General features: G+C 60.2%; 102 protein-coding genes, 4 tRNA genes and 1 pseudogene (1 of these 107 running past the window's edge). 35 read left to right on the plus strand and 72 right to left on the minus strand.

Translation table 11 applies throughout. The features are described from left to right. Positions 1-178 precede the first annotated feature (178 nt). Genes AB5Y64_RS08450 through AB5Y64_RS08475 form a run of 6 tightly spaced genes read right to left on the minus strand, consistent with a single transcriptional unit; the run spans position 179 to position 5,009 of the window. Entirely contained in the window at positions 179-1,357 is a 1,179-nt protein-coding gene (locus AB5Y64_RS08450; protein ID WP_039040618.1) for a hypothetical protein, read from the minus strand. Positions 1,358-1,359: 2 nt separating this feature from the next. Further along, positions 1,360-2,022, minus strand: a complete 663-nt coding sequence (locus AB5Y64_RS08455) for a TonB family protein (protein WP_368203630.1) — start codon at positions 2,020-2,022, stop codon at positions 1,360-1,362. After that, the gene (locus tag AB5Y64_RS08460; RefSeq protein ID WP_010672232.1) at positions 2,019-2,420 is read right to left on the minus strand and encodes a biopolymer transporter ExbD; all 402 of its coding nucleotides are present in this window, start codon (positions 2,418-2,420) and stop codon (positions 2,019-2,021) included. Before AB5Y64_RS08460 ends, AB5Y64_RS08455 begins: the two co-directional genes overlap by 4 nt. Next, complete coding sequence (locus tag AB5Y64_RS08465) at positions 2,417-2,947, minus strand: MotA/TolQ/ExbB proton channel family protein (RefSeq protein WP_041214167.1); 531 nt, start codon at positions 2,945-2,947, stop codon at positions 2,417-2,419. The genes AB5Y64_RS08460 and AB5Y64_RS08465 overlap by 4 nt, the downstream gene beginning before the upstream one ends. Further along, the gene (locus tag AB5Y64_RS08470) at positions 2,944-4,251 is read right to left on the minus strand and encodes a MotA/TolQ/ExbB proton channel family protein (RefSeq protein WP_368172381.1); all 1,308 of its coding nucleotides are present in this window, start codon (positions 4,249-4,251) and stop codon (positions 2,944-2,946) included. Before AB5Y64_RS08470 ends, AB5Y64_RS08465 begins: the two co-directional genes overlap by 4 nt. Then, a complete protein-coding gene (locus AB5Y64_RS08475) occupies positions 4,248-5,009 on the minus strand; it encodes a DUF3450 domain-containing protein (protein ID WP_039040620.1) in 762 nt (253 codons plus the stop codon). Before AB5Y64_RS08475 ends, AB5Y64_RS08470 begins: the two co-directional genes overlap by 4 nt. Positions 5,010-5,220: 211 nt before the next feature. Here AB5Y64_RS08475 and AB5Y64_RS08480 point away from each other — a divergent pair, with 211 nt between their 5' ends. After that, positions 5,221-5,997 carry a LuxR family transcriptional regulator gene (locus AB5Y64_RS08480; protein ID WP_010672236.1) on the plus strand — a complete coding sequence of 259 codons (777 nt, stop codon included), beginning with the start codon at positions 5,221-5,223 and terminating at the stop codon, positions 5,995-5,997. Between the two features lie 60 nt (positions 5,998-6,057). Here AB5Y64_RS08480 and glmS read toward each other — a convergent pair whose 3' ends face one another. After that, a complete protein-coding gene (gene glmS / locus AB5Y64_RS08485; protein WP_039040621.1) occupies positions 6,058-7,890 on the minus strand; it encodes a glutamine--fructose-6-phosphate transaminase (isomerizing) in 1,833 nt (610 codons plus the stop codon). 55 nt (positions 7,891-7,945) lie between these two features. Then, on the minus strand, positions 7,946-8,719 hold the full coding sequence (locus AB5Y64_RS08490) for a DeoR/GlpR family DNA-binding transcription regulator (RefSeq protein ID WP_039040622.1): 774 nt from the start codon (positions 8,717-8,719) through the stop codon (positions 7,946-7,948). A gap of 122 nt (positions 8,720-8,841) precedes the next feature. On the opposite strand from AB5Y64_RS08490, the gene blrA reads away from it, so the two are divergent. The 4 genes from blrA (at position 8,842) to creD (ending at position 13,379) form a co-directional block, all read left to right on the plus strand. Next, on the plus strand, positions 8,842-9,516 hold the full coding sequence (gene blrA / locus AB5Y64_RS08495) for a beta-lactam response regulator transcription factor BlrA (protein ID WP_039040623.1): 675 nt from the start codon (positions 8,842-8,844) through the stop codon (positions 9,514-9,516). 34 nt (positions 9,517-9,550) lie between these two features. Continuing rightward, complete coding sequence (gene blrB / locus AB5Y64_RS08500; RefSeq protein WP_039040624.1) at positions 9,551-10,972, plus strand: beta-lactam sensor histidine kinase BlrB; 1,422 nt, start codon at positions 9,551-9,553, stop codon at positions 10,970-10,972. A 99-nt stretch (positions 10,973-11,071) separates the two neighbouring features. Then, complete coding sequence (locus AB5Y64_RS08505; RefSeq protein ID WP_010672256.1) at positions 11,072-11,866, plus strand: class D beta-lactamase OXA-1160; 795 nt, start codon at positions 11,072-11,074, stop codon at positions 11,864-11,866. 121 nt (positions 11,867-11,987) lie between these two features. Continuing rightward, a complete protein-coding gene (gene creD, locus AB5Y64_RS08510; RefSeq protein WP_039040625.1) occupies positions 11,988-13,379 on the plus strand; it encodes a cell envelope integrity protein CreD in 1,392 nt (463 codons plus the stop codon). A gap of 51 nt (positions 13,380-13,430) precedes the next feature. Here creD and glmU read toward each other — a convergent pair whose 3' ends face one another. The 15 genes from glmU to mioC all read right to left on the minus strand — a co-directional run bounded on the left by glmU (position 13,431) and on the right by mioC (position 27,210). Beyond that, on the minus strand, positions 13,431-14,792 hold the full coding sequence (glmU, locus tag AB5Y64_RS08515) for a bifunctional UDP-N-acetylglucosamine diphosphorylase/glucosamine-1-phosphate N-acetyltransferase GlmU (RefSeq protein WP_039040626.1): 1,362 nt from the start codon (positions 14,790-14,792) through the stop codon (positions 13,431-13,433). A gap of 93 nt (positions 14,793-14,885) precedes the next feature. Next, positions 14,886-15,314 (minus strand): F0F1 ATP synthase subunit epsilon, encoded by a 429-nt coding sequence (locus AB5Y64_RS08520; RefSeq protein ID WP_010672259.1) that lies wholly within the window; start codon positions 15,312-15,314, stop codon positions 14,886-14,888. A gap of 18 nt (positions 15,315-15,332) precedes the next feature. Next, the gene (gene atpD / locus AB5Y64_RS08525) at positions 15,333-16,721 is read right to left on the minus strand and encodes a F0F1 ATP synthase subunit beta (RefSeq protein WP_010672260.1); all 1,389 of its coding nucleotides are present in this window, start codon (positions 16,719-16,721) and stop codon (positions 15,333-15,335) included. A 33-nt stretch (positions 16,722-16,754) separates the two neighbouring features. Then, positions 16,755-17,621 (minus strand): F0F1 ATP synthase subunit gamma, encoded by an 867-nt coding sequence (atpG, locus tag AB5Y64_RS08530; protein ID WP_010672261.1) that lies wholly within the window; start codon positions 17,619-17,621, stop codon positions 16,755-16,757. Positions 17,622-17,663: 42 nt separating this feature from the next. After that, entirely contained in the window at positions 17,664-19,205 is a 1,542-nt protein-coding gene (gene atpA / locus AB5Y64_RS08535; RefSeq protein WP_010672262.1) for a F0F1 ATP synthase subunit alpha, read from the minus strand. A 15-nt stretch (positions 19,206-19,220) separates the two neighbouring features. Beyond that, positions 19,221-19,754, minus strand: coding sequence for a F0F1 ATP synthase subunit delta (gene atpH, locus AB5Y64_RS08540; RefSeq protein ID WP_010672263.1), 534 nt, complete (start codon positions 19,752-19,754; stop codon positions 19,221-19,223). Positions 19,755-19,767: 13 nt separating this feature from the next. After that, the gene (atpF, locus tag AB5Y64_RS08545; RefSeq protein ID WP_010672264.1) at positions 19,768-20,238 is read right to left on the minus strand and encodes a F0F1 ATP synthase subunit B; all 471 of its coding nucleotides are present in this window, start codon (positions 20,236-20,238) and stop codon (positions 19,768-19,770) included. Between the two features lie 51 nt (positions 20,239-20,289). Continuing rightward, entirely contained in the window at positions 20,290-20,529 is a 240-nt protein-coding gene (atpE, locus tag AB5Y64_RS08550; protein ID WP_010672265.1) for a F0F1 ATP synthase subunit C, read from the minus strand. A 58-nt stretch (positions 20,530-20,587) separates the two neighbouring features. Next, positions 20,588-21,370, minus strand: a complete 783-nt coding sequence (gene atpB, locus AB5Y64_RS08555; RefSeq protein ID WP_010672266.1) for a F0F1 ATP synthase subunit A — start codon at positions 21,368-21,370, stop codon at positions 20,588-20,590. A gap of 8 nt (positions 21,371-21,378) precedes the next feature. Beyond that, on the minus strand, positions 21,379-21,789 hold the full coding sequence (locus tag AB5Y64_RS08560; RefSeq protein ID WP_010672267.1) for an ATP synthase subunit I: 411 nt from the start codon (positions 21,787-21,789) through the stop codon (positions 21,379-21,381). Positions 21,790-21,979: 190 nt separating this feature from the next. Continuing rightward, a complete protein-coding gene (locus AB5Y64_RS08565; RefSeq protein WP_010672268.1) occupies positions 21,980-22,888 on the minus strand; it encodes a ParB/RepB/Spo0J family partition protein in 909 nt (302 codons plus the stop codon). Next, complete coding sequence (locus AB5Y64_RS08570) at positions 22,885-23,688, minus strand: ParA family protein (protein ID WP_029313362.1); 804 nt, start codon at positions 23,686-23,688, stop codon at positions 22,885-22,887. Before AB5Y64_RS08570 ends, AB5Y64_RS08565 begins: the two co-directional genes overlap by 4 nt. 27 nt (positions 23,689-23,715) lie before the next feature. Beyond that, positions 23,716-24,342, minus strand: a complete 627-nt coding sequence (rsmG, locus tag AB5Y64_RS08575) for a 16S rRNA (guanine(527)-N(7))-methyltransferase RsmG (RefSeq protein ID WP_010672270.1) — start codon at positions 24,340-24,342, stop codon at positions 23,716-23,718. A gap of 20 nt (positions 24,343-24,362) precedes the next feature. Beyond that, the gene (mnmG, locus tag AB5Y64_RS08580) at positions 24,363-26,252 is read right to left on the minus strand and encodes a tRNA uridine-5-carboxymethylaminomethyl(34) synthesis enzyme MnmG (RefSeq protein WP_010672271.1); all 1,890 of its coding nucleotides are present in this window, start codon (positions 26,250-26,252) and stop codon (positions 24,363-24,365) included. Positions 26,253-26,760: 508 nt separating this feature from the next. After that, positions 26,761-27,210, minus strand: coding sequence for an FMN-binding protein MioC (gene mioC / locus AB5Y64_RS08585; RefSeq protein ID WP_039040628.1), 450 nt, complete (start codon positions 27,208-27,210; stop codon positions 26,761-26,763). A 371-nt stretch (positions 27,211-27,581) separates the two neighbouring features. Between mioC and AB5Y64_RS08590 the strand changes: the two genes are divergently transcribed. From AB5Y64_RS08590 to fhuB, 5 genes are read left to right on the plus strand one after another with little or no spacing between them, the layout of a single operon-like run. Further along, positions 27,582-29,690 (plus strand): TonB-dependent siderophore receptor, encoded by a 2,109-nt coding sequence (locus tag AB5Y64_RS08590; RefSeq protein ID WP_039040629.1) that lies wholly within the window; start codon positions 27,582-27,584, stop codon positions 29,688-29,690. Positions 29,691-29,750: 60 nt separating this feature from the next. Then, positions 29,751-31,397, plus strand: coding sequence for a multidrug ABC transporter permease/ATP-binding protein (locus AB5Y64_RS08595; protein WP_039040630.1), 1,647 nt, complete (start codon positions 29,751-29,753; stop codon positions 31,395-31,397). A gap of 46 nt (positions 31,398-31,443) precedes the next feature. Further along, positions 31,444-32,208, plus strand: coding sequence for an ATP-binding cassette domain-containing protein (locus tag AB5Y64_RS08600; RefSeq protein WP_010672275.1), 765 nt, complete (start codon positions 31,444-31,446; stop codon positions 32,206-32,208). Positions 32,209-32,239: 31 nt separating this feature from the next. Beyond that, positions 32,240-33,133, plus strand: a complete 894-nt coding sequence (locus AB5Y64_RS08605) for an ABC transporter substrate-binding protein (RefSeq protein ID WP_039040690.1) — start codon at positions 32,240-32,242, stop codon at positions 33,131-33,133. After that, positions 33,130-35,112: a Fe(3+)-hydroxamate ABC transporter permease FhuB gene (gene fhuB, locus AB5Y64_RS08610; RefSeq protein ID WP_039040631.1), complete on the plus strand. Its 1,983-nt coding sequence runs from the start codon at positions 33,130-33,132 to the stop codon at positions 35,110-35,112. The genes AB5Y64_RS08605 and fhuB overlap by 4 nt, the downstream gene beginning before the upstream one ends. A 420-nt stretch (positions 35,113-35,532) precedes the next feature. On the opposite strand, the gene AB5Y64_RS08615 is transcribed toward fhuB, so the two are convergent. Together AB5Y64_RS08615 and AB5Y64_RS08620 are read right to left on the minus strand one after the other, a co-directional pair. Then, the gene (locus AB5Y64_RS08615; RefSeq protein ID WP_039040632.1) at positions 35,533-36,852 is read right to left on the minus strand and encodes a type II toxin-antitoxin system HipA family toxin; all 1,320 of its coding nucleotides are present in this window, start codon (positions 36,850-36,852) and stop codon (positions 35,533-35,535) included. Continuing rightward, positions 36,852-37,106, minus strand: coding sequence for a helix-turn-helix domain-containing protein (locus AB5Y64_RS08620; RefSeq protein ID WP_017410478.1), 255 nt, complete (start codon positions 37,104-37,106; stop codon positions 36,852-36,854). Before AB5Y64_RS08620 ends, AB5Y64_RS08615 begins: the two co-directional genes overlap by 1 nt. 538 nt (positions 37,107-37,644) lie before the next feature. On the opposite strand from AB5Y64_RS08620, the gene AB5Y64_RS08625 reads away from it, so the two are divergent. Beyond that, positions 37,645-38,268 carry a recombinase family protein gene (locus tag AB5Y64_RS08625; protein ID WP_039040633.1) on the plus strand — a complete coding sequence of 208 codons (624 nt, stop codon included), beginning with the start codon at positions 37,645-37,647 and terminating at the stop codon, positions 38,266-38,268. A 561-nt stretch (positions 38,269-38,829) separates the two neighbouring features. Here the strand turns inward: AB5Y64_RS08625 and AB5Y64_RS08630 are convergent. From AB5Y64_RS08630 to AB5Y64_RS08665, 8 genes are all read right to left on the minus strand, one after another. Then, complete coding sequence (locus AB5Y64_RS08630) at positions 38,830-39,579, minus strand: M48 family metallopeptidase (protein ID WP_234704035.1); 750 nt, start codon at positions 39,577-39,579, stop codon at positions 38,830-38,832. A 6-nt stretch (positions 39,580-39,585) separates the two neighbouring features. After that, entirely contained in the window at positions 39,586-42,876 is a 3,291-nt protein-coding gene (locus tag AB5Y64_RS08635) for a type I restriction endonuclease subunit R (RefSeq protein ID WP_039040635.1), read from the minus strand. Then, a complete protein-coding gene (locus AB5Y64_RS08640; RefSeq protein WP_039040636.1) occupies positions 42,869-44,815 on the minus strand; it encodes an RNA-binding domain-containing protein in 1,947 nt (648 codons plus the stop codon). Before AB5Y64_RS08640 ends, AB5Y64_RS08635 begins: the two co-directional genes overlap by 8 nt. Positions 44,816-44,880: 65 nt before the next feature. Beyond that, positions 44,881-45,579 carry a UPF0149 family protein gene (locus tag AB5Y64_RS08645; protein ID WP_039040637.1) on the minus strand — a complete coding sequence of 233 codons (699 nt, stop codon included), beginning with the start codon at positions 45,577-45,579 and terminating at the stop codon, positions 44,881-44,883. Next, a complete protein-coding gene (locus AB5Y64_RS08650; protein ID WP_052258867.1) occupies positions 45,576-46,817 on the minus strand; it encodes a restriction endonuclease subunit S in 1,242 nt (413 codons plus the stop codon). Before AB5Y64_RS08650 ends, AB5Y64_RS08645 begins: the two co-directional genes overlap by 4 nt. Further along, a complete protein-coding gene (locus tag AB5Y64_RS08655; protein ID WP_039040638.1) occupies positions 46,807-48,330 on the minus strand; it encodes a type I restriction-modification system subunit M in 1,524 nt (507 codons plus the stop codon). The genes AB5Y64_RS08650 and AB5Y64_RS08655 overlap by 11 nt, the downstream gene beginning before the upstream one ends. Next, a complete protein-coding gene (locus AB5Y64_RS08660; protein WP_039040639.1) occupies positions 48,327-48,965 on the minus strand; it encodes a restriction endonuclease subunit S in 639 nt (212 codons plus the stop codon). The genes AB5Y64_RS08655 and AB5Y64_RS08660 overlap by 4 nt, the downstream gene beginning before the upstream one ends. Continuing rightward, entirely contained in the window at positions 48,965-49,369 is a 405-nt protein-coding gene (locus AB5Y64_RS08665) for a hypothetical protein (RefSeq protein ID WP_152610198.1), read from the minus strand. The genes AB5Y64_RS08660 and AB5Y64_RS08665 overlap by 1 nt, the downstream gene beginning before the upstream one ends. Before the next feature lie 340 nt (positions 49,370-49,709). Between AB5Y64_RS08665 and AB5Y64_RS08670 the strand changes: the two genes are divergently transcribed. Genes AB5Y64_RS08670 through repC form a run of 3 tightly spaced genes read left to right on the plus strand, consistent with a single transcriptional unit; the run spans position 49,710 to position 51,730 of the window. Next, on the plus strand, positions 49,710-50,045 hold the full coding sequence (locus AB5Y64_RS08670; protein ID WP_039040640.1) for a helix-turn-helix domain-containing protein: 336 nt from the start codon (positions 49,710-49,712) through the stop codon (positions 50,043-50,045). A 7-nt stretch (positions 50,046-50,052) separates the two neighbouring features. Continuing rightward, entirely contained in the window at positions 50,053-50,904 is an 852-nt protein-coding gene (locus AB5Y64_RS08675; RefSeq protein WP_080770056.1) for a helicase RepA family protein, read from the plus strand. A 25-nt stretch (positions 50,905-50,929) separates the two neighbouring features. Continuing rightward, the gene (repC, locus tag AB5Y64_RS08680; protein WP_234704036.1) at positions 50,930-51,730 is read left to right on the plus strand and encodes a replication protein C, IncQ-type; all 801 of its coding nucleotides are present in this window, start codon (positions 50,930-50,932) and stop codon (positions 51,728-51,730) included. A gap of 201 nt (positions 51,731-51,931) precedes the next feature. On the opposite strand, the gene AB5Y64_RS08685 is transcribed toward repC, so the two are convergent. The 9 genes from AB5Y64_RS08685 to AB5Y64_RS08725 all read right to left on the minus strand — a co-directional run bounded on the left by AB5Y64_RS08685 (position 51,932) and on the right by AB5Y64_RS08725 (position 59,509). Continuing rightward, positions 51,932-53,071 (minus strand): site-specific integrase, encoded by a 1,140-nt coding sequence (locus AB5Y64_RS08685; protein WP_039040643.1) that lies wholly within the window; start codon positions 53,069-53,071, stop codon positions 51,932-51,934. A 162-nt stretch (positions 53,072-53,233) separates the two neighbouring features. Beyond that, a complete protein-coding gene (gene mnmE / locus AB5Y64_RS08690; RefSeq protein WP_010672278.1) occupies positions 53,234-54,595 on the minus strand; it encodes a tRNA uridine-5-carboxymethylaminomethyl(34) synthesis GTPase MnmE in 1,362 nt (453 codons plus the stop codon). A 109-nt stretch (positions 54,596-54,704) separates the two neighbouring features. After that, positions 54,705-56,351, minus strand: a complete 1,647-nt coding sequence (gene yidC / locus AB5Y64_RS08695) for a membrane protein insertase YidC (protein ID WP_010672279.1) — start codon at positions 56,349-56,351, stop codon at positions 54,705-54,707. A gap of 5 nt (positions 56,352-56,356) precedes the next feature. Further along, entirely contained in the window at positions 56,357-56,605 is a 249-nt protein-coding gene (gene yidD / locus AB5Y64_RS08700) for a membrane protein insertion efficiency factor YidD (RefSeq protein ID WP_010672280.1), read from the minus strand. Next, the gene (gene rnpA / locus AB5Y64_RS08705) at positions 56,572-56,931 is read right to left on the minus strand and encodes a ribonuclease P protein component (RefSeq protein ID WP_010672281.1); all 360 of its coding nucleotides are present in this window, start codon (positions 56,929-56,931) and stop codon (positions 56,572-56,574) included. The genes yidD and rnpA overlap by 34 nt, the downstream gene beginning before the upstream one ends. Next, positions 56,931-57,065, minus strand: a complete 135-nt coding sequence (gene rpmH / locus AB5Y64_RS08710) for a 50S ribosomal protein L34 (protein WP_005307156.1) — start codon at positions 57,063-57,065, stop codon at positions 56,931-56,933. Before rpmH ends, rnpA begins: the two co-directional genes overlap by 1 nt. A 269-nt stretch (positions 57,066-57,334) precedes the next feature. Beyond that, entirely contained in the window at positions 57,335-58,069 is a 735-nt protein-coding gene (locus AB5Y64_RS08715; protein ID WP_010672282.1) for an amino acid ABC transporter ATP-binding protein, read from the minus strand. Between the two features lie 12 nt (positions 58,070-58,081). Beyond that, a complete protein-coding gene (locus AB5Y64_RS08720) occupies positions 58,082-58,750 on the minus strand; it encodes an amino acid ABC transporter permease (RefSeq protein WP_010672283.1) in 669 nt (222 codons plus the stop codon). Next, positions 58,751-59,509 (minus strand): amino acid ABC transporter substrate-binding protein, encoded by a 759-nt coding sequence (locus AB5Y64_RS08725; RefSeq protein ID WP_039040644.1) that lies wholly within the window; start codon positions 59,507-59,509, stop codon positions 58,751-58,753. It lies immediately after the preceding gene. 310 nt (positions 59,510-59,819) lie between these two features. Between AB5Y64_RS08725 and dnaA the strand changes: the two genes are divergently transcribed. The 4 genes from dnaA to gyrB all read left to right on the plus strand — a co-directional run bounded on the left by dnaA (position 59,820) and on the right by gyrB (position 65,891). Beyond that, positions 59,820-61,190: a chromosomal replication initiator protein DnaA gene (dnaA, locus tag AB5Y64_RS08730; protein WP_039040645.1), complete on the plus strand. Its 1,371-nt coding sequence runs from the start codon at positions 59,820-59,822 to the stop codon at positions 61,188-61,190. Positions 61,191-61,273: 83 nt separating this feature from the next. Continuing rightward, the gene (gene dnaN, locus AB5Y64_RS08735) at positions 61,274-62,377 is read left to right on the plus strand and encodes a DNA polymerase III subunit beta (RefSeq protein WP_039040646.1); all 1,104 of its coding nucleotides are present in this window, start codon (positions 61,274-61,276) and stop codon (positions 62,375-62,377) included. 2 nt (positions 62,378-62,379) lie between these two features. Further along, positions 62,380-63,483: a DNA replication/repair protein RecF gene (gene recF / locus AB5Y64_RS08740; protein ID WP_010672287.1), complete on the plus strand. Its 1,104-nt coding sequence runs from the start codon at positions 62,380-62,382 to the stop codon at positions 63,481-63,483. Beyond that, positions 63,480-65,891, plus strand: coding sequence for a DNA topoisomerase (ATP-hydrolyzing) subunit B (gene gyrB, locus AB5Y64_RS08745; protein ID WP_039040647.1), 2,412 nt, complete (start codon positions 63,480-63,482; stop codon positions 65,889-65,891). The genes recF and gyrB overlap by 4 nt, the downstream gene beginning before the upstream one ends. A gap of 97 nt (positions 65,892-65,988) precedes the next feature. Here the strand turns inward: gyrB and AB5Y64_RS08750 are convergent, their stop codons facing one another. Both AB5Y64_RS08750 and AB5Y64_RS08755 read right to left on the minus strand, forming a co-directional pair. Then, on the minus strand, positions 65,989-66,954 hold the full coding sequence (locus AB5Y64_RS08750; RefSeq protein ID WP_039040648.1) for a GlxA family transcriptional regulator: 966 nt from the start codon (positions 66,952-66,954) through the stop codon (positions 65,989-65,991). Positions 66,955-67,039: 85 nt separating this feature from the next. Beyond that, positions 67,040-67,810 (minus strand): MBL fold metallo-hydrolase, encoded by a 771-nt coding sequence (locus tag AB5Y64_RS08755; RefSeq protein WP_039040649.1) that lies wholly within the window; start codon positions 67,808-67,810, stop codon positions 67,040-67,042. A 256-nt stretch (positions 67,811-68,066) separates the two neighbouring features. On the opposite strand from AB5Y64_RS08755, the gene AB5Y64_RS08760 reads away from it, so the two are divergent. Together AB5Y64_RS08760 and AB5Y64_RS08765 are read left to right on the plus strand one after the other, a co-directional pair. Beyond that, positions 68,067-68,480: an Hsp20 family protein gene (locus AB5Y64_RS08760; protein WP_010672291.1), complete on the plus strand. Its 414-nt coding sequence runs from the start codon at positions 68,067-68,069 to the stop codon at positions 68,478-68,480. Positions 68,481-68,572: 92 nt separating this feature from the next. After that, positions 68,573-69,013, plus strand: a complete 441-nt coding sequence (locus AB5Y64_RS08765) for an Hsp20 family protein (protein ID WP_010672292.1) — start codon at positions 68,573-68,575, stop codon at positions 69,011-69,013. Positions 69,014-69,086: 73 nt separating this feature from the next. On the opposite strand, the gene AB5Y64_RS08770 is transcribed toward AB5Y64_RS08765, so the two are convergent. Further along, positions 69,087-70,337, minus strand: a complete 1,251-nt coding sequence (locus tag AB5Y64_RS08770) for a valine--pyruvate transaminase (protein ID WP_039040650.1) — start codon at positions 70,335-70,337, stop codon at positions 69,087-69,089. Positions 70,338-70,620: 283 nt separating this feature from the next. Between AB5Y64_RS08770 and AB5Y64_RS08775 the strand changes: the two genes are divergently transcribed. Continuing rightward, a complete protein-coding gene (locus tag AB5Y64_RS08775) occupies positions 70,621-70,854 on the plus strand; it encodes a hypothetical protein (protein ID WP_080770057.1) in 234 nt (77 codons plus the stop codon). Here AB5Y64_RS08775 and AB5Y64_RS08780 read toward each other — a convergent pair. Further along, positions 70,784-71,608: a helix-turn-helix transcriptional regulator gene (locus AB5Y64_RS08780; protein WP_039040651.1), complete on the minus strand. Its 825-nt coding sequence runs from the start codon at positions 71,606-71,608 to the stop codon at positions 70,784-70,786. The genes AB5Y64_RS08775 and AB5Y64_RS08780 overlap by 71 nt on opposite strands. 92 nt (positions 71,609-71,700) lie before the next feature. On the opposite strand from AB5Y64_RS08780, the gene AB5Y64_RS08785 reads away from it, so the two are divergent. Further along, positions 71,701-72,828 (plus strand): multidrug effflux MFS transporter, encoded by a 1,128-nt coding sequence (locus AB5Y64_RS08785; protein ID WP_039040652.1) that lies wholly within the window; start codon positions 71,701-71,703, stop codon positions 72,826-72,828. Positions 72,829-72,924: 96 nt separating this feature from the next. Here AB5Y64_RS08785 and AB5Y64_RS08790 read toward each other — a convergent pair whose 3' ends face one another. The 10 genes from AB5Y64_RS08790 to AB5Y64_RS08835 all read right to left on the minus strand — a co-directional run bounded on the left by AB5Y64_RS08790 (position 72,925) and on the right by AB5Y64_RS08835 (position 89,462). Then, positions 72,925-73,608 (minus strand): response regulator, encoded by a 684-nt coding sequence (locus tag AB5Y64_RS08790; RefSeq protein WP_039040653.1) that lies wholly within the window; start codon positions 73,606-73,608, stop codon positions 72,925-72,927. A 38-nt stretch (positions 73,609-73,646) separates the two neighbouring features. Then, positions 73,647-76,235 (minus strand): sensor histidine kinase KdpD, encoded by a 2,589-nt coding sequence (locus tag AB5Y64_RS08795; protein WP_039040654.1) that lies wholly within the window; start codon positions 76,233-76,235, stop codon positions 73,647-73,649. Positions 76,236-76,337: 102 nt separating this feature from the next. Then, entirely contained in the window at positions 76,338-76,865 is a 528-nt protein-coding gene (locus AB5Y64_RS08800; protein ID WP_039040655.1) for a potassium-transporting ATPase subunit C, read from the minus strand. 58 nt (positions 76,866-76,923) lie between these two features. Further along, the gene (kdpB, locus tag AB5Y64_RS08805; RefSeq protein ID WP_052258870.1) at positions 76,924-78,981 is read right to left on the minus strand and encodes a potassium-transporting ATPase subunit KdpB; all 2,058 of its coding nucleotides are present in this window, start codon (positions 78,979-78,981) and stop codon (positions 76,924-76,926) included. A 55-nt stretch (positions 78,982-79,036) separates the two neighbouring features. Continuing rightward, the gene (kdpA, locus tag AB5Y64_RS08810) at positions 79,037-80,719 is read right to left on the minus strand and encodes a potassium-transporting ATPase subunit KdpA (RefSeq protein ID WP_039040657.1); all 1,683 of its coding nucleotides are present in this window, start codon (positions 80,717-80,719) and stop codon (positions 79,037-79,039) included. A 448-nt stretch (positions 80,720-81,167) separates the two neighbouring features. Next, positions 81,168-82,517, minus strand: coding sequence for a glutathione-disulfide reductase (gene gorA, locus AB5Y64_RS08815; RefSeq protein WP_039040658.1), 1,350 nt, complete (start codon positions 82,515-82,517; stop codon positions 81,168-81,170). Positions 82,518-82,593: 76 nt separating this feature from the next. After that, positions 82,594-84,552, minus strand: a complete 1,959-nt coding sequence (locus AB5Y64_RS08820) for an ATP-binding protein (RefSeq protein ID WP_039040659.1) — start codon at positions 84,550-84,552, stop codon at positions 82,594-82,596. A 120-nt stretch (positions 84,553-84,672) separates the two neighbouring features. Then, complete coding sequence (locus AB5Y64_RS08825) at positions 84,673-87,753, minus strand: multidrug efflux RND transporter permease subunit (RefSeq protein WP_039040660.1); 3,081 nt, start codon at positions 87,751-87,753, stop codon at positions 84,673-84,675. Between the two features lie 15 nt (positions 87,754-87,768). Further along, positions 87,769-88,875, minus strand: a complete 1,107-nt coding sequence (locus AB5Y64_RS08830; protein WP_039040661.1) for an efflux RND transporter periplasmic adaptor subunit — start codon at positions 88,873-88,875, stop codon at positions 87,769-87,771. Then, positions 88,872-89,462, minus strand: a complete 591-nt coding sequence (locus AB5Y64_RS08835) for a TetR/AcrR family transcriptional regulator (protein WP_039040662.1) — start codon at positions 89,460-89,462, stop codon at positions 88,872-88,874. The genes AB5Y64_RS08830 and AB5Y64_RS08835 overlap by 4 nt, the downstream gene beginning before the upstream one ends. A gap of 263 nt (positions 89,463-89,725) precedes the next feature. On the opposite strand from AB5Y64_RS08835, the gene AB5Y64_RS08840 reads away from it, so the two are divergent. The 5 genes from AB5Y64_RS08840 to AB5Y64_RS08860 all read left to right on the plus strand — a co-directional run bounded on the left by AB5Y64_RS08840 (position 89,726) and on the right by AB5Y64_RS08860 (position 90,859). After that, a tRNA-Arg gene (locus AB5Y64_RS08840) sits at positions 89,726-89,802 on the plus strand. Positions 89,803-89,852: 50 nt separating this feature from the next. Continuing rightward, a tRNA-His gene (locus AB5Y64_RS08845) sits at positions 89,853-89,928 on the plus strand. 20 nt (positions 89,929-89,948) lie between these two features. Beyond that, positions 89,949-90,034: transfer RNA gene (locus AB5Y64_RS08850), tRNA-Leu, on the plus strand. 59 nt (positions 90,035-90,093) lie between these two features. Further along, positions 90,094-90,170, plus strand: a tRNA-Pro gene (locus AB5Y64_RS08855). 170 nt (positions 90,171-90,340) lie between these two features. Then, on the plus strand, positions 90,341-90,859 hold the full coding sequence (locus AB5Y64_RS08860; RefSeq protein WP_039040663.1) for an RICIN domain-containing protein: 519 nt from the start codon (positions 90,341-90,343) through the stop codon (positions 90,857-90,859). Positions 90,860-90,929: 70 nt separating this feature from the next. On the opposite strand, the gene AB5Y64_RS08865 is transcribed toward AB5Y64_RS08860, so the two are convergent. The 9 genes and pseudogenes from AB5Y64_RS08865 to AB5Y64_RS08905 form a co-directional block, all read right to left on the minus strand. Beyond that, complete coding sequence (locus tag AB5Y64_RS08865) at positions 90,930-91,733, minus strand: Cof-type HAD-IIB family hydrolase (RefSeq protein ID WP_039040694.1); 804 nt, start codon at positions 91,731-91,733, stop codon at positions 90,930-90,932. 103 nt (positions 91,734-91,836) lie between these two features. Beyond that, complete coding sequence (locus tag AB5Y64_RS08870) at positions 91,837-92,877, minus strand: alpha/beta fold hydrolase (RefSeq protein WP_039040664.1); 1,041 nt, start codon at positions 92,875-92,877, stop codon at positions 91,837-91,839. Beyond that, positions 92,874-93,539 (minus strand): CatB-related O-acetyltransferase, encoded by a 666-nt coding sequence (locus tag AB5Y64_RS08875; RefSeq protein WP_039040665.1) that lies wholly within the window; start codon positions 93,537-93,539, stop codon positions 92,874-92,876. Before AB5Y64_RS08875 ends, AB5Y64_RS08870 begins: the two co-directional genes overlap by 4 nt. After that, positions 93,539-94,270, minus strand: a complete 732-nt coding sequence (gene trmH, locus AB5Y64_RS08880) for a tRNA (guanosine(18)-2'-O)-methyltransferase TrmH (RefSeq protein WP_039040666.1) — start codon at positions 94,268-94,270, stop codon at positions 93,539-93,541. Before trmH ends, AB5Y64_RS08875 begins: the two co-directional genes overlap by 1 nt. A 31-nt stretch (positions 94,271-94,301) precedes the next feature. Next, positions 94,302-94,382: pseudogene (locus tag AB5Y64_RS08885) on the minus strand (tRNA (guanosine(18)-2'-O)-methyltransferase TrmH); the annotation flags it as partial. 107 nt (positions 94,383-94,489) lie between these two features. Beyond that, on the minus strand, positions 94,490-96,607 hold the full coding sequence (spoT, locus tag AB5Y64_RS08890; RefSeq protein WP_039040667.1) for a bifunctional GTP diphosphokinase/guanosine-3',5'-bis pyrophosphate 3'-pyrophosphohydrolase: 2,118 nt from the start codon (positions 96,605-96,607) through the stop codon (positions 94,490-94,492). A 135-nt stretch (positions 96,608-96,742) separates the two neighbouring features. After that, a complete protein-coding gene (gene rpoZ / locus AB5Y64_RS08895) occupies positions 96,743-97,018 on the minus strand; it encodes a DNA-directed RNA polymerase subunit omega (RefSeq protein ID WP_005307060.1) in 276 nt (91 codons plus the stop codon). A gap of 79 nt (positions 97,019-97,097) precedes the next feature. Continuing rightward, the gene (gene gmk, locus AB5Y64_RS08900; RefSeq protein WP_039040668.1) at positions 97,098-97,724 is read right to left on the minus strand and encodes a guanylate kinase; all 627 of its coding nucleotides are present in this window, start codon (positions 97,722-97,724) and stop codon (positions 97,098-97,100) included. 256 nt (positions 97,725-97,980) lie between these two features. Continuing rightward, on the minus strand, positions 97,981-99,081 hold the full coding sequence (locus AB5Y64_RS08905) for a glycosyltransferase family 9 protein (protein ID WP_039040695.1): 1,101 nt from the start codon (positions 99,079-99,081) through the stop codon (positions 97,981-97,983). A 138-nt stretch (positions 99,082-99,219) separates the two neighbouring features. Between AB5Y64_RS08905 and AB5Y64_RS08910 the strand changes: the two genes are divergently transcribed. Together AB5Y64_RS08910 and AB5Y64_RS08915 are read left to right on the plus strand one after the other, a co-directional pair. Continuing rightward, positions 99,220-99,933, plus strand: coding sequence for a 3-deoxy-D-manno-octulosonic acid kinase (locus AB5Y64_RS08910; RefSeq protein ID WP_010672321.1), 714 nt, complete (start codon positions 99,220-99,222; stop codon positions 99,931-99,933). Between the two features lie 239 nt (positions 99,934-100,172). Then, entirely contained in the window at positions 100,173-101,036 is an 864-nt protein-coding gene (locus AB5Y64_RS08915) for a sensor domain-containing diguanylate cyclase (protein WP_039040669.1), read from the plus strand. A gap of 63 nt (positions 101,037-101,099) precedes the next feature. Here the strand turns inward: AB5Y64_RS08915 and AB5Y64_RS08920 are convergent, their stop codons facing one another. After that, entirely contained in the window at positions 101,100-101,954 is an 855-nt protein-coding gene (locus AB5Y64_RS08920; protein ID WP_039040670.1) for a DMT family transporter, read from the minus strand. Positions 101,955-101,996: 42 nt separating this feature from the next. Between AB5Y64_RS08920 and AB5Y64_RS08925 the strand changes: the two genes are divergently transcribed. Next, positions 101,997-102,467 carry a DUF6314 family protein gene (locus AB5Y64_RS08925; protein ID WP_039040696.1) on the plus strand — a complete coding sequence of 157 codons (471 nt, stop codon included), beginning with the start codon at positions 101,997-101,999 and terminating at the stop codon, positions 102,465-102,467. A 105-nt stretch (positions 102,468-102,572) separates the two neighbouring features. On the opposite strand, the gene AB5Y64_RS08930 is transcribed toward AB5Y64_RS08925, so the two are convergent. Then, entirely contained in the window at positions 102,573-102,734 is a 162-nt protein-coding gene (locus tag AB5Y64_RS08930; protein ID WP_010672325.1) for a hypothetical protein, read from the minus strand. Continuing rightward, positions 102,719-103,618 (minus strand): DMT family transporter, encoded by a 900-nt coding sequence (locus AB5Y64_RS08935; RefSeq protein ID WP_039040671.1) that lies wholly within the window; start codon positions 103,616-103,618, stop codon positions 102,719-102,721. Before AB5Y64_RS08935 ends, AB5Y64_RS08930 begins: the two co-directional genes overlap by 16 nt. Positions 103,619-103,709: 91 nt before the next feature. Between AB5Y64_RS08935 and AB5Y64_RS08940 the strand changes: the two genes are divergently transcribed. Further along, entirely contained in the window at positions 103,710-104,684 is a 975-nt protein-coding gene (locus AB5Y64_RS08940; RefSeq protein WP_039040672.1) for a LysR family transcriptional regulator, read from the plus strand. Here the strand turns inward: AB5Y64_RS08940 and trpS are convergent. Further along, positions 104,663-105,676 carry a tryptophan--tRNA ligase gene (gene trpS, locus AB5Y64_RS08945; RefSeq protein WP_039040673.1) on the minus strand — a complete coding sequence of 338 codons (1,014 nt, stop codon included), beginning with the start codon at positions 105,674-105,676 and terminating at the stop codon, positions 104,663-104,665. The two genes, AB5Y64_RS08940 and trpS, sit on opposite strands and share 22 nt — an antisense overlap. A gap of 191 nt (positions 105,677-105,867) precedes the next feature. Next, positions 105,868-106,302: a universal stress protein gene (locus AB5Y64_RS08950; protein WP_010672329.1), complete on the minus strand. Its 435-nt coding sequence runs from the start codon at positions 106,300-106,302 to the stop codon at positions 105,868-105,870. Positions 106,303-106,754: 452 nt separating this feature from the next. On the opposite strand from AB5Y64_RS08950, the gene fabV reads away from it, so the two are divergent. Then, the gene (fabV, locus tag AB5Y64_RS08955; protein WP_039040675.1) at positions 106,755-107,942 is read left to right on the plus strand and encodes an enoyl-ACP reductase FabV; all 1,188 of its coding nucleotides are present in this window, start codon (positions 106,755-106,757) and stop codon (positions 107,940-107,942) included. Positions 107,943-107,960: 18 nt separating this feature from the next. Here the strand turns inward: fabV and AB5Y64_RS08960 are convergent, their stop codons facing one another. Beyond that, complete coding sequence (locus AB5Y64_RS08960) at positions 107,961-109,745, minus strand: diguanylate cyclase (RefSeq protein WP_039040676.1); 1,785 nt, start codon at positions 109,743-109,745, stop codon at positions 107,961-107,963. 209 nt (positions 109,746-109,954) lie between these two features. Between AB5Y64_RS08960 and ftnA the strand changes: the two genes are divergently transcribed. Continuing rightward, a complete protein-coding gene (gene ftnA, locus AB5Y64_RS08965) occupies positions 109,955-110,479 on the plus strand; it encodes a non-heme ferritin (protein WP_010672333.1) in 525 nt (174 codons plus the stop codon). An 82-nt stretch (positions 110,480-110,561) separates the two neighbouring features. Further along, on the plus strand, positions 110,562-111,746 hold the full coding sequence (locus tag AB5Y64_RS08970; RefSeq protein ID WP_039040677.1) for an NAD(P)/FAD-dependent oxidoreductase: 1,185 nt from the start codon (positions 110,562-110,564) through the stop codon (positions 111,744-111,746). A gap of 240 nt (positions 111,747-111,986) precedes the next feature. On the opposite strand, the gene AB5Y64_RS08975 is transcribed toward AB5Y64_RS08970, so the two are convergent. Then, positions 111,987-113,207 (minus strand): MFS transporter, encoded by a 1,221-nt coding sequence (locus AB5Y64_RS08975; protein WP_039040678.1) that lies wholly within the window; start codon positions 113,205-113,207, stop codon positions 111,987-111,989. Positions 113,208-113,418: 211 nt separating this feature from the next. On the opposite strand from AB5Y64_RS08975, the gene leuE reads away from it, so the two are divergent. Further along, positions 113,419-113,684, plus strand: partial view of a leucine efflux protein LeuE gene (leuE, locus tag AB5Y64_RS08980; RefSeq protein WP_010672336.1) — the 5' portion only. Its footprint extends 373 nt past the window's final position; 266 of the gene's 639 nt are visible here — the first part of the coding sequence; it begins with the start codon at positions 113,419-113,421; its stop codon lies off the right edge, out of view.

A 113,684-nucleotide genomic window follows, 5' to 3' on the forward strand; every position in this document is an offset into this window, starting at 1 on the left:
GCTTTTCTTTCGGCGCCCACTTCGCTAGGAAGCTGGCTCATCAGTTCGGCGTGGTCCGCCGTGCTGGTAGGGGCGCATTATAGGGAGCCGCGCCGCGATGACAAGAGCTTTTTGTAAAAATGCGCTCGTTTGCTGAAAAAGCAGGCTAAACCCCATGAAATGAGAGTTTACCCCAGTTTCATGCCGCTTTTTTGTTCATACCGTCAGTCTGGGCCTGAATGTAGTTGACCCAGCTGGTCGCCCTGTCTTGCCAGTTGTTCTGCTGTTGCAGCTCGCGAGCCAACACCAGCGCCTGAGCATATTGTTCTTTATTGAGGTGTGCCTGCACCAGCAGGGCCTTGGCTCTGTTGCCCTGCTCTCCCTTCACTGACTTGATGGCCGCGAGCTGGGTCATGGCGGCATCCGTCTTGCCTTGTTGCAGCAGCAGTTCGGCGGCACGCATGGCGGCCTTGGGGTGAGCATGTTCCCGGGCAAGCAGCTGCCAGCTGTCCACAGCCTTCGGCCACTCACGTGCCCCTTCCCACAACTGGGCCAGCAATTGGCGATTCTCGGCGCTCTGCTTCATCTGTCCCTTGGCCATGGCAGACTCCAGCAGACGCGCACCGCGATAGGGCAGTCCCTGCCAGGCATACAGGCGGATCAGCTGGTTGCGGGCGGCAGCATCATCCATCAGTTGACGGTCGATGGCAGTTTGCAGCAGTGCAAGCGCTCGATCACCACGCTTGGCGGAGAGATTGAGCGACACAGCCTGCTGCCACCACTTGCTCTCTTTCGGCTCGCGGCGGATCAACTCTTCGGCCTGATCCGCAGCCACGCCGTAACGCTGCAATGCAGTGAGGGCGGAGAGGCGGATGATGGCTGCCTGCTTCTGCCAGCTTTTCTTCAACAGTTGTTCACTCTGGCTGGCTGCCTCGCCGTACTGCTTGTTGTGGTAATAGAGGCCAGCCAAGCGCAGACGCAAGGCATCGTCAGCCTTGATGGCCAATGCGGCCTTGTAGCTGGCGATGGCGCCGGACCAGTTGGATTGCTGGGCCTGGATATCCCCTCGCAGACGCAACAACTGAAGTCGTTGCTGCTCTGGCCACTCTTTATAGGCCAGAGCCTGCTCCACGTAGCGACTCGCCTGCGCGGTCTGCTGCAGGTTGGCGGCCAGAGAGGCCTGTAACTGCGCCAGCCAGGCGTGCTCAGCCTCGGAACCGGGTTTGAGCACAGCCGCCTTGCTCTGGGCCTGTTGCCACTGGCCGGATTGATAGAGCTTCATCACGGGCTCCAGCTGGCGGGAGAAATGAGGGCTCACCTCCATCGCCAGACAGGCTTGGCTGACCAGGGCCAGCAGACAGATCCAGATCCGCAACATGGTTATGACTCCAATTTGAATTTGAGCGTGATGACTTGCACCAGCTTGTCGGTGGCGCCCGGCCTCGGCTGATAGCGCCACTTGTTGATCGCCTGAATGGCCGCTCGCTCGAACTGGCGCTTCGGCTTGGCCTCGACCACCTCCACATCCTGTACCCGCCCATCGGCATCGACGCTGAAACGCAGGGTCACGGACCCCTCGATGCCGGCCTGCTGGGCCCGGTAGGGATAAACAGGCTCAACCCGTTGCAGTGGCATCAAGAGGTCACCGGCACCGATTCCAGCGCCCTGCTGCTGACCATGGAAATTGCCGCTCGCGACCGGAGTGGGACTGGTCGCCACGCCAGGGGCAGAGACCTGTACCGCACTCAGGGTCGAGACCAGATCCAGGCTCGGTTGTACCGAAGACAACGGGGCCGCCGCCGGCATGGTCATCGGTGTCGAGGCCAGCGCGGCAGGCGGCTCCGGCAGGGGTTCCGGCTCCTGGGGTACCGGCCGCTCACGCACCTGTACCTCGGTCACCTCGTTCTGCATGTTGATGACGATGGATTTCTGCTCTGTGGTCGCCTTCTCCCCTCCGGGCGGCTCCACCAGGGTGGCCATGAACAACAGGATGCCCAGACTGAGGGCGATCCCCAGTCCCAGGCTCATCAACTTGTGTTTCATTTCGGTGCCACCGCCACGGCGATGTTGGCGATGCCTGCCGCCTTGGCTTCATCCATCACCCGCACCACCTTGCCGTGGGGTACCCGTTCATCGGCCTGGATCACCAGGCTTGCCTCGGGCTGCTCCGCCAACAGTCGGGCGAGGGTGGCCTGCACCCGCTCCACATCCACCTGTTTGCGGTCGAGGAAGATCTGCCCCTGAGCGCCGATCGCTAGCATGATGCTGGACGATTTCTGCGCCTTGGCCTGGCTGGCCTGGGGTCTGTGTACCTCAAGCCCGGCTTCGCGTACGAAGGAGGTGGTCACGATGAAGAAGATCAGCATGATGAAGACGATATCCAGCATGGGGGTCATGTCGATCTGCACTTCATCGCGCTGGCGTTTGGATTGCCGTCTCATTGCATTACCTTCTCTTCTCGCAGGCCGTCCCGGGTCTTGGCCAGCGCACGCTTGGCCTGACTCTCGAGCCGGCTGAGTAACAACACGCCGGAGAGGGCCACCACCATGCCTGCCATGGTGGGGATGGTGGCGCGGGAGATCCCGCCCGCCATGCTCTCCGGGTTAAAGCGGTTGGCCGCAGCCAGCGCATCGAATACGCCTATCATGCCGGTCACTGTACCCAGCAACCCCAGCATGGGGCAGAGCACCACCAGGGTGCGGATGAAGATCAGATGACGGTTGAGCGCCAGCTCCACTTCTGCCAGCCAGCGCCCGCGAATCGCGCGAGCGTGCCAGCTGTGACGCTCGCGACGCGCCTGCCAGCGGCCCAGCAGCTGACGCTGCAACGGTGCAAACCCCAAGTTGAGGTAGAGCAGCCGCTCGATCATCAGAATCCACATCAGCACCAGCAAGGCCAGAATGACCCAGAGCACCGGGCCGCCACGGCCCATGAAGCTCTGCAACTGCTGCCAGATGTCGAGCATCATGCTACCCGCTCCACCCTGTCACCATTGCTTTCGGCCCGCTCAGCCAGGATCCCGGCCACCTGCTGTTCCAGCACGTTGGAGAGCTCGGTGAAACGGGACTGCAACAGGCTGTGGGCCAGGATCAGCGGAATGGCCGCTACCAGACCCTGCACCGTGGTGACCAGGGCCATGGAGATGCCGCCCGCCATGATCTTGGGATCGCCGGTACCGAACTGGGTGATGGCCTGGAAGGTGCCGATCATACCGGTCACTGTCCCAAGCAGACCCAGCATGGGGGCGATGGCCGCGATCACCTTGACCATGCCGATGCCGCGCTCCAGGCGAGGGGTCTCCTGCAGGATCGCCTCATCCAGACGCAGTTCGAGGGTCTCCATGCTCAGTTCTGGATGCTTGTCAGCCACCGTCAGCACCCGGCCGAGGGCGTTGTCGGCATGATATTCACCGCTCTTGAGTTGGCGACGAACCCGACCCAGTTCGCGAGAGAGGCTCCACAGCCGTACTCCAGCGATCCCCAGGCCGATGGCTGCCAGCAGCACGATGATGGCGCCGACCTGGCCTCCCTGCTGGACTTGCTGCCAGAAGGTGGGCGCCTGGGCCAGCATATCGAGCAGAACACCGTGGGAGGGATCCAGCGGCAACGCTTCTCCCTCCTGACCCTGATAAGCGGCCACAGCGGAAAGCACGCTGCCTGGCAGGCCCAGCACCGGACTCAGGCCTTCGGCCCCCGGTTGCAAGAAACCAGCATCGCCCAGCAGGGCGAAGCTGCCGATCCGGGTCAACGTCTGCTCGCTGGCAACGCCCTGGGCATCGAGCACCTTGCCGTTGAACTGGGCAACCCGGCCCGATTCGCGGATCTCCTGCAGCAAGGTGGCTGGCAGCAGGGCAAGGGCGGCGCGATCCGGCACCTGTTTATCCTGTGCCATGGTTTTCAGCGGGGCGAGGCGATCAGGATACTGGCCCTCGACGGCGGATTCGCTCAGCAGCTTGACCGCATCGCTGGCCCCCTGACGGGTGACCGCAAAGATCTCGTTCATGTCGCCGGAGGCTTGCTCCCACTGGGTATTGAGCTCCACCAGCTGCTTTTCATTGGCCGCGAACTGGCTGGCCAGCGCCTTGCTCAGGCGCTGGGCCTCGGCCAGCTTGGTACGGGCAGTGCTCAGCTCCCTGGAGACAGACGCCAGATCCTGCTGAGCCTTCTGTTCACGGGCCTGTTCCTGCTGCTGCCAGGCTTCCTCGGCCACGGCGGCTGTGGTGCCCAGAGAGAGGGCGAGGGCAAGGGGTAACCACTTCATGGTGACGCTCATGACTGGGCCTCCTGACCACGGCTGACGGAAAGGGGGACATTCAACAACTGGGGAACTTTCTTGTCGGCAGCCATTTCCAACGCCTCGGCGATGGGGGAGAGCCACTGGCCGTCGAGGGCTTGCCACTGCTTGTGCTCGGCAGACCAGCGCCACGCCTGGGAGCGATCGGCGGTCATCGCCAGCAGGGAGACCCGGCCCAGTGCCAGCACGTCGACCCGGCGCGGTGCGCCATCCAGCACCAGCTCGGCGGAATAATGGTCCAGCCTGCTGCCGTATTCGGCTTCAATCTGATAGGCCTGCAATAGCTGGCGGAACTTCTCCGCCTCGCTCACATCGGCTCTGGCCAGTGTCGCTTTCAAGGCAGCAACCCGCGCCAGACGATCCTCCCTGCGCAGCGGGATGTCATCCTGTACCAGCTGTTCCAGATCGGCTTGCATCTGCAGCATCAGGGGGACAAGCCCCTGTCTGGTCTCCTGTACCGCCTCCAACTGCTGGTTCAGCTTGCCCAGCTCGTTTTGCTGATCGGCCACCAGAGACTGCATGTAGCGGTTGTAGGCTTCCAGATCCCGCAGTTGTAGTTGGGCATTTTGCAGCTCAATCCTGGCGGCGACGGCGCCATCGGCGGCTTTCTCCACACGCAGCTGGGAGGCTTTCCCGGCGGCGATGCTGTTTTTCAGTGCCGGTGCAACCAGCTCGTCGGCGCCAGCAGCAAAGTGGACTGACAGTGGCAACAAGGCCAAACCCCAAAACTTGTTCATGATATAAATCTTAACAATGATAACTATTCTCATTGTCTCAAAGAGTAGGGTCACTGGCAATCAGATGATTTTCTTGGCCTCTGGCCGAAAAAACAGGATACTTTTTAGACAAGTACGGGAATAACTGGCGTTGGTAGTCGCAACACCATTTTAAATAACTAAAAAATGTCTTTTCGATCAGCAAGATAAGTGATCGAAAAAGGAGACTTACATGTTTAACGATGCGATCTGGGAACACATAGATCGGTTCACCAAGGCGAAGAAGACCAGCGAGATCCAGCAACAACTGGAGCGCTTCAGTCATCAGATGGGGTTTGATTACTTCCGTTTGCTGATTATTTTCCCTATCAGCATGCAGAAATCCCATGTGGCCTTGTTCAACAACTGCCCCACCAGCTGGTTTGATGCCTATTCGGAACGGCACTACCTGACCCAGGATCCGGTCGTCTTCCTGGGACTGAAGCAGACCCAGCCCATCTTCTGGAACAAGCTCGATTGCGATGCCCCCTGGTTGCCCAGCGCCAGCAGGGAGGTGATGAACCTCGCCGCCGACTTCGGGGTGAGGAACGGCGTCTCCTTCCCGCTGCACACGCCGCAGGGGGAACACGGCATCCTCTCTTTCATCAGCAAGGAGAAGTCCAATTCCGATCTGATGTTTGAAAACGTTCCCCTGCTGTCATTCTGCGCCAGCTACATCTTCAACTCGGCCCTGACCCTCATCAAGGCCAGGCCAGACCTGATGAAATACCTGGCCGAGCTGTCGGATCGGGAGAAGGAGTGCCTGTTCTGGGCCAGCGAGGGCAAGACCTCCTGGGAGATCGCCACCATCCTCGGCATCAGCGAGCGAACCGTGAACTTCCACCTCAATCAGGTCACCAACAAGACGGACTCGCGCAACCGCAACCAGGCGATCGCCAAGAGCATCTCCAGCGGCATCATTGTGCCTTCCCTGGACGACGTCACCATCACCAACCTGCGGCTGTCGTAGCCTGTTTTGCCAAAACAAAAAGAGCCGCAATGCGGCTCTTTTTTCATTTCCGGCGACGGCTTATTCCACAGTCACGGATTTGGCCAGGTTGCGCGGTTGATCCACGTCGGTGCCCTTGATGAGGGCGACGTGGTAGGAGAGCAGCTGCAACGGCACGGTATAGACGATCGGCGCGATCATCTCTTCCACGTGGTTCAGGCTCATCACCCGCATGGTCTCGTCGCTCTTGAACCCGGCGTCCGCATCGGCGAACACATAGAGGATACCGCCACGGGCACGCACCTCTTCCACGTTGGACTTGAGCTTCTCCAGCAGATCGTTGTTCGGCGCCACGACGATGATGGGCATCTCGGCATCGATCAGCGCCAGCGGGCCATGCTTCAACTCACCGGCGGCATAGGCCTCGGCGTGGATGTAGGAGATCTCCTTGAGTTTGAGCGCCCCTTCCATGGCGATGGGGTACTGGCTGCCACGACCGAGGAACAGGCTGTGGTGCTTGTCGGCAAACTCTTCGGCCAGAGTCTCGATCTGCTTGGCCAGGGCCAGGCTCTCCTTGATACGCACAGGCAGGGCTTGCAGCGCCTTGACCAGTTCGGCCTCGGCGGCGGCGCTCAGGTTGCCACGGCAGTGACCGACGGAGGCCACCAGCATCAGCAGACCGGCCAGCTGGGTGGTGAACGCCTTGGTGGACGCCACCCCGATCTCGGCACCAGCCCGAGTCATGAAGGCCAGGTCGGATTCGCGCACCAGGGAGGAGCCCGGTACGTTGCAGATGGCCAGGGAGCTCATGTAACCGGATTCCTTGGCCAGGCGCAGGGCGGCCAGGGTATCGGCGGTTTCTCCGCTCTGGGAAAGAGTCACCAGCAGGCTGTTGGGGCGCACCACCGACTTGCGGTAGCGGAACTCGGAGGCGATCTCCACGTCGCAGGAGACGCCGGCGATCTCTTCAAACCAGTAGCGGGCCACCATGCCGGAGTTGTAGGAGGTGCCGCAGGCGACGATCTGGACGTGCTCGACCTTGTCGAAAATGGCGCGGGCGCCGTTGCCGAAGGACTCGACCACCACGTGATCACTGCCCAGGCGGCCTTCCAGGGTGTTGGTGATGGCCTTGGGCTGCTCGTAGATCTCCTTGAGCATGTAGTGTCGGTATTCGCCCTTGTCACCGGCATCGTGGGAGAGCTCGGACTCCAGCTCCTCGCGCATCACGGCCTCACCGTGGGTATCGAAGATGTGCACGTCGCGGCGGGTCACTTCGGCTACGTCACCCTCTTCCAGGAAGATGAAGCGGCGGGTCACCGGCAGCAGGGCCATCTGGTCGGAGGCGATGAAGTTCTCGCCGATGCCGCGGCCGATCACCAGGGGGGAGCCGGAACGGGCCACCACCACGCGGCTGTCGTCACGGCTGTCCATCACCACGGTGCCGTAAGCGCCGCGCAGCTGCTTCACCGCTATCTGCATGGCCACCAGCAGGCTGGGGGCGGATTTCAGCTCGTGGTGCACCAGGTGGGCGATCACTTCGGTGTCGGTGTCGGAGCTGAAGACATAGCCCAGCGCCTTCAACTCTTCCCGCAGCTCTTCGTGGTTCTCGATGATGCCGTTGTGCACCACCACGATATGCTCGGAGACGTGGGGGTGAGCATTGCGCTCGGACGGCTCGCCATGGGTAGCCCAGCGGGTGTGGGCAATGCCGGTACCACCGTGGACGGGCTGCTCTTCCAGTGCCTTGGCCAGTTCGGCCACTTTGCCGAGGCGACGCACCCGCTGCAGCGGCTGGTTGGCGCTGAACACGGCGACACCGGCCGAATCGTAGCCACGGTATTCCAGACGGCGCAGGCCCTCTACCAGGATTTCAGCCACATCACGTTGGGCGACGGCCCCGACGATGCCACACATAGACTTCTCCTTGAAACGTAAGACGTTAATTCGGTTGGATAATGGTTTGTTCAGGTCACACGGCCACGGGGGCGCAAATCAGCGTGATCCCCCTGGCCTGAATCTGTTCTCTGGCCGCATTGCTCAGCCCCTCGTCGGTCACCAGGGTATGGATGCCGGACCAGGGCAGCTCGAGATTGGGGATTTTTCGGCCGATCTTCTCCGACTCCACCATGACGATGACCTCCCGCGACACTTCGGCCATGACCCGGGAGAGGCCCACCAGCTCGTTGAAGGTGGTGGTGCCCCGCTCCGGGTCGATGCCATCGGCGCCGATGAAGAGCTGGTCGAAGTCATAGGAGCGCAGCACCTGCTCCGCCACCTGCCCCTGGAAGGATTCGGAATGGGGATCCCAGGTCCCGCCAGTCATCAGCAGGGTGGGCTCGTTTTCCAGCTCGCGCAGGGCACCAGCCACATTGAGGGAGTTGGTCATGACGATGAGGCCGCGCTTGTTGCCCAGCATGGGGATCATGGCGCTGGTGGTGCTGCCGCTGTCGATGATGACGCGGTTGTGATCGCGGATCCGCTCGGCGGCGGCGCGGGCAATGGCCAGCTTTCGATTCGAAACTTGTTCCGGGTTGCTGTCCACCACCATCTCGCTGGGGAGGGGAACGGCACCGCCGTAGCGACGCAGCAACAGGCCACCGGTCTCCAGCACCGCCAGATCTTTGCGGATGGTCACTTCGGAGGTGGCGAAGTGTTTGGCCAGGGCATCGACGCTGACTTCCCCCTGATCCTGCACCAGACTCACTATGGTGTGACGGCGCTGCTGTGTGTTGCGTTTGGTCATTTATAAGTTTCGATTCGAAAGAATTGCGAAATATTAATGCCTTTTCGGGAAAAATCAAACGGCAAATAGGATCCGATTTGGTTCGATGCCAGAATGAGGAACCGATTTGCGACGAGGACGCCATGCAAAAACGACTCATCTGGCTGGTGGAAGATGAAGCCAGCATTGCCGATACCCTGCTCTATGCCCTGCAGACCGATGGTTTCGAGGTGGAGTGGTTCCCCCTCGGTCAGCCGTTGCTGGCGCGACTGGAACAGACGCGACCGGATTTTTTGATCCTGGATGTGGGGCTGCCGGACATCAGCGGTTTCGAACTGTGCAAGCGGGTGCGGGCACTGACCGATATTCCCCTGATGTTTCTCACCGCCCGCAGCGAGGAGATAGATAGGCTGATCGGGCTGGAGATAGGGGCAGACGACTATGTGGCCAAACCCTTCTCGCCCCGTGAGGTGTGCGCCCGGGTGCGGGTCATCCTGCGCCGCAGCCAGCCCGCCCCCTCCCAGCCGATACAGCCACTCGCCCTGGACGAGGAGCGGGCACGAATCTGCTTCCTGGGCCAGCCCCTGACGCTCACCCGCTATGAGTACCTGCTGCTCAAGACCCTGATGCAGGCGCCGGGTCGGGTCTACTCCCGCCAGCAGCTGATGGATCTGGTGTGGCAGGATGCGGAAGAGAGTCTGGATCGCACCGTCGACACCCACATCAAGACCCTGAGAGCCAAGCTGCGGGAGCGGGACCCTGACGCCAACCTGATCCTGACCCACCGCGGGCTGGGCTACAGTCTGGAGCTGGCATGAACTCGGGGTGGCCGGGCATCGGCAGGGGAATGAGATGAGAATCGGATTGCAACTGCTGTGCGGCCTGGTGCTGATCTTCGCCCTAGCTGCCTGGTTCGTGCTGGAGATCTTCGTCGAGGAGATCAAGCCCGGGGTACGCAGCGCCACCGAAGATACCCTGGTGGACATGGCGCAGATGCTGGCCCCCCTGGCCCTGGACGACATGCAGGAAGGAAAGATGGCGAATGGTCGGCTGGCCAGCGCCTTCGCCCGCCTGAACCAGAGTCCCATCAATGCCCTCATCGATGGCCACCTCAAGCAGCAGGCGGAGTACCGCATCTATGTGACCGACGCAAAAGGCAGGGTGGTCTACGACTCGGACGGGGTGGATCTGGGCAAGGACTACTCGCGCTGGAACGACGTCTACCTGACCCTGCGTGGCGAATATGGCGCCCGCAGCACCCGCACCGATCCCGACGATGCTGCCAGCTCGACCATGTATGTGGCAGCTCCGCTGCGGGAAGGGGCCGAGATCATCGGCTCCCTCACCGTCGCCAAGCCCAACAGCACCCTGCAGCCCATGATAGAGCGCAGCGAACACCAGTTGCTGAAAGGGGCGGCCCTGCTGCTGTTCATCTCGCTGCTCATCGGCGCCTTGCTGGTGTGGTGGCTCAACCGCGCCATCGGCAAGCTGGTGCACTATGCGGATGCAATCAGCCAAGGTCAGCCCGCCAGCCTGCCGCGCCTCTACAGCCCCGAACTGGACAGGCTAGGCCACTCCCTGGAGACCATGCGCCGCCAACTGGACGGCAAGGCCTATATCGAGGCCTATGTCCACAGCCTGACCCACGAGCTCAAAAGCCCGCTGGCGGCCATTCGCGGGGCGGGGGAGATCCTGGCCGAGGCGCCGCCGCCGGACATCGCAAAGCGCTTTATCGGCAACATCAATCTGGAGACGGCCCGCATGCAGCAGCTGATCGAACGCATGCTGCAACTCGCCCGCCTCGAATCAGGGCAGGGGCTGGACAGACAATCCGTCGAGCCGGCCCGGCTGGGCAGACGGGTGCTCGACGCCCGCCAGATCCAGGCCCAGCGCCGCCAGATCGCCCTGCATGCCGAGCTGGGGGAAGGTCAGAAGCAGAAGTGGGATCCCCTGCTGGTGGAGCAGGCCCTTGGCAACCTGCTGGACAACGCCCTCGATTTCGCCCCCGCCGGCAGTACCCTAGTGCTGAGCGGCGCCATGGAGGAGGGGGGTTATTGCTTCCGGGTGCGGGATCAGGGTCCAGGCATTCCCGACTTTGCGCTGCCCAGGATTTTCGAGCGTTTCTACTCCCTGCCAAGGCCAGACAAGGGCAAGAGCAGCGGCCTCGGGCTCAGTTTTGCCATGGAGGTGGCACGCCAGCATGGCGGCCATCTTGCTCTTGCCAATCAGCCGGGCGGGGGGGTGCTGGCCACTCTCTGGCTGCCCGGCAACTGAGGACACTTCACACCAAGCACACAGAGCCGGGCTAAGCTGCACCTCCTCGATGACGACCGTCCCCGTCGATGCGCATTCATATTAATCAAGGAGATAGATATGCCCCGTATGCTGTTGTCCGGTCTGCTTGCCGCCGGCCTCTTCTGTGCACTGCCTGCCAGCGCCGCTTCTGGCTGCATGCTGTTTGCCGATGGCACCGGCAAACCCGTCAGCACCCAGGGGGACTGTGCCGCCCAGTTGACCCCGGCCTCCACCTTCAAGATCCCGCTGGCACTGATGGGCTATGACAGCGGCTTTCTGGTGGATGAACAACTGCCGGCCCTGCCGTTCAAGGCCGGTGATCCTGATTTCCTGCCGGAGTGGAAACAGACCACCACCCCGAGCAGCTGGATGCAATTCTCTGTCATCTGGTACTCGCAGCGTCTCACCGAGTGGCTGGGAGAGGCTCGCTTCCAGCACTACGTGGACAGCTTCGACTACGGCAACCGGGATCTCGAAGGCAACCCGGGCAAGCACGACGGTCTGACCCAGGCCTGGCTCAGCACCAGCCTCGCCATCAGCCCCCAGGAGCAAGCCCGCTTCCTTGGCAAGATGGTGAGCGGCAAGCTGCCGGTCTCCGCCCAGACCCTGCGCCATACCGCCAACCTGATGCGTCAGCCCGACATCGACGGTTGGCAGATCCACGGCAAGACCGGCATGGGCTACCCCAAGCTGCTGGATGGCAGCCTGGACAGGGAGCAGCAGATCGGCTGGTTCGTCGGCTGGGCCAGCAAACAGGACAAGACGCTCATCTTCGTCCACACCGTTATCCAGAAGCCGGGCAAGCAGTTCGCTTCCCTCAGGGCCAGGGAGGAGGTGTTCGCCGCCCTGCCGGCCCGGTTGAAGACACTCTGATGCCAGCAACACCGGCGCCTGGCGCCGGTTTTTTTATCCCCCTTCACCACCACTTCACACTGCCCCATCCTCCCTTCACGCGACCCCGGCACACTCCCGTTCAACAACAAGGAGACGTGTCATGGTCAAACAGATTTTCACCCACAAGATCGCCCTGCTGCTGCTGCTCTGCCTGCTGATGATGATCCCGGTTCACGCCATCATGGAGCTGAATCGGGAGCGCCAGGCCTATCGCAGTCAGGCCATTCACAGCATCATGGCCAGCCACAGCGGGCCCCAGCGCCTGATGGGGCCCGTACTGGTACAGCCCTATACCCGGACCGTCACCGTCGAGCAGGATGGCAAACATTTCGTTCGCAAGGAGCAGGTCTATCGCTACCTGCTGCCCCAGAGGCTGGACGTGCGGGCCAGCATGGAGGTGACCCCGCGCAAGCTCGGTATCTATCAGGCCCAGATTTATCACAGTCGCCTCTCCCTCTCCGGCCTGATGCCCACCAGCCAGGCTGACAAGGGGCTGGTGGCCGGCAACCCGAACCTGAGCTTCGACCCGGCGGATCCCGCCCTGGTGCCGGGCAAACCCTATCTCAGCCTGATCCTCTCCGATGCCCGGGGCATCAGCCGCGTACCCGAACTGCAATGGGGAGAGCAACGCATCCCGTTTGCCCCTGGTGCCCAGCTGGGGGACGGGCGAGTGGGGATCCATGCCCCGCTCAACGCCTTGCCAGACGAAGATGGCCGCTTTCACATCGAGCTGGATCTGCAGGGCATGAATGCGCTGGAAGTGGTGCCGCTCGGACAGGACAGCCGGTTTCACCTGAACGGCAACTGGCCCCATCCCAATTTTCTCGGCGACTTTCTGCCCGGTGAACGCACCCTTGCGGATCAAGGGTTCGAGGCAAGCTGGCAGACCAGCTGGTTCGCCACCGACATGGAGAGCCGCTTCAACCGCATGATGAAGGGAGCGGGCACCAAACTGCCGTCATTCAGCGTCAGCCTGGTGCAACCGGTGGATCACTATCAGCTGAACGAGCGGGCCGCCAAATATGCCCTGCTGTTCATCGGCCTCACCTTCATCAGCTTCTTCATGTTCGAGCTGCTCAAGGGGCTGCGGGTACACCCCATCCAGTACGCGCTGGTGGGCATGGGGCTGGCCATCTTCTATCTGGTGCTGCTGGCGCTGACCGAGCATCTCGGCTTTACCTTGGCCTATCTCATTGCCGCCCTGGCCAGTGTGGCCCTCAACGGCTTTTACCTGAGCCATGTGCTGGGCGGCCCAAAACAGGGCATGGGATTCGCCGCCCTGCTGGGGCTGGTCTACGCCATTCTGTTCGGGCTGCTGCAGGCCGAGGAGACAGCCCTGTTGCTCGGCGCCCTGCTGCTGTTCGCCACCCTGGCGCTGGTCATGGGGCTGACTCGCAAGCTCGACTGGTATCAGGTGATGGAGAACAGTCCCTCCGCCACCGCATGGGCGGCCCCCCAGCCATCGACCAGTGACACCAGCCATCAGCCATAAGCAAAAAAACCGGCGCCCTCGGGCGCCGGTTTGCATTTCATTGATCGGGCATCACTTCTTCTTGACCGGGCGAGCCCAGTTCGGAATGTGGCGCTGGGGCACCCGGGTGATCACCAGCTCGTTTTCCGCCACATCCTTGGTGATGGTGGAACCCGCCCCCAGGGTCGCCCCCTTGCCGATCCGCACCGGCGCCACCAGCTGGGTATCGGAGCCGACGAAGACATCGTCCTCGATGATGGTCTGGAACTTGTTCACCCCATCGTAATTGCAGGTGATGGTGCCGGCACCGATATTCACCCCGGCTCCGATCTCGGCATCACCCAGATAGGTCAGATGACCGCACTTCGAGCCCACCCCCAGCCGAGCCTTCTTCATCTCGACGAAGTTGCCGACATGGGCATCCTGCTCCAGCACGGCACCCGGGCGCAGGCGGGTAAAGGGCCCGACCGAGCACTGGTCGGCAATTTGCGCACCTTCGATGACGGAGTAGGGTTTCACCTCGGTGTGGTCGCCGATCACGCAATCCTTCAATACGCTGCCGGCACCGATGCGCACGTGATTGCCCAGCACCACCTTGCCTTCGATGATGACGTTGACGTCGATCACCACCTCCTCCCCGATTTCCAGGGTGCCGCGCAGATCGAAACGGGCCGGATCGATCAGGGTGGCGCCAGCGATCATCAGCTTCTCGGCCTGCATCTGCTGGTAGCTGCGCTCAAGCTGGGCCAACTGCACCCGGTTGTTGGCCCCTTCCACTTCCATGGTGCTGTCAGGGTGGACGGCGGCGATGGCACAACCATCCCCATGGGCCATGGCGATGACGTCAGTCAGATAGAACTCGCCCTGGGCATTCTTGTTGTCCAGGCGGGAGAGCCAGCTGCGCAGCTGACCACCGTTGGCCACCAGCACGCCGGTGTTCACTTCGCGGATGGCAAGTTGCTCGACGTTGGCATCCTTCTGCTCGACAATGCCGACCACCTGACCGTGTTCCCGCACGATGCGGCCATAGCCGGTCGGGTTGTCCAGTACCACGGTCAGCAGCGCCATGCCATCGTCGGTCTTGGCGGCCAGCAACCGTTGCAGGGTCTCGGGCTGGATCAGCGGGGTATCGCCGTAGAGCACCAGCACGTCGTCTTCGTCATGCCAGAACGGAATGGCCTGGGCGACGGCATGGCCGGTCCCCAGTTGCTGAGCCTGCAGCACCCAGTTCAGGTCGGATGCCTGGATCCGCTCCTTCAGCAGTTCGGCGCCGTGGCCATAGACCAGGTGCAGCTGTTCGGCACCGATCTGGCGGGCGGTCTCGATCACATGGGAGACCATGGGCTTGCTGGCAACGGGGTGCAGCACCTTGGGCAGGGAGGAACGCATGCGGGTGCCTTTGCCCGCAGCCAGGATCACGACGTTGAGAGACATAGCTAGCCTTTGAAACAGGTGGAAATGCTGGGCGGAGTCTATCCAACGGGCAAAAAAAAAGCGACCCGAAGGTCGCTTTTTGCATCACCGTGATTAGCGGTAATTCTTTTTGACGATATCGATAACCCGCAGCTGGGCCATCGCTTTGGCCAGCTCGGCAGACGCCTGAGCATAGTCGATATCACCATGGGAGCTGTTGATCCGCTCTTCGGCACGACGCTTGGCTTCCTGGGCTTTCGCCTCATCCAGATCGTCTGCGCGAATGGCGGTATCGGCCAGCACGGTCACGGCTTCGGGTTGTACTTCCAGCATGCCGCCGGAGATGTACAGCACCTCTTCGCTACCATTTTGCTTGATCAAGCGGACCAGGCCCGGCTTGATGGCAGTCAGCAACGGAGCATGACCGTGGCGGAGACCCAGCTCACCTTCGGAGCCTGATACCTGGGCGGATTGCACGCGACCGGAAAACAGTTTTCCTTCGGCGCTCACCACATCCAGGTGAAAGGAGATCATCTCAGCCATGGGCCCTCCTATCGAGGCTTACAGTTTCTTGGACTTCTCGACGACTTCGTCGATGCCGCCAACCATGTAGAACGCCTGCTCCGGCAGATCGTCATACTCGCCCTTCAGGATGCCCTGGAAGCCACGGATGGTTTCCTTCAGCGGCACGTATTTGCCCGGAGAACCGGTAAATACTTCGGCCACGAAGAACGGCTGGGACAGGAAACGCTCGATCTTACGGGCACGGGCTACGGTCAGTTTGTCTTCTTCTGACAGTTCATCCATACCCAGGATGGCGATGATGTCCTTCAGCTCCTTGTAGCGCTGCAGTACGGTCTGAACGCCACGAGCGGTCTCGTAGTGCTCCTTGCCAACCACCAGCGGATCCAGCTGACGGGAGGTGGAGTCCAGCGGGTCAACGGCCGGGTAGATACCCAGTGCCGCGATCTGACGGGACAGTACGACGGTCGCATCCAGGTGGGCGAAGGTGGTCGCCGGAGACGGGTCGGTCAAGTCATCCGCAGGCACGTAAACGGCCTGTACGGAGGTGATGGAACCAGTCTTGGTGGAGGTGATGCGCTCTTGCAGAACACCCATCTCCTCGGCCAGGGTCGGCTGGTAACCTACTGCGGAGGGCATACGGCCCAGCAGTGCGGATACTTCGGTACCGGCCAGGGTGTAACGGTAGATGTTGTCCACGAAGAACAGCACGTCACGACCTTCGTCACGGAACTTCTCGGCCATGGTCAGGCCGGTCAGCGCCACGCGCAGACGGTTTCCGGGCGGCTCGTTCATCTGACCGTAAACCAGAGATACTTTGTCCAGTACGTTGGACTCCATCATCTCGTGGTAGAAGTCGTTACCCTCACGGGTACGCTCACCTACACCGGCGAACACGGAGTAACCGCTGTGCTCGATCGCGATGTTACGGATCAGCTCCATCATGTTGACGGTCTTGCCTACGCCGGCGCCGCCGAACAGACCAACCTTACCACCCTTGGCGAACGGACATACCAGGTCGATAACCTTGATGCCGGTCTCCAGCAGCTCGGTGCTGTTGGACTGATCTTCGTAGCTGGGGGCTTCGCGGTGGATGGACCAACGCTCTTCTTCGCCGATCGGACCCTTCTCGTCGATGGGGTCGCCCAGTACGTTCATGATACGGCCCAGGGTCGAGGTACCGACCGGTACCTGGATGGCCTTGCCGCTGTTAACTACTTCCAACCCACGACGCAGACCGTCGGAGGAACCCATGGTGATGCAACGCACGACGCCGCCGCCGATCTGTTGCTGAACTTCCAGTACCAGACCCTGGCCTTGGCCTTCGCTGACAACCTTCAGTGCATCGTACACCTGGGGCACGGCATTCTGCGGGAACTCGATGTCCACCACAGCGCCGATGATTTGGACGATGAAACCGTTACTCATGTCAAATCCTCTAAACCTTTGATAACCCTTGCCTTACACCGCAGCAGCACCGGAAACGATCTCTGTGAGCTCCTGGGTAATACTGGCCTGACGGGCCTTGTTGTATACCAGTTGCAAATCGTTAATCAGGTTGCCGGCGTTGTCAGTCGCGGCTTGCATGGCAACCATTCGGGCTGCCTGTTCACTTGCCAAGTTTTCTACCACACCCTGGTAGACCTGGGATTCGACGTAGCGAATCAGCAGGGTATCCAGCAGTTGCTTGGGATCCGGCTCATAGAGGTAGTCCCAGTGGTGCTTCTTGGCGAGCTTGCTGTCTTCTGTTACGGGCAAAGGCAGCAGTTGATCGACTTTTGGTTGCTGAACCATGGTGTTGACGAACTTGTTGTACACCAGATACAGCCTGTCAATCTCACCGTTGTCGTAAGCCTTCAGCATGACCTTCACTGAACCGATCAGGTCATTGACGCTCGGGTTGTCACCCAGTCCGGAGACGTGGGCTTTCACCTTGGCGCCGTGCCGTTCAAAGAAGTTGGAGGCCTTGTTACCGATCAATGCCAGGTCAACCTTGGCACCTTTCGCGCTCCATTGCTTCATATCATTGAGGGCAGCCTTGAACAGGTTGATGTTCAGACCACCACACAGGCCACGGTCGGTGGAGACGACGATGTAACCCACTCGCTTCACCTCACGTTCGATGAGGTAGGGGTGCTTGTATTCCAAGTTCCCCTGAGCGATATGGCCGATCACCTTGCGCATGGTTTCAGCGTACGGACGGCTGGCAGACATGCGTTCCTGCGCACGGCGCATCTTGCTCGCTGCCACCATTTCCATAGCGCTGGTGATCTTCTGAGTGTTCTTCACACTCCCGATCTTGTTACGTATCTCTTTTGCGCCGGCCATCTCTTCTCTCCATCAGGTGGCAGCTTGCGCTGCCACACACGCTTACCAGGTCTGGGTTGCCTTGAAGTCATCCAGCAACGCAGTCAGCTTGCCAACGATCGCGTCGTTGTAGTCGGCCTTGGCATTGATTTCAGCCATCAGCTCGGCATGCTGGGTATTGGCGTAAGAGAGCAGAGCGGCTTCGAAGTCGACGATCTTGCTCAGTTCGACATCGGCGAGATAACCCTTCTCGGCGGCGAACAGCACCAGGGATTGCTGGGCCACGCTCATCGGAGAGTACTGCTTCTGCTTCATCAGCTCGGTGACTTTCTGACCGTGATCCAGCTGCTTGCGAGTGGCATCGTCCAGGTCGGAAGAGAACTGGGCAAATGCCGCCAGTTCGCGGTACTGGGCCAGCGCGGTACGGATACCACCGGACAGCTTCTTGACGATCTTGGTCTGAGCAGCACCGCCCACACGGGATACGGAGATACCCGGGTCAACCGCCGGACGAATACCGGAGTTGAACAGCTGGGAGGTCAGGAAGATCTGGCCATCGGTGATGGAGATCACGTTGGTCGGAACGAACGCGGAGACGTCACCGGCCTGGGTTTCGATGATCGGCAGGGCGGTCAGGGAACCGGTCTGGCCTTTCACGGCACCGTTGGTGAACTTCTCTACGTACTCGGCGTTGACGCGAGCAGCACGCTCCAGCAGACGGGAGTGCAGATAGAAGACGTCACCCGGATAAGCTTCACGTCCAGGCGGACGGCGCAGCAGCAGGGAGATCTGGCGATAGGCAACGGCCTGCTTGGACAGGTCATCATAGATGATCAGTGCGTCTTCGCCGCGGTCACGGAAGTACTCGCCCATGGAGCAACCGGCGTAGGGAGCCAGGTACTGCAGAGCAGCCGCTTCGGAGGCAGAAGCCACGACCACGATGGTGTTGGCCAGGGCGCCGTGCTCTTCCAGCTTGCGCACCACGTTGGCGATGGTGGAGGCCTTCTGGCCGATCGCAACGTAGACGCACTTAATGCCGGAATCTTTCTGGTTGATGATGGTGTCGATGGCGATGGCGGTCTTACCAACCTGGCGGTCACCGATGATCAGCTCACGCTGGCCACGACCGATAGGGATCATGGCATCGATGGCTTTCAGACCGGTCTGGACTGGCTGGTCAACAGACTTACGCTCGATAACGCCCGGGGCGATCACTTCGATCGGCGAGAAGCCGTCGTTGTCTACCGGACCCTTACCGTCGATCGGCTGACCCAGGGTGTTGACCACCCGGCCCAACAGACCACGACCGACCGGCACTTCCAGAATGCGGCCGGTACCCTTTACCTTCATCCCTTCGGCCAGATCGGCATAGGGACCCATTACTACGGCACCAACGGAGTCACGCTCCAGGTTCAATGCCAGAGCGAAGCGGTTGCCCGGCAGCTCGATCATCTCACCCTGCATGGCATCGGCCAGACCGTGGATACGAATGATACCGTCGCTTACAGAAACGATGGTACCTTCGTTACGCGCTTCGCTTTTGACATCAAACTGCGCAATGCGCTGCTTGATCAGCTCGGCGATTTCAGTGGAATTCAGTTGCATGCTCTAATACCCCAATCAAGATTGCAGCGCATCGGCCATGCGATCCAGCTTACCGCGGACCGTGCCGTCGATAACGAGATCACCGGCCTTGATGAGCACCCCGGCCATCAAGGACGCATCTGTGCTGCAATTCAGCTTCACTTTGCGCGCGAGACGTTGTTCCAGAGAAGCCTGAATATTGGCTTTCTGCTGGTCGGTCAGTTCGATCGCCGAAATCACGTCAGCCTGAACTTCTTTGTCCAGTTCAGCCTTGAGCGCGACGAATTCGGCAACGACCGCCGGCAGCACACCCAAGCGACCATTCTCGGCCATCACCCGGATCAGGTTCTGACCGTGCTCGTTGAGCTGCTCACCGCAGACACCGACAAACAGCTTTGCCAGTTCTTCGGCAGCAACGGAGCCGTTTACCAGGCTGTGCATGGTCTCGTTTTCTGCCACCTGAGCGGCGAAATCGAGCATCTCCAGCCATTGGTCAACCGCCTTGTGCTCAACGGCAAACTCGAAAGCAGCCTTGGCGTAGGGGCGAGCGATTGTAGTCAGTTCAGACATAGCCCCGTTCCCGTTACAGTTCTGCTACCAGTTTGTCGACGATGTCGCTGTTGGCAGCCTGGTCGATTTGGCGTGCCAGGATCTTCTCTGCACCCGCGATGGCAAGAGCAGCAACCTGCTTGCGCAGTTCTTCTTTGGCACGATGACGTTCAGCTTCGATCTCTGCACGGCCCTGAGCCAGGATTTTCTCCCGCTCAGCTTGGGCTCCGACAGCGGCCTCATCAATGATCTGGGCCTTGCGTTTGTTGGCCTGATCGATGATTTCAGCAGCCTGAAGCTTGGCTTCTTTCAGCTGATCGGTGGCGTTGGCCTTGGCCAGCTCCAGATCTTTCTTGGCACGCTCTGCAGAAGAGAGGCCGTCAGCGATTTCTTTCTGACGGGCTTCGATGGCAGCCATCAGCGGCGGCCATACGTACTTCATGCAAAACACTACGAAGATGAAAAAAGCAACTGCTTGGCCGAGGAGGGTGGCGTTGATATTCACAGCCGATGTCCTCTTTAGTTAGTTAATGGGTTCTGCGTGAGTCGTAATGACTTAGGCAACCGCAAACATCACATACAGACCCAGACCAACGGCGATCATCGGGATCGCATCCACCAGACCCATCACGATGAAGAACTGGGTACGCAGAACAGGGATCAGGTCAGGTTGACGAGCTGCACCTTCCAGGAACTTGCCACCCAGGATACCGATACCGATGGAGGCGCCGATAGCCGCCAGACCCATCATCATTGCAGCAGCGATGTACAGCAGGTCCATGTTCAAGTTTTCCATGAGGATCTCCATTTATTTAGATGTAATTGATTGTATAAAAAGGATTATTTGAGTTGCATCAACCATGGTCTTCCTGCGCCATCGACAGATAGACGATGGTCAGAACCATGAAGATAAACGCCTGCAAAGTGATGATCAGGATGTGGAAGATTGCCCAAGGCACGGACAGGATCCACTGTGACCACCAGGGTAACAAACCCGCAATCAGGATGAAGATCAGTTCGCCAGCATACATGTTGCCGAACAGTCGCAGACCCAATGAAACAGGCTTGGAAATCAACGTGACGGTTTCAAGGATGAAGTTAACCGGGATGGCAGCAGGGTGGTTGAAAGGCTGAAGCGTCAGCTCCTTCACGAACCCGCTGATACCCTTGACCTTGATGCTGTAGTACAGGATCAAGAAGAACACGCCCAAAGCCATGGACATGGTGATGTTAACGTCAGCAGAGGGAACCACACGCAGATAGGGAACACCCATCAACTGTGCAGCGTGAGGGATAAAGTCAACGGGGATCAGGTCCATGAAGTTCATCAGGAAGATCCACACGAACACCGTCAGGGCCAAAGGTGCGATGACCTTGTTGCGACCATGAAAGATGTCCTTGACGTTACCATTCACAAACTCGACCAGCATCTCCACAAAGCACTGCAGCTTACCGGGCACACCGCTGGTGGCCTTGACGGCAACCTTGCGGAACAACCAGATAAACAGGGCGCCTAGCACGACGGAAAATATCATGGAATCGATATTCACCGTCCAGAACCCGGACCCTACCTGCAGGTGGGTCAGGTGGTGGGAGATATATCCCTGAGGAGTCAGGACTTCTCCGGTTGCAGACATGAGTTTTCCTAATAGTGGTTGTTAAGCGTGAATGAAACTATCCACTGTACAACGAGGGCGAGGATATAAGTGGCGAAGAACGAGGCGGTGTCGACCTCAATCCCGGCGCCAAACAGCAGGGCGAAAAGTCCTGTTGTAGTAATGAGCTTAATCCCTGCCCCACCATAAAAGTCCCGCAAAACCAGGCCTACGCTCTCTTTCGTCACCTTGCGGCGCAGAACCCAGAGCGTGAACAGGGCTTGAGGAACCCAGTACATCCCCCCTCCGTAGAGAGAGGATTGTCCGGCGAACTCTCCCGCCTGATAAAACCAGACGGTGGCGATCGCCAGGATCAGGACCAGCTGACAAACGAGCATAGCCAAGGCCAGCGTCAAACCTTCCAAGGCTATTTTCTGCTTCACCAACCTACCCCTGAACATTACAGAACTGTAAAAAATCGGGATCCGAAGACCCCAGGTTCACAGCTCGAAAAGCCGGTCAAATTATACCCGTGAAGACGGCTATTGCAACATGGCAAAAATCCTTAATTTTTGCGGCTTTCCGCGCGAAATTAAGGTTATGTTCATATCGAAAGTAATGGATGTTTTATTACTACAAAAAGCGTAAAAATCACGATTCTGACAGGCCAAAATAGCCCAATACCCGGTCCAAATCTGCCAAGTTATCGTAACTTATTACTAACTTGCCGCTATCTTTCTTACCCGGCTGAAGTTGCACCTGATTGCCAATTTTTTCAGAAATCTGGCGCTCGAGATAACCAAACTGCGGATCGCGGACGGGTTCAACCCTGGTTTTTGCCGGTTCCAGTGCTTTTTGCACCAGCTTCTCGGTATCTCGCACTGTCAGCCCCTTCTGGGCCACCAGTTTGGCCAGCTCTGACTGGGCCTGGCCGCTCAGGGCCAGCAGGGCACGGGCATGCCCCATGTCGAGGTCGCCGTGTTCCACGAAGCGCTTCACGTCCTCGTTGAGCTGGTTGAGACGCAGCAGGTTGGTGACCGTGGTGCGGGACTTGCCTACCGCCTCGGCAACCTGCTGGTGAGTCAGTTCGAACTCCGTCAGCAGGCGCTGGAGGGCGACGGCCTCCTCGATGGCGTTGAGATCTTCACGCTGGATGTTCTCGATGAGTGCGATGGCGACGGCCGCCTCGTCGGCGACATCCTTGACCAGGCAGGGCACCACTTCGAGACGGGCCAGCTGGGAGGCGCGCCAGCGGCGTTCACCAGCAATGATTTCGAAACGGTTTTCACCGATGGAGCGTACCACTATGGGCTGGATCACCCCTTGTGCACGGATGGAGTTGGCCAGCTCCTCCAGCGCATCCTGGGACATATCCTTGCGCGGTTGGTATTTGCCGGACTGCAGCCACTCCACCGGCAGCTTGCGCAATTCCCCCTGATTGGTCGGGGCCATGGCCTGTTCGGTGCGCTGGTCGCTCATCACCTGTTTCTGGCGGGCGGCCGTGCTGGTGCTGAGCAGGGCGTCCAGCCCCTTGCCCAGCCCACGTTTCTTCGGCGTCATATGCTCTCTCGATCTGCGGTGAGCGGCTGGGACTCCTGCTCCTGGCGGCGCAGGATCTCGCCAGCCAGGGCCAGATAGGCCTTGGCCCCCACCGATGATTTGTCATAGTGCATGGCTGGCGCGCCAAAGCTCGGCGCCTCCGCCAGTCTTACGTTGCGGGGAATGATGGTGCGATAGACCTTGTCCCCGAAATGCTGTTTCAGCTGATCGGACACATCATTGGCCAGCCGGTTGCGATGATCGAACATGGTGCGCAGTACCCCTTCGATCTTGAGCTCCGGATTGACCACGGCTGCCAGCTTGCTGATGGTGTCCACCAGGGCGGTCAGCCCTTCCAGCGCATAGTATTCGCACTGCATGGGCACCAGCACGGAGTCGGCGGCGGCCATGGCGTTCACCGTCAGCATGTTGAGAGAAGGCGGACAGTCGATGAAGACGTAGTCGTACTTGTCCCTGACCGAGGCCAGGGCGTTGCGCAGGCGGATCTCGCGGGCAAAAAACTCCATCAGGCGGATTTCTGCCGCGGTCACGTCAGCATTGGCGGCGATCAGGTGATAGCCTCCCGAGGTTTCGGGGATGATCACCTCGCCGATGGGGGCATCTTCGATCAGCAGTTCATAGGCAGTGCGTTCGACATCGTACTTGTCGACGCCACTGCCCATGGTGGCATTGCCCTGCGGATCCAGATCGATCACCAGCACCTTGCGCCGGGTAGCGGCCATGGAGGCGGCCAGATTCACACAGGTGGTGGTTTTACCCACTCCACCCTTCTGGTTGGCTATGGCAATGACTTTTCCCACACTGTCCCCTAAATGAATGCGGCGGCCCTATTCGGGCTGGATGGCTTTAAACTCCAGCAGATGGCGTTCGCCTTCCAGTTCCGGCACCACCAGCTTGTGGGTGGCAACCAGACGAATGCTGTCAGGCAACTGTGCCAGCTCCTGCTCGGGGTATTGTCCCTTGAGCGCCAGGAAGCTGCCCTCGGGTGACGGCAGATGATGACACCAGCTCAGCATGTCCTCCAGGGAGGCGAAAGCCCGGCTCAGTACACCATCAAATCCGGTCTCGGGTTGATACTCCTCCACCCGGGATTTGACGGGGGTCACATTGGTCAACCCCAGTTCCAGGATCACCTGGCGGATGAAGTTGATCCGCTTGCCCAGGCTGTCGAGCAGCACGAACTGTTTGTCCGGATTGATGATGGCCAGCGGCAGTCCGGGCAGACCCGGGCCGGTCCCCACATCGATGAAGCGTTCACCGTGCAGGTGAGGGCTCACCACCAGGCTGTCGAGGATATGCTTGACCAGCATGGCGTCCGGATCTCGCACCGAGGTGAGATTGTAAGCCTTGTTCCACTTGTGCAGCAACTCGACCAACTGCACCAACTGGGTCTTCTGGGTTTCGGTGATAACAATTCCGGCCTGCATGAGCAGGCCGTTCAATCTTTGCAGCATGTTGTCCAACGGGGAATTCCTCAGGCGGTTTTACGCAGCAGGCCGTGTTTCTTCAGGTGCACCAGCAAGATGGAGATGGCGGCAGGGGTGATGCCGGAGATGCGGGACGCCTGACCAATGGTCTCTGGCTTGGCATCGTTGAGCTTGGCGATCACCTCGTTGGAAAGACCGTTCACGTCGCGGTAGTTCATATCCAGCGGCAGCAGGGTGTTTTCGTTGCGCAGCTGTTTCTCCACCTCGTCGTGCTGACGCTCGATATAACCGGCGTACTTGATCTGGATCTCCACCTGATCCGCGGCAGCCGCATCGGTCAATGCAGGCCCCACACCCTCGATGGCCATCAGGGCATCGTAGGTCACCTCGGGGCGACGCAGCAGCTCTTCCAGGCTCTGCTCCCGGGTCAGGGGAGTGTTGACCAGGGCGTTGACGGCCTCCAGAGACGGATGCTGCGGGTGGATCCAGGTCGAGCGCATGCGCTGACGTTCCTGCTCCACCTGCTCCACCTTGGCATTGAACAGGCTCCAGCGATGATCATCCACCAGACCCAGCTCGCGGCCGATGGCGGTCAGGCGCAGATCCGCGTTGTCTTCCCGCAGCAGCAGGCGATATTCGGCACGGCTGGTGAACATGCGATAGGGTTCGCGGGTCCCCAGTGTGGAGAGATCGTCCATCATCACGCCCATGTAGGCCTGATCCCGGCGTGGGTGCCAGGCTTCCTTGCCCTGGGCGCGCAAGCCCGCGTTCAGACCGGCCATCAAGCCCTGGGCAGCGGCCTCTTCATAGCCGGTGGTGCCGTTGATCTGGCCGGCGAAGAAGAGGTTCTCGATGCACTTGCTCTCCATATTGGCCTTGAGATCCCGCGGATCGAAGAAATCGTACTCGATGGCGTAGCCAGGGCGGGTGATATGGGCATTCTCGAAGCCACGGATCGAGCGGACGATCTGCACCTGCACGTCGAACGGCAGGCTGGTGGAGATCCCGTTCGGGTAGAGCTCGTGGGTGGTCAGTCCTTCCGGCTCCACGAAGATCTGGTGCGCCGTCTTGTCGGCAAAGCGGGTGATCTTGTCCTCGATCGACGGGCAGTAGCGCGGGCCTATCCCCTCGATCACCCCGGCGTACATGGGGCTGCGATCCAGGTTGTTGCGGATCACCTCGTGGGTCTGCTCATTGGTATGGGTCACGTAGCAAGGCATCTGGCGCGGATGCTGGCTGGCGTTGCCGATGAAGGAGAAGACCGGGCGAGGATCGTCACCATGTTGCTGCTGCATCACGGAAAAATCGACGGTGCGTGCATCGATGCGTGGTGGCGTGCCCGTTTTGAGGCGATCGATGCGCAGCGGCATTTCACGCAGGCGCTGGGCGAGGGCGATCGAGGGAGGATCCCCGGCGCGGCCCCCTTTGTAGTTTTCCATGCCGATGTGGATCAGACCATTGAGGAAGGTGCCAACGGTCAGTACGACCGTCTTGCCGCTGATGCGGATCCCGCTCTGGGTGACGACCCCGGCGACACGATCCCCGTCCATGACCAGATCGTCGCAGGCCTGCTGGAAGATCTTCAGGTTCGGGTAGTTCTCCAGGGTCTGACGCACCACTGCCTTGTACAGCAGGCGATCCGCTTGGGCACGGGTAGCCCGCACCGCAGGGCCCTTGGAAGAGTTGAGCGTGCGGAACTGGATCCCGCCGAGATCGATGGCCTGCGCCATGATCCCGCCCAGGGCGTCGACTTCCTTGACCAGGTGTCCCTTGCCGATCCCGCCGATCGCCGGATTGCAGGACATATGCCCCAGCGTATCTATGTTGTGGGTGAGCAACAGGGTATTGAGACCCATGCGGGCTGCCGCTGTTGCTGCTTCGGTTCCTGCATGACCGCCACCGACGACGATCACATCAAATTGTTCATGGTATTGCATTGGGGATCACCTTGATCTGCACGCCTGAAGATCTTTGTTTGCCTGGTCTGAAGGGCGGATCATTCTATCTGTTTAGCATCCGGAGGGGAACGTCTACTTCAGGATCAGTATGGATCAGGGATCGGTTAAATAGATCTTAAGGATCTTTAGATCGATCTTTTATTGGATCTTTTATTAGGATCCGCGACTTCTGTTGATAAGGCATTTTTGATCATAAAGATCATTCGGTTAAGGTCGATCGCTGCTTGTGGAAAAGCTTGGATCCAGAGGGGGCAAACGGAGGGATAACATGGGTTTTTATACACAGAAGCATGGTCGTCAAGATCTAATACATGAATAACTATAGGTTTTGCAGAGCTTAGCACCTAAGTTATGCACAATTATCCGAGCTCATGTGGGGAGCTCTCGGGAAAAACTTATCCGGATCCCCCTGTTAATAACCTGGTGGATAGGGAGCTGGGGATAACCAGGGAGATCGGGGGTCGTGACCGGATCTCCCTGGCCCTGATCAGCCGATCAAGGTCATCCAGTCGTGGATCCAGGTTTCTGCGGCATCTTCGGGGATCTCGTGCTGGGTCACGTCTATTTCCAGGAGATCCCCCAGTCGGCTGGCACCGCACCCGGCCAGCAGCCGATCCAGCGTCTTGCCGCCCTGGCAGAAGGTGTCATAACTGCGATCCCCCAGGGCGATCACTCCGTACTTGAAGGCGGCGAGATCCGGCTGCTGCTCGGCAAGATCCCGGGCAAAGGGCTGCAGATTGTCGGGTACATCCCCCGCACCATGGGTGGAAGTGACCACCAACACGATGGCTTCTGGCTCGGTCAGGATCCTGGCCAGGCTGGCGGGGTTGTGGATCTCCGCCTGGTGGCCCGCCTGTTCAAGCAGGCCGACCACATGATCTGCGACATATTCGGAGGCCCCCAGCATGGAGCCGACGACGAGGTTGAGTTTGGCCATGGAATGGATCCTGATGTCATCGAAAAAGTGAAGAGCGGGGATCTTACCGCCAAAGCATGTGGATAAATATGGATAAAGCTTGGGGATAAGGATCCTGTCCACTTTTTTGTTGCCAAAACCGGTCTCGTGGCCGCCATGCTGCCTTCTTTCCACCTGTTGTGACCTCATCGCACCTTTCGTTGTCAAACGACACTTCAAAACATCAATTAACAATGCAGATGCAAATGATTAGCAATTATTGAATCGATTCGATCACGGCACCTGTAGTAGCATGGCGCTGCTTTATTCGCCTGAGGCGCCGGGCTGACCGGTCCAATTGGGCACCCATAATAAGAAATCAAACATAACTTATTGATATTTGAGACACTTATATGATTGCGCAAAAAAATACCCCGAATGCCGTGATGCGAAAGAGAGGCGCACAGCTGCTGCCGCTCTCCTGTCTGCTGGCGTCCCTGCCCGTGTTGGCGGCGGAACAGACGGATAAAGAGTTGCCCAAGGCGGGTGAAACCATGGTCGTGACCGGGACCGCCATGAAGGTCGAGGTCCCCATGGCAGAGACCCCCCGTGCCGTCTCCGTGGTCAATCGCGAAGAGCTGGACCAGCACGCCGTACTCAAGCTCGACGAGTCCCTGCGCTATCGCTCCGGCGTCCTGTCCCAGTCCTATGGTTCGGACACGGATGCTGACTGGTTCAAGGTGCGCGGCTTCGATGCGGCTTCTTACCTGGATGGCAACCGCCTGTTCAGCACCGGTTACTATGTCTGGACCCCGGAACCCTTCGGCCTTGAGAGCGTGGAAGTGCTCAAAGGCCCGGCCTCCATTCTGTATGGCGAAGCCCCTCCCGGAGGCGTCATCAACGCCATCAGCAAGCGTCCGACAGCGACCCCGCAGGGTCTGGTGAACCTGCAACTGGGCAACCGGGATCTGCGCCAGGTCGGGGTGGATGTCTCTGACTCTCTTACCGACAACAGCCGTTATCGTCTGGTGGCCCTCTACAACGAGCGGGACGGCGTGCTGGATGGCACCTACAACGAGCGCGCCTATCTGGCGCCGAGCGTAACTCTGGATATTTCGGATCGCACCACGCTGACGCTGCTTTCCAGCTTCAAGCACGATGAAGGGGTGCCGACCAACGGCTTCTTCCCGGTTTACGGCACCCTGAATACCTCCGGCGGCCAGATCGATCCCTCCACCAACCTGAGCCAGCCGGATTACGACCGCAATCGCAATACCCAGATCTCCGCCGGGTACGAGCTGGCCCACCAGCTCAACCAGACCTGGGAGTTCAAGCAGAACGTTCGCTTCAACTACAACGATCTGCTGCTGCGCCAGACCTACATCTTCCCGACCTATGAAGGCACCACCGCCTACCGCGGCCTGGTCTACCGGGATGGGGATACCAAGAGCGCCACCATGGACAACCAGATGGTGGGCTACTGGAACACCGACAGCACGGAGCAGACCCTGCTGCTGGGGGTGGATCTGCAGCGCCATGTGAATGAAGGCCAGGAAGCCGACAACTATGGCATGGGCGCCATCAACACCATGAACCCGGATTACAGCGGTTTCCCCGGTTTTGATGAATCCACCGCGACCCATCAGAGGAGCACCAAGGGTCAGAGCGGCCTCTATGCCCAGCACCAGATCCGCTGGGATGATCGCTGGCTGCTGACCGCGGGCGGTCGTTTCGATTACGTGGAAACCCACAACATCAGCGAAGCCAAGAGCAAGAACGAGAAACAGTACGACGACAACCTCTCTCTCTCCGGCAGCCTGATGTACCTGGCCGACAACGGTCTCTCCCCTTACTTCGCCTATGCGGAATCCTTCGAAGTGCTGCCGGGGATAGACCCCAACACCGGCAACTCCTACAAGCCGCTGGAAGGCAAGCTCTACGAGACCGGCGTCAAGTACGCACCCAGCTTCCTCGATGGCTACATCAACCTGGCGCTGTTCGATCTGGAGCAGACCAACTCCCTGGTCTCTACCGGCTCCGGCCAGCAGACCCAGGCCGGTGAAGTGACCTCCCAGGGGGTCGAGCTGGAGGGGAGCGTGCAGGCCACCGAGGCCTTGCGCCTGACCGCTGCCTATACCTATACCGATGCCAAGACCAACGACACCGGCAACGGCGATCGTCGTGCGAGCCTGATCCCGCGCCACCAGGCCTCCTTCTGGGGCAACTACAAGGTGCAGCAGGGCCCGGTATCCGGTCTTGAGCTGGGTTCCGGCGTGCGCTATGTGGGTTCCAGCGTCGGCATCGGCGCGGTGAATGCGGACTACTCCCCCATCTATGGTTCCGCCCAGGTACCGGCACACACCGTATGGGATGCGATGATCGGGTATGACTTTGCCAAGAACTGGCGTGCCCAGATCAACGTCAACAACCTGCTGAACGACACCTATGTGGCGAGCTGCGACTACTACTGCTACTACGGCGAGCCGCGCAGCATAGTCGGCACCGTCAACTACCGCTGGTAAGCGACAGGCCGGGCGGGGGCGAAGGCTCCCGCCCTCCTTCCATTCATCTACAGGCCTGTCATGGAACTCTTGTCACTGGTTTATCGCCAATACCGTTGGCCCTTCATCGCCATTACCCTGCTCAGCCTGCTGAGTGCTGTCAGTGGGATAGGCGTCATTGCCTTCATCAATCAATCACTTATCGAATCAGTCGGGGATCCGCTGCCGATCCTGGGTCAGCTTGTCGGCCTTGTCTTGCTGCTGCTGGTGATCACGCTCGGATCCCAACTGGCCCTGACCACCCTGGGTCACCATTTCGTCTACCGGTTGCGTGGCCGCCTGCTCAAGCAACTGCTGGATACCGACGTCGCCCGTCTGCGTCAAATAGGGCAGGGGCCGCTCCTGGCCTCCCTTTCCAGCGACATCGGTCAGATCACCATCGCCTTCGTGCGCCTGCCGGAGCTGGTACAGGGCCTGGTGCTCACCCTGGGCTCCATCATCTACCTTGGCCTGCTCTCTCCCGCCTTGCTCGGTGTTACCGCCCTCTGGGTCACCGTGACCATGGTGGTGGGCTGGCTGCTGGTGAACCGGGTCTATCGCCACCTGGCGCACATGCGCCAGGCCGAAGACAGGCTCTACCAGAACTACCAGTCCATCATCGCCGGGAGCAAGGAGCTGGCGCTCAACCGCGAGCGTGCCCACTTCGTCTACCACCAGCTCTATGAGCAGAATGCCCGGGACTACCGGGAGCAGATCATCCGCGCCGATACCTACCACCTGAGCGCGGTGAACTGGTCGAACATCATGATGCTGGGTGCCATCGGCCTGGTCTTCTTTCTGGCCAACGGGCTGGGCTGGGCCAACACCAATGTGGCCGCCACCTTCGCCCTGACCCTGCTGTTCCTGCGCACTCCCTTGCTACAAGGGATCGGAGCCTTGCCGACCCTGATCGCCGCCCAGGTGGCGTTCGACAAGATAGCTGCCCTCAATCTGGCGGAGCCGGACGAGGCATTCCCGTTGCCGCCTGCGCCTCGCCCCTGGCAGCGCATCGAGCTGGAGCAGGTGAGCTTTCACTACCAGGGGGAGGGCGGTTTCTCCGTGGGCCCCATCAATTTGGTGATCGAGCGGGGGGAACAGATATTCCTCATCGGTGGCAATGGCTCCGGCAAGTCGACCCTGGCCATGCTGCTGACCGGGCTCTATCAACCGGTCTCTGGCCGGATCCTGCTGGATGGGGAGCCGATCACCGATCGCAACGGCTATCTGGGGCTCTTCTCCGCCATCTTCACCGACTACCACCTGTTCCAGCATTTGCTGGGGCCCGAGCCGAAAGAGGCGTTGGTCGCCGAGTGGCTTGAGCGGTTGCAGATGGGCAGCAAGCTTGCCATCGAGGATGGCTTCATCGCCGATATCGACCTCTCCCAGGGCCAGCGCAAGCGGGTCGCCCTGCTGCTGGCCCTGGCAGAGCAGCGGGAGGTGATGCTGTTCGACGAGTGGGCTGCGGATCAGGATCCCCAGTTCCGCCGCATCTTCTATCAGGTGCTGTTGCCGCGTCTCAAGGAGATGGGCAAGACGGTGATCGCCATCAGCCACGACGATCACTACTTCTCTCTGGCCGATCGCCTGCTGGAGATGCGCCAGGGCCGCCTCACCGAACTTACCGGCGAGCAGCGCGAGCAGGTGAGCCGGGATGCGGTCGCCCATCTGGATGGCAAGGTGCCGGCCTGATGCTGGCACCGATGAGACTGGCAGCAAGCCAGCACAGGAATTGCTTATGTTCGAGATGAAATCCGCCAGCTTCGCGGTCAATGACCGCACGCTGCTGCACCCCACCAGCCTTCGCTTCGAGCAAGGTCGGGTCTATGGCCTCATCGGCCACAACGGGTCGGGCAAATCGACCCTGATCAAGCTGCTGGCGCGCCAGCAACCCCACAGCGGCGGGGAGATCCTGTTCGATGACCAGCCGTTGTCTGCCTGGGGCAACCGGGAGTTTGCCCGTCAGGTGGCCTATCTGCCCCAGCACCTGCCGAGTGCCGAAAACCTGCTCGGCCGCGAACTGGTGGAGATGGGGCGCTACCCCTGGCGCGGACTGCTGGGCCGGATGGGAGCGGAAGATCACCGTCAGGTGGAGCGTGCCATCGCCCTGACCCACACCGAACGCTTTGCCGATCGGCTGGTGGATACCCTCTCCGGCGGTGAGCGGGGGCGAGTCTGGCTCGCCATGCTGCTGGCTCAGGAGAGCCGTTTCATCCTGCTGGACGAGCCGCTGGCCGCCCTGGACGTGGCCCATCAGGTGGAGGTGCTCACGCTCGTCAAGCAGCTCAGCCGCCAGCTCAACCTCGGGGTCATCATCGTCATTCACGACATCAACATGGCCTCCCGTTTCTGCGATCGGCTGGTGGCGCTGCACTCCGGCCGTCTGCTGACCCACGGCGAGCCCGAACAGATCATGACAGGGGAGACCCTGAACGCCATCTATGGCATCCCCATGGAGGTCATTCGCCATCCGGCCCATGACCACGCCATCGCCATCGTCTGACCGGGGGCCGCTCTTGAACCGTTTATTGAAGATGGCGCCCTGTCTGCTCAGTCTGCTGCTGCCCCTGGCAGGGGAGGCCGGGCAGCTTGTCACCGCCACCAGCGCCACGCCCCGCATCGCCACCGTGGACTGGACCATAGCCGAAACCCTGCTGGCGCTCGGAGTGACACCGATGGCGGTGGGGGATGTGGCCCCCTATCGCGCCTGGGTCGGTGAACCCCAGCTTCCTGCCGGGGTGATCGATATCGGGCTGCGTGCCCAACCCAACCGGGAACTGCTGGCGGAGCTCAAACCGGATCTTATTCTCATCTCGCCGCTGGCGGCCCCCCTGGCGCCGACCCTCTCCCGCATCGCGCCGGTGCACTCCATCGCCCTGTATGAACCGGGCACCGATCTGTGGCAGCGACTGCGGGAAGCGACCCTGACCATAGCCGCCCTGGTCAACAAAGAGACCGAGGCCGAACGCCAGCTCGCCGCGCTGGAGCTGGATCTGGCACAGATGCAGGCGGCGCAGCCCGCCGATCTGCCCCCCTTGCTGGTGGTGCAATTCATCGATGAGCGCCATGTGCGGGTGTTTGGCCGTGGCAGCCTGTTCGAGGCAGTGATGCAGCGCCTCGGCCTTCGCAACGCCTGGCAGGGAGAGACCAATGCCTGGGGATTCTCGGTCGCGAGCCTGGAGCAGTTTCTCGGGATGCCGGAGGCCAGGCTGGTGGTGGTGGACCCCGTGCCCGTAGGAGTTGGTGAAAAACTTCAGGAGCCTGGATTGTGGCAGCATCTCCCGCTGGTACAGAACAATCCGGTGATCCATCTGCCTGCGACATGGAGTTTTGGTGGCATATTGGCGGCCCGCCGCTTCGCCACCCTGCTGGACGGTGCCCTGCGGGAGCAGGCTGTCCACAGTGCAACCGGGGGATCAAATCAATGAGCTCTTCTCTTTCTTCGCCCCTGCTGCGCCCGGGTCTCTGCCTGTTGGTGCTGACACTGGGGCTGGCTTGCGCCGAGCTGGCGCGTCAACTGCCGGGGGCGCTCTGGTGGCAGGCCCTGTTCTCCCCCGAGCTGGACGATGCCCGCCAGGCGGTGGTTCATTTCAGCTGGCTGCCGCGCCTAGCCATCTGCCTGCTGGCCGGTGCCGCCCTCGGGCTCGCCGGTACCCTGATGCAGCAGGTGCTGCGCAATCCCCTGGCCTCGCCCACCACCCTGGGGGTGGCTTCCGGCGCCCAGCTGGCGCTGATGATGGTGACCCTGCTCGCCCCCTCCTGGCTGCTGATCGGGCGGGAGTGGATCGCCATGGCCGGGGGAAGCCTGGCCATGGGGCTGGTCTTCGCCCTGGCCTGGCGCCGCCAGCTCAATCCCGTGGTCATCGTCTTTGCTGGGCTGGTGATCAACCTCTATCTGGCCGCCATCAGCATGGGATTGCTGCTGTTCTTCCAGGAGGAGCTCAAAGGGTTGCTGGTGTGGGGGAGCGGATCTCTGGCCCAGAACAGCTGGAGCGGCGTCGGCTATCTGCTGCCACGGTTGCTGCTGGCCGCGATGCTGGCGGTGGTGCTGGTGCGCCCGCTGGCAGTGCTGGAGCTGGACGATGCCAGCGCACGCAGCCTGGGGGTCTCCCTCAAGCATCTGCGCCTGGCTGGTCTGGGTCTCGCCGTGTTCGTCACCGCCTGCGTGGTGAGTGTGGTGGGGCTGATCGGTTTTATCGGGCTGGCGGCGCCCGCCATGGTGCGGCTGCTGGGGGTCAGAAAACTGGCCCAGCGGCTGCTGTGGGCACCCATCCTCGGCGCCCTGTTGCTGGCGGCCACCGATCTGCTGCTGCAGACCCTGAGCCGGTTCTGGCCTGTGCTGATCCCGACCGGCGCCATGACGGCCCTGTTGGGGGCGCCGCTGCTGCTCTGGCTTATCCCGCGTCTTGGTATCAAGCAGAGTGCGCCTAAGGCAAACTCCTCCCTGCAGTTGGCCCGCCATCCGGCGCCGACTCGCCTTGTCGGCCTGATGGTGTTGGGGCTGGCTGCGGCGGTGATCGCCTCCCTGTTGTTTGGGCAGGGGATGGGCGGCTGGGGCTGGCCGAGCTGGCTGCGGTGGCAGGCCCAGCTGGAGTGGCGCTTGCCGCGCACGCTGGCAGCGGGTGCCGCAGGCGTGTTGCTGGCGCTGGCAGGCACCCTGTTGCAGCGAGTCAGCAACAACCCCATGGCGAGCCCCGAACTGCTGGGGGTAAGCGGTGGCACCTTCATGGGGGTGATTGCGGCGGCCCTGTTGCTGCCCGCCTTGCCGCTGCCCATGATGCTGCTGGGGGGGCTGGTGGGCGCCTTCGCCTGCCTGTTGCTGCTGGTGCTTATCAACCGGCGCAACGGCTTCCAGCCGGAGCGGATACTGCTGTCTGGCATCGCCATCACGGCGCTGTTCGAGCCGTTGCAGGCCATCGCCCTGGCCAATGGCGACCTGCGGGTGCAGCAACTGCTCTCCTGGATGTCCGGCTCCACCTATTACGTCACCCAGCCGGTGGCCCTTGCCCTGGTGGTGCTGGCGCTGCTGATGCTGGCAGCCTGCCTGCTGGTGAGCCGCTGGCTCGATCTCATGCCCATGGGGCCGGCGGTAGCGACGGCGCTCGGCATTCGCCTGAGCCGCGCCCAGCTCACCATCCTGCTGCTGGTGGCCGTGCTCACCGCCAGTGCCACCATGGTGATAGGCCCGCTCTCCTTTGCCGGTCTGCTGGCGCCGCACCTGGCCAGATTGATGGGGCTGGTGAGGGCGCGCTGGCACCTGCTCGGCGCCGCAGGCTGTGGTGCTTTGCTGATGGTGTCGGCGGACTGGATCGGCCAGCAGCTCCTCTTTCCCCAGGAGGTGCCCGTCGGTCTGGTCTCCACCCTGTTAGGGGGTGCTTACTTCATGTGGTGCCTGCGCCGCCTCTAGGTTGGTGGATGAAAAGCGCACAAAAAAAGCCCGGGATGAACCCGGGCTTTTCATTGCCTGCTCTGCGGACTTACTTGCCGATGCAGAATGTAAATAATCTATTATCTTCAATATGTTAGTGGCTTTTCGGGGGCCGCTTGGGGTAAAAGTAACTAAAACAGCATATTGAGAGGCCGCTCACGGGTTTCTGCTATCGTGCAGCGTTCCCACATAGTCCATTCTCGATCGTGCAGCCTTCCCATATGAATCAACGCGATGCTACTACACGCATTCAAAACCGCTTTTTAGGTGAGTTTTGAACATATTTTGAACCGCCCATAGCACCGTCCGGTGCCTGGAAAGCCGCTTTTACTCTTCGAACCGTGCAAACTTCCCATAGGTGGTTTGGCTAACCGTGCAATCATCCCACATACCGTCAATTTAATCCCAGCCCTTTATCAGCCTGGCTGAGCGGGCTTTTAGGCCCTCTAGAATGGTGCTGCTGATGGCATCGGGGAAGCCTGCTGGCAATTGCTGGGTAACACGCTCAATAACATCATCAACGGAGTTGGCCAGTTCTGTCAGGATCTCTTCCATAGCAGAACGCTCAAATCCCACAGCTTTTGCCGTTTGGAAGAAATGACGCGGGAATATCTGCTCAATGGCGTATTTCTTTCCCTTGCTGCTTGCTAGGCCCATAGCGAGCTTGGCGTCCCTTCGGTTGAGGCCTCGGCCGCCAAACACTGGATAGACAGATAGGATGTCGTAAAAAGGGGTCAGGCGAAAACGCCCTTCCGGTTCAATAAAGACCGAGAAGTTCTTTGCATGGCCATCGGTGGCTGCCAGCAGCCAGAACAGGACCTGAGATTTCATGAACAGGTAGCGATCCTGTTCTGGTGTCGCAGAGCCCAGCAAGGTTTTCATGATGTCAGTGATCCCTGGTCCTCCATGACTCTCGTATTTCCGTGCTGACGGAACATTCAATACCTGACAGAAATCTTCTTGGGGAAGGCGCATGATCCAACTGCGATCGGCAGCGTAACGTCTGTCGAAGCGTTCCACAGCCAGTGCTTTGACCTGGCCAACCTGCATCATGAAGCAGTGAGGTACGGGTAGACCAAACTCCTTGGCACTCAGAGTGCAGAGATATTCGTTTTCTACGCTCTGGGAGAGGTCTATCGAGTAGGAGTGGCTTTCAATCTTGCCAATAGGGAGTTTGATAATGTGGGTTGTCGGCGTTGCGTTGAGTGGCAAGTACCAACGGCCATCGATATAGAGCAGCGCAGTCTTTTCTTGCGCCCCGGCGATAGAGATCCGGAACTCCTCTTGCTCCCTGACCATCCCCAAAGGGATTCCTGATTTGTAGCTGGTCAGGATCTGCTCGAGCTCGTCATCGGAAAGTGCCTTGTAGTCGATTCGCCTGACATCTGGAACATCGTGCCCTTCGGTAACCAGCTGTAATGCCCCTACGCTATCCTGGCCAATGCAACTGAGCAGATCGAAGGGCTGGGTTGATGCCGCTTGATAGCGTGCTACAACCCTGTTTCTCACCTCCGTATTATCTGGCAGCAGGTTGTCGAAGAAGTTATAGGCTTCATTGCCCCGGTAGGCCTGATGGCGCAATGGCATGGAGAGTGAGATCGGACGGCTGCCCGGTTGTGCTAGCCATGACTCATGGTACTGAAACTGATGGGCACCGCTGGTAGTTTTGGTGAATGTGCCTACCCGATAGCCGTTCATGTAGACAGCCAGATTGGCCATTACCACTCCTCCTTCCAGCCCGATGCCGGACTCTCGGATGACTCATTGCGGGGTTTGATATCCACTGACAATTCGAGTGCCGCGAGGATCTTGAACAGGGTCTCCAGCTTGGTGGATTCAGGATTGAGCTCGAAGCTGGAGACTGTGTCTTGCCTAATCCCCACTTTCTCGGCCACTTTGCCTTGAGAGAGCTTTTGAGAAAGCCTGGCATCCTTGATACAGGCGCTCAGCTGCTTGGCGCTGGTTACTTTCATGATTCGACAACCTGGTAGCGTGCCTTCTTCCAATTTACACGCTATGGCAGGTATATCAATGTTTACCTGTTATAGAGGGTAAGTATCATTTACACGCCATAGGCGGTATTTAACATTTATTCCCTATAGCGGGTAAGAGAACAGCAGACGGGGAAATTACCAAACCATGGGGTAAAGAACTGCCGCGCTACGCTTGGCTGCTGGCTTGTTCGGCGAGTCGAAAAGATGACTCACCTCAAAGCCCAGCTTCTGTAGATTTCCTCCTTTGGCATCCCATTCAGCAGATCAGGAATCGTGGGCAACGTCGCTTAAATACTCAAATACAACTCAAAAGCGACTTTGTGGTGACGGATCATACTTAAATTTTGTGCTGTCAGATCAAAAGGCTATCGAAAGGTCGTGTTTTGATCGTCATGCGGTGGTTTCAAAAAAGGTATACCCCATAAAAACCACTTAATGCCCTCTCGAAAATCATATTGAAACCACTTATATTGAACCAATAATTAGGAACCACTTTAAACAGACTGATGGGGGCTCAATGTTCATACGGGCGTATTTACGTGCATCGACTGTGGAACAGGATGCTGAGCGGGCACGAGAGCTGCTGATTGGTTTTGCTGCAGAGCATGGCCATCAGATAGCCAGTTTCTATGTGGAGAATGAGTCTGGTGCAACGTTGGACAGGCCTGAGCTTATGCGGCTGATCCGCGACGCTGCAGATCGTGACATTGTGCTGGTAGAGCAGATTGATCGTCTGGCCCGTCTCAATCAGACGGATTGGCAAACATTGAAGCAGTTGCTGGCTCAGAAACAGCTCTCAATCGTTTCTCCGGAGCTTCCGACTTCCTGGGTGGCGTTACAGGGGGACTGCCGCTCCGAGTTCACCAGCGCCATTTTGCAGGCTGTAAATGGCATGCTGTTGGATATGCTCGCAGCAGTTGCTCGCAAAGATTATGAAGATCGCAGACGCAGGCAGCAGCAGGGTATTGCCAAGGCCAGGGATGAGGGGAAATATCGCGGTCGCCAGAAAGATGAAAAGAAGCGTCAGCACATCGCACAGTTGTTGAGCACCGGACACAGCTACTCGGTGATCCAGGAAATGTTGGGCTGCTCCCGCCATCTGATTTCGTGCGTGGCAAAAGAGGTCCGTTCAGCAAAATAGCGAGTCATTTATCCGAGGCACCCATGCGACGCTTCTCGATATACAGCCACGCAGCAAAGGCGCCAAACCCTATCAGGAATGAAAACAGGAGGATCAGGATGACGATGCTGTTCATGGTGATGGGCCTCAGGTGTAGCGGATAAAGGATGCAATCAGGTGATCGTGTGACCAAACTCCATATCACCATGGACTTCGCTCAGGAAAAAATCAACAAAGCACTGAAAGTATTGAAGTTTGTTCGCTCGTAACAAACATGATTGCGTGGAATCACGCAGGATGTGGAGCCATGGAATGAACACTGTCATTCCCAACCAATTCCTGTCCAGTTTCTTTCCACATAACTATCTATCTGGAAAAGTGGTGTGAATTTTCCACATAGTGGAATGCCTGTTCAGAACGAGTTATGTGGAATCCTGATCGAAGACTTCCTATCTATCTGGAAATTTCGTGCCGTTTTTCTCTTTGGAATATTGGTCATCTTGTTTGAAGGGATGATGGACTCTGGTGTGCTGAAATATGGGGAGCGGATTCCTATCTATCTGGAATTTTGCCCCTCATATTTCAGGATGTCAGCAGTCGGTGGGCCATCCCGTCGAGTAGCAGCTTAGTCTTCTCCCAAGTCGGCATCACCTGGCTGAGCAACCGCCAGAATCGCTCGCTGTGGTTGTGCTCGGCTAGGTGGCAAAGCTCGTGGAGGATGACGTAATCAATGCACTCTCTAGGGGCTTTTACCAAATGAGGATTGAGTGTGATCCGGCCATTGGGCGAACAGCTTCCCCATTGGGTTTGCATATTCAGCAGGCGTAACGGAGGGCGATCCACAACCCACAAGGCTTGTTCCAGCATGGCATCGAGACGTTTGGCGAAAAGCTCTCTGGCGCGGGTTCTATACCACTGGGTCAGTTGAGCCTTCACTGTCTCGGGTCCTGGCTTCCTGACTGATACTTCCAGCTTGCCTCGCAGCAGTTTGACCCCTTGCACACTGCTTGGTGCAACGATGACCTTGAGCAGGTATTGCTTGCCGAGGTAAAGGTGACTCTCGCCACTGACATAACGGCGTGGCGTGACATGTTCCAACTGCTGACGAAAGTCACGCAACTGCTCGTAGATCCAGCGGGCACGCTTTTTTACCGCCGCAAGCACCTCTTCATCTGGCGTTTGCGGCGGAGCCATCACCTCAACCCGGCAGTCAGGATGCACCTTGATCAGCAGTTTGCCTGCCTTGGGTCTGGTGAGCCGTTCGAACCTGATAAGCTCGCCACCATAGGAAAAGTGCTGGAGCCTATTGGCCATGTTGCCGGAGGTGCTCATCTGCAGTTACATCCCACTGTGACCAACTCGGGTAATCTGCACGACCATTTCCACCATGCGCTTGGCTTGATCCATGCCACAGCCGATGGACTTGCACTCGGTGAACAGCAATGGCAGCAGCTTCTTGCGAATATCGGCTTCAATATTTTGCGGGTTGATAGAGTGTTCGGCGACCGAGGCATCAACCAACCGGTCGATCTCGAAAGCGAGTTTGACCCACTTTTCTTCAACCTGAGCATCCTGGTTGTCAAACAGTTGTGGAAGGTTCTTTTTAAAGACACCGAAGTAGGCCTGAGCATGGCGGTTAGTGCCAAAAGCATCAGGCATATCGTTCAGGCGGCGTTCCTGTACCTGCTCTTCAAACTCGCGGAACAGCATGTACTGCTTGAGAGGGTGATCAAACAGTTTTTCCGCCTCTTCAATGGCGAGGCGCAACAAGGTTGAGAAAGACTCCTGAGCATAAGGGTCATCCATGAGATCCTGCTCAATCATGCGTGTGACGCGAGTCTTGATGATGTCAGTCTCGTTGCGGGTCTTCTCTTTGCTCCACTCTTCCGGCGGTTTTTGCAGTCCCATCTTGCCAACTTCATACACACCACCGGGCTCTTTGACCTCGACACCAACCACATGCTTGTCGAGCAGCTTTTTCACCTGCTGGGCATACTCGTCGTAGTCGACTCGTTCACCTGCATCCTGTTGCACTGTTTGCCGCAGGCTGGAGAACTGTTGCAGCGTCTCTTTGTAATGGCGGCGATCCGCTTCGGTAAAGGCGGTGTCCTCGAAGAACGAGGCCGACTGTAGAGCTACTTTCAGGCAACTGGCAAAGCGGGAGAGTGCCTCATAGAAGTCTTCACGCACCTTGAGATGCACATCTACCAGCTCTCCCTCTACCTCTTCCATTCGGGGTACCAGCACCTGGCGCAGTTGCTCTATGTCCTGCTTGTTCTTTACCCCGGCAAAGATGTTCCACAGGTCCTTGTAGAGCTGTGGCAGGCGCTTGTATTCAGAGCTCATCTGGTTGTAGAGGCCGGCGATGTCGTCAAGGTCGTAGCCGCCCTGAGTGCGTGAGGCGAGATCCTGATACTTGGCGATAGTGGTATCTAGCTCCGAGAGAATGCCGCGGTAGTCGATGAGCAAGCCAAACTCTTTGTCCGGGTGCAACCGGTTAACTCGGGCGATGGCCTGGATCAGGTTGTGTTCCTTCAAGGGTTTGTCGATGTAAAGCACCGTATTCTTGGGCTCATCGAAACCGGTCAGTAACTTGTCTACCACGATCAAGAGCTTGAGCGGATCATCCTTGTCGGCGAAGCGTTCGATAATCTGCTTGGTGTAGAGCTGCTCATCCTGGCTACCCACGTTATCTTTCCACCACTGCACGACCAGAGGGAGGGTTGATTCATCAACATCGGTATTGCCCTCCCGGCTATCGGGGGAGCTGATAACAATGGCAGATTCGAACAATCCAACCTCATCGAGATATTGCTTGTACTTGATGGCGGAAGACTTGCTGTCGCAGGCGAGCTGACCTTTCAGCCCTTCCGGAATGTTTTTGTCGAAGTGCTCGGCTATGTCGCGAGCGATTAGCTGGAGCCGGTCATCGGCTTTGTAGAGTTCACCTTTGCGCGTGTATTTGCGCTTCAGGTCAGCCTTTTGCTCCTCGGTCAGGTTGGTGGCGATGCGGTTAAAACCGGCATCAATCGCCCTGTCGTTCACATCGAGATCCGGGATGCGTTCTTCATAGAGCAGGGGGGTGACCGCCTTGTCCTCAACGGCTCGCTGCATGGTGTAAGCGTGCAGGATGGGGCCAAACTTGTTGGTCGTCTTGTCGTTTTTCAGTAGAGGGGTGCCGGTAAAGGCCACAAAGGCGGCATTGGGCAGGGCCAGTTGCATGCGAATGTTGTTTTCGCCCCCTTGGCTACGGTGCCCCTCATCAATCAGCACGATGAGGTCCGGGCTCTTGTTGACGCACTCAGGCAATTTGGTAGCAGTGTTGAACTTCTGGATCAGCGAGAAAATGATGCGCTCGGTACCCTTGCCAATTTGCTCGGCCAGTCGCGGGCCGGAGGTGGCCATCGCCGCGTCCTTGTCCTTCTTGCCAGCCAGTTCACCACTGGATGAGAAGGTCTTGCTGAGCTGGCTTTCCAGATCCACCCGGTCGGTAACGACAATGATGCGGCAGGCTTTCAGCGCATCATGCAAGATCATCGCCTTGCTCAGGAAGACCATGGTGAACGACTTGCCTGATCCTGTTGTGTGCCAGATCACCCCGCCTTGGCGGCCGCCATCAGGGCGCTTTTGGCTGATCCGCTCGATCAGTCGCTTGATGCCAAATACCTGCTGATAGCGGGCCACTATCTTGCCGGCTTTCTTGTCAAATAGGGTAAACAGACGGGTCATCTCCAGCAGCCGATCAGGTGACAGCAGGCTGATAAGCAGCCGATCCTGGTCTGTCACCGCCAACTCGCCCGCGGCTAATAGAGTCTGGTACCAATCCTGTGTGGCCGGTGGGCGATGATAAAACAGTGTCGAGAGGGTATCTTGGGGAATCGGCCGATTCTTGATCTCGGCCATCTGCGCGTCGCTTATGTCCTCTTCACGCCAGGCTGCCCAGAATTTTTCCGGTGTACCGCAGGTGCCATAGCGTCCTTCGATTCCGCTGATGGAGAGCAGCAACTGGCTATAGGCGAACAACAGCGGGATCTCACCGTGTAGCTGGTTGCGAATAGTCTGGGAGATCCCTTCTTTGACGGTTGGCCCCTTTTTGGCGTTGCTATCCGGGCGTTTCGCCTCGATCACCGCCAATGGCAGGCCATTGACGAAGCAGACGATATCGGGGCGACGAGACTCTATGCCACTGGCTCGGGTGACATGAAACTCTTCGGTAAAGGTGAAGCGGTTATTGTGCGGGTTATGCCAGTCGATCAAGGCAATGGTCGGGCTCACCTTCTTGCCGTCAATGAATTCGGTGACCGACATGCCATAGAGCAAATGGTTATAGATCCGTTCATTGGCGGTCATCAGCCCTTCGTTAAGCGCTGGAGTACACAGCTCACTTACCAGATTGTCGACTGACTTGGCGGACAGCGGATACCTCTTGCCAGCATATACAAAGGCGCGCTTGCTCAGCTCCTCGCGCAAAATCTGGCTCAGAACGACCTGGTCATATTTATTGTTACGGGCTGCCAGCGCCTGCTTGGGGGACAGAAAAGTCCAGCCCAGCTTGGTCAGCAGGGTCAGGGCTGGGATCTTGGCGCTGAACTCTTCTTGAAACTTGGGTGCGTGGTGATGATCAGTCATTGAGTTCAATTCCTCGTGCAGCGAGCCATTGGCGTCCTTTCTCTGTGGTTTGGTAAGCCTGTTCCGGATGATTGGGCACTTCTGGGTAGGCATAGCCAATCAAGCCCTCTTGTTCCCGCATAATGTTCAAATGGGACGCTTTTAGTGCGTTTTCCCGCCGGTTCAGCGTTTTGGCCAGTTGCTCAGTCTTGTAAGGACGCATGGCACAGAGCCACAGAATCACTGGCCACAGGTTATTTCTGCGTGCTTTGGGGGTGAGTTGGTCTATACGAGCGAGCAGATCTGACGGGAGGTCACCCGCATTTGAGCCGAGGTCACCTCTATTTGCCGCGAGGTCACCCGTATTTGCGTCGAGGTCACCCGTATTTGCCACATGGTCACCCGCATTTGAGCGGGGGCCCTCATCATTGGCAGCAGCAAACAGCGGGAGTTCGTGAGGCGCTGACAGCTCGTAGTAAGTGGAGGAGCCTGCCCCCCCTTTGACCAACAACTGGTACTGATGATGCAATCTTCCCAGTATCTGGCTGGCGGCGAGCGTATCAAGGCCGGTAATGGCGCGAAGGCCTGCGTTATCCACCGCTCCCGTCTCTTTGGCCAGGATCAGTGCTTTCGCCTCATCGTTGTTCAAGGTGAAATGAGCGAACTGTTTGAGCCAGGCCAACTGCTCTTCGCCCATCAGTTGATGCAATAGATAGGTTGCCAGAAACTGGTTCTGGATGACCTGACTCATGAAAACAGGCGCGGTCAGACCCACCTGGTCCAGCAGACGTCGCATGGTGCGGATGCCGGAGCCTTTGGTCTCGGCAAAGCTGACGTCGTAGAGCACAGAAGCCAGCACCGGATTGCGCAGGATAGAGCCCATCTCCCCCAGCATCGCCTCCGGCTTAAGAGAGTAGCCGGCGTTGCGTATCTCGAGGCGGTTGCTAAAGCGCACCACTATGATGGGCTGATTAACCTGATAATCACGGTGCATGACGGCGTTGACCACCGCTTCGCGAATCACCTTCTGTGGCAGCAAGGGCTGGTCGTCTCGCTGGGTTTTGCCCTCTTCCAGACGAAAATGCTTTGGCAAGTCATCCAGTATGGTGGCCTCCAGTTTGGGGATCAGCGTCAGCAGGGGTTCACGCAGATCCAGCGTAGTGTCGAAGCGCTGTTGAGGGTCTTCCACCCACTGAGTGCCGGCGACGCGCACGTAGTCCACGCGCATGGCGGGTAACAGTCTTCGCAGCGCCAGCGGTTTGCCAAGGAGCAACAAGCCGGCGATATTGGGTACCCATTCACCCAGGCGCTTTTTCACCAGATTGAGGGATTGGAGCATCTCACTGTCACTGGCCTGCAACTCTTCAGCATGAGGGCGAACCTTGCTGCGCAGCGTGCGATAGAGCTCGATGGCGTGGGGATCGAGATCATCCCAGTGGGCGTCAGGCAGCAGAACCTGCTCGAACCCTAGGCCATTTTTGGCGAGCAGCAAGGGCTCCAGCTCCAGCTGGGAGCATTCGTAATCACCGTTCAATCCCCGTCGCCAGACGCCGCTCTTGCGCTTGTTCTTGCTGTCGAACTTCCCCTTAAAGGTGCAAGGCTTGGCTGCCGGCTCCAGTTCGGGGACAAAGACGACTAGCACACGTTTGCCCTCCAGCTGATGGGCTTGCGCCTGTACCGGGATCGGCTGTTCAAACTGATCACGGCAGTTGGTCTGCAGCGTGTTGAGGAGCTGGTCACTGTGGCTGACACCGCATACCGAAAAGGTGTCGTGTGTTTCATCTGGCTCGTTAACCCCGAGCAGCAGATAGCCACCACCAAGGCTAGGCTCATTGGCAAAGGCACAGATCGACTGCATGACGGATGAACCGATGTCGCTGCCTCGCTTGGCCTCGATACGGGGACACTCATCCAGCTCGCGCAACTGAGCCAGCAACTGCTCCGGGGTAAATTCGATCATGCCTTTGAACGCTCCTTCAACTGTGTGCTACCGATGGCGTCTGTTCGGGGTCTTGCCATCTCAACTCAGTGCAAACAGCACTGTTTGAACTTCTTGCCGCTGCCACAGGGGCAGGGGTCATTGCGCCCGATCTTGGGGGTCGCTCTAACCGGCGGGGTTACTGGCGTGAGTGTTGGCGCAGATATCGGTGCTGTGCTTGGCCCCCGTTGGGCGAGAAAATGGGCGTGCAGCCGCAGGGCGGCAGGGCCCACTTCGGCCACGCTCTGTTGATGTTCCGGTAGCGAGAGGCTGGCAAGCTGTGGCAGCAGATCATCGCTGCCATGCAGGCGGATCACCTCAAGGGAGCGGCCCAGTGCCTCTGGCAAGGCTGGCCAGTTCCCCAGCGCCATGCCACGCAGATAGCCAAAGCACCAATCTTCGGCGTTGCAGATCTCCTGCCCTTCGACATAGTTGGCCATTAGCACCGGGATAAAGTGCTGAGGCTGATAACAGAGGGTGTGGGCCAGAATATTCATATGGTCGAGGATCAAATCCAGCGCCTGTTTCATCTCATGCTCGGAAGACCACTCAGGGGGCGTGCCACCCCAGAGTACCGGCCACCACTGGCTGGGTGGCACCAGCTCGGGGCCGGAGAGTACCGCAGTCAGAAAGCCGTCGAGCGCCGACAGACTCAGCATCGAGTCGTCGTTGCCATGGTCCATCAGCCGCTGCTCCAACCACTCCACATCGGCCTCTGTCATGGGGTGAATGGTCACTTTTTTCATGCGGCCTCCTCCACCTTGACCCGCCGTTTGCCGGTCAGCAGCTGTTGCATCAGCGCTTTTTTCTCTTGCTTTAGGGCGTCGAGCTTTTGTTGCAGGGCACTGATTTCTTGATCGGTGGTGGACAGGACTGCGGCGATTTTTTGTTGTTCCTCAAGCGTGGCTGGAATAACAACCTTTTCCTTTACAAACATATTGAAATTGAAGGTCATCTTTTCAATATGAACACCATAGCTACAAAGGAATGCCTTGTGATACATTATTTTTTGTTTGCTGAACCAAGAGAAAAAAGCAATATCTATTTTTTCATCATCTTTTGGCCTTAGAGCAATGTATGAGTCTGATATGTGACACTTATTAAACTCTTCTGTTACTAACCCTGTGGCTCCGTGAACAACCTGCATCTTTGAGATTAAAAAGTCACCGGCAAGTGCAGTGTTCATTTTTTTTGTCAAAATCTCTGAACCCTTTAAAATTTCACGAAGCACAACTCCCTCCGAGCGGCGCTTGACACTTAAAAGGTGATATTGACGATCATCGTCCCATTGAACTGGCCGCTTAACCTCTTTTAAAAGAGAACCAATACGTTGAGCTTTCCACTCCCCACTAAACCTCACCCCATTCTTATCCAATAGGCGTTTTTTGCCGGTCAGCAGTTGTTGCATCAGGGCTTTTTTCTGCTGCTGGCTATTGGCCAGCAGTTGCTCGGTGGTAGTGATAGCCTTGTCCCAAGTGGAAAGGATTTTGGCTATTTTCTTTTGTTCGTGGAGTGGAGGCAGCAAAAATACAACGTCGCTTAAAATCTGCTGACTTAAGTTGGAAATATTTGTCCCGCCACCATTTTTTGATATTTGTTGCTTCATCAGAGATGAACGCGCGACTAAGGAAATATATTCAGGTAAAGCAAACTTTTTGTTAACTCGACCTCGTATTGTGAAGCCTGAATATGAAAGTCTAGTGGCGACGGCAGGAAAAAATAAGCAGCGGCCAATTAAGTCTTTATTGCCATTCGACCTTACAAATAGCAAGTCTCCATCTTCCAAAAGCTCTTCGTCTCGAACCCTATTGTTTACATAAATCGTTTCCAGTAGATCAGTTGACCTGAGCTCGGCGAAGTCTTTGAAGTCGCCAACACCAACGATCTTAATCGCCTCACCCTTGTCTGATTTAGTGAAGTTAAGCCCATTTTTAAATTCGGCAATCTCTCCCAGAGTTGTGCGGTTCCAACCATTAGGCACCATAACCCAACTCCTCCAGATAGTTGGCCATCTCGGTTTCCAACTCGAGCAGCTGAGTTTTTAGCTGTTCACGCTCGGCACGCACCGCCAGCAGATCGATCTCTTCCTCTTCCTCGAAGGTATCCACATAGCGGGGGATATTGAGGTTGTAGTCGTTCTCCTTGATCTCTTTGAGCGAGGCAAGATAGGCGTATTTCTCGACATTGCCGCCGTTGCGGTAGGTTTTGACTATCTTGGCGATATTCTCCGGGCTCAGCATGTTCTGGTTCTTGCCGGCCTTGAACTCGCGGCTGGCGTCGATAAACAGCACATTGTCGTCCACCTTCTCTTTTTTGAAGATCAGGATGGCGGCGGGGATGCCGGTGCCAAAGAACAGCTTCTCCGGCAGGCCGATCACCGCATCGAGCAGGTTCTCGTCAATCAGATTTTGGCGGATCTTGCCTTCGCTGGAGCCGCGGAACAGCACGCCATGAGGGACTACGACACCCATGCGACCGCTTTTGGGTTTCAGGGTCTCGATCATATGGAGGATAAAGGCGTAATCCCCCTTGGTCTTGGGCGGGATGCCGCGCTTGAAGCGGCCGAACTTATCGTGCTCGGCCTCATCATGCCCCCACTTGTCCAGTGAGAACGGCGGGTTGGCTGTCACGATATCGAAGCGCATCAGATCGCCGTTTTTATCCAGCAGCTTGGGGTTGCGGATGGTGTCGCCCCACTCGATTTTGTGGTTGTCTTCCCCATGCAGGAACATGTTCATCTTGGCCAGCGACCAGGTGGAGCCGATGGCTTCCTGCCCGTAGAGGGCGTAACGCTTCTTGCCGTGGTTTTGCACCACCTTGCGGCCGCACTTCATCAAGAGCGACCCGGAACCACAGGCGGGATCACAGATGGTATCGTCGAGCTGCGGATCGAGCAGTTCGGCCATCAGGTCGGAGACCTCGGGCGGGGTGTAGTACTCGCCAGCCTTCTGGCCGCTGTTGGCGGCAAACTTGCCGATCAGGTACTCGTAGGCGTTGCCAATCACGTCAAGGTTGCCGACCCGGCTTGGTTTCAGGTTGAGCTCCGGTTTGGCAAATTCCTCCAGCAGATAGCGCAGTATGGTGTTTTTCTGCTTCTCTTCGCCGAGGCGATCGCTGTTGAAGCTGATGTCCTGGAACACGCTCTTGTTGCCATCTTTGAGCTTGGTACCGTTGGCTTCTTCCAGTGCATGCAGAGCCTGATCGATCCGCTCGCCGTTTCCTGGCTCGTGACGTCGTTCATAGAGTGTGTAGAAGCTGGATTGTTTGGGCAGCACAAAGCGCTCGCTCTTCATCATCTCTTCGATAAGCTCTGGTGCGTCGCCGTACTCTTTCTTGTAGCTGTCGTAATGGTCCTGCCAGACATCGGAGATGTACTTCAGGAACAGCATGGTGAGGATGAAGTCTTTGTAGGTGTCGGCGCTGATGGTGCCGCGGAAGACATCGCAAGCACCCCAAACGGTGTTGTTGATAACGTCCTGATTGATCTGAGTTGTCATTGTTTTTTCTCCTTAAGCAAATTCTGAAACATGCCTTGCAGCATGGTTTCTCGATTCTTTAACAAGGCTTGTGTCAGCTGTTGCTCCTGTTCCCACAATTTGTTCAGGTGCAGAATTTTTTCTTGCGTGGCTAGGGTTGGAATCTCCAGTTTTAGTTCTTTGGCCACCTTTGTATTGAGCATCACAATGTTGGTTCCCTGACTTGCCCCTTCAGACAACCAATACTGCATTGCCGGGCGGTTAAGCGCCCAGCACAAGAACTCAGGTAGAACACCTTGTTTCGGAGTAATAATTAGAAGCTGGCTACTGACCACAACAGGCAATTGACTCTGTTGGTCAGATGACAGATAAGAGGCTCGAAAGTATCCCCCTTTAGCTCCTCTAGCTGGAAGCAGAACTGAACCTGGGGAGGCAAAAGCTTTGTTACTACCCTCCCAGCGGATCAAAGGAAGTCGCTGAGCTTGAATGAGTGGGGTGTTTGTTCTCTCCCATATGTTGCGAACATCTTTGATTTGAACCACATGAGCATCGGCTTGACTATTAGATGAGACCTCATCGACTCTTTCTCGAAAGGTATACCCAGTTCGTATATCGGCAATATCCCCTAGTGAGAGAAGGTTAGGTATTGATGACATTACACTTTTCCCCATGACTGGGCCGGAGCGCGAAGCATGAAGCCTGCACACCGACAAGCTTGGATATTCGTCAGGAACACGACATCTTCCCAACCCGCGCGATAAGCTTCTTTTGTAAACCATGCCTTAACTGGGCTCGTAATTTTTTGCTGAGAGCCGCCATGATGTTTGTTGTAAAGAGCAATGATGCGGTCTGCATCGCAGAAAACTGCATCTTTTGCTGATTTCACGCTGTCGGGGGTAGGGAATGCCCATTTCCCGCGTTTGACTTCTAAACGAGGTTGGGGACCTGCATCATTGGGTTGTGTCATAGCCTTTGCTAACGCATTGCTCTGAACAAGACAGAAGCCTCTTACGATCCATCCATCTTGTAGTACTTCGTTTGTTTGATATGCTTGCATCATTCAAATCCTCCATAGTGACTAACTTCGGGTTGCTTGTGGTGTTTGAACGCAGAGACAGGCGGCCACCTGTCTCTGCATTTTCTCCCATCTCATACAGTAGAGCGTCTACGCACAAGATGTTTGTGTATGATGACTGCTCATATCGGTCTTTGTCAACCAAAAAATGACAGTAATCCTTCTACTGCATCGTGCTGTCTTGCCATACTTTATGAATTTCACATGTGAAATTTTTCCCGAAAGCGCTGTAAGAGCCCAAAACGGGCACTTACAGCGCTCTGGATTTTGTTAGGTCCCCGGTACGCTCTTGCATGCTGATGTTTGTAACCAGGAGACAATCTGCATGCGCGAACAAAATTCGTCAGTTTACAGCGATCCTAATGGGGCAATCCTTAAAGAGATTTATGAGCTTAAGCTGCTGGTAATCCAGCAAGGACAGGCGCAAAAAGAGGTGCTTTCTGCCGAGGAGTGCGCTGAGTTGCTGGGGGTTTCTGTCAGCTATGTGTACCGGCTGACCAGTGAAAAGCGTCTGCCGCATTACAAGCCACAAGGCAAAAAGATCTACTTCAAGCGCGTTGAGCTGCTGGACTGGCTGCTCTCCCACCGCATTTCACCGGACGCCGAACTCACTGAGCATGTAATCAAGCGTGTGCGGCAAGCTGGCCATGGGCGGTTGTGAGGCTGTTATGGAGCGAGATCTCATAGCATCTCACTGGCCTCAGGATCTCCGGTCGGCTTTTGTTGAACCTCCGAAACCCCTCGATTTTGTCCTTCCAGGGCTGCCGGTGGGCTGCGTTGGTGCTTTGGTGTCACCGGGAGGAGTGGGCAAGTCGATGTTGGCATTGCAACTGGCAATGCAGATCGCCGGTGGGCCGGATTGGATTGAACTTGGCAAGCTGGGCAGGGGAGCTGTGCTCTACCTGCCTGCCGAGGACCCCTGGCCTGTACTGCACCAGCGCTTGTTTGCCTTGGGCGGAGGCCTTGATGCTGAACTGCGTGCCAACGTTGAACGAGACCTTCGTTTGATATCGCTCCAGGGTGCCAGTCCGAATGTGCTGGATAGCCGCTGGTGGGAAGCGATTGCTATATGGGCTGAAGGGGTGAGGTTGATTGTCATCGATACTTTGAGGCGCTTCCACGATGCTGACGAGAACGCAGCCTGTGCCATGACGCAGGTACTGGGTCAGTTGGAACGGCTGGCCATGGAGCTGGGATGCGCTGTGCTGTTTGTACACCACACCAGTAAATCTGCGGCATTCCAAGAAGCTGGCGATCTGCAGCAGGCAAGCCGTGGTTCGTCGGTACTGGTGGACAACGTTCGCTGGCAGGCCTATCTCGCCACTATGACCAAGAAAGAGGCGCAGAAGCTGGGCGTATCGGTAGAGAAGAGCCAGCTTTACGTGCGGTTTGGGGTAAGCAAAAGCAATTATGGGCCGCCACTACCGGAGCGCTGGCTGGAGCGGAAGGAAGGAGGTGTGCTGTACCCCGCTGGTTTTGACGAAATACGCTGGGCTGGGGGCAAACGTGCCTTGCTTTGAATTGACTCATGCCCGGCACGACCATATGCACTGCCTTGCTCCCGGGTTGTTTAGGGCGATCTCGAATGGCCAACGCCGCCGTGACAAGCTGGAGGTGATTTACCGTTTGGATAACGGTAATCAGATTGAGTTTTCTGGGCCAGAACCCTTGGGGGCTGACGATTTGCGCGTACTTCAAGGGTTGGTTGCCCTAGCTGGGCTTGAATCAGAAAGTGGCAAGATTGGGCCTATTGCGAGTGGTGAAACCGGAGAGATATTACGAGACCTACTTCAGCTGCGTGGGATTGCCAACCAGCAGGATGTCTTGGTAGTCAAAAGCAGCTTGCGCAAACTGGCCAAGGAGATTGGTTACGCAAACCCTCGTGACACCAATACGGTGCGTCGCACTGTCGAGCGGTTGTGGAAGGTGTCGGTAATAGCACAGGTAGCAGGCTTGCGTAGTGGTTTTCGTCTGCTGGCGAACTATGCCAGCGATCCCCTGACCGATAGGCTCTTTGTGGCGCTTAACCCATTGCTGACCAATGCCATATTGGGTAATGGCCGATATACCTATATCGATCTGGCTGAGGTACGGCAACTGCGTAGTAGCACTGCCCGGATATTGCATCAGCGGCTTTGTGCCTGGATTGATTGTGGCCGCAGCAAGCCAGTAGGTTTAGATAAACTGGTCTCTTACGCTTTTCCTGATAAGTCCAGCGCGGCCACCAACCGAAAGCGGCAATCGCGAGTTCGCAAGGCTCTGTATGAACTGGCTGAACTGGGTTGGTCAATCAGTGAACATGCCAAGGGGCGGTTTACCATCGGCCGGCCTGCACTATCACGATAACGGTCACAAACTATCACGAAAGTGGTCACAAAGTTCACGATAACGGTCACAAGCCAATTCAGTGAAACCCAGTTACCGCTTGGGCTGCAGGGCGATCCTGAAATCCGATCTATATTATCTAAGATAATCTAGGCCAGCGCATGGTTGCGCTGGCCTATTTGTTGGCTCTTCCTAGCTATGATCTCGTCGAGGGTGCTTCTATCACCCCAAGACATTGGGGAAATCGAGCATGGCATCTCGGCGCCGCGATTCAAGAATGTCGGCGTAGATTTCGGTAGTTCTCAGCTCACTGTGCCCCAGCAATCGGGAGAGGGCATAGATATCGACGCCGCGATTAAGCTGGATGACGGCGAAGGTATGACGCGCGCTGTGGAAGGTGACCTTCTTGGTTATACCCGCCTGCAACGCCCACCGGGTGAGCTCCATGTTGTGCCAAGCCGAGTACTTGAGGCCCTTGAAGATCCGCTCTGTTGCCTTGCCTGGGCGCCCCATCAGCTGCATCGCCATGTCATTCAAATCCAGGTATTGCAGGCCGCTGGTCTTTTTCTGGGTGAAGACGATACGGTAATGGCCATAGAAGGGCTCCAGCTCGGCCCAGGTCAGCTTGTGAATGTCGGACCAGCGCAAGCCAGTGCAACAAGAGAACAGAAAAGCGCGCTTAAGAACGTCGTACCGGCACTCGGCCTGGGCCAAGGCTCGTACCTCGTCTTCGGTCAGGTAAACCCGTTTGTTCTTCTCCCCCTGGATAGCTTTGACACGTCGTACTGGATTATCCGGTAGCAGCCGTTCCTGCTCCGCCTGGTTCAGGGCCGCCCTTAACTTGTTGAAATAGGCACTCTGGGTGTTGCGGCTCAGTGGTGTGCCGCTTTTGGTGCGGGCCTTGTGCATCAGGTAATGCCGAAATCCCTCCAGGAACAGCTGATCTACTTCCTCAAAAGTCAGCTCCGGCAGCTTATGGTACTGGCGTAAATGCTTGAGGGCTGATATCCAGATGGAATGGTTGCTCTTGCTGCCTGCCGCTTTTTGGTCTGTAACCTCTTGGAAGTACTCGAAGAAGCTGGCCTTGTAGGCGTTCGAGAAATCCAGATGGTGTTTACCAGTCTCGTACTCGAAGAGTCGCTTGGCGCGGATGGCTTCGGCTGCTCGCTGGGTTTCTTTGTTGTGGAGCCGCTGTGCTGGAGTACGCGGCTTGTCGTACAAGAAGAGATCCAGGGGCTCTCTGCTGCGTTTGTGCTTGCGGATGCCCGTGGTTGGTTCAAGGTAGGAGCCGGCGTAATAGGTTAAGCGCAGAGCGCGCTTGCCTTCGGCGTCAGGTTCGCGGAATTCGATGCTGATCTTCATAATTGTCCCCCGAAAGTACCCCGAGAGGTTACTTCGGGGTACTCTCGGGGTAAATTCTCACGAAACAAGATCAGGCAAGAATAGCCAGTAAAAAACAAAGTTCAATATTTACAATTGGTTATGTTCTCACTGGCTGCTTTTTATTGCTGATTTTTCACCACATTACTTGCCGATGCAGAAGCTGGAGAAGATGCGGCCCAGCAGATCGTCGGAGCTGAACTCGCCCGTGATCTCGGACAGGGACTCCTGGGCCAGGCGCAGCTCCTCGGCCACCAGTTCGCCAGCCACATAGACCTCAAGCTGCTCCCTGGCTACCAGCAGCCGTTCGGCGGCGCGCTCCAGCGCATCCAGGTGGCGGCGGCGGGCCATGAAGCCCCCCTCGGTATTGCCCTGGAAGCCCATGCAGGCCTTGAGGTGCTCGCGCAGGGCGGGCAGCCCCAGCTCGGTCTTGGCGGAGATGCGATAGACGGCGTGGCCCTGCTCCTGGCTCGGTGCCAGATCCTCGCCGGTCAGGTCCGCCTTGTTGCGCACCACGGTGAGGCCGATGTTTTTTGGCAACCGATCAACGAATTCCGGCCAGATGTCGTGGGGATCGACGGCATCCGTGGTGGTGCCGTCCACCATGAACAGCACCCGGTCGGCCTGTTCGATCTCGGCCCAGGCGCGCTCGATGCCGATCTGTTCCACCTTGTCCTGGGTATCGCGCAGGCCCGCGGTGTCGATGATGTGCAGTGGCATGCCATCCAGATGGATGTGCTCGCGCAGCACGTCGCGGGTGGTACCGGCGATCTCGGTGACGATGGCGGACTCGCGGCCTGCGAGGGCGTTGAGCAGGCTCGATTTGCCGGCGTTGGGGCGACCGGCGATCACCACCTTCATCCCCTCTCGCAGCAGGGCACCCTGCTTGGCCTCGCCGCGCACGTCGTCCAGCTCGGACATGATGGCGTAGAGGTCACCCGCCACCTTGCCGTCGGAGAGAAAGTCGATCTCTTCATCCGGGAAGTCGATGGCCGCTTCCACATAGATGCGCAGCCGGGTGAGACTCTCCACCAGCTGTTGAACCTTGCCGGAGAACTGCCCCTGGAGGGAGTGCATGGCGCTGCGGGCGGCCTGCTCGCTGGAGGCTTCGATGAGATCGGCGATGGCCTCGGCCTGGGCCAGATCCAGCTTGTCGTTGAGGAAGGCGCGCTCGCTGAACTCGCCCGGGCGGGCGGGGCGGATGCCGTCGATCTGCAGGATGCGGCGGATCAGCATGTCGAGAATGACGGGGCCACCATGGCCCTGCAGCTCCAGCACGTCTTCGCCGGTGAAGCTGTTGGGGGCCTTGAACAGCAGGGCGATGCCCTGATCCAGCGCCTGGCCCTGCTCGTCCCTGAACGGCAGATATTCGGCATAACGCACCCTGGGGAGCTTGCCGAGCACTATCTCGGCGACCCGCTCGGCGGCAGGGCCGGAGACGCGGACTATGCCGACGCCGCCACGGCCGGGGGCGGTGGCCTGGGCCACGATGGTATCTGTTGTCATCTTGCTTGACTCGCTGGTTGGCTGAATGAGTAAGAGGGTGGGGGACATTGTAATAAAAAAGGCGGCCCGAAGGCCGCCTCTTTTGTCATCAGGAAAGATGGGCTGCGCATCAGTTGCGTGAGTGCAGGCCTTTCTTCTCCAGCTGACGATAGATGATGGTCTGCTGGATGATGGAGATGACGTTGCTCACCAGCCAGTACAGAGTCAGACCTGCCGGGAACCAGAGGAACATGAAGGTGAAGATGATCGGCATGAACTGCATCACCTTCTGCTGCATCGGGTCCGTGATGGTGGTCGGGCTCATCTTCTGCAGATACCACATGGAGGCACCCATGAGGATTGGCAGCACGAAGAAGGGGTCCTTCACCGACAGGTCGGTGATCCACAGGGCGAACGGCGCGTGGCGCAGCTCGACAGACTCCATCAGTGCCCAGTAGAGGGCGATGAAGATGGGCATCTGTACCAGGATGGGCAGGCAGCCGCCCAGCGGGTTGACCTTCTCCTTCTTGTACAGCTCCATCATGCCCTGGGACATCTTCTGGCGATCGTCACCGAAGCGTTCCTTGAGCGCAGCCAGCTTGGGCTGGAGCATGCGCATCTTGGCCATGGAGGTGTACTGGGCCTTGGTCAGCGGGAACATGATGCCGCGCACCAGCAGGGTCAGCATGATGATGGCCAGACCCCAGTTCTGGACGAAACCGTGGAACACGGTCAGCAGCCAGTGCAGCGGTTGGGCGATGAACCAGAGCCAGCCGTAGTCGACGGTCAGATCCAGGTGGTTTGCCACCTTGGCCATCTGATCCTGCAGCTTGGGACCGATCCACAGCTTGCCGCTCACTTCGGCCTGCTGGCCGGCAGCGACGTCAACCAGCGGCGCCTTGTAGCCGATGATGGCCTGGTCCTTGCCCGGGATCACGCGGCTGTAGAAGCTGTTGGTGTCGTTGGCATTCGGGGCCCAGGCAGAGACGAAGTAGTGCTGCAGCATGGCAACCCAACCACCCTGGGTGGTCTTGTTCAGGTCGGCATCCTTCATCTCGTCGAAGGTGTACTTCTTGTAGCGGGAATCTTCGCTGGAGAAGGCACCACCACGGTAGGCACTGGCCACCATGGCATGACCTTCCTGATCCTTCGGCGTGGTCATGGTCTGCTTCAGCTGACCGTAGAACTGTACCTGGACCGGCTCGGCAGACTTGTTGTCGATCTTGTAGTCGACGCCCACGGCGTAATCACCGCGCTTGAGCACGAACTCCTTGGTGAAGACCACACCTTTGCTGTCGGTCCAGGTCATCGGAACGACGACTTGATCCTGACCATCGGCCAGCTGATAGCTGGTCTGGGCGGCTTCATAGGTGGGACGACCCTGGGCCTGGCTGTCCGGACCATTGCGACCGACCAGACCGCTCTGGGCCACATAGAGGTGGGCAGGCTGGCTGGTCAGCAGGGTGAACGGCTGTTCCTTGCCTTCTTCCAGCTTGTGGGCCAGCAGCTCGGCAGAGACGATGTCACCGCCCTGGGTGTCCAGGGTCAATTTGAGCACGTCGGAGGAGACGGTGATCAGCTTGCGCGCGGCGTTACCATTTGCTTGCTCGGAAACCTGAGGAATATCACCGGTCTGACCGGCTTCAGGTACGAAATGTTCGGTTTGGGCCACGGTAGTCGGGGCCGGCTTCGGAGCCTTGTCGGACTCCCACTGTTGCCAGAGCAAGAAGCTCACGAACAGCAAACCGATCAGGAGTAAATTGCGTTGTGATTCCATAGTCTTCAGTTTCTTCGCTTTGGTTGCGGAACCGGGTCATAACCACCCTCGGATAAGGGATGGCATTTTAATAGACGTTTGCTGGCTAACCAAACGCCTTTTATGAAACCGTGAAGTCGGATTGCTTCTATCGCAAATTGGGAACAAGTCGGGGTGAAACGGCAGCGCGGCCCGAGCAGGGGACTAATGATTAGCTGATACAGGCGTATCAGTTTGATTGCTACCCATTGCAACGGCGTGACAGAGTGCGCCATAGCTTTTCCAGTAACTTGAACAGCGCTTCGTTGTCCATCTCCTTCACGCCACCCTTGGCGATCACGACGATGTCGATAGCGGGCAGATTGGCTTGATTGAGGCGAAAACTTTCCCGAACCACTCGTTTTACACGGTTGCGCCAGACGGCACGCTTGAGCGCCTTTTTGGGCACGGCGAGGCCAAGACGGGGGTGTTCGAGGGAGTTGGGGCAAGCAAGAAGCGTAATTTGCGGAGAAGCGGCCCGGACAGGCTCGGCGAAAACGCGTTTGAAGTGTTCGGGAGTTAACAGACGTAACTCCCGAGAGAAGGTGTGCTGGGTAGGCATTAGACTACCAGGCGGGCACGACCCTTGGCACGACGAGCGGCCAGAACTTTGCGGCCGTTGGCAGTAGCCATGCGAGCGCGGAAACCGTGAGAGCGCTTGCGCTTCAGGTTGGACGGTTGAAAAGTACGTTTCATGATTCGATTCCGTATTTCTGTACAGTTTTGATTGTCACACTTAGCCGACGCGCCAGCTATAGCGTGTGACGACTAGCAAAAGAGGCCGAATTCTAAACAGAGTTCAGCTTCTCGTCAATCCGCCGTTCCTTTCCATCTCGCCCCGTTCGTCGACCGAGCGGGGTAATCTGGCAGGATCCGGAGGATCAAGGGCCCCGAATTATACTGGCAACCCGGGGTTAAACAAGGATCCCTCAAGAAAAAAGGCGGCCAGGCCGCCAAAGAGAGAGCTATTTAAGTACTTTGCGCAGGAACTCCCGGGTACGGGGATCCTGCGGATCGACCAATATCTGATCCGGCGGGCCCTGCTCCACGATCCGGCCTCCTTCCATGAAGATCACCCGATCGGCGACATCACGGGCAAACTCGATCTCGTGGGTCACCACCACCATGGTCTGGTGCTGGCGGGCGAGCTGCTTCATCAGGCCCAGTACCTCGTCGACCCACTCGGGATCGAGGGCGGAGGTGGGCTCGTCAAACAGGATCACCTTGGAGTGAGCCGCCATGGCCCGGCCGATGCCGACGCGCTGTTGCTGGCCGCCGGAGAGGGAGGCCGGGTAGGCATCCTGTTTCTCGGCGAGGCCGATGTCCTTGAGGATGCCCAGGGCAGTGGCACGAGCCTCCGCCTTCGGCTGTTTCCAGACGGTGATCAGCCCCTCGGCGATGTTGTCCAGCGCCGTCTTGTTGGCGAACAGGGCGTAGTTCTGGAACACGAAAGAGGCGCGTTTGCGCAGTTCGATGGCCTGCTGGTCGCTGGCCTTGGCCAGATCCACGGCGAGGTCATCGATGACGAGCCGCCCTGCATCCGGGGTTTCCAGCAGGTTGAGGCAGCGCAGCAGAGTCGACTTGCCGGTACCGGAGGGGCCGATGATGACGACAATCTCCCCCTTCTTTACCTCAAGATCGATGCCGTTGAGCACCTGATTTCCGTCATAGGCCTTGGAGAGACCCGTTAGGTTGATCATGACAGGCCTCCTTTAATAAGCACGGTTCAGCCGCACTTCCAGCAGATGCTGCAAGCGGGTGAAGAAGATGACCACCACCCAGTAGATCAGCGCCACCGCCATGAAGCTCTCGAAGAACTTGAAGGAGGAGGCTGCTTCCATCTGGGCCTTGCCCATGATCTCCGCCACACCCAGGGTAAACGCCAGGGAGGTGCTCTTGATCATGTCGATGAAGTAGTTCATCAGCGATGGTGTCGCGATGCGGGCCGCCTGGGGCAGGATGATCCGCTGCATCGCCTGCAGCCGACTCATGCCGATGCTGAGGGCGGCTTCCATCTGGCTCTTGTGGATGCCGAGAATGGCTGCCCGGATCGACTCGGCCATGTAGGCGGCAAAGTGCAGGGTCAGGCCGATGATGGCGGCGGTAAAGGCATCCATCCCCACGAAGATGGGGAAGAGCTGCGGCAGCCCGTAATAGAGCAGGAACAGCTGGACGAGCAGCGGTGTACCCCGGAAGAACGAGATATACAGCATCGCCAGCCAGTGAAGTGCGGGAACGCGAAACACCCGTACTATCGCCAGGATCAGCGACAGTACGAGTGCCAATACGAATCCCCACAGGGCCATTTCCATCGTGGTGCCCAGGTATTTGAGCAGGATGGGAAACAGCCCTAGCGTGTACTCGAGGTCAAATTCCATCATTTATTTGCTGGTGATGTCCGCTGCGAACCATTTTTCGGAGATTTTGGTCAGGGTGCCGTCTTTGCGCATGGCGGTGAGGGCATCGTCAACCTTCTTCAGCACGGCCTGCTTCTCCGGGGTCTTCAGGAAGGGCAGGGCATTCTCGATGGTTTCGAACGGTGCACCTGCCTGTTGCAGCGGCAGCTTGGATTCCTTGATCAGCTGGGCGGTGGAGACGCGGTCCATCACGAAGGCGTCGATGCGGCCCAGGGCGACATCCTGCTCGAAGGCGGAGTCATAGGTGCGGATGTCGATCTTCTTGTTGGGGTCGTTCTTGCGCAGCAGCTCTTCGAAGTTGGAGCCCAGGTTGACGGCGACCTTCTTGCCTTCCAGATCCTTGATGCCGTGGATGGTGTTGTTGCCCTTGCGGACCACGATCTGGGCACCGTCATAGACATAGGGCTGGGAGAAGGCGTACTTGGCCTTGCGCTCGTCGGTGATGGTGATCTGGTTGGAGATGGTGTCAACGCGGCCGGTTTCCAGCATGCCGAACAGGCCGGAGAAGCTGGCGGTCACGAACTCGACCTTGTAGCCGGTGCGCTCACCGATCTGGTTCCACATGTCCACCTCGAAGCCCTGCAGCTTGTCCTGCTTGACGAAGGTGAACGGGAAATATTTGCCGGACATGCCGACCTTGATGGTTTCCTGGGCGATGGCCTGGCCGGACAGGCTGGCCAGCAGAATGGCGGCGCCGGAAATCAGTTTGATGGTGGATTTCATGGGGATTCCTCTCTCTGTAGTGCTGTATTTTTAGTTGTAATCACGGGTTGGCGCTGATGTTATTGGAATAAAATATAAAAAATAAATGATATTTGGTTATATAAAATAACTATGGTTGCAGCGCGCCATTCTGTCCACATTGCCGATATCCGGCTGTGGGTAACTTTGGGGATGAAATGGGATCCTGGGGCGTTGGATCCTTGAAAGTCAAGGATCTTATTTGCTGGATCCGTGCGGCAGCAACTGGAGATCCGGCCACTAAAAACGTAGAATAGCCGGTCTTTACTTAATCAATTGACGGGAGTCTAGAGTGACTGCTTCGCTATGGCAGCAGTGCCTTAACCGGCTGCAAGATGAGTTGCCCTCGGCAGAATTCAGCATGTGGATCCGGCCGCTTCAAGCGGAGTTGAGTGACAATACTCTGACCCTGTATGCACCGAACCGCTTTGTTCTGGACTGGGTACGCGACAAGTACCTGCTCCGGGTCAACGGCATCATCAACGAGCTGTGCGGAGCCGACGCTCCCACCCTGCGTTTTGATATCGGCAATCGCCCTCATCCCGTCGCGGTCGCCAGGGCGCCGGCCCGTGGTGTCGATCCTGTGAATAACTCTCCCAAGAGCTGGGAAAACAAGGCCGAAAACAAGCCCGAGCCAAACCACAAGAGCAACACCAACGTGAACTATACCTTCGAGAATTTCGTCGAGGGTAAGTCCAACCAGCTGGCCCGTGCGGCCGCCCGTCAGGTGGCCGACAATCCGGGTGGTGCCTACAACCCGCTGTTCCTCTATGGCGGAACCGGCCTGGGCAAGACCCACCTGCTGCACGCCGTTGGCAATGCCATCAAGGATCGCAAGAAAGACGCCAAAGTCATCTACATGCACTCCGAACGGTTCGTGCAGGACATGGTGAAGGCGCTGCAGAATAACGCCATTGAAGAGTTCAAGCGTTATTACCGTAGCGTCGATGCCCTGCTCATCGATGACATCCAGTTCTTCGCCAACAAGGAGCGCTCCCAGGAGGAGTTCTTCCACACCTTCAATGCCCTGCTTGAAGGCAACCAGCAGATCATTCTGACCTCGGACCGCTATCCGAAAGAGATCAACGGGGTGGAAGATCGTCTCAAGTCCCGCTTCGGCTGGGGACTCACGGTGGCGATCGAGCCGCCCGAGCTGGAGACCCGGGTTGCCATCCTGATGCGCAAGGCGGACGAGAACCAGATCCATCTGCCGGACGAAGTGGCCTTTTTCATCGCCAAACGGCTTCGCTCCAACGTCCGTGAACTGGAAGGTGCCCTCAACCGGGTGATCGCCAACGCCAACTTCACCGGCCGCGCCATCAACATCGACTTCGTGCGCGAGGCGCTGCGCGATCTCCTGGCCTTGCAGGAGAAGCTGGTCACCATCGACAACATCCAGAAGACGGTGGCGGAGTATTACAAGATCAAGCTGGCGGATCTGCTCTCCAAGCGTCGCTCCCGCTCCGTTGCCCGCCCGCGCCAGCTGGCGATGGCGCTGGCCAAGGAGTTGACCAACCACAGTTTGCCTGAGATAGGGGATGCCTTTGGTGGCCGTGACCACACCACGGTTCTTCATGCCTGCCGCAAGATCGAGCAGCTGAAGGAAGAGAGTCACGACATCAAGGAAGACTATTCCAACCTGATCCGTACCCTTTCTTCCTGATAACGGAACGGAGTGCACAGATGCAGATTGCATGTTCCAGCCTGATCCTAATCCTTTCCTCCCAATAACAACGGAGAGCACAGATGCAGCTCGAAATTAGCCGTGAGGCCCTGTTACGTCCCCTGCAACTGGTGTCCGGTGCCCTGGGTGGCCGGCCGACCCTGCCCATCCTCGGCAACGTCCTGCTCGATGTCAGCAATGGCCTGCTGTCGCTGACCGGGACCGATCTCGAGGTGGAGATGATCGGACAGGTCTATCTCAACAGCGACAGCCAGGATGGCCGCACCACAGTGCCGGCGCGCAAGCTGCTGGACATCTGTCGCGGTCTGCCGGAGGGGGCGGAGATCCGCCTCAGCACCGAGGGAGAGCGCCTCATCATCCGTTCCGGTCGCTCCCGCTTCAACCTGTCGACCCTGCCGGCGACCGAATACCCGAACATCGAGGATTGGGAATCCGTGCTCGAGTTCGACATCAGCCAGCTGGAGCTGAAAAAACTCATCGACGCGACCCAGTTCTCCATGGCGAGCCAGGACGTGCGCTACTACCTGAACGGCATGCTGTTCGAGAGCGAAGGACACGGCCTGCGTACCGTGGCGACGGACGGTCACCGGCTGGCCACCTGCCGCCGCGAGGTGGTGGGGGAATCGTTGCCCGATCATCAGGTCATCCTGCCGCGCAAAGGGGTGCTGGAGCTGGTGCGCCTGCTGGAAGCAGAAGACAAGCCGGTACGGCTGCAAGTGGGCCGCAGCAACCTGCGCGCCGCCCTGGATGGCTTTATCTTCACCTCCAAGCTGGTGGATGGCCGTTTCCCGGACTGGCGCCGCGTCATCCCCCGGGGGAGTGATAAGGCCCTGATCGCCGGTCGCGAGGATCTGCGCCAGGCCTTTGCTCGTGCCGCCATCCTCTCCAACGAGAAATTCCGTGGGGTGCGTCTCAATCTGCAGGAAAACCTGCTGCGCATCACCGCCAACAACCCGGAACAGGAAGAAGCCGAAGAGCTGCTTGACGTACAATACGCCGCTGGCGAGATGGAGATCGGCTTCAACGTCTCCTATGTGCTGGACGTGTTGAATACGTTAAAATGTGACCAAATCCGGATCAGCCTGAGCGATTCCATCAGCAGCGCCATTATTGAGGATTTTGAGAACCAAGATGCCCAGTACGTGGTGATGCCGATGCGGATCTAGTCGTGTCCCTGGTCAAACTCCAGCTCAGCGACTTTCGCAATATTCAGCACGCCAGTCTCGCGCTGTCTCCCGGCCTCAATATCCTGGTCGGGAGCAACGGCAGCGGCAAGACCAGCGTGCTGGAAGCCATTCATTACCTTGGTCTCGGCCGCTCGTTTCGTACCCATTTGACCGGGCGGGTCATCCGCCAGGGCGAGCGGGCCTTTACCCTGTTTGCCCAGTGCGAGCTGGAGGGGCGTCAGGTGCCCATCGGGCTTGCCAAGGACAAGGGGGGCGAAACTCAGCTCAAGATCGCCGGTGCCCAGGCCCAGCGCCTGGCCGATCTGGCGGAGCTGTTGCCGGTACAGTTGATCCACCCCGATGGTTTCAGCCTGCTGACCGGTGGGCCCCAGGCTCGCCGGGCCTGGCTCGACTGGGGTGTTTTCCATCAGGAGCCGACCTTCTTCTCCCTCTGGGGGCGGGTGCGTCGGCTGTTGAAGCAGCGCAATGCCTTGTTGCGCCAGAGCACCCAGTATCGTCAACTGGCGTTCTGGGATCAGGAGCTGGTGCGACTGGGCGGCGAGCTGGCGGGTTTTCGCGCCAGTTATTGTCAGGCCATTACCCCCCTGATCAAGGAGATGACGGCAGATTTTCTGCCGGAGTTCGATATCAGTCTTGGATTCTATCGAGGCTGGGAAAAAGACACTCCCCTCGATGCATTGCTGGAGGCGGGGTTCGAACGGGATCGTTCGCTGGGGTACACTGGGGTCGGTCCGCAGAAGGCGGACGTGCGGCTCAAGGCGAACGGCGTGCCCGCGCAGGATATTTTGTCCAGGGGTCAGCTGAAGTTGCTGGTCTGTGCCATGCGGCTGGCCCAAGGGCTCTATTTGAATCAACATAGCAGCCGCGGCTGTATTTTTTTAATTGATGATTTTGCCTCTGAACTGGATGTCGACAAACGTCGTCTGCTGGCCGCAAGGCTGAAGCAGTGCGCGTCCCAGGTGTTCATCACCGCCATCGATACCGGTCAGCTCGCAGACATGATGGATGCGAGTGACTGCAAGCTGTTCCACGTGGAACAAGGCAAGATCTCCGAAACGTTAGAGAAGGCAGAGAGTAAGCTATGAGTGAAAATACTTACGACTCCTCGAATATCAAGGTGCTCAAGGGCCTGGATGCGGTCCGCAAGCGCCCGGGGATGTATATCGGCGATACGGACGATGGATCGGGCCTGCACCACATGGTGTTCGAGGTCGTCGACAACTCCATCGACGAGGCTCTGGCTGGCTACTGCTCCGATATCCAGGTCAAGATCCATTCCGACGGCTCCGTCTCCGTGCGCGACAACGGTCGCGGCATTCCGGTGGACATCCACCCGGAAGAGGGCCGCTCCGCCGCCGAAGTCATCATGACCGTGCTGCACGCCGGCGGCAAATTCGATGACAACTCCTACAAGGTGTCCGGCGGTCTGCACGGTGTGGGCGTTTCCGTGGTGAACGCGCTTTCCGACAAGCTGCTGCTGACCATCCGCCGCAACGGTCATGTCTACGAGCAGACCTATCACCTGGGCGAGCCGCAGGCACCCCTCAAGCAGATTGGTGACAGCACCGGCACCGGGACCGAAGTCCGCTTCTGGCCGAGCCCGACCATCTTCAGTGACACCCTGTTCCACTACGAGATCCTGGCCAAGCGTCTGCGCGAGCTCTCCTTCCTCAACTCCGGCGTCTCCATCCGTCTGATGGACGAGCGTGATGGCCGCGAGGCGCACTTCTGCTACGAAGGGGGCATCAAGGCCTTCGTCGAGTACCTGAACCAGAACAAGACCCCGATCCACCCCAAGGTGTTCCACTTCACCACAGAGCAGGACGGAATCGGTGTCGAAGTCGCCATGCAGTGGAACGACGCCTATCAGGAAGGGGTCTACTGCTTCACCAACAACATTCCGCAGCGGGATGGTGGTACCCACCTGGTGGGCTTCCGTACCGCGCTGACCCGGACGCTGAACAACTACATGGACAAGGAGGACTACAGCAAGAAGGCCAAGTCCGCCGCCAGTGGTGACGACGTCCGTGAAGGTCTGATTGCCGTTATCTCCGTCAAGGTACCGGATCCCAAGTTCTCCTCCCAGACCAAGGACAAGCTGGTCTCTTCCGAAGTGAAGACCGCCGTGGAACAGGCGATGGGTGAGAAGCTGGCCGACTTCCTGCTGGAAAACCCGGGCGACGCCAAAATCGTGGTCAACAAGATCATCGATGCGGCCCGTGCCCGTGAAGCGGCCCGCAAGGCCCGCGAACTGACCCGCCGCAAGGGCGCGCTGGATATCGCCGGTCTGCCCGGCAAGCTGGCGGACTGTCAGGAGAAAGACCCGGCGCTCTCCGAACTCTACATCGTGGAAGGGGACTCTGCTGGCGGTTCCGCCAAGCAGGGTCGCAACCGGAAGAACCAGGCCATCCTGCCCCTCAAGGGCAAGATCCTGAACGTGGAGAAGGCCCGTTTCGACAAGATGATCTCCTCCCAGGAGGTGGGCACCCTGATCACCGCCCTGGGCTGTGGCATCGGTCGCGACGAGTACAACCCGGACAAGCTGCGCTATCACAACATCATCATCATGACGGATGCGGACGTCGATGGTGCGCACATCCGTACCCTGCTGCTGACCTTCTTCTATCGTCAGATGCCGGAAATCATCGAGCGTGGCTATGTCTTCATCGCCCAGCCGCCGCTCTACAAGGTGAAGAAGGGCAAGCAGGAGCAGTACCTGAAAGACGAAGACGCATTGTTGCAGTACCAGACCGCCATGGCGCTGGACGGTGCGACCCTGCACGTCAACGAGTCTGCCCCGGCCATCGGTGGCGAGGCGCTGGAGCGTCTGGTCAACCAGCATCGCGCCGTGACTCACCTCATCACCCGCATGTCCCGCCGCGCGCCGGAAGCCGTGCTGACCCAGCTGATCTATCAGCCTGAGTTGAACGAAGCCCTGCTGGCCAGCGAGAGCGATCTGCAGGCCTGGTGCCAGAGCATGGAAGCCGTGCTCAACGAGAGCAACCACGGCATCCAGTACCAGATGCAGGTACGCCGCGACGAGGAGCGCAGCCTGTTCGTGCCCCACGCCGTGGTACGCCAGCACGGGGTTGATCGCGAATACCCGCTCAGCTATGACTTCCTGCAATCCTCCGAGTACCGTCAGCTGGTCTCCCTGGGCAAGGAGATCGCCAACCTGATCGAGGAAGGCGGTTACATCAAGCGTGGCGAGAAGGTGAAGCCGGTCGCCAGCTTCGTTGAAGCGGTCGAGTGGCTGATGGGCGAAGGCAAGCGTGGCATCTACATCCAGCGCTATAAAGGGCTGGGCGAGATGAACCCGGAGCAGCTGTGGGAAACCACCATGGATCCGGAAGCCCGTCGCATGCTGCGTGTCACCATCGACGACGCAGTCGGCGCCGACCAGCTCTTCTCCACCCTGATGGGTGACGCCGTAGAGCCCCGTCGCGACTTCATCGAGACCAACGCCCTGCGGGTTGCCAACCTCGACGTCTAACAGACGGTCCGACAACCATCAAAAGCCGCTCCTCGTGAGCGGCTTTTTGTTTTCTGGGGCAAGGAAAAGGGCGCGTTCCACGTGAAACATGAGGGACCTAGACTCTGTCACCGCGAAAGGTGCGGCGCCACTCCCGCGGCGACACTCCGAAGCGGGCGCGAAAGTGCTTGCGCAATATGGTGGCAGATCCGAGCCCCACCAGTTCGGCGATGCGTTCCACGGTGTGGGCGCTGGACTCCAGCAGCGTCTGGCTGCGGCGCAGACGCTCCGCCATCAGCCACTCCCCGAGGGAGAGACCGGTGGCGAGCTGGAAGCGGCGGCTAAAGGTGCGTCGGCTCATCATGCAATGTTCCGCCAGGCTGTCCAGGGTGTGGGGCGCGGCCAGGTGCAGGCGCAGGTGATCGAACAGCTGGTTGATCCTGGCATCCCGGGTGGTGGCGGGTACCGGCTGCTCGATGAACTGGGCCTGGCCACCCTCCCGGTGGGGAGGCACCACCAGCCGCCTGGCCAGCTTGTTGGCAATCTGGCTGCCGTGATGCTGGCGAACCAGATAGAGGCAGCAGTCCAGGCTGGCGGCGGTGCCAGCCGAGGTGATGAGCCCGTCGTCGTCGACGTAGAGGGCATTGGTATCGAGCCGCACCCGGGGGAAGCGCTGGACGAACTCCTGCTCAAATTCCCAGTGGGTGGCGGCACCGCGCCCGTCCAGCAGGCCGGCATAGGCCAGCACATAGGTACCGAGACAGAGCCCCACGATCTGGGCTCCCCTGATCCGGGCGGCAACCAGGGCATCGAGCAAGGGTTGGGCGGGGCGCTCGGCCGGATCGCGCCAGAAGGGGATGATGATGATATCCGCCTCCAGCAGACCCTCCAGGCCATAGTCGGCCTCCATGCGAAAGCCCTGGGAGGAGGCGGGTTGCCGCGTGTCATCCCCGGCGCAGAGTCTCAGCTCGAACAACGACTGGCCCGGCATCATCTTGTCGCCAAAGATGAGGCAGGGCACCGAGCAGTGAAAGGGGCTGAAGCGATCGAAGGTGATGACGGCGACGATGAGGGGACGGGGCATGGTGGCAAACTCCTTTGCACTCGGATCCCCATCATACGGGGCAGTAACAGAAAGCCGAAGAGCCATGTGGTGCCCGGCCCCTCGCTCAGAGCACCATGGTGTCGCCATCCTCGGGCACCCTTACCCGGGCGGCCATCCCCTGGCTGTCCAGGTAGTCGCGCAGCTCCCGCCGGGACAGCAGGGCATGATTGACCGCCTCCATGTGGCTGGCGATCAGGGTGGCCTGCGGGGCGGCCTGATAGACGGCGGCCACATCCTCCTTGCCCATGATGATGGCGCCCAGACCCGTCACCTGGGCATCACCGCAGTTGAGGACGACAACCTCGGGTTGGTGCCGGTGCAGCGCTTGTTCAACCTGGGCATTCCAGACGGTGTCGCCGGCCAGATAGAGGGTCTTTTCGGCGGGATGGGAGAAGACCACTCCACTGACCTCGCCAAGGCGATCCCCCAGCAGGGCCATGATGGTATCGCTGCCGTGTCGGCCTTCCGTCTGTTGCAGGCGGATGCCGGCGAACTCGCCGACCTCGCCCAGCAGGCGCACATCCTCGAAGCCGCATCCCCTCATGGTGTCGGCATCTTTTTGATGCTGCACGAACAGGGGAAGGTGCTTGGGGATCTTCGCTTTCGCGACATCGTCCCAGTGATCCAGATGGTCATGGGTGACGATCACCGCATCCACCTCCAGCAGGGTCGCCATGGGCAGCGGCAGCTCGACCAGGGGGTTGCGAAGATGGCTGTTGGCCATGCCTTCGAAGCCGGGGTAGCTCCCCTTGGGGGCCAGCATGGGGTCGATGAGGAAGCGGGTTCCTGCGTAGTGGATGAGCAGGGTGGCGTTGCGAACCTGGGTAATCTTCATGGCGTGCTCCGGTTTCTCGTTGGGGACACGGCCAGTATGGAGGGATGAGGGACGGATCATGAGTGGCCCGCAGGCCTATTATCGATCTAATCGGGCCATTTTTGATGGCCTGCATTTCTTTTGTTTTTACCCCTTGAAAGCCAAATGTTGGCCCCTATATAGATAACAAGGCCGGAACGCTCGACAGAGGTTTCGACCAGGCGCCCGTCCATCAGGAGGGCAAACAATCCGTTATCGCTCACAAGAGGGTAATACTATGCGTTCTATCGACTTTTCTCCGCTCTATCGTTCTGCCATCGGCTTCGATCGTCTGGCCACTCTCATCGAATCTGCGGCCAGCAATGGCAATGCCGGCTATCCCCCCTACAACATCGAGCAGCTGGGTGACAGCGACTACCGCATCAGCATGGCGGTGGCGGGCTTTACCCAGGAAGAGCTGGAGCTGAGCTTCCAGGAAAATCTGCTGACGGTGAAGGGCAGCAAGCAGGCCGACACCGAGCGCAACTACCTCTACCAAGGCATTGCCGAACGCGGCTTCGAGCGTCGCTTCCAGCTGGCCGACTATGTGCGGGTGAAGGGGGCCGACCTCAAGAACGGTCTGCTGCACATCGACCTGGTGCGCGAAGTGCCCGAGGCGATGAAGCCCCGCAAGATCGAGATCAACGGCTGACAGCCTGACCTCGTTGCATTGCTGATGTTTCCCGGGTGCCGATGGCGGGCCCGTGGAGAGTAAACCCTGTTGCTTTATAGAAGGATAGGATCATGCGTAACCTCGATTTTTCTCATCTCTATTCCAATGCCGTCGGCTTCGAGCGGATGGCCCGCGAGCTGGAAGGCCTGTTCGATCAGAAGACCTCGGCCTACCCCCCGTACAACATCGAAAAGCGGGATCACGACAGCTACCTCATCACGGTTGCCGTGGCCGGTTTCGATCGCAATGAGCTGGAGCTGGAGACCGAAAATGGCACCCTCAAGGTGAAGGGGCGCAAGGTCGCCACCATGGGCGAGCGCCAGTTCCTCCATCAGGGGATCGCCGAGCGGGACTTCGAGCTCGCCTTCAAGCTGAGCCAGCACGTGGAAGTGCAGGGGGCCAGGCTGGAGCACGGTCTGCTGACCATAGAGCTGGCCCGGGAGCTGCCGGAAGCGCTCAAGCCCCGCGCCATCCCCATCGGCAAACCCGATCAGCTGGCACTGCCCGGTTAAACAACATCGCTGACCACCTGATAGAAAAGAGGCCTGCATCTGCAGGCCTCTTTTTTTCATGCCGAAGGGGGAATCAACCGGCGTAGAGGGCGTTGATCTCGTCGGCCAGGATGGCGATGCCGCGACGCACCAGATCTTCGCTCTGGGCATAGTTGAGGCGGATGCACTCCTGGCTGTGGCGCCACTCGGGGTCGTCGATGCCGGGGAAGAAGTAGTGGCCGGGCACGATCAGCAGGTTCTTCGCCTTCAGTCGCTCATACAGCTCCTGGCAGTGGATCGGCAGGTCTTCGAACCAGAGCCAGAGGAAGAGGGCACCCTCCGGCTTGTGGATGTGGAAGCGCGGATCCGGAATGGCCTCGCGCAGCAGCTGGACCGCGAAGGTGGCTTTCTGCTGGTAGAAGGGTTTCACCACCTGCTCGCTCAGGGTGATGATGTCACCGCTCTCGATCATCGGAATGGTGATGGCCGGACCCAGGCTGCCCGGCGCCAGATTGATGATGCCGCTCAGGTTGGTGATGGCCCGGATGATCTTCTCGTCGGCGATGACGATGCCGCAACGGGTGCCCGGCAGGCCGAGCTTGGAGAGGCTCATGCAGAGGATGGTGTTGGCGTTCCAGAACGGCTTGGCGTCGCTGAAGATGATGCCGGGGAAGGGCACGCCGTAGGCATTGTCGATGAGCAGCGGGATCCCCTTGTCACGGGCAATCTGATCGAGGTGCTCGATCTCCTCGTCGGTGAGCACGTTGCCGGTGGGGTTGGTCGGCCGGGAGACACAGATCACCCCGATGTCGTCGCCCACCTGCAGGCTCTCGAAATCCACGTGGTATTTGAACTGGCCGTCGGGCAGCTTCTCGATGGTGGGCTTGTAGGCGACGAAATGATCGTCCGAGAGGGCCGAGTCGGCATAGCCGATGTATTCGGGGGCCAGGGGGAACAGCACCTTCTTCTTGCGACCGTCGGCGAACTCGCCGGCCAGCAGGTTGAACAGATAGAAGAAGGCGTTCTGGCTGCCATTGGTCAGGGCGATGTTGCGGGCGGAGATCTCCCAGCCCAGCTCCTTGCTGAGCAGGGTCGCCAGCGCCTTGGTGAACCTGTCTTTGCCCTGGGGGCCATCGTAGTTGGCCATGGCCTTGATCAGTTCGCCGTTGTCGAGCAGGGTGTTGGCCTCGGCCTGAAAGCGTTCCAGCATGGCGGGGATGGGGGCCGGATTGCCGCCTCCCAGCATGATGGCGTCGGGATTCAGCAGCCCTTGATTGAGGTCGTCCATGAGTTGGGTAATACCGGCGTGGCGAGTGAACTTCTCGCCGAACAAGGAGAATTCCATTCGGTGGCAAATCCAGAGTCAGTTAAGGGGGGAGCTAGCACCATAGCTCACTTCAAAAGCGGGTGTCGATCAAAAAAACGGGGCGTTTCACGTGGAACAGGGTTGCCATGATGGAGGTGGTAAAAAAAACCATTTATAGGTTTTAAAATAACCAACATTCGATTCAGGAAGGGGGGGGGCAGCATCAAAAAATTATTTATATCAATAAAATCATGCTGTTACAAATCTGGCACAACTATTGGAATAGCTATCTGGTCATCTCAACCACACCGGAGCACACCAGATGAAGACCCTGATCGCTACCCTGATTGCCAGCAGCCTGAGCCTGAATGCCATGGCCGCCGAGAACCCCAGACCCGAGCTGGATAGCGCCGCCCTGCAACAGGAGATGCTGGCCTTGCAGCAGCAGGCCTCCCATGACGTGGTGGCAGAGGCCATCCACAACCTCAAGCCGCTGGCCCTGGAGACCCTGGTGGTGGAGGCGAGCTCGGCCGATGCGACTCATCCCGAGAGTTGAGGTAGCGCAAGGGGGTCTGCCCCGTGTGCTGCCTGAAGAAGGCGATGAAGGCGCTGTCGCTGGCGAACTCCAGGGCAGCGGCCACCCGGCTGATGGGCTCGGCTTCGGCCAGCAGCTCCATGGCCCGCAGCAGTCGCCACTGCTGGCGCCAGGCCTGGTAGCTCATGCCGGTCTCCCGCATGAAGATGCGGCCTATGGTCTTGTCACTGGCACCCACCCGTTCGGCCAGCCGGTTGAGCCGATCGGGCAGGGTGTCACCCCGCTTTATCTCCTGCAGCCAGCCGGTCAGACGCCCGTCTGACGGCAGCGGCAACTGCCAGGATTCCCGCGGCGCTTGCGCCAGCTCTTCTTTCAATAATGCCAGTGTGCAGGTTTGTTCTGCTTCCGGCTTGTCCCACGGCCAGAGCGCCATCCGCTCGATGATCTCCCGCAGCAGCGGGTTGACGGCCAGCACCGCCATCTCGTTTGGCAACGCGGGCTCCGGCTGGAAGTAGAGGGAGCGATAGGCCACTACCCCGCGCATCAACACCCGGTGGGGCAGGCCTGCTGGCAACCAGGCCGCTCGCGTCGGCGGCAGCAGGCAGACCTGATCGTCCAGCTCTATGGTCATGCAGCCTGCCTGGGCGAACAGCAGCTGGTGGCGCTGGTGCTGATGGCGGCCGGAGTCGTGCCAGCCGAGGGCGGCGGCAATACCGATGGCGCTGCCGTCGTGCTGGTCCGGATCAAAGGGGTGATCGGGAAGAATAAAGGCCATGTGTCCGATTCTTGCTGTTTATAGTCCGCCTTATTGTAATCGGACATGTTATCCCTCTCTAGAATGGCGACCTCTTGTGAAGGAGGTGTGTCATGAACAACAGGTTGCCACCGCGCTGGCTGGTGGTCGGATTGATGATGTTTCCCCAGATAGTGGAGACCATCTACAGCCCGGTGCTGACCCATATCGCCACTGAGTTTCGGGTGAGCGAGGGGCTGGCGTCCCAGACCCTGTCGGTCTATTTTCTGGCGTTTGCGGCGGGCGTGGTCTGCTGGGGCAGGTTGTGCGATCTGGTCGGGCGGCGTCCCGCCATGCTGGCGGGGCTGCTGACCTATGGCGCCGGCACCCTGCTGGCGTTGCTGGCCACTCAATTTGAAACCCTGCTGCTGGCCCGGGTCATCGCGGCCTTCGGCGCCGCCGTGGGTTCCGTGGTGACCCAGACCATGCTGCGCGACAGCTATCAGGGCAGCGATCTGGCGCGGGTCTTTTCGGTGATGGGCATCGCGCTCTCCCTCAGTCCGGTGCTGGGGCTGGTGAGCGGCGGCCAGCTGGCGAGCGGGTTCGGCTATCTCGGGGTATTCGGCGCCCTGCTGGTATTGGCAGTTGGATTGCTGCTGGTCACTTGCTGGCAACTGCCGGAAACCCGCCCGGCCATCACTCAGAGGGTCGCACTCTGGCCGCTGGCCTGCCGGATGGTGCGTGATAGCGGCTTGTGGCGCAGCGCCGCCCTGGTGGCGCTGTTCAACACCATGCTGTTCGGCTACTACAGCCTGGCGCCGTTTCTGTTTGCCAGTCTGGGGCTGAGCGCGGGGGAATTTGGTTACTCCGGCATCGTGCTGGCGCTGGCGACCCTGGTGGGCAGCCTGCTCAACAAGCGCCTGCTGGGCCGTGGCTGGACGCCTGCCTCGTTAATACGGCTCGCCGCCGTGCTGGCGTTGGGTTCGGGTTGGCTGGTGTGGGCCAGTCAGGCATCGCTCTGGTTTCTGCTGCCCATGACGGGAGTGGTGATCGCGTTCGGGCTGGCTATCCCCAATGTGCTGAGCCAGGCGCTGCTGGCCTATCGGGAGGTGGCGGGCAGTGCCGGGGCCCTGTTCGGGCTTGGCTACTACCTGCTACTCAGCCTGGGGTTGGCGGTTGCAGCCAGCTTGCAGGATCTCGGACTGCTGTTCGGGGGATGCGGTCTGTTGGCACTCTGTTGTTGCTGGCGTCGTTCCACGTGAAACATCAGCTGCCGATAAAGCGGTAGCCGATGCCGGCTTCGGTCTCGCTCAGGGTGGGTTGCTGGGAATGTTGCCGCCCAGCTTCTTGCTGCAACATCAGCTGCCGATAAAACGGTAGCCGATGCCGGCTTCAGTTTCGATCAGGGTGGGTTGCTGGGGGTTATCTCCCAGCTTCTTGCGCAGGCTGGCGATGACGATGCGCAGGTAGTGAGTGTCCTCCTTGTGGCTCGGTCCCCAGATGTCGATGAGCAGTTGGGTCTGTTGCACCAGCTTGCCGGGGTGGCACACCAGCGCCTGCAACAGGGCGAACTCCTTGCGGGAGAGGGGGATCTCCTCGCCCTGCAAGGTCACCTTGTGGCTGCTGCTGTCCAGGGTCAGGCCACAGTGGGGGAAGTGTCGACACTCGCCGCTGGTGGCACCGACTCGCTGGCGCAGCAGCACCCGGATACGGGCCATCATCTCCCCGACGCCGAACGGCTTGCTCATGTAGTCGTTGGCCCCCGCATCCAGCAGCCGCACCTTCTCCTGCTCCGAGTCCCGCGCCGAGAGCACCAGCACGGGATTGGCGTGGTGCTCGCGGATGGCGTGCAGGATTTGGATGCCATCGCCATCCGGCAGGCCGAGGTCCAGGATCACCAGATCGGGATTGAGGTGGCGATACTGCGCCATCCCCTCGGTGACGCCGACCGCCTCGCTCACCTGATGTCCTTCGGCGATCAGGCTGATCCGCAAAAAACGGCGGATGGCCGCCTCGTCGTCGATGACCAGTATGTGAGCCATTCAGCCTCCCGTTTGCTGATTGAAAAGGGCGGCGACCATCAGGCCGCCGGTGCGTTGAGGGCCAGCGGCAGGGAGATGCGCATGCAGGTGCCGTTGCCGTTGGGGCCGGCGAATGCCCAGATGCGGCCGCCGTGGACCTCTATCATAGCGCGGGAAATGGCGAGGCCAAGCCCGGTGCCGCGGCTGCCGCAGTCGCCGACCGGCTGGGTGTAGAACAGATTGAAGATCTTGTCCCGATCCGACTCGGCGATGCCGACCCCGATATCGATGATGTCGATGATGAGGTCGGGGTCCGCCAGCATCACCTTGAACTCGATGGGGGTGCCGGCCGGCGAGTAGCGGGAGGCGTTGTCGAGGATGTTGACCAGCACCTGCTCGATCAGGGCACCGTGCACATAGAGCCGGGGGATCTGCTGATCGAAGTGCACCAGCAGCTTGTGCTGGCGCCAGGAGGAGTCGAGTCTGCGGCGGGCGCTCTCCACCAGGTCAGCCAGGTCAACCCAGTCCCGTTTCAACTGGAAGTCCGGTGAGCCGATGCGGGTCATGTCCAGCAGGTTTTGCACATAGCCGTGCAGGCGGCGCGCCTCGTCCTGCACCGAGTGCAGCAGTTCGATGCGGTCCTCCGCACTTATCCGGTCCCCGTATTCCAGCAGGGTGCTGCCGGCCCCCATGATGGTGGCCAGCGGCGTCTTCAGGTCGTGGGAGACCGAGGAGAGCAGGGCGGCGCGCATCCGGTCGGTCTCCGCCTGCAACTGGCTGTCCGCCAGCCGCTCGTTGAGATCGATCCGCGCCAGGGCGGCGCGGATATCGGTGAGCAGGGCCTGCAGCTGGTGCTCGGCGGCGGAGGTGAGCGGGCTGGCCAGCCGGATGCCCAGCACCAGGTCATCGCCGAGGTGATGATACTGAGCCTCGGCGGCGTTGAGGGTGGCGGTATGGGCACCAGCGCTCTGCTTCTGGGCCAGGCACCAGTCAATGGCGGCCTTGTCGGTCTGGCCCGGCCCGGTCTGGGTGTCACCGGCCCGGTACTGGTAATCCCCATCGAGCGCGAACACGGGCTGCCCAAGGGCGAGGGCGATGGCCTGGGTTCCCTGTCTCAGCACGTCCACCGGGCTGCTGGCGGTGGCCAGTCCCTGGCTCAGGGAGAGCAGGGCGTTGCCCAGTTGCTGGGTCTCGCGCAGGCTGACCAGTTGCTGACGCTGGCGGGAGGCGAGGCGCCCGGCCGCGATGCCGACGATGAGCAGCACGAACAGGGTGAGCAGGTCGCTGTGGCTGGCCACGCTCAGGGAGAAGTAGGGGAAGGTGAACAGCAGATTGTGGCCGACGAATCCCAGCACGGCGGCCAGGATGGCGGGGACCAGGCTGGTGGTGAGCGCGGTGGCCAGTACCCCCAGCACGAACAGCATGGGCAGGGAGGCGGGGGGCAGCCAGTGGGAGAGGGCCCAGACCGCGGCCGAGGTCCCCCCCATGATGGCCACCGCCAGCAGGCTCTGGCGAAGCTCACCCGGGCCTGCCGTTGGCAGGGTCAGACCGGGCTTGCGCTTCTCGGTATCCACCAGCGTGATCTCGAATCCCTGCGCCTGTTTGAGCAGGTGCTGTACCAGGGATCGACGCCAGGGCGGGTTGCGGGATTTGCCGAGCAGCAATTGGGAGACCTGCTGCTGTTCGGCGGTCTCCAGCAGGGCATCGGCCACGGCCGGGCTGGAGAGGGTCAGCACCCTGGCCCCCAGCTGGGAGGCGAGGGCCAGCGCCTGCTCCAGCTCGGGGGAGCGTTGCCCCTTGCTGTCGATGTGCACCACCAGCCAGGGCAGTTGCCTGCGCTGGGCGAAGCGGTGGCCGTAACGCACCAGGGCGGCGCCGTGCTCATCCCCGATGCAGACCATCAGCTTGCCCCGCAGCGGCAGTGTGGTCTTGCCGGCGGCCTGCCACTGCAACTGCAGATCCCCCTCCACGTGGCTGGCGGCGGTCTGCATTGCCAGCTCCCGCAGGGCGGTCAGGTTGTTGAGGGAGAAAAAAGACTGCAGGGCGGCCTTGGCCTGGTGGGGCACATAGACCTTGCCCTCCTTGAGGCGGCCGAGCAGCTCCTTGGGGGGGAGGTCGATCAGCACTAGGCTGTCGGCCTCCAGCAGCACCTGATCCGGCAGGGTCTCCTTGACCCTGACCCCGGTCAGCTGCCACACCAGATCGTTGAGGCTCTCCAGGTGCTGCACGTTGAGGGTGGTATAGACATCGATGCCGGCGCCCAGCAACTCCTCCACATCCTGCCAGCGCTTCTCGTGGCGGCTGCCGGGGGCGTTGCTGTGGGCCAGCTCGTCCACCACGGCGATGGCGGGTTTTCGCGCCAGCAGGCCGTCCAGATCCATCTCCTCCAGTCGCTGCTGGCGGTGCAGGTGCAGCTTGCGCGGCTGGATGGCGAGCTTGTCGAGCAGGGCCAGGGTCTCCTGGCGGCCGTGGGTCTCCACCACCCCGATCAGGATGTCGACTCCCTCTCTGGCCTGCTCCCGCACCGCCTGCAGCATGGCGTAGGTCTTGCCGACGCCGGGGGCCGCGCCGAGAAACACCTTCAGCTTGCCCCTGTGCTCCTGCTCCAGGCTCGCCAGCAGGGCGTCTGCCCTCACTTCATCACGCATCCCCGTGCTCCCGTTGCATCGGCCGAACTGCGGCCGTGACCTCATTGCTCATGCTTGTCCCCGTTGTCGAAAGGGAGCCTTCCCGAACGGCAAGGAGCGCCCTCAGGCGCCCTTTTGATGATCGAGTTGCAGGTTCAACTGGAGAATGTTGACCACCTGCGGGCCAAGGATACCAGCTTGTGCCGCCGACTTGACCTGCTCCGTCAGCTGAACGGGATCCAGCCCCCGTTGCCCTGCGACCCTATCCACCTGGGCCAGCGCTGCATCGAGGGGAAGATGGGGATCGAGGCCGGAGGCGGAGCGGGTCAGCAGGGCGGGGACCCTGGCTTCCGTCTGCGCCCTGGCCGCCGCGGCGGCAAACTCGGCCCGTAGCGGCGAGCTCATCCCCAGGTTGCTTCCGCCGCCACCTATGGTGGCGAAATCGCTGGCGGAGGGGCGGGAGTGGAAGTAGTCGGCCCGCTCGAATTTCTGGGCCAGCAGGGCGCTGCCGACCACCTGCTGCTTGGCGTTGGTGAGCAGGCTGCCGTTGGCCTGCCAGGGGAAGAGCAGCTGGGCCAGCCCGGTGACGGCCAGCGGATATGCCACCCCCAGCAGCAGGGTCAGGGTCAGCAGGGTTCTGATTGCTATCATGATTTTTTGCTCCAAAAGATTGATGGGGTACAAGCCAGGCCTGCACCCCGCTATGTAGTCACACTAGGCCCAGGCCGGTGATAACCAGGTCGATCAGCTTGATACCTATGAAAGGCACTATCAGGCCGCCGACGCCGTAGATCAGCAGGTTGCGGCGCAGCAGGCTGGCCGCCGTTCCCTTCAGGCTGACCCCGCGCAGGGCCAGCGGCACCAGCGCGACGATGATCAGGGCGTTGAAGATGATGGCCGACAGGATGGCGCTCTCCGGGCTGCCCAGCTGCATCAGGTTCAGCGCCCCCAGCTGCGGATAGGCGGCGATGAACAGGGCTGGCAGGATGGCGAAGTACTTGGCCACGTCGTTGGCGATGGAGAAGGTGGTCAGGGCGCCGCGGGTCACCAGCAGCTGCTTGCCCACCAGCACCACGTCCAGCAGCTTGGTGGGGTTGGAGTCGAGATCCACCAGGTTGCCCGCCTCCTTGGCGGCCTGGGTCCCCTCGTTCATAGCCAGGCCCACGTCGGCCTGGGCCAGCGCGGGTGCGTCGTTGGCGCCGTCCCCGCACATGGCGACCAGCCGGCCGTCGGCCTGCTCCTGGCGGATGTAGGCCAGCTTCTTCTCCGGCGTCGCCTCGGCGATGAAGTCATCCACCCCGGCCTCGGCGGCGATGGCGGCGGCGGTCAGCGGGTTGTCACCGGTGATCATCACGGTGCGGATCCCCATGTGGCGCAGGATCTGGAAGCGGGCCTTGATGCCCGGCTTGATGATGTCCTTGAGGAACACTACCCCCAGCAGCTTCTCGTGGGTACAGACCAGCAGCGGGGTGCCGCCCTGGCGGGCGATGTTGTCCACCGATTTGAGGATGAGCTCGGGCACCGCCTTGCGATCGAGGGAGAGGTAGCGTAGCACCGCGTCCACCGCCCCCTTGCGATAGTGATGGCCGTTGCGATCCAGCCCGCTCAGCCGGGTCTCGGCGCTGAAAGGGATGATGATGTCGCTCTCCAGCTGGCTCGGTCTGGTGTGGCTCTTGCCCGCCAGGGTCAGGATGGATTTGCCCTCCGGCGTATTGTCACCGAGCGAGGCCAGCATGGCGGCCTGGGCCAGCAGGGAGGGGTCCACGCCGGGGGCCGGGATCAGCTCGTCCGCCATCCGGTTGCCGAAGGTGATGGTGCCGGTCTTGTCCAGCAGCAGGGTGCGCACGTCGCCGGCGGCTTCCACCGCCCGGCCCGACTTGGCGATCACGTTGAGCTTCACCAGCCGGTCCATGCCGGCGATGCCGATGGCGGAGAGCAGGCCGCCGATGGTGGTCGGGATCAGGGTGATGAACAGCGCCAGCAGATAGAGCCGGGGCACCTGGGTGCCGTTGTAGTCGAGGAACCAGGGCAGGGTGGCCACCACCAGCAGGAAGATCAGGGTCAGCCCTACCAGCAGGGCGTCCAGCGCCATCTCGTTGGGGGTCTTCTGCCGCTTGGCCCCTTCCACCAGGGCAATCATGCGATCCAGCGTACTTTCGCCCGGGTTGTTGGTGATACGCACCCAGATCTCGTCGGAGACGACGGTGGTGTTGCCGGTCACGCCGCTGCGGTCGGTGCCGGACTCGCGGATGACGGGGGCGGATTCGCCGGTGATGGCCGCCTCGTTGACCGAGGCGATGCCGGCGACCACTTCGCCATCGGCCGGGATCATCTCGCCGCTGCGCACCAGCACCAGGTCGCCCTTGAGCAGGCTGGTGGCCGGTACCCATTCGCCCTTGTCATCCTGCGGGCTGGTGACCCGACGAGCCTTGAGCTGGCTCATGCCGGCCTTCAGGCTGTCGGCCCGCGCCTTGCCGCGACCCTCGGCCAGGGTCTCGGCGAAGTTGGCAAACCAGAGGGTCAGCCAGAGCCAGGCGGTCAGCTGCCAGGCCAGCGAGGGGGCGACGCCGGAGAGCGGCTGCCCCAGCAGGGACTCCAGGGTCGCCATCACGGCCGCCAGCCAGAGGGTGAACAGGATGGGGCTGCCGAGCAGCGCCCTGGGGTTGAAGCGATAGAGGGCTTCCACCATGGCCTGCAGGATCTGTGATTTCTGTTTCTTGCCCTTCACCTGAATGGTGTCGGTGCTCATTGAAGCGGACTTGCTCATTGGAAAGCTCCCTGCATCGAATAGTTGGTCACGCAGATCATTCGGGTGTGCAGCATCAGAAGGCTCCTCCCAGCAGACTCAGGTGTTCCGCCACCGGGCCCAGCGCCAGCACCGGCAGGAAGGAGAGACCCCCCATCAGCAGCACGGTGACGATCAGCAGAGTGATGAAGAGCGGGCCGCTGACGGGGAAGTCCCCCTCGCTTCGCTCCTGACGCGGGGCGCGGGCCAGCTGGCCGGCGATGGCCAGCACCGGAATGATGTAGCCGAAGCGGCCGAGCAGCATGGCCAGCCCGATGGCGATGCACTGCCAGCTGTCGGCGGCGGCAAAGCCGGCGAAGGCGGAGCCGTTGTTGCCGGCGGCCGAGGCGTAGGCATAGATCAGTCGTGACAGGCCATGGGGGCCATCGTGACCGATGACGGTGGCGGAGTTCGGCATCAGCAGGGTAATGCCGCCGATCACCAATACCCCGACCGGCATCACCAGCATGCTGGCGACCACCCACTTCATCTCGGTGATGCCGAGCCGTTTGCCCAGATAGGTTGGGGTGCGCCCCACCATCAGGCCGCACAGGAACACGGTCAGCAGCACGAACAGCATCATGCCGTAGATGCCGGCCCCGACGCCGCCGAACACCACTTCACCCAGCAGCATGTTGATCATGCCGACCATGCCGGCGAGGGGGGTGAAGCTGTCGTGCATGGCGTTGACCGAGCCGTTGGAGGCGGCGGTGGTGGCCACTTCCCAGATGCTGGACAGTACGGGGCCGAAGCGACTCTCCTTGCCTTCCCAGTTGCCGGCTTCGCTGGTGAGGTGGGCGAGGGCGGGATCCGGCTTCAGCTCCTGGCCGATGGCGAGGCAAAGCCCCAGCACCAGCATGATGGTCATGGCGATGAGGATGGCGCGGCTGTGGGCCAGATCCTTCACGTAACGACCCAGGGTGCAGACCATGGCGGCGGCCAGCGTCAGCAGGGCGACCATCTCCAGCCAGTTGGAGAGGGCAGTGGGGTTTTCGAACGGATGGGCCGAGTTGATGCCGAAGAAGCCGCCGCCGTTGGAGCCGAGCTGCTTGATGGCGATCTGGGAGGCGGCCGGGCCGAGCGGCAGCAGCTGCTCCTGGCCTTCCAGGGCGTGGAACGGCATATAGGCCGACAGGCTCTGGGGCACCCCCTGCCATACCAGCAGCAGCGCCAGGATCAGCGCCATCGGCAGCAGCACGTAGAGGCAGAAGCGCACCAGATCCTGCCAGAAGTTGCCGAGGTGGGTGGTCTGCTGGCGGGCGATGCCGCGAAACAGGGCGATGGCGACGGCGGCGCCGGTGGCGGCGGAGACGAAGTTCTGGGTGGTGAGCCCCACCATCTGGCTGAAGTAGGAGAGGCTGGCTTCGCCGGAGTAGGCCTGCCAGTTGGTGTTGGTCATGAAGCTGACCGCGGTGTTGAAGGCGAGTTGCCAGTTCAACCCTGGCAGTTGCTGCGGGTTGAGGGGCAGCAGCCCCTGCGCCATCAGGATCAGGAACAGCAGGCCGAAACCGGCGCCGTTGAAAGCCAGCAGGCTGAGGGCGTAGGACTTCCAGTCCTGCTCGCGCCCGTCCGTGCCGCAGCAGGCCAGGGTGGCGCGCTCAAGCGGGGCCAGCCAGCGACTCTTGCCTTCAAACACCCGATACAGGTAGTTGCCAAGCAGAGGCGCCGGCAGCAGCACCAGCAGCACGAACGCGACGGGATAGATGATCTCTTGCCACATATCCGGTTCCTCACTCATGGGTGCGCGCGAGGGCGCGCAGCAGATAGCCCGCGAGGGCGAGGACCAGCAGCAGATATAGCCAATTCATAACGACTCCGTTGAGGTAATTAGCGTCAGGGATCGATGCATATCCGTGTCGATCCCATAGGTCTCATTGACGCTGAAAGGGTATGTAGAACGGGCGTAAAGGCGCCATAAAGCCCAATTTGGCTGGCGTAAAATCGGCGTAAAGAAGGCGGGTTTTGCTAGCTGGTTGATGGGCAAGGCACAAAAAACCCGGCCTGAGCCGGGTTTTGGTAGCAAGTGGTGGAAGCTGACCCGATGGTGATGAGGTCAGCTTCAACTCCACTTATCGCATGGTCACAAACTCTTCCGCGCTGGTCGGATGGAGAGTGTAAACACAGTTGTAGAAGCTGGTCTGATAATGACAGGCCAGCTTCAACCCCGCTTATCGCATGGTCACAAACTCTTCCGCACTGGTTGGATGAATGGCGACGCAGTTGTCGAAGTCCGCCTTGGTGGCGCCCATCTTCATGGCGACGCCGAAGCCTTGCAGGATCTCGTCCATGGCGAAGCCGATTCCATGCAGGCCGACCACCTTCTCTTCCGGCCCGACGCAGACCAGTTTCATCCGGGTGGGCTGGCGATGCTGGGTCAGTGCCGAATACATGGCGGTGAACTGGCTACGGTAGACCTTCACCTGATCTTCACCGTATTCGGCGACGGCTTCCGGCTCGGTCAGGCCGATGGTGCCGATGGGCGGGTGGCTGAACACCACGGTCGGCACCAGATCGTAGTTGAGGTGCTCGCCCGGCTTGTTGTTGAACAGCCGCTCCGAGAGGCGGCGGCCTGCCGCGACAGCCACCGGGGTGAGCTGGATGCGGCCGGTGTTGTCACCGACGGCATAGAGGTTGGCGACGTCGGTGTTCTGGAACTTGTCTGTGGGGATGAAGCCCTTCTCGTCCAGGGTGATGCCGGTGGCAGCCAGATTGAGGTTGTCGGTGGCGGGCACGCGACCGATGGCCCAGATGAGGCAGTCCACGGTGAGGTGGCGACCATCTTCCAGTTGCAGGGTCAGGCTGTCGTCTGCGTTCTTGATGACGGCCTTGGGAATGGCGTGGGTGTGCAGCTTGGGCCCTTCCTGCGCCATGATCTCCACCAGGGTCTCGTGGATCATGGGGTCGAAGTTGCGCAGCGGCGCATGCTTGCGCACCACCAGATGGGTCTCGGAGCCAAGAGCCTGCATCACGCCTGCGATCTCCACGGCGATATAGCCGGCACCCACCACGGCAACCCGTTTGGGCTGGCTTTTCAGGTCGAAGAAACCGTCGGAGTCGATACCCAGTTCGGCGCCCGGAATGGTCGGGACCTCGGGGCGGCCGCCGGTGGCAATCAGGATGTGATCGGCGCTGTAGTGCTCGCCGTTCACCTCGACGGTATGGCTGTCGATGAAGCGGGCGAAGCCCTTGATGACAGTGATCTGGTTCTTGCCCAGCACGTTCTGGTAGGACTGGTGAATGCGCCCGATATAGGCCTGACGGGATTCGACCAGCTTGGCCCAGCTGAAGTGGTTGAGCGTGGTGTCGAAGCCGTAGTCGGCGCCATATTTCAGGGCATCGGCGATCTGGCCTGCATACCACATGGCCTTCTTCGGTACGCAGCCGACGTTGACGCAGGTGCCACCCAGCTCTTTGGCTTCGATCAGGGCGACTTTCTTGCCGTACATGGCTGCCCGGTTGGCCGAGGCGATGCCGCCGCTGCCGCCACCGATGGCGATGTAGTCAAAATGCTGTGCCATTGCGAGGTTCTCCGCTCGTTAAGAATGCAGTCACAGCATGATGGGGACAAAGCGGCCGGCCCACAAGAGCCGGTGCTCAGTTCTGCTGGATGGGCAGGCGAATGTGGAACTGGGCACCCTGGCCCGGTTCGCTGGCGCAGTGGATGCGGCCACGCAGCAGCTGGACCACCAGGTTGTAGATGATATGGGTGCCGAGCCCGCTGCCACCCTGGCCCCGCTTGGAGGTGACGAAGGGATCGAAGATGCGCGGTAGTATCTCCGGGGGGATGCCGCGGCCGTTGTCACTGTAGTCGATGACCAGCTCGTCTCCCTGCTGCGCCACCTGGATGGTGATCTTTCTGGGCCTGTCCCAGCCATCGAAACCGTGATGGATGGAGTTGAGGATCAGGTTGGAATAGATCTGGGTGAAGCTGCCCGGGAAGGAGTAGATGCTCAGCTTGGGATCGCACTGGATGTCCACCTCGCACTGGGCCTTCTTGAGCTTGTAGCCGAGGGAGACCACCACCTGATGCAGGTTGTCGGCGAGGCTGAAGTTGTAGCGGGCCTCGGAGGACTGATCGACCGCTACCTGCTTGAAGCTGGCGATGAGCTCTGAAGCGCGTCTCAGGTTGCCTTGCAGCAGTTGCATCGACTCGTCGAGATTCTGGGTGAATTCGTTGAGGTAGGTGCGGGAGAGCTGCTTGGCCTCGATATGCTGCTTGAAGTCGGCCACCCGCTCCTGCAGGTAGGAGGAGGCGGTGACGCTGATGCCGATGGGGGTGTTGATCTCGTGGGCCACGCCGGCAACCAAGGAACCGAGGGAGGCCATCTTTTCCGACTCCACCAGGGTCTGCTGGGCCTGCTTGAGATCGTCATAGGCCTTGCCCAGCTGGTCGTTGGCATCACTCAGGCTGCGGGTACGCTCCGCCACCTTGCCTTCCAGCTGCTCGTTGAACAGGGTGATCTCCCGCTCGACCTTTTTGAGGGGGGTGATGTCATAACCAAAGCCGATCAGGTACTTGAGGTTGGGCCCCTCGTAGAAGGGAGCGAAGGTCCACTGCAGTACCAGCTCGTTGCCCTGCTGGTCGTGCATGGTGATCTCCCTGTCCTCCAGGGCGCCCTGCTCGGCCAGGGTGGCGGCCAGCTCGTCACGCTGCTCCTTGCTGACGAAGAGATCCAGCCAGTTGTGCTGCAACAGCTCCTGGTGGTGATAGCCGGTGAGCAGGATGGCCGCCGGGTTGATGCTGGCGATGTTGAGATCCGGCTCCATGCAGCAGATGACCATGTTGGCGGAGTTGATCAGGGTGGCGGAGAAGTCCCGCTCCTGCTGGAGCTGATCGGCGGCCTGATGGCGGGCCGTGAACTCGTCGTTCAGCCGGGTGCGCATCTGGTTGAGGGTGGCGGCCAGGGTATCGAATTCGTCAGGGGACTTGCGGGGCAGGGGGCGACCCTCCAGGGTCAGCTCCACCGCGAGGCGATCCAGGCTCAGTTTCTGGGCATAGCTGACGATGCGGTTGATGTGACGGATCACCAGATAGTAGATGATGACCAGGATGCAGAACGAGACGACCAGGGTCTTGATGGTCTGGCTGACCAGGATCAGCACGGATTTCTCGATGAGGCGCTGGTAGACCTGCTCCAGGGAAGCGGCGACGAACAACTTGCCGACCACTTCCCCCTGGTAGCTCAGGGTGAACTCGCGGGAGATGTCGTATTGGGGCTGCTCCACCCCCTGGGTGAGCAGAGGTACTTCCGAATTGCCCAGCATCTCCTTGACCATGACGAACTGCATGTTGGGCAGGTTCATGATGCCCTCGATCTGCACCTTCACCTGCTCTTCATCCAGATTCCAGAGACTGGCCGAGATGGGTTGCAGGAAGGAGGCCTCGATCTGGCCGATGCTGGCCTCGATGACGGTCACATCCTTGTTGTAGTCCCAGGCGAGCTGAAGCACGGTGATGAGCAGTGCCAGCACCGTACTGCAGATCAGAATGTAGGAAAGCAGACGATAAGAGAGTCCGTTAAGGCCGACGGCCTTGGAGAAGATTCCTGACATGGCGTCCTTGCGGTCTGGATTGAGTGCGGTTTAGTTTAACTGCTTCATGGACTTATGTCGTGTGTCATCCAATGGATAAAAACAAGGCCCCTTTCGGGGCCTTGTTTGTGTGGGCTGGGATCAGTGACCGCCCTTGGCTTTTGCCGGGATGGATTCGTCGAATTCCGGCAGCGGCTTGTGCTCGGATGCCAGGAAGGTGTAGATGACCGGCAGCACGAACAGGGTGAACAGGGTGCCGATGGCCAGACCCGCCACGATGACGATGCCGATGCTGAAGCGCTGTGCCGCCCCCGCACCCGAGGCATAGAGCAGCGGGATAAGGCCTGCGATCATCGCCGCCGTGGTCATCAGGATGGGGCGCAGACGGACCTTGGCAGCCTGCATCACGGCTTGCATCCGGTTCAGACCATGGAGCAGCTGCTCCTCCTTCGCCACCTCGCAGATCAGAATACCGTGCTTGGTAATCAGACCGACCAGGGTGATGAGACCGACCTGGGAGTAGATGTTCATGGTGGCCATGCCCCACGCCAGGGCGATCAGCGCGCCACTGATGGCCAGCGGCACCGACACCATGATGACCAGCGGGTCACGCACGGATTCGAACTGGATCGCCAGCACCAGGAAGATGATGGCCAGGGCCAGGGCGAAGGTGGCGTAGAGCGCATTCCCTTCGGTCACGAACTGGCGGGCTTCACCCATGAAGTCGTAACGATAGCCTTGGGGCAGCTTCTCTTCCGCGGTCGCCTTGAACCAGTTGATCGCATCCCCCATGGCCACGCCCGGTGCCGGCACGGCGCCGATGGTGGCGGAGTTCAGCTGGTTGAAGTGGGGCAGGGCACGGGGCTCTCCCTTCACTTCAATCTTGATCAGGCTGCCCAGCGGGATCGACTTGCCGTCGGCGGCACGCACGTAGTACCCCTTGATGGACTCGGGGTTGAGACGGAACTTGCGCTCCACCTGCGGGATCACCTCGTAGGAGCGGCCATCCAGGTCGATACGGTTGACGTAACCGTCCGCCATCATGGTGCCCATGGTGATGCCGATGTCCTGCATGGTGATGCCGTAGGCACCCGCCTTGTCCTTGTCGATGCTGATCTTCATGGTGGCCGAGTCGTAGTTCAGATCGAGATCCGAATAGACGAACTGGCCGTTGGCCTGGGTTGCCGCCAGCATCTCACCCGCGATCAGGAACAGGCTCTCGAAGCTGTTCGGGGTGGTGATGACGAACTGGATGGGCAGACCGCTCGAGGCCCCCGGCAGTTCCGGGAACTGGAAGGTGGTGATGGCCATCCCGGGGATGTCCTTCACCAGACCGGCGACCCGATCCAGCACCTCTTTCTGGCTCGCTTCACGCTGGCTCCAGGGCACCATGGAGGCGATACCGAACGCCTGGTTGGAGTTGAACACCCCCGAGAAGACCTGGGAGTAAGCGATTTCCGGCTGGTCGTCCAGGACTTTGTTCACGTCCGCCATGGTGTTTTCGATGTAGTCCAGGTTGGCGTTGGAAGGAGCCGTCCCCAGCACCGCCATGACGCCTTTGTCCTCGGACGGGGCCAGCTCGCTCGGAATGAACTTGAACAGCAGCGGCAGGCTGGCGAACACGATGACGGCAAACAGGATGACCACGATGCGCTTTTGCATCACGGCATGGAGCATGGCGTCGTAGCGGGCCGTCATCCGGTCCAGCAGATCGTGTACGGTACGCTCGAACTTGCCGGGCTCCTCGTTGGCCCTGAGCATCTTGGCGCACATCATGGGCGACAGGGTCAGGGCGATGATGCCCGAGACGAACACGGCGCCCGCCAGGGTCAGCGCGAACTCCTTGAACAGGGAGCCGGTGATGCCCCCCATCAGGGCGATGGGCGCATACACCGCCGCCAGGGTGACCGTCATGGCGATGACGGGCACGGCGATCTCCCGGGTACCTATGATGGCGGCCCGGAACGGCTCTTCCCCTTCCTTGATGTGACGGTCGACGTTCTCCAGCACCACGATGGCGTCATCCACCACCAGACCGATGGCCAGCACCATCGCCAGCAGGGTCATGAGGTTTATGGAGAAGCCGAACATGTCCATCATCATCACCACGCCGATGAGGCTCAGGGGAATGGTGATGATGGGGATGATGACCGCCCGGAACGAACCGAGGAACAGGGTGATCACCACCAGTACGATGGCTGCCGCCTCCAGTATGGTCTTGATGACCTCGTGGATGGATTCGTTGATGGCGATGGTGGAGTCATACAGGACGTTCACCTGCATGGTGCTCGGCATGTTGCGCTTCAGGCTCGGCAGCAGCTCCAGCACATCGTGGGCAATGTTGATGGGGTTGGCTGTCGGGGCTGCGTTGATGGCCAGAACTACGGCCTCGCGGCCGTTGGCGCTGGCGCGATAGATGTCGTGGCTCTTCTCCAGGGAGACCTTGGCGATGTCGGAGAGACGGATCACCTTGCTGTCGCGGGTGGCGACCACCAGACGCTTGAGCTCTTCGATGTTGCCGACCTGGGTCTCGGCGTTGCCGTTGAACAGGGTGAAATAGCCGGTGGCCTGGCCGGTCGCGGACTGATAGTTGTTGCTGTTGAGCACCGTCATCACGTCGCTTGAGGTCAGGTCAAAGGCGGCCATCTTGGCCGGATCCAGCCACACCCGCAGGGCGAATTCGACCCCGCCATACAGATCCACTTTGGAGACCCCGCCCACGGTAAACAGCTGGGGCTTGATGACCCGCTCCAGGTAGTCGGTGATCTGGCTGGAATTGAGCTCCGGGCTGGTGAAGCCCATGTAGAGCACCGCCGTGGTGGAGCCGGTGGAGGAGGTGACCGAAGGGTCTTCCGCCTCTTTGGGCAACTGGGAACGCACCGAGTTGACCTTGGCCAGGATGTCGGACAGCGCGGCGTTCGGATCGGTGTTGAGCTTCATGTACGCCGTCACCGTGGAACTGCCCAGCTGGCTCGAGGAGGTCATGAAGTCGATGTTGTCGGCCTGGGCGACCGCCTGCTCCAGGGGCTGGGTGATGAAGCCCTGGATCAGGTCCGCACTGGCGCCATAGTAGCTGGTGTTGACCGTGATGACGGTGTTGATCACCTCGGGGTATTCACGCACCTGCATCTTGAAGATGGCCTGGAAGCCCAGCAGGGCTATCAGGAAGCTGAGCGAGATCGCCAGCACAGGCCGTTTTATGAATATGTCAGTAAATCGCATCGCAGCTCTCCGCGCTTACAGCATCGGGGTTTGTGCCGGAACGGCAAGGGCATCGTTCTCGACCACGTGCACCTTGGTATCGTTGCTCAGGCGAACCTGACCCGACAGCACGATTTGATCGCCAGCCTTGATGCCGGACAGCACATGGACATCGTTGCCGCGACGCTCACCTGCCTTGACCACCACCTGCTTGGCGCGTTTCACGCCGTCAGCCTCGTGAATGACGTAGACGTTCTCGCCATAGAGGGTGAAGGAGATGGCGGACTGCGGGATCACGATCTGGTCCTTCACCGTGGGCAGTATGATGCTGGCGCGGGCGAACATGCCGGAACGGAGCTGGCCGTCGTTGTTCGGGATGTCTGCCTGCACCTGGATCAGGCCGCTCTGATAGTTGACCGCGGGCTCGATGGCCGTGATCTGGCCGTCAAACTGGGTCTGGGGATAGGCATCCACGTTGATCTTGATGGTCTGTCCCAGGGTGATTTTGGAGATGTCGGTCTGGGGCACGGTGAAGCGCAGGCGCATCACGCTGGTGTCTTCGAGGCGCACAATCTGGGTACCCGGTTCCAGATACTGGCCGAGGAAGACGTTGCGCAGGCCCACGGCACCGCTGAAGGGGGCACGCACCTCACGACGGGCGATGGTGGCCTTCAGACTGTCGATGTCCGCCTCCAGGGAGCGGTAGCTTGCCTCGGCATCATCCAGCTGGTCCCGGGAGATGGAATTCTTCTGATAGAGGTTCTTGTAGCGCTCGAACTTGGCCCTGGCTGCCGGCAGCCTGGCCTGGGAGGAGTTCAGATTGGCTTTTTCCACACTGGAGTCCAGGCTCAGCAGCAGTTGATCCGCTTTGACATGTGCCCCGGATTCGAACCGGATGCTGTCGATGGTGCCTGACAGCTCGCTGGAGAGGGTGACCCCCTGGTTCGGCTCGATGAAGCCGATGGCTTCAATGGTGGGGACCCAGTCCTGCGCCTTGGTGACCATGGCGGTGACCGGGAACTCGGGCTCGGGCCGATTGGCCATGAACTCTGCAATCTTCTTCTGCTTGAACATATTGAAGCCGATGACACTGCCAAACAGGGCGAGTGCTATCAGCAACATGATGGCCATCCACTTTTTCATGAACAGGCTCCTGTGATGGAAACATTAGGGTTTAAAATGGCATTCCAGCTGGCCCGGATGACCGTCTCCAGCTGTTCCTGCGTCAATTCGAAATCGTGAACCCGGCGCTGCTGTGCCAGGTTGGCCACGCAATCCAGACTCAATGCTTGCAACACCAGAATGGGGAGATCGATGAAGAGTCCCTGTTGGCGTCCTTGCTCAAAGAAGCGCTCAAGTGGCGCCCACGTCGCCATTATGACCGGATCCCGCTCCAATTCAGCCCCCAATGGAGAACTTTCGTACTGCAATTTGCACTTGAGTGCATTGGGGTAGCTGGTGAAGATGGCATCGATGTTGAGCCAGAGGCGTCGATACTGCTTATAGGACACCTCTTCTATCTGCACACCTTCCATGACCAGGGGATGAAACTTGAGGATAGTGTGCTGATAGAGCTGGCGGATCAGGTCATCCTTGTCGCTGAAATAGCGATAGATGGTACCTGCCGCCACCTTGGCTTTCTTGGCGACCACGGCAATGGAAAGGCCGTAGAAGCCCTGCTCGCCGAGGATCTCGTGAGCTGCTTCGAAAATGCGTTCTTTCTTATCCATGGTTATCAGAGGTCAACGACTGAATGAACGTTCATTCATTCTAGGTGGGCGCAAAGGCAAGTCAAGCATTGCCCATCATCTTTGACCCTATGGGGTGAGGGATTCAAAAAGTAGTGGGGAATTGCTGGATCCAGCCTGAACAAAACAAAAATAGTTGAAAAGGGTCGGAAGTGATTGAAAAACAGGCACTTGATTCTTTGTGTCAAAAAAAGAGTAGACAAGGTCGGCATCATCATCAATAATGCGCCCCGTTCGACAGCGTAGCGCCCGTAGCTCAGCTGGATAGAGCGCTGCCCTCCGGAGGCAGAGGTCACAGGTTCGAATCCTGTCGGGCGCACCATCAAAAGTGCGCCGGTTAAACGGGCGTGTTGAAGAACGAAAACAGCTGTGGTGGCTGTAGCTCAGTTGGTAGAGTCCCGGATTGTGATTCCGGTTGTCGTGGGTTCGAGCCCCATCAGCCACCCCATTTTACAGCTTGTCAGGTACGCGAAGGTGGCGGAATTGGTAGACGCGCTAGCTTCAGGTGTTAGTGCCCCCCGGGTGTGAGGGTTCGAGTCCCTCTCTTCGCACCATACTTGCTGTATGACGAGGATGACCAGATGGTCATCTTTGTGTTTTTGGAATACCCCCTCGGTGATTAGCGCAGCCCGGTAGCGCATCTGGTTTGGGACCAGAGGGTCAAAGGTTCGAATCCTTTATCACCGACCACATTTGAAAACCCCGCTCAGGCGGGGTTTTTGCTTTTTGGTGTTTCTCTTCCGCTTTTTCCTGTCACGTCTTTTTACACTTCTTCAGGCGCCTGTTCGCCACGAGTTCGGTATGCTGGGCCCGGAGCCGCGAGACAGGGGACGCTCGGGCACGGACCAGATACAAGGCCTATGCATCACCATATCACTTCTCTTCAACTCTCCGTGCTGGCCATGGCCGCACTGCTGCTGGGTGGCTGCGCCCTGCAGCCAAAACCGGAAGATCTTCTGATGGGCGCCGCCCCCAAGCCAAAGGCCGAACTCGAGGCCACCTTGGTGACCAGTGGTGGCTTCTGCGTGACCCTGAGCGAGCAGGGCCGTCTGCTGACTCAGCCCTGCGATCAGCAATCGAACCAGTCATTCAGCTGGGATGTCGGTGCCCTGCAACTGGCCGGGGATTGCCTGGTCGCCAAAGGGGAGGATGATCTGGGGATGGAGGCGTGCCGGGAGGAGAGCCATCAATGGCTGTGGCAGGGGGATCGTCTGTTCAATCGGCAGGTGTCACTGTGCCTGGATGTGGCGGGTCGCCGTCACAAGCCCGCCGTCCCCCTGCGCCTCGCCGAATGCTATGGCGGCGCCAACCAGAGTTTTGAGTGGACGCCATCCGGCACGCTGTTGAACCGTCTGGTGCGCCCAGCTCTGGCGTGGTGACAAGAGAGCGAGAAACAAAAAGGGTGGCCACATGGGCCACCCTTTTTCGATCCGCGATGGGGATGCCTTATCAGCGGGTCTGGGAGGCGAACAGTTTCTCCAGATAGACGGCAACGCCATCTTCATCGGAAGTGAGGGTCTGTTCATGCTCTGGCAGGGCCTGTTTGAGGCGATCGTGGGCGTTGCCCATGACGACGCCACGGCCCACCATGCTCAGCATCTCGAAGTCGTTCATGCCATCGCCAAAGGCCACTGCCTGGGACATCTCCAGCCCGTGCTGCTCCAGCACGGCGCGCACGGCATTGCCCTTGTGCACGCCGGCGTGCATCACCTCGAGGCAGTCAGGCAGGGAGAAGGTGACGTTGATCCGATCACCATATTGCTGGTTGAGGTGCGCCTCTATCTTCAGCAGCTTGTCGTGGTCGCCGATGTAGAACACCTTGTTGACCCTGTCCTTCGGGTGGTTGGCCAGATCCGCCAGGCGGTAGCTGAAGCCGGAGTCGTGATGGAACTGCAGCAACCAGGGCAGCTCCTCTTCCACCAGCCACTCGTCGCCGTAGTAGACGTTGATGTGGATGGAGGGGTCGCGCTCGAGGGCGATCAGTTCGGCCGCCACTGTGGCCGGCAGTGCCTGGTTGTAGACCAGCTGGTCCTGCTTGTCGTGCACCACGGCGCCATTGGAGGTGATGAGGTAGATATCCAGCCCCAGCGCATCGCGGATGCTGCGCACGTCCACGTGATGGCGGCCGGTGGCGACCACGAATTTGACGCCCTGATCGACCAGACGGTGCAGGGTATCCCGGGTGCGGGAGGAGATCTGGTGCTGCCCGTTGAGCAGGGTACCATCGAGATCGGACACAACTACCTTGAACATCATTACCTCGACTTCAATTGAACGCCGGGGGAGTGTACCCCAGCGTCTGCCGTCACCCCATTTATTTAGGGATCCAAAAAATAACCAGCCCCTTCTGGTCGCGTCAGTAGCGCGCGAAGAAGGCCAGGGTTGCATTGAGCGCGGCCTGGCGCTGGGGATCCGCCTCGATGAAGAGCTCGTGCCAGGCCCCGTCGATGCGCAGCGGCTTGCTCCCTTCACATTGGGCCTTGGCGCAGAAGGCCTCCTGGGCGGCGTTGTCCACCACGCTGTCCTCACCGGCCTGCAGCAGCAGCAGCGGCGTCTTGATGGCGCCGGCGTCGGCCACGGCCGCGTCCGACCCTGTGATGGCCTGATGGATCCAGTGGGCGGTGGCACCCCCCAGCCTGACCTGGGGATGCTGTTCGTAGATCTGGCGGAAGGCCTGATAACGCGCCGTGCTGTGGGTCAGCTCGTTGTCGGCAAAGCCGTGATCCTCATAGGGTCCCTGACCCGGGCCGTAGGGGGGCTCGCCCACCCAGCCGCCGACCGTGCCGATGGTGGCCGCCAACCCCTTGGCCAGCCACTTGGGCAGGCCGCCGAGGTTGATGCCCATCATGGGGGAGGAGAGCACCGCCGCCTGGATGTCGTCCGGCCAGCGTTCCAGATAGCGGGCCGAGATGGCCCCCCCCATGGAGTGGGCCAGCAGGAACAGCTTGGCGGGTTGGTCCTGGGCGATCACTTCGTCATGAAACTGTTTGAGATCGGCGACATAGTCGTCGAACTGGTCGACATATCCCTTCTCTTTGTCGGCCAGCATGCGGTCTGACATTCCCTGGCCGCGATGATCGATGAGGTAGAGGCTGTAACCCTGGCGCCAGAGATCCCAGGCCAGCTCCTGATACTTGAGGTAGCTCTCAACCCGGCCGTTGACGATGAGGATGGCGCGATCGATCTTGGGCTGGCGCAGGGCGGCATAGCGGAGGGTGACCCCGTCCTTGCCCTGGAACTCCCCCTCGACGGCATGCTGGCGCCAGAAGTCGGGCAGGGTCTGCTGATAGAGGGCGGGGACGTCGGCTTCAGTGGTCAGCTGGTAAGGATTGTTCACGGCAAGGGCTCCGGCAGAAAACAGGGTCAGGGCCAGCAGGGAAAGGGAGGCAGGTTTCATCGGGCAAGCTCCTCGCGCCAGTGGTGGTAGAGCGCAGTGATATCGTTCGAGCAGAGCAGGGGCATGGCGGCTTGCAGGCTGGGCAGCGGCCAGTCCCACCACTGCATGGCTTGCAGCATGGCGACCTGCTCCTCGTCAAAGCGGGGGCGGATCGGCTTGGCCGGGTTGCCGCCCACTATGGAGTAGGGGGCCACATCCCGGGTGACCACGGCCCGGGTGGCAATGACGGCGCCATCGCCGATGGTGATGCCGGGCATGATCATGGCTTCCGAGCCGATCCAGACATCGTTGCCGATCCGGGTGTCTCCCTTGCGCAGAAAACCGTCCTGCACGCCATCACCGAAGCGGGCGGCATCGAAGGGGAAGGTGGATACCCAGTCCATCCGGTGACCCTGGTTGCCCGCCAGCATGAAGGTGGCGCCGGAGGCGATGGAGCAGAACTTGCCGATGATCAGACGGTCAACTTCCTTACCCCACTGGCCACTGTCCCAGGACTCTCGCGTCGAGCCATCGCCGAGCAGGTAGCGCACGCAATGATCCTCGAACGGCTTGCCATGGTAGTAGCCGGAGTAATAGCTGTACTCCCCGGCCTCGATATTGGGGTTGGTCAGATGATCCCGTATGACCTGGGATTCCAGCCAGCTGCCGAACGGATTCTCCATCACTGATCCTGCCATTCATCTTCTTCCTGTTGTGCGGCCCATCCTTTGCGCGTCAGCTGCATCTGCTGCCACCAGCGTTCGTCCGCCAGGATCTCGCCGGCCGGACCGAGCTGGGGGTAGGGCATCTCTTTCTCCTTGCAGAGCTGGGCATAGACGGGATAGCCCCCCTCGAACAAGATGGTGTTCTGCTCTTCCAGGCTGAGTGGACAGCCGCGCTGATAACAGCCGGCCAGTTCGCGCTGGCGCTGGGCCTCGTAGAGGATGGCGGCGGCGGCCACCGAGACATTGAGGGACTGCACCATACCTACCATGGGGATGACGATATGGTGATCGGCCAGGGCCAGCGCCTCTTCGCCGATGCCGTGCTTCTCCTGGCCCACCAGGATGGCGGTGGGTCTGGTGTAGTCGATGGCACGAAAGTCCACGGAGCTGTCGGAGAGGTGGGTCGCCAGGATCTGCATGCCGGAAGCTTTGAGTTCGGCCACCGCACTGCCGATGTCCGGGTGCAGCTTCACGTCCACCCAGTTCTGGCTGCCGCGGGCGGTGCCCTTGCGCTTGTGGATCCAGCTTTTGGGCCAGACCGCGTGCACCCTGTGGATGCCGATGGCATCGGCGGTGCGCACGATGGCGGCCAGGTTGTGAGGTTTATGAACCTCTTCCATGCAGACGGTCAGGTCGAGCTGGCGCTGGGCCAGCATGTCGGTGATGCGCTTGAAGCGTTCAGGAGTCATATCAGTTTCTATGTCGTGAGGCTTGTGCACGCATCTCTTGCATGCAGACGGTCAAATCGAGCTGGTGTTGGGCCAGCATGTCGGAAATGCGTTTGAAGCGTTCAGGAGTCATGTCGGTTTCTATGTCGTGAGGCCGGTGCATGCAACAAGGCTGGTGGCCTGCGGCATGGGGCCCTGGGTATCTCTTGAAAAGCAGCAGGCGGCTTGCGCCGCCTGTGTTCAGTTTTTCTGTCGGCTCACCCTGAGCACGTTGGGCATGACCCGGATCTTGCGCATGATGTTGGCGAGGTGGATCCGGCTCTTGGTGGTGATGAGCAGGGTGACCACATAGACCCGGCCATCCTTCTCCTCGGTGCTGATGGCGTGGATGTTGGCGCCGGTGGCGGCAATCACGTTGGCCAGCTCCGCCAGGGCGCCCTGGTGGTTGACGATCTCGATGCTGATGCCGGTGCGGAATTCCTGCTCTTGCTCCTTGTCCACCTCCCACTGCACCGGCAGGTATTTGTCCGGTTCGCGGCTGTAGCCCTTGATGTTGCGGCAGGACTCCTGGTGGATCACCAGTCCCTTGCCCGGGCTGATGTGGGCGATGATGGCGTCCCCCGGGATGGGGCGGCAGCAGTTGGCGAAGGTGACCAGCATGCCGTCGGCACCCTTGATCGGCATCTTCTTGCTGGTGGATTTGGGCTGCTCTTCCGGCGGCAGCTCATCCCCCAGCATGCGGCGGGCCACCATGACGCTCATGGCGTTGCCAAGGCCCACGTCGGCCAGCAGCCCCTGCAGGTTCTCGTGTTTGGTGTCGGCCAGCACCTGCTTGACGCGGGCTTCCGGGATGTCTTCGATGTTCTTGGCGCCCAGCGCATGGTTGAGCAGGCGACGACCCAGCACCACGGACTCTTCGGTGCGCAGGTTCTTCAGGAACTGACGGATCTTGGAGCGCGCCTTGGTGGTCACCACGAAGTTGAGCCAGGCCGCGTTCGGGCGGGCGCCGGGGGCCGTGATGATCTCCACCGTCTGACCGGAGTGCAGCGGGCTGCTCAGCGGATAGGGGTGGCGGTCGACCCGGGAACCGACGCAGGCATGACCGATGTCGGTGTGCACCGTGTAGGCGAAGTCCACCGGGGTGGCGCCGGCGGGCAGCTCCATGATGCGGCCCTCCGGTGTGAAGACGTAGATCTCGTCGGGGAAGAGGTCGGTCTTGACCCCCTCGATGAACTCGAAGGAGCTGCCGGCGCTCTGTTGCAGCTCCAGCAGGCTCTGCATCCAGCGCTGGGCGCGGATCTGGGCCGTGGTGCCCGAGCTGTCCCCATCCTGCTTGTAGGCCCAGTGGGCGGCGACGCCCTTGTCGGCCATCTGGTCCATGAACTCGGTGCGGATCTGCACCTCCACCGGTACCCCGTGGGGGCCCACCAGGGAGGTGTGCAGGGACTGGTAGCCGTTGGTCTTGGGGATGGCGATGTAGTCCTTGAAGCGACCGGGGCGCGGCTTGTAGAGGCTGTGCATCTGCCCAAGCACCCGGTAGCAGGTGTCTATGTCTTTCACTCTCACTCTGAAAGCATAGATATCCATCACTTCGTGGAATTGCAGTTCTTTCTTCTCCATCTTGTTGTAGATGGAGAACAGGTTCTTCTCGCGTCCGCTCACCTGGGCATCGATGCCGGCTTCCCGCAGACGCCCCTCAATCTCGCTCTGGATGGAGTCGATGATCTCACGCCGGTTGCCACGGGCGCGGCGTACCGATTCCCGCAGTACCCGGGAGCGCATGGGGTAGAGCGCCTCGAAGCCGAGCTCTTCCAGCTCGTTCTTCATGGTGTGAATACCGAGGCGGTTGGCGATGGGGGCGAAAATCTCGAGGGTTTCCCGTGCGATGCGGCGGCGCTTGTCCGGCCGCAAAGATCCCAAGGTGCGCATGTTGTGGGTGCGGTCGGCCAGCTTGATCAGGATGACCCGGATGTCCTGGGTCATGGCCATCATCATCTTGCGGAAGTTCTCGACCTGGGCTTCCTTGCGATCGCGGAACTTCAGCTTGTCGAGCTTGGAGACACCGGAAACCAGCTCGGCGACGGCGTTGCCAAACTGCTCGGCAAGATCGTCCTTGGTGACAGGGGTATCTTCGATGACGTCGTGCAGCACGGCAGCCATCAGAGTCTCGTGATCGAGGCGCATGTCGCCCAGGATGCGGGCCACGGCAACGGGATGAGTGATGTAGGGTTCGCCACTGGAACGCATCTGTCCCTGGTGAGCATCACGGGCTACCACATAGGCTTGCCTGAGCTTCTCAACCTGCTCGGGTGGCAGGTAGGAACTGGCTATTTCTTTAAGATTTTCAAATAAATACAAGACAGTCCCCGCAGCGGTTAAACGGCAATCCGTGAAATTGAGGGTATGCCCTCGAGTTTGCGAGGTTTTCGAGCGGTTGTAAATGGGGAGAACAGCCGGCACCCGGGCGGGCGCCGACTATGGGAAGCGACTGACTTAGCCGCGACCTTCTGCGATGGCAGCAACGGCAGCCAGCTCGGCGGCTTCCTGCTCTTGCTGCTCGTAGCGGTCCTGAGTATCCATCACCTGGTTGTTGACCAGACCCAGTTCGATCTCGCGCAGGGCGATCACGGTCGGCTTGTCGTTCTCTTCGTCGACCAGGGGATCCTTGCCTTGTACCGCGATTTGACGAGCGCGGCGCGCGGCGACCAGCACCAGGTCAAAACGGTTACCTACCTGTTTTACAGCATCTTCTACAGTAACGCGGGCCATGCGGGACTCCAGTGTTTGGGCTTTCTGTGATTGAAAAAGCGGTGTTTAAAAATGACGCAAAAGTTTACTTGTTTTTGGCTTACTCTGCCAGTAGCTGTTTCAGCAAGTTTTGCTGGGCCTGCTGTTGCTGACGCATTTCCAGGCGCTGGCACTCGATGACGGCCCTGAGCTGGAACAGTGCCAGCTCAAAGTCTTCATTGATGATGACATAGTCATACTCGTCATAGTGCACCATTTCGGCAATGGCTTTCTCCATCCGGCCCTTGATCACCTCGGCGCTGTCCTGGCCGCGGCCGATCAGGCGGCGCTCCAGCTCCTCGCGGCTGGGAGGCAGGATGAAGATGGACTTGGTCGGCATCTGTTCGCGGATCTGGCGGGCGCCCTGCCAGTCGATGTCGAGGAAGACGTCGATGCCCTGCGCCAGGCAGGCCTCGATGGCGGCGCGGGAAGTGCCGTAGTAGTTGCCGAAGACTTCTGCCCACTCGAGAAAGTCACCGCGCTCGATCAGCGCCTTGAACTCTTCCACCTTGACGAAGTGGTAGTGCACCCCGTGCTCTTCACCGGGACGGGTGGCGCGCGTGGTGTGGGAGACCGATAGCTGCATCTTGCCGGCGGCGTTGTGCTGGGTCAGCAAGGCATTGAGCAGGCTGGACTTACCGGCCCCGCTCGGGGAAGAGATGATATAGAGAGTGCCTTGTTGCGCCATGTCTGTACCTTTAAGCGATGATCCGCGCTTTGGTTGTAGCAGAGGCCGCCGTCTTGTGCCCGATAAGGGAGACGGTTGCTCGCAATGCGCGGAGGAATCAGAGTCAGGAGGATGTAAAGGCGGCGAATGTTAGCAGATGGGGGCGGATAAAAAAACGGCCGGAATCATATTCCAGCCGATCAAAATATCCGTAGCTTGCTGTGCGGGCGTTACCCGCATAGAGGGCCATTCTGCCCACGGAGCCGGGGCCGGGCCATCAGATTATCCCTGCGCCAGGGCTCGGAATTTCCGAGTTGCCCTGGGTCGGTAGAAGATGCTTGTCGGTACAGAGGCGGTCGAAGGCGGCGATGACCCGCTCGCGGCTTATCTTGGCCATGGCGTCCGGATCCTTGAGGCGGGTGCGCCAGCCGAGCTCGGCCAGCGGCTTGCCGGTCTCCTGCTCAATCAGTTCTTGATAGACGCTGACCAGATAATCCCGGCACAGATAGGGTCCGGTACGCTCCGGGTTGTGGTGGGCGTAGAGGCCGATCACGGGTGTCCCCACCAGGGTAGCCATGTGGGCAGGGCCGGTATCCGGGGCCAGCACCAGGCTCGCCTCGCCAATCAGCGCCAGCAATTGCTTGAGGCTGGTCTGCCCCACCAAATCTGCCGGCTTGCTCTGGCTGAGGCGCTGGATCTCGGCGGCGAGATCCCGCTCCAGCCTGGCCGGTCCGCCACACAGATAGACCTGAAAGCCCTTGTCTGCGGCGTGATCCGCCAGCGCGGCATAGCCGGCGGCAGTCCAATTCTTGAATGCCTTGCTGGCAGCGGCGCAGATGAGCAGGGCCGGCTTGCCGCCAATTTTCTCCTTCGCCCAGGCCTGGTGCTCGGCGCTGATGGGCGGTTGCCAGTCCGGGGTCAGATCCTTTATCCCGAGCTCTTTGGCGAAGGCGAGAAAGCCGTCCAGCACGTGGGGGGAGGCGGGTGAGGGAACTCGATGGTTGGTGAACAGCCACTGACCGTCGCTGGCGCGCTCCCGATCAAACCCGAGTTTGACCTTGGCCTTGATGCCGAGGGTGGCGATGCTGGCGCGCATGGCGGCCTGCAGGTGGAGCAGGGCATCAAACCTGCGCCCCTTGAGGGTCTGCCAGAGATCGCGATAGCCGCGCACCCCCTTGCTCTTGTCGAAGGGAATGACCTCGACCCCCGGCAGATCGGCAAACAGGGTCGCCTCAATCTTGCCGGTGATCCAGGTGATGCGGGTCTGGGGCCACTCCCGCTGGATGACGCGCACCAGCGCCAGCGCGTGGCAGCAATCTCCGATGGCGGAGAGCCGCAGGATGCAGATGGAGGAGGGCGGCGTTTGGAACAGCGGCATGATGTGGCGCAACGATGGCAAAATGGATGGATGGCATTATGCAAACTCCCCTGTGGATTGTAAAATTGCGCCGGTTGCCCGACCGGCACGGCTTTCTGAATGGATGCCCTGCACCCACTATCGACCGGAATTCTCATCATGCTGACACACACCACCCACAACCAGGTCTGCTGGTATGCCGACGGAGTCTTCCGCGATCCTTCCCCTGCCTTGTTCGATCCTGTCTGGTGGCAGACCCATCGCCAGGTGGTAGGTTCTTCCATCGGTCGCGGGGTGACCTGGTTCGTGAAGGATGAATCCCGCCACTTGGTGCTGCGTCACTACTACCGTGGCGGCATGGTGGGCAAGCTGGTGCGTGACCGGTTCTGGTTTGAGGGGGTGGAGAGCAGCCGGGCCATGGCTGAATATCGTCTGCTGGCGACCCTGAGTGAACAGGGGCTGCCGGTGCCGCGCCCCTTTGCGGCCCGCATGGTCAAGCAGGGACCCTTCTATCGGGCCGACATCCTGATCGAGCGCATTCGCGGCGCCAAGGATCTGGTGGCCCTGCTCAAGCAGGGGCCGATCGCCGGTGAGGTGTGGCACAAGATAGGCAAAACGGTGCGCCAGTTGCACGATGCAGGGGTCTATCATGCGGATCTCAACAGCCACAACCTGCTGCTCGACAAGGAGGGTAAGGTGTGGGTGATCGACTTCGACAAAGGAGCCATCCGCTCCCCCGGCAACTGGCAGCAGGCCAACCTGGAGCGGTTGCTGCGCTCCTTCAACAAGGAGTCGCAACTGCACACCAGCTTCCACTTCGTGCCGGAGAACTGGCAGGCGCTGATGGCAGGCTATCAGGGCAAGGTGGCGTGACGTCGGGTTTCACTTCGTAGCTGGAGGCTGGCAGGCCCTGATGGCAGGCTATCAGGGCAAGGTGGCGTGACGTCGGGCTTCACTTCGTAGCTGGAGGCTGGCAAGCCCTGATGGCGGACCACCGGGGGCGAGAGGTGCGAGGCCAGCGATGCTGGCGCGGTTGCTCGGCGCCAGCACCAATGTTACTTATTGAGTGTGATTGCTTGGACAGATATTCAGATCCGGTTTCGAGGCGCGTGATGGAAAGGTATGAGACTCCCGGGGTTGAGGTCACCACTCCCCTTGAGGTGACGCTGATGGCACAGGCCATGGCGATGTTGGAGGCCGGGATCTGGACCTGGTCGGCCGGGCAGGGTCTGAGGCGGGACCCTTCCTGTCTGCAACTGCTGGGTCTGGAGGGGGGCGAGCTGGGGGATCTCGGCTGGCTGGATCGGGTACATCCGGATGATGCTCCCCGTCTGGCAGAGGCCCTGGAGGCCTGTCAGCAAGGGCGCAGCAACGGGCTTCGACTCGAGTACCGCATCCTGCACCATCAGGGCCATTACATCCGGCTGGAGGAGCGGGTCCGTCGCGACGAAGGGGGTCAACTGCTGGGGGTGGTTCGCCATCTGGATGCCGCCATGGCGCCCCTGGAGGATCGCCACGACACGGATCCCCTCACCGGCCTCGAGAGCCGCAGCCACTTCGAGCTATTGCTGGATGAACGGCTGGCCAGCGAGAGCGGCAGTTTCTGTCTGCTGCAGTTCAGCGTGGATCACCGCAGCAAGATCCTGCAGTTGTTCGGGGAGGCGGCCTGCGACGCCATGCTGGCCAAGCTGGCCCGCATCGTGCGCCGCGAGCTGCGTCGGGAAGATCCCTTCGCCCGTTGGGACGAAGACGGCTTCATTCTGATGCTCTCCCAGACCGATCGGTTGAGCGGCCTGGAGATTGCCGAGCGGCTGCGGCTCGAGATCGCCGACGCCAGCCTGCTGCCCCAGCGTCCGGTGACCGTGAGCATCGGCCTGGTGCAGAGCCAGAGTGCCGAGCAGCTCGATCACCTGCTGGCCCGGTTGGCCTCCTGCCACGGTCAGGCGAAGCGGGAACACAACGCCGTGGTCGGCTGACGGCCAGTCACTGTCCGCGAACCCATTGACGCCGATGGACCCATCAGCGTCAATGGTTTTCAGTCAGTGCTCACTGACCTGCTGACGCTGGCAGACCCAGAGGGAAGCCAGCATCAGCAGGGCGCCCAGACCGAGCCTGAGCAGGTCGGTATCCTTTCCCCAGAGCACCAGATTGACCAGCAGACCCGCGGGGATCAAGGCGTTGTTCATGATGGCCAGCACGCCGCTGCTGACCAGGGTCGCCCCCTTGTTCCACAGGAAGTAGCCGAGCCCGGATGCCCCGACCCCCAGCCAGAAGAGGATGCCCCATTGCAGGGGGCTGGTGGGATATTGAGGTTTGCCCAGCAGCCACCAGGCGGGCAGGGCGATCACCAGGGCGCCCAGATAGAAGCAGCCGAACACCGCCAGCTGGGGCGGCTGCTCAGCCTCCCGGGCCAGCAGCACCTTGTAGCCCACCTGGCCCAGGGCGAAGCAGACGTTGGCGCCCTGCACCACCAGGAATCCCAGTACATAGCTTTCGGTCAGGCCGTCGAAACGGATGACGGCCGCCCCCAGCACCGCCAGCAGGGCCCCCCACAGATAGACAGGCTTGAAGCGCCCTTCCAGCAGGTCGTGGATCAGGGTGACATAGATGGGGGTGAAGATGGTGAACACCAGTACTTCCGGTACCGTCAAGAGCAGGAAGGAGTGGTAGTAGAAGAGATACATGATGCCGAGCTGGATGGCACCGAGGGCCATCAGCTTGGCCACCAGATCGGGGCGCAGCCAGCGACGGCGCAGGAAGGGCAGAAACACCAGGCTGGCGAGCACGATGCGGGTCAGTACCGAGAAGTAGGCATCCACCTGACCGGCAAGGTAGACCCCGATCAGGCTGAAGGAGAAGGACCAGAGCAGGGTAACCCCTATCAAGTAGTTCATGTGATTGAATTGTCGTCAGTTGTCAATTTGGAGGGCGCTATGATGGCCGAGTTGGAAGGCGCGATCCAGCGTTTATGGGAAGGGTTGTCACAGATCGGAGCATTTGCCTTCGAGGCGAGCAACGGGGTCGGATCCGCCACCGACTGGTGCGGTCGCGGGGAGGGTGCCGTGGTGGTGACCGATCACCATGGGGGGTGGCTGTATGCCGAGACGGGTCGCTACACCACGCCCCATGGCCGGGAGCTGACCATGCACAACCGCTTCTGGTGGCAGCGCACCGCACGGGGGATCATGCTCTCCCACCTGCGCTACGAGCAGCCGGTGATGCTGTTCGAGCTGTTGCCCCGGGGGGACGGGCACTGGGTCACGGCCGAGCCTCACCTGTGCGGGCAGGATCACTACAGCGCCGAGCTGACCGAAACCGGCGAGGGTTTCCTGCTCGCCTGGCAGATAACGGGGCCGCGCAAGAACGAGCGGTTGAGTTATCGCTACGGACCAGAGGCGCAGAGATAAAAAAACCGGCGCAGGGCGCCGGTAGAGGGGACAAATCGGAGGTTTTGTTAAAACGGTCCCAAAAACAGGAGAGATATACTCTCGTCACACACGCAGAGAGGGTCTTCAGGCATTCAGTGCATAGTTCAGCATGGCTTGCAGCTTGCTGTCGAAGAACCAGGGCAGCAGCACCATCAGCAGACCCAGCACCCCGGCCAGCCGGTGGCGATACTGCCAGCCGGCTATCAGTACCAGACCGCCGCAGAGGGTGGTCAGGATGCCTGACATAGGGCAGCCTCCCGCTGTTGGCGGCGCTGCTGTGCCCACTGGTTGAGGGCGACCGAACCCAGGATCAGGGCCAGCGCCACGCCCGTGGTGGACTGGATCTGCTCGCCGAGGAACAGGGCTCCCAGCATGACGCCGAACAGCGGCACCAGGTAGTTGCTGAAGGAGGCGAAGGTCGGGCCCGCCTTCTGGATCAGCGCCATGTAGAGGAAGTAGACCAGGCCGGTACAGAAGATCCCCAGCATGGCGACGGCGCCCATGGCCTGCTGGCTCGGCAGGGTGATGCTGCTCAGGTCGGCCACGAAGGGCGCGGCCAGCAGCAGCTGGATGGCTGAGGAGATCAGGATGTTGCGGGCCACGACCACAGGATGGTCCTTAGCGAAGCGCTTGATCATCAGCAGGCCGATGGCGAAGCAGCTGGCACCGAACAGGATGGCCATGGCACCGAGCAGGCCGGCATTCATGCCGCTGGTCAGCTTGGGCCAGAACAGTACCAGCACGCCGATGAAGCCGATGATCACGGAGACGAGGCCGCCCTTGGTGATTCTTTCACCAGAAATAAACAAGGGAGCCGCCAGAATGGTCACAAAGGGGATACAACCCATGACCACGGCCGCGATGGCGCTGTCCACATACTGTTGTCCCCAGGCCACCATGATGAAGGGGATGGTGGCGTCGAGCAGGGCGATCAGCATATAGGTTCGCCAGGGCGTGTGTTCACTCTTGAGGCGCATGAACAGGCAGAGCAGACCCAGGGTCAGGCTGCCGCACAGGGCGCGTCCGGCGGCCACCATGATGGGGGGCAGTTCAGCCACGGCCTGGTGCATGAAAATGAACTGGGAGCCCCACAACAGGCCGATCGCCAGCAACAACAGATAGCTACGCATTTGAATCTCCGATGTAATTCGCCCGCGCATTCTATGCAATCTGCTACTATGCCAAAAATGAATTGTCGTCATTCAACTATGGCCAATATCGATGGAACTGCCCCTCTCCCGCCTCGACCTCAACCTGCTCACCGTGTTCGACATGCTGATGCAGGAGCGCAACGTCACCCGTGCCGCCGAACGGCTGCACCTCTCCCAGTCCACCGTCAGCCACGCCCTGGGGCGGCTGCGAACGGCGCTTGACGACCCCCTGTTCGTGATGAGTCGGCGCGAGATGATGCCGACCGAACGGGCCAAGGCGCTGGCGAGCCCGGTGCGCCAGGCGCTGGCCATGCTGGAGCAGGGGCTGCGTCAGGCCAAGGGATTCGACCCGGCAAGTGCCCGGCGGATCTTTCGCATCGCCACCCCGGGCTCGGTGGAGCACGGCCTAGTGCCGGTGCTGGTGGAGTGGATGGTGCAGCAGGCTCCCCACTGCCGACTGGAAGTGTGCGAGCTGGCGGACAGCGACTACGAGCGGGAGCTGGAGAAGGGGGAACTGGATTTGGTGATCGGGTTTGCCGGTGCCAACCATCTCTCGCCCCGGTTGTGGCGCGAGGAGTGGTTCAGCAATCCGCTGGTCTGTTTGTCGCCCCTCGGCAGCGCTCTGCCCGACATGCTGGGGCCGGGAGAACTGGTCAGCCGCCCCCATATCCACACCTCCAGCTGGGGCCACAGCCAGGCCATGGTGGATCTCTGGCTGGCCCGTTTCGGGGTGGAGCGGGAGCTGGGGGTCAGGCTGCCGAGCTTTATGGCGGTACCGCCGCTGATGGCGACCGGCCGCTACCTGGTGGTGGTGCCCGAGATGATCGGGCGCCACTTCTGTCGCCACTATCCGTTGCGCCTGCACCAGCTGGAACCCGCCATCCCCATCGTCTACCTGATGGCGGGCCACCCGCTCAGTGCCCATGACGAGGCGATCGGCTGGTTCAAGGGGTTGTTGCACCGGCTGGCGAGGGAGCGCTACGGCGCGGATGCGCTCGGCCATCCCGCGCCGCAGGGGGCAGATCACGCCAATCCGGAGAAGTAGTCCAGCCCCATCGCCCCCTTCACCTCGGCCAGCACCTCGTCGGTGAGGGCCCGGGCCTGCTCGGTACCCTGCTGCAACAGGCGCAGCAGCTGGCGCTTGTCGGCGATGGCTGCCTCGCGCCGCTCCCGCATCGGAGCGAGCAGGGTCTGCAGGCAGTCGTTGAGTACCTGCTTGCAGCGCATGTCCCCCAGACCACCACGCTGGTAGTGGGCCTTCATCTCGGCCACCAGGGCCTTGTCGGGGTGGAAGGCATCCAGATAGGCGAACACCGTATTGCCCTCCACCTGACCCGGATCGCTCACCTTGAGGTGATTGGGGTCGGTATACATGGCGAACACCGCCTGCTTGATCTCGCCGCTCGACATGCCGAGTTCGATGGTGTTGCCAAGGGACTTGGACATCTTGGCCTTGCCGTCGATGCCGGGCAGGCGGCCGGTGTCGCTCAGGATGGGCTGGCACTCGGTCAGCACCTCTTTGCCAACCAGGGTGTTAAAGCGGCGCACTATCTCGTTGGTCTGCTCCAGCATGGGCAGCTGATCCTCGCCCACCGGTACGTGAGTGGCACGAAAGGCGGTGATGTCGGCGGCCTGGCTGACCGGATAGACGAGGAAGCCGGCGGGCAGGCTGCGCTCGAACCCTTTTTGCTGGATCTCGGCCTTCACCGTGGGGTTGCGCTCCAGCCGGGCGACGCTGACCAGGTTGAGGTAGTAGGTCGTGAGTTCGGCGAGGGCGGGCAGGGCGCTCTGGAGACAGAAAGTGGTCTTGGCCGGGTCGAGGCCGGCGGCCAGGTAGTCGGCCATCACCTCCAGCACGTGGTCGGTCACCTTGGCCGGGTTGTGGCCGTTGTCGGTCAGCGCCTGCAGATCGGCGATCATGACGAACTGGCGGTAATGGTGCTGGGCGGCCACGCGCTGGCGCAGGGAGCCGACGTAGTGGCCGATGTGCAGTTTGCCGGTGGGGCGGTCGCCGGTCAGGATCACGGGGTTGTGCATGTCACTCTCTCCAGTGGGGTGAGCCGGGAGGCGACAAAGGGATGAAAACAATGACCGCCTCTCGGCGGTCACGGTGTTTTCTTTGGGAAATTCTACATAGAAAAGCAGTGCCGCCTGTTTAGAAGCAGCACCACCAGTAGTTGTGATTGAATGAGGTCATATTCATGGCAAATCACACTACGCCTGTTCGATCACTTCTGCAAGGGCACGACCAGCATGTCGCAGGGCACGGTATTCATCAGCTGGCGTGCGCTCGAGGTGAGCAGGCTCCAGAAGCTCTGGCGATGGCCGCACACCAGCAGGTCGATCTGGTAGTCCTTGACCGCCTGGTTGACCCGCTCGCTCAGATCGCCGCAGATGACCAGCTTCTTCTCGATGGGGTAGTCCACCGAGGCGAGGAAGGCTTCCAGCTTCTCCTTCGCTTCGGCGATCACCTGGTCCTGCACGTTGTCGATGTCGATGTCGATCATCTCGGTGTAGAGATCCTTGAGGTCCACATCCACATGGATCACCGACAGCTTGGCGCCGTTGGAGCGGGCCCGGTCGACCGCCTTCTCGATCACCTTGCGGTTGTCTTCCGACAGGTCGATCGCGGCCAGTACGTGTTTGTAATAGGTTCCATTCATGGGAGTTCTCCTCACTGATCCTGGGTCCACTATACCAATGTCTGCTGAAACTAAAACGGCATCGTCGCCACAGTTTCAGGATTTGCCTGACCCCGAACCGGAAGGCGTAGAGGTGCAGGTGGCCGGGGAGTGCATATTTTGAACAGGAGTTTGACGCCGGTCACAGGCGTGCTATTGCCCTCGGGAAGGTGGGGGAATAGGATGTGCCCGTGCTTCGCAATGAACACAAAACAACAAAAAGCATCTGAATACCGCTTTGGGGAGCCTCGCGCTCCCTTTTGTTTTTCTGCCCTCTTCCAGTCCATATCCCGTCCGACATCAAGGTAATCCCGCCCCCCTTGGTTATGCTGTAGCCAGTTCCCTTGGCAAAACGGCCAGGGCTCCTCACCTGCAACCGGGTGACGCTGTCATGGCCGTTTCTCATGTCCCACCGATGCACCGGAGAGTCCTTCATGATCATTCATCCCCAGATCCAGGGTTGTGTTGCCCGCAATTGCCACCCCATGGGTTGTCGCGCCGCCGTGCTGCAACAGATCGAACAGGTGCGGGCGGCGGGGCCGTTCAACGGGCCGAAACGGGTGCTGGTGCTGGGGGCATCGTCCGGTTTCGGGCTGGCGTCCCGGATCGCGCTCACCTTCGGCGCCGGGGCCGATACCCTGGGCGTCTCGTTCGAGCGGGGTCCCTCCGACAAGGGGCTCGGCAGTGCTGGCTGGTACAACAACATCTGGTTTCGTCAGGCGGCGGAGCAAGCCGGTCGCATCGCCGTCAACCTGATCGGAGATGCCTTCTCCGACACCATGCGCCAGCAGGCCATCGACGTCATCCGCCAGCGACTCGGGCAGGTGGATCTGGTGGTCTATTCGCTGGCGAGCGGAGTCAGGGTGATGCCGGATGGCACACAGGTACGCTCGGTGCTCAAGACCACAGGCCAGCCGCTGCAAGGCTGGGGGCTGGATCTGGAGCACGATGCGCTGGTGCAGCAGTCGCTGGTGCCAGCCACCCCGGAGGAGATCCGCGACACCGTCACCGTGATGGGGGGCGAGGACTGGCAGCGCTGGATGCAGGCATTGCAGCAGGCGGATTGCCTGGCCCCCGGCGCCCGGACCGTTGCCTACTCCTATATCGGCCCCGAGTCCACCTATCCCCTCTATCGGGACGGCACCATCGGCTATGCCAAGGAGCACCTGCACGCCACCGCCGAGACCATCAACCTGCAACTTGCCGGGATTGGCGGTCATGCCTGGGTGTCGGTTTGCAAGGCGCTGGTGACCAAGGCGAGCGTGTTTATTCCGGTGCTGCCTGTCTATCTGGGCCTGTTGATGGGGGTGATGAAGGAGCGTGGTGTCCACGAGGGCTGCATCGAGCAGATGCAGCGGCTGTTTGCCGACAAGATGTACGGGCCCAGAGGGGTCGTCGCCGATGGCAACCGGCTGATCCGGATGGATGACCACGAGCTTGAGCCAGCGGTGCAGGCCGCCGTCTCGGCGCTCTGGCCCAAGGTGACGCCGGAGAACTTCCGCACCCTGGGGGATTTTGCCGGGTTGCGCCAGGAGTTCATGCAGCTCAACGGCTTCGAGCTGCCGGGGGTGGATTACGGTGCGCCGGTGAACGTGGCGTCACTCACTGAGCTGACGCCCTGACACCCGCACGAGGGGGCATCAGGCGACGTTGCAGGCCAGTTCAGGGGAAAGATTGGGAGACTGGGCCAGCACGGTCTGGTTGCGCCCCTGGCGCTTCGCCTGATACATGGCCATGTCGGCCCGATGGATGAGCTGGCTCAGGCTGTCATCCTGCGTCGAGCGTTCCGCCACTCCGATGCTGATGGTCATGTGGGGGGCCGCCAGGTAGGCGATCCGGCTTCTCAGCTGCTCCGCCTGCCGCCAGCAGGTGGCCCCGTCCTGGGTCATGGCCACCAGAAATTCTTCCCCGCCCCAGCGCCCGATCAACTGCTGGTCCGGCGCCCAGCTCTTGAGCTCCCTGGCCAACTGCCGGATAGCCTGATCCCCCGCCTGGTGACCATGCTTGTCGTTGATCTGCTTGAAGTGATCGATGTCGATGATGAGCAGGGTCAGGGGCGTTTCGTGCAGCCATTGCTGACCCAGTCTCTCCAGCAGGGCGCGCCGGTTGGGCAGCCCGGTCAGCTGATCGAAGGTGGCGAGCTTGTAGAGGTGGCGCGAGCTGCGGTGGAGCCTGCGGGTGGTGAGCCCGAGCAGGATCAGAGCGACGGCCAGCAGCACCAGCAGCAGCAATTGGTAGTAGCGGGCACTCTGCTGGTAGAGCAGTTGCTGGCGCTTGCTCTCGTTCTCCTGCTGCAACGCGCGATTGCTGGCCTCGCTGCGAGCCAGATCCATCTCGACCTGGAAGGCGGCCGCGTGCTGGCTCAGGGTCTGGTTGAAGTGCTGCTTGTAGTACTGCATGTAGCGGGTCATGGCCCCGTAGGCCTCGGGGTAGCGGCCCAGATCGGCCAGTAACCTGGCCTGCATCGCCCGACCATCCATGGAGAGAGGGGCGGTGTGCTCCATCAGCAGTTGCAGGGCCAGCTGCTTCTCGCCACGACCCAGCAGGGTTCTTGCCCTGATCTCGGTCAGACGGGAGGCCGCCTGCGGGCTATCCAGCCTGTCATAGATGGCTTGTGCCTCCTCCAGGCTGCGCCAGGCGGCGTGCCAGTCCGCCCGTGCGTTGAACACCATGGCCTGGTAGCCGAGGACGATGGCGCGATAGTGGGGTGACAGGCTCGGCGTGGCCAGCAGGGTATCGAGCAACTGGCTGGCTCTGGCAGGCTGGCCCATGTCGATGTAGAGCCTGGCCATGTTGGCCCGGATGATGGCCTGGCTGTTGGGTTCGTTGAGCTGCACCATCTGGCCGAGGGCATCCTGATAATAGGTCTCGGCCTCACGGTAGAGATTGAGGTCCGCATAGAGGTTGCCGAGGGTCATCAGCAGACGGCCGCACTGCAAGGTGGAGAGGATGGAACCCGGCTCTTTCTGCTTGAGGTGATAGGCGGTCTTGAGCTCGAGGATCGCCTCTTTCATCTGCTGGGTACGGTAGAGGGCGAGCCCGTTGAGGGCATGCCACTCCGAGACCTGCCTGGGGTGATGCCGGACCGCTGGCCAGAGCTGGGTGAGCAGCTCGAGCGCCTGATCCGGCGTATCGGCATCCAGGGTCAGGGCAATCTGCTGCAACCGGAAGTCGAGCAGGCGCAGGGTCTCCTGCTGGGCATTGGCCAGACCCCGGGCGCGGGCATTGTCGCGCTGTGCCTGGGGATAGCGGCCTAGGGCTGCCTGGGCCAGGGACCTGGCGTAGAACAGTTCCATATCCTGCTGGGGACTGGCGTCGAGGCGCTGCAGATAGCCGACGGGATCGCGCGCCGCCTGCAATTCAGCCTCTTTCAGCAAGGAGGGAGCTGCCTGCAACTGGGTCATCCAGAGCAGCGCCAGTGCCATTATGAATCTCATTGAATCCTTTCCCCGACCAATGGCGCCATCATAATGGCTGATGTCACCTACACCATGTTTCTTTGCTTCTCTATAACCGTATGGGGGAGAGGATGAGGTGAAAAGTCGTCGCAACTGCGGGGTGCGTCGGTTGTCTCTGGTTGCGTCAGGATGCAACAGTGGCGACAATCGTGGGCAAATCACAGTGGAGAATCATCATGTTGGCCAAAGCCATGATCGAGAAGTTGAACGAGCAGATTAATCTTGAATTCTATTCCTCCAACCTCTACCTGCAGATGAGCGCCTGGTGCGAGGACAAGGGCTTCGAGGGGGCCGCCACCTTCCTGCGCCAGCATGCGGTCGAGGAGCGCCAGCACATGGAGCGCCTGTTCACCTACGTGAGCGAGACCGGCGCCATGCCGGTGCTGGGGGCCATCGAAGCGCCTCCCCATGAATTCAAGTCCCTGGGTGACATCTTCCGCACCACCCTGGAGCACGAGTATCACATCACCAAGTGCATCAACGGTCTGGCCCACGTCGCCTTCACCACCCAGGATTACTCCACCTTCAACTTCCTGCAGTGGTACGTGGCCGAGCAGCACGAAGAGGAGAAGCTGTTCAAGAGCATCGTCGACCGTCTGAGCCTGGTGGGCGAGGATGGCAAGGGCCTCTATTTCATCGACAAGGAGCTGGCCGAGTTGGCCAAGGGCGCCCCGGCCAGCATCATGGACGGCAACGCCTGATAGTCGTGGACACTTAGTGTTCAGTCAGTACAATGACGGCCCCTTGTAAAGGGGCCGTTTTTCTTTTGATGGGTGAGTGACGATGAAACAGGTGGATGTGGTGGTGATCGGTGCCGGGGCGGCCGGATTGATGTGTGCGGCCCAGGCTGGCTACCGGGGTCGCTCCGTGCTGGTGCTCGACAACGCCAAGAAGCCGGGCCGCAAGATCCTCATCAGCGGCGGCGGTCGCTGCAACTTCACCAATCATCAGGCGGGTCCCCATGCCTTCCTTTCGGCCAACCCCCACTTCTGCAAATCGGCGCTGGCGCGCTATACCCAGCAGGATTTCATCGATCTGGTGGACAGGCACGGCCTGAACTACCACGAGAAGACGCTGGGCCAGCTCTTCTGCGACGACAGCGCCAAGGATATCGTCGACATCCTGCTGACCGAGTGCGACTGGGCTGGCGTGACCCTGCAGTTCCAGACCGAGATCCTCACCGTCAGCAAGACAGATGAAGGCTTCGTGCTCGACACCAGCAAGGGGAAGATCGCCTGCTCGTCGCTGGTGGTCGCCACCGGCGGCCTCTCCATGCCGAAACTCGGTGCCACCCCCTACGGCTTCAAGCTGGCGGAGCAGTTCGGCCTCACCGTGCTGCCGACTCGCGCCGGGTTGGTGCCCTTTACCCTGCATCAGGCCGACAAGGAGGCCTTCGCCGATCTGGCGGGGGTCAGCCTGCCGGTGGCGGTGACCGCCGAGGATGGCACCCGCTTCAAGGAGGCCATGCTGTTCACCCATCGCGGCCTCTCCGGCCCCGCCATCCTGCAGATCTCCTCTTTTTGGCTGGCGGGGGAGAAGATCCACATCAACCTGCTGCCGGATCTCGACATTCCAGAGACCCTCAAGACCTGGGCCCAGGCCCATCCTGCCCAGGAACTGAAAACCGTGCTGGGGCGCGAGCTGCCCAAGCGCTTCGTCGACAAGCTGGTGGAGCTGGGATGGCTGGTGAGCAAGCCGATGCGCCAGTACAACGAGCGGGAGCTGGAGGCGGTGGCCACCCTGCTGGGGGATTGGCAGATCCTGCCCAACGGCACCGAAGGGTATCGCACCGCCGAAGTGACCCTGGGGGGAGTGGATACCAACGCGCTCTCCTCCAAGACCATGGAGGCGCGCACCGTGCCCGGCCTCTACTTCATCGGCGAAGTGGTCGATGTGACCGGCTGGCTCGGTGGTTACAACTTCCAGTGGGCCTGGTCGTCGGGCTGGGTGGCAGGCCAGTACTGCTGAGGGACGCCGCGGCCCTGCGGTGAATGGTCCCGTCAGCGGCCTCTCGGGTGACAACTTCCAGTGGGCCCGCTCGTCGGGCTGGGGGAGAGGCCGTATTGCTGACAAAGAGGCTCGGCGGATGAGTCCGAGCGGATCGGGCCGTGTCAGGCGGCCCGAGTGATGGAACCAGACGCGGCCTGCTCAGGCCGCGTTTTTTATGGTCGGTCGACTCGTCCGTCGACGCTGGCGGCCGCTTGGCCTCTAGCCTCTCCTGATATTGGGCAGGAAGGCGGTCAGCAGGCCAATAAGGGGCAGATAGGCGCAGACCTGATAGACGGTTTCGATGCTGGTGGCATCGGCCAATTTGCCCAGCAGGGCGGCCCCTATCCCTCCCATGCCGAAGGCGAAGCCGAAGAAGAGGCCGGAAATGGTGCCGACCTTGCCGGGTACCAGATCCTGGGCGTAGACCAGGATGGCGGAGAAGGCCGACGCCAGGATGAGGCCGATGACGATCGACAGCACCGAGGTCCAGAACAGGTCGACGTGGGGCAGCAGCAGGGTGAAGGGAGCGACGCCGAGGATGGAGATCCAGATCACCCGCTTGCGACCGATGCGATCGCCGAGCGGCCCGCCGAGCACTGTCCCCGCCGCGACGGCAAACAGGAAGGCGAACAGATAGAGCTGGGCGCTCTCCAGCGACAGGTGGAACTTGTCCATCAGGTAGAAGGTGTAATAGCTGCTCAGGCTGGCCATGTAGAAGAACTTGGAGAACATCAGCAGACCGAGGATGGCCAGTGACCAGCCAATCTGGCGGCGGCTCAGGCCGGTACCGGCATGGGCTCTCATCCGCCGATGGAAGCTGGCGGCATGGTGGCTGGACCAGCGGCCGACGAAGCTGAGCACGATGACCCCGATGAGTGCGAACAACGAGAACCAGGCCGCACTGCCCTGTCCCTTCGGCACTATGATGAGCGCCGCGAGCAGGGGGCCGATGGCCGATCCCAGATTGCCGCCGATCTGGAACAGAGACTGGGCCAGACCAGGCTGGTTGCCGGCCGCCATGCGGGCGACCCGGGAGGATTCCGGGTGGAAGACGGAGGAGCCCATGCCGATCAGCATGGCCGACAACAGCACGGCGCCAAAGCTGCCTGCCTGCGACAGGTAGAGCAGCCCCACCAGCGTGAAGCCCATGCCCAGAGGCAGGGAGTAGGGCATGGGTCTGCGGTCGGTATAGAGGCCGATCAGGGGTTGCAGCAGCGAGGCCGTGAACTGGTAGGTGAGGGTGATGAGACCTATCTGGGTGAACGACAGATCGAGCCCCAGCTTCAGGAGGGGATAGATGGCCAGCAGTACCGACTGCATCATGTCGTTCAACAGGTGCGAGAAGCTGATGGCGGCGATCACCGGATAAGCGGTGGTAGTCGGGTTGTCCACCGCGGGCGGGGCGGTGATCGGGGTGTCGGTACTCAAGGTCTTGTCCATGGCTGGGGTATCACTCCCTCTACCATGCCCTATCCCGGCGTATCTGGACATAACCAAAGTGGGCGAACGCCCGGATTGCGTTCGCGTGGCGCGCAGGCCGTTCATGCTGACGGCGTGTGGATGGCTGGTCAGATCTTGTGCTTGGCGCGGGGCGGATTAGTATAGAAGGCCTGCCGCCGTTATCCGGCTCATCACCCGCCATGGAGGGAACATGTTCGAAAGCCTGGGTGTCATCAACGTCTGGACCTATCTGGTCGGTCTCTTCTTCATCATCATCGCCCCGGGCCCGAACTCCCTCTACGTGCTGCGAACCGGTGCCGTGCGCGGCATAGGCCCGGGTTATCGCGCCGCCCTCGGCGTCTTCGTCGGCGATGCCATTCTCATTTTCTGCGCCTATCTGGGGATCGCGTCCCTCATTCGCACCACCCCATTGCTCTTTACCCTGGTGCGCTATCTGGGCGCCATCTATCTGCTTTA

The sequence above is a fragment of the Aeromonas sp. R5-1 genome, from assembly GCF_040908265.1.
Classification (GTDB): domain Bacteria; phylum Pseudomonadota; class Gammaproteobacteria; order Enterobacterales; family Aeromonadaceae; genus Aeromonas; species Aeromonas caviae.

Coding starts and splice junctions, on each gene's coding strand:
- AB5Y64_RS08480 (WP_010672236.1), top strand. CDS start 5,221: ATGTTTAACGATGCGATCTGGGAACACATAGATCGGTTCACCAAGGCG.
- AB5Y64_RS08755 (WP_039040649.1), bottom strand. CDS start 67,810: ATGAAGATTACCCAGGTTCGCAACGCCACCCTGCTCATCCACTACGCA.
- atpE (WP_010672265.1), bottom strand. CDS start 20,529: ATGGAAAACTTGAACATGGACCTGCTGTACATCGCTGCTGCAATGATG.
- yidD (WP_010672280.1), bottom strand. CDS start 56,605: ATGGCGCACTCTGTCACGCCGTTGCAATGGGTAGCAATCAAACTGATA.
- AB5Y64_RS08765 (WP_010672292.1), top strand. CDS start 68,573: ATGCGTAACCTCGATTTTTCTCATCTCTATTCCAATGCCGTCGGCTTC.
- AB5Y64_RS08960 (WP_039040676.1), bottom strand. CDS start 109,745: ATGGCACTGGCGCTGCTCTGGATGACCCAGTTGCAGGCAGCTCCCTCC.
- atpA (WP_010672262.1), bottom strand. CDS start 19,205: ATGCAACTGAATTCCACTGAAATCGCCGAGCTGATCAAGCAGCGCATT.
- AB5Y64_RS08920 (WP_039040670.1), bottom strand. CDS start 101,954: ATGAACTACTTGATAGGGGTTACCCTGCTCTGGTCCTTCTCCTTCAGC.
- fabV (WP_039040675.1), top strand. CDS start 106,755: ATGATCATTCATCCCCAGATCCAGGGTTGTGTTGCCCGCAATTGCCAC.
- AB5Y64_RS08780 (WP_039040651.1), bottom strand. CDS start 71,608: ATGGCCTTTATTCTTCCCGATCACCCCTTTGATCCGGACCAGCACGAC.
- AB5Y64_RS08875 (WP_039040665.1), bottom strand. CDS start 93,539: ATGGAGAATCCGTTCGGCAGCTGGCTGGAATCCCAGGTCATACGGGAT.
- AB5Y64_RS08460 (WP_010672232.1), bottom strand. CDS start 2,420: ATGAGACGGCAATCCAAACGCCAGCGCGATGAAGTGCAGATCGACATG.
- glmS (WP_039040621.1), bottom strand. CDS start 7,890: ATGTGTGGCATCGTCGGGGCCGTCGCCCAACGTGATGTGGCTGAAATC.
- atpB (WP_010672266.1), bottom strand. CDS start 21,370: ATGTCTGCAACCGGAGAAGTCCTGACTCCTCAGGGATATATCTCCCAC.
- atpH (WP_010672263.1), bottom strand. CDS start 19,754: ATGTCTGAACTGACTACAATCGCTCGCCCCTACGCCAAGGCTGCTTTC.
- AB5Y64_RS08520 (WP_010672259.1), bottom strand. CDS start 15,314: ATGGCTGAGATGATCTCCTTTCACCTGGATGTGGTGAGCGCCGAAGGA.
- AB5Y64_RS08605 (WP_039040690.1), top strand. CDS start 32,240: ATGGCGCCCTGTCTGCTCAGTCTGCTGCTGCCCCTGGCAGGGGAGGCC.
- AB5Y64_RS08760 (WP_010672291.1), top strand. CDS start 68,067: ATGCGTTCTATCGACTTTTCTCCGCTCTATCGTTCTGCCATCGGCTTC.
- blrB (WP_039040624.1), top strand. CDS start 9,551: ATGAGAATCGGATTGCAACTGCTGTGCGGCCTGGTGCTGATCTTCGCC.
- AB5Y64_RS08565 (WP_010672268.1), bottom strand. CDS start 22,888: ATGACGCCGAAGAAACGTGGGCTGGGCAAGGGGCTGGACGCCCTGCTC.
- AB5Y64_RS08640 (WP_039040636.1), bottom strand. CDS start 44,815: ATGATCGAATTTACCCCGGAGCAGTTGCTGGCTCAGTTGCGCGAGCTG.
- rnpA (WP_010672281.1), bottom strand. CDS start 56,931: ATGCCTACCCAGCACACCTTCTCTCGGGAGTTACGTCTGTTAACTCCC.
- kdpA (WP_039040657.1), bottom strand. CDS start 80,719: ATGTGGCAAGAGATCATCTATCCCGTCGCGTTCGTGCTGCTGGTGCTG.
- mioC (WP_039040628.1), bottom strand. CDS start 27,210: ATGGCCAAACTCAACCTCGTCGTCGGCTCCATGCTGGGGGCCTCCGAA.
- AB5Y64_RS08635 (WP_039040635.1), bottom strand. CDS start 42,876: ATGACTGATCATCACCACGCACCCAAGTTTCAAGAAGAGTTCAGCGCC.
- AB5Y64_RS08465 (WP_041214167.1), bottom strand. CDS start 2,947: ATGATGCTCGACATCTGGCAGCAGTTGCAGAGCTTCATGGGCCGTGGC.
- AB5Y64_RS08790 (WP_039040653.1), bottom strand. CDS start 73,608: ATGGCTCACATACTGGTCATCGACGACGAGGCGGCCATCCGCCGTTTT.
- gyrB (WP_039040647.1), top strand. CDS start 63,480: ATGAGTGAAAATACTTACGACTCCTCGAATATCAAGGTGCTCAAGGGC.
- trmH (WP_039040666.1), bottom strand. CDS start 94,270: ATGACTCCTGAACGCTTCAAGCGCATCACCGACATGCTGGCCCAGCGC.
- AB5Y64_RS08645 (WP_039040637.1), bottom strand. CDS start 45,579: ATGAAAAAAGTGACCATTCACCCCATGACAGAGGCCGATGTGGAGTGG.
- fhuB (WP_039040631.1), top strand. CDS start 33,130: ATGAGCTCTTCTCTTTCTTCGCCCCTGCTGCGCCCGGGTCTCTGCCTG.
- AB5Y64_RS08475 (WP_039040620.1), bottom strand. CDS start 5,009: ATGAACAAGTTTTGGGGTTTGGCCTTGTTGCCACTGTCAGTCCACTTT.
- AB5Y64_RS08915 (WP_039040669.1), top strand. CDS start 100,173: ATGGAAAGGTATGAGACTCCCGGGGTTGAGGTCACCACTCCCCTTGAG.
- rsmG (WP_010672270.1), bottom strand. CDS start 24,342: ATGCTGCAAAGATTGAACGGCCTGCTCATGCAGGCCGGAATTGTTATC.
- AB5Y64_RS08490 (WP_039040622.1), bottom strand. CDS start 8,719: ATGACCAAACGCAACACACAGCAGCGCCGTCACACCATAGTGAGTCTG.
- glmU (WP_039040626.1), bottom strand. CDS start 14,792: ATGTCTCTCAACGTCGTGATCCTGGCTGCGGGCAAAGGCACCCGCATG.
- AB5Y64_RS08725 (WP_039040644.1), bottom strand. CDS start 59,509: ATGAAATCCACCATCAAACTGATTTCCGGCGCCGCCATTCTGCTGGCC.
- AB5Y64_RS08470 (WP_368172381.1), bottom strand. CDS start 4,251: ATGAGCGTCACCATGAAGTGGTTACCCCTTGCCCTCGCCCTCTCTCTG.
- AB5Y64_RS08785 (WP_039040652.1), top strand. CDS start 71,701: ATGAACAACAGGTTGCCACCGCGCTGGCTGGTGGTCGGATTGATGATG.
- AB5Y64_RS08560 (WP_010672267.1), bottom strand. CDS start 21,789: ATGTTCAGGGGTAGGTTGGTGAAGCAGAAAATAGCCTTGGAAGGTTTG.
- AB5Y64_RS08715 (WP_010672282.1), bottom strand. CDS start 58,069: ATGATCAACCTAACGGGTCTCTCCAAGGCCTATGACGGAAATCAGGTG.
- AB5Y64_RS08615 (WP_039040632.1), bottom strand. CDS start 36,852: ATGGCCAATCTGGCTGTCTACATGAACGGCTATCGGGTAGGCACATTC.
- AB5Y64_RS08825 (WP_039040660.1), bottom strand. CDS start 87,753: ATGCGATTTACTGACATATTCATAAAACGGCCTGTGCTGGCGATCTCG.
- atpG (WP_010672261.1), bottom strand. CDS start 17,621: ATGGCCGGCGCAAAAGAGATACGTAACAAGATCGGGAGTGTGAAGAAC.
- AB5Y64_RS08770 (WP_039040650.1), bottom strand. CDS start 70,337: ATGGAATTCTCCTTGTTCGGCGAGAAGTTCACTCGCCACGCCGGTATT.
- AB5Y64_RS08595 (WP_039040630.1), top strand. CDS start 29,751: ATGGAACTCTTGTCACTGGTTTATCGCCAATACCGTTGGCCCTTCATC.
- gmk (WP_039040668.1), bottom strand. CDS start 97,724: ATGGCGCAACAAGGCACTCTCTATATCATCTCTTCCCCGAGCGGGGCC.
- AB5Y64_RS08590 (WP_039040629.1), top strand. CDS start 27,582: ATGATTGCGCAAAAAAATACCCCGAATGCCGTGATGCGAAAGAGAGGC.
- AB5Y64_RS08775 (WP_080770057.1), top strand. CDS start 70,621: ATGAAGACCCTGATCGCTACCCTGATTGCCAGCAGCCTGAGCCTGAAT.
- yidC (WP_010672279.1), bottom strand. CDS start 56,351: ATGGAATCACAACGCAATTTACTCCTGATCGGTTTGCTGTTCGTGAGC.
- repC (WP_234704036.1), top strand. CDS start 50,930: ATGCACTGCCTTGCTCCCGGGTTGTTTAGGGCGATCTCGAATGGCCAA.
- AB5Y64_RS08830 (WP_039040661.1), bottom strand. CDS start 88,875: ATGAAAAAGTGGATGGCCATCATGTTGCTGATAGCACTCGCCCTGTTT.
- mnmE (WP_010672278.1), bottom strand. CDS start 54,595: ATGACAACAGATACCATCGTGGCCCAGGCCACCGCCCCCGGCCGTGGC.
- AB5Y64_RS08925 (WP_039040696.1), top strand. CDS start 101,997: ATGGCCGAGTTGGAAGGCGCGATCCAGCGTTTATGGGAAGGGTTGTCA.
- AB5Y64_RS08835 (WP_039040662.1), bottom strand. CDS start 89,462: ATGGATAAGAAAGAACGCATTTTCGAAGCAGCTCACGAGATCCTCGGC.
- AB5Y64_RS08860 (WP_039040663.1), top strand. CDS start 90,341: ATGCATCACCATATCACTTCTCTTCAACTCTCCGTGCTGGCCATGGCC.
- ftnA (WP_010672333.1), top strand. CDS start 109,955: ATGTTGGCCAAAGCCATGATCGAGAAGTTGAACGAGCAGATTAATCTT.
- AB5Y64_RS08795 (WP_039040654.1), bottom strand. CDS start 76,235: ATGCGTGATGAAGTGAGGGCAGACGCCCTGCTGGCGAGCCTGGAGCAG.
- rpmH (WP_005307156.1), bottom strand. CDS start 57,065: ATGAAACGTACTTTTCAACCGTCCAACCTGAAGCGCAAGCGCTCTCAC.
- AB5Y64_RS08675 (WP_080770056.1), top strand. CDS start 50,053: ATGGAGCGAGATCTCATAGCATCTCACTGGCCTCAGGATCTCCGGTCG.
- blrA (WP_039040623.1), top strand. CDS start 8,842: ATGCAAAAACGACTCATCTGGCTGGTGGAAGATGAAGCCAGCATTGCC.
- AB5Y64_RS08975 (WP_039040678.1), bottom strand. CDS start 113,207: ATGGACAAGACCTTGAGTACCGACACCCCGATCACCGCCCCGCCCGCG.
- AB5Y64_RS08600 (WP_010672275.1), top strand. CDS start 31,444: ATGTTCGAGATGAAATCCGCCAGCTTCGCGGTCAATGACCGCACGCTG.
- AB5Y64_RS08625 (WP_039040633.1), top strand. CDS start 37,645: ATGTTCATACGGGCGTATTTACGTGCATCGACTGTGGAACAGGATGCT.
- dnaN (WP_039040646.1), top strand. CDS start 61,274: ATGCAGCTCGAAATTAGCCGTGAGGCCCTGTTACGTCCCCTGCAACTG.
- AB5Y64_RS08910 (WP_010672321.1), top strand. CDS start 99,220: ATGCTGACACACACCACCCACAACCAGGTCTGCTGGTATGCCGACGGA.
- AB5Y64_RS08455 (WP_368203630.1), bottom strand. CDS start 2,022: ATGAAACACAAGTTGATGAGCCTGGGACTGGGGATCGCCCTCAGTCTG.
- AB5Y64_RS08930 (WP_010672325.1), bottom strand. CDS start 102,734: ATGTCAGGCATCCTGACCACCCTCTGCGGCGGTCTGGTACTGATAGCC.
- AB5Y64_RS08800 (WP_039040655.1), bottom strand. CDS start 76,865: ATGATAGCAATCAGAACCCTGCTGACCCTGACCCTGCTGCTGGGGGTG.
- AB5Y64_RS08950 (WP_010672329.1), bottom strand. CDS start 106,302: ATGAATGGAACCTATTACAAACACGTACTGGCCGCGATCGACCTGTCG.
- AB5Y64_RS08660 (WP_039040639.1), bottom strand. CDS start 48,965: ATGTCATCAATACCTAACCTTCTCTCACTAGGGGATATTGCCGATATA.
- AB5Y64_RS08670 (WP_039040640.1), top strand. CDS start 49,710: ATGCGCGAACAAAATTCGTCAGTTTACAGCGATCCTAATGGGGCAATC.
- creD (WP_039040625.1), top strand. CDS start 11,988: ATGGTCAAACAGATTTTCACCCACAAGATCGCCCTGCTGCTGCTGCTC.
- AB5Y64_RS08940 (WP_039040672.1), top strand. CDS start 103,710: ATGGAACTGCCCCTCTCCCGCCTCGACCTCAACCTGCTCACCGTGTTC.
- atpD (WP_010672260.1), bottom strand. CDS start 16,721: ATGAGTAACGGTTTCATCGTCCAAATCATCGGCGCTGTGGTGGACATC.
- AB5Y64_RS08620 (WP_017410478.1), bottom strand. CDS start 37,106: ATGAAAGTAACCAGCGCCAAGCAGCTGAGCGCCTGTATCAAGGATGCC.
- AB5Y64_RS08665 (WP_152610198.1), bottom strand. CDS start 49,369: ATGATGCAAGCATATCAAACAAACGAAGTACTACAAGATGGATGGATC.
- AB5Y64_RS08450 (WP_039040618.1), bottom strand. CDS start 1,357: ATGTTGCGGATCTGGATCTGTCTGCTGGCCCTGGTCAGCCAAGCCTGT.
- rpoZ (WP_005307060.1), bottom strand. CDS start 97,018: ATGGCCCGCGTTACTGTAGAAGATGCTGTAAAACAGGTAGGTAACCGT.
- AB5Y64_RS08685 (WP_039040643.1), bottom strand. CDS start 53,071: ATGAAGATCAGCATCGAATTCCGCGAACCTGACGCCGAAGGCAAGCGC.
- gorA (WP_039040658.1), bottom strand. CDS start 82,517: ATGGCACAGCATTTTGACTACATCGCCATCGGTGGCGGCAGCGGCGGC.
- AB5Y64_RS08630 (WP_234704035.1), bottom strand. CDS start 39,579: ATGAGCACCTCCGGCAACATGGCCAATAGGCTCCAGCACTTTTCCTAT.
- AB5Y64_RS08720 (WP_010672283.1), bottom strand. CDS start 58,750: ATGATGGAATTTGACCTCGAGTACACGCTAGGGCTGTTTCCCATCCTG.
- AB5Y64_RS08655 (WP_039040638.1), bottom strand. CDS start 48,330: ATGACAACTCAGATCAATCAGGACGTTATCAACAACACCGTTTGGGGT.
- AB5Y64_RS08750 (WP_039040648.1), bottom strand. CDS start 66,954: ATGCCCCGTCCCCTCATCGTCGCCGTCATCACCTTCGATCGCTTCAGC.
- mnmG (WP_010672271.1), bottom strand. CDS start 26,252: ATGCAATACCATGAACAATTTGATGTGATCGTCGTCGGTGGCGGTCAT.
- AB5Y64_RS08820 (WP_039040659.1), bottom strand. CDS start 84,552: ATGTCAGGAATCTTCTCCAAGGCCGTCGGCCTTAACGGACTCTCTTAT.
- AB5Y64_RS08505 (WP_010672256.1), top strand. CDS start 11,072: ATGCCCCGTATGCTGTTGTCCGGTCTGCTTGCCGCCGGCCTCTTCTGT.
- trpS (WP_039040673.1), bottom strand. CDS start 105,676: ATGCACAACCCCGTGATCCTGACCGGCGACCGCCCCACCGGCAAACTG.
- kdpB (WP_052258870.1), bottom strand. CDS start 78,981: ATGAGCAAGTCCGCTTCAATGAGCACCGACACCATTCAGGTGAAGGGC.
- AB5Y64_RS08905 (WP_039040695.1), bottom strand. CDS start 99,081: ATGCCGCTGTTCCAAACGCCGCCCTCCTCCATCTGCATCCTGCGGCTC.
- AB5Y64_RS08935 (WP_039040671.1), bottom strand. CDS start 103,618: ATGCGTAGCTATCTGTTGTTGCTGGCGATCGGCCTGTTGTGGGGCTCC.
- AB5Y64_RS08650 (WP_052258867.1), bottom strand. CDS start 46,817: ATGGTGCCTAATGGTTGGAACCGCACAACTCTGGGAGAGATTGCCGAA.
- AB5Y64_RS08970 (WP_039040677.1), top strand. CDS start 110,562: ATGAAACAGGTGGATGTGGTGGTGATCGGTGCCGGGGCGGCCGGATTG.
- AB5Y64_RS08870 (WP_039040664.1), bottom strand. CDS start 92,877: ATGAAACCTGCCTCCCTTTCCCTGCTGGCCCTGACCCTGTTTTCTGCC.
- AB5Y64_RS08865 (WP_039040694.1), bottom strand. CDS start 91,733: ATGTTCAAGGTAGTTGTGTCCGATCTCGATGGTACCCTGCTCAACGGG.